Below are 115,343 nucleotides of genomic sequence, written 5' to 3'. Positions count from 1 at the left end.
ATCTGGAGTGGCTACATAGATTACTTACTGTACCTGTTGCAAAAGGTCAAAAATCGCGCTGGCGAAGACAATCCGCCTTACCGAAATTTGTGTATCGGGCCATCATTAAAGGCTAAATACCCATACCCCAGCAGCACAAAAAGAGGGGTTTTCCCCTCTTTTTCATATACCCTGCCTTTATCTCCTTGTTACCGCTCCGCATGCCCCTGCCTTCCAGCATAATAAGGCTCGCCCGGATCAATATCGAGTACGACCCGATGCGGTGCTGCCAGTGCGTACTGGTGCTCACAGCGCCAGCGCATCTCTGCGGTGAAACCAATCGTCTCGCCATCGCCAACAATGTCTCCCTGATCGTACAGATAATAAGCAATATCCGTCAATTGTCCAGCAACTTCACCCGGCTCCAGATCATAGAAGTGACATTGCACATCCGGTATCCCCAACGCAGCAAGCCCCAATGAATCCATCAGACCTTCCCGCCGTCCGCTTCCGGTGCCCTCCACATTGTAGAAACGTATATTCATCGCACCATACAAAATCGCACCCTGTTCCACCGCAGCTAAGTAGGCCCCGGGTTCCACCAGTTTATCACTCTCCCGAAAATAGATGGCTTCGCAAGGCGCCGTTTCCAGGATGGCTCTGAGCGTCCCTGTTAATAGCTGCAATCTAGCTTTCGGTTCCAATCCGGAGCTCATCAAGTCTGTCAGCAGCAGCGAGTAGTCACAACCCTCCAGTACCTGCCCTGCCTCCGGCCAATGCCAAGCCTGCTGAATAGCGGTCACGTAATCATCAGCCGAACGATTTTCCAATTCGATCAGACAAGTCTGAGCGGGGACCTCCCCATCCGAGTACTGCACCTGATAATTCAAGTGGAAAAAGTGTAGCATTTCCTGCTGTTCCGCTTCATTCGCCTCCCATACGGCGAGCTTGGAATCTTCCTTCTCTCCAGTTGCCGGTTCTTCAACTTGGCCCGTATAGGCCTGTATTTTCGCAAACAGCAAGTCCCTATCCAGTTCGGGCTTCTTGTTGTATTTCAATTCAATGCCGTAAACTCTCGCGAAGCCGAAGTCCTTTTGCTCATCTATAACATCAGTCATAATCCATTTGTCCTCCTGCCGTTAACTAGAGTAAAGCGAACAATACGTACGATTAAAATTCCCTGCTAATAAATCCTCCTTGCGGATAAAAAAGTGCAGTAACCCAGCGTCCCACCAGCAGAAGCCCACATCGTTATCCGATTCTATCTCAAGAAGCATCAGCGTATCCTCAATCTCTTGAATGGCTGCTACCTCATCTCCGCCAAGATGCTTAGTGATCTGCGCCAACGCCTTTTCTTTGCTATAGTTGTAGTTCTTATTAGTCAGCAGCATCAACGCCGCTTCATATTCCGCATCATCATGCTGGCCGATCGGATAACCGAACATCCGCGCTACCTCGCTACTCTGGCGGTCACTCAGCTCATAACTAAATTCTTCATATTCCTCATAGCCCACAGCTTCGTTCTCGATCTTGTCGCTATCGACATAAGCATAATTCGGCGCTTCAAGTGAGGCTTTAATTTCAAGCTGATAACCTTTGAATTCCTCTTCCAGCACTGTCGTTTCGGGAGATACACGCCGCTCTACACCAGCAAGCTGATCTTCCCGTACAAAAAGCACGCGATGTTCAATATTGTACGCTGGCTCATCCAAGCCCACAAAGAAATAAAGCATCCCCTCAGCCGGAAGCAACGCCGACTCTTCATGCCGGGAACATTCCTTGAGGTTCAGCTGTGTTACAAAGGTCATCGGTACTCCATCTGCCGTCAAAGGCCACTCTATCTGATGTGGAAGATCCGGGTCTCCCCCAATTCTGGATACACATGGTGTGTTATAGTCTTCTACCACACCTTTAGTGCAGCTAATGGTTTGTCTTGTATTTTGCAGCAAATAGGACGCCGCATGCGTCAAATGATGTTCCAGCATTAAGCTTTCAAGCCGTTTAGTGTTAGCTTCATTCAGGTTCACAGTAATCTTCCTCCTGTCATAGACATAAATCAATTCTATCTGATCCTGATAGTGCCTTCTATAATGCTATGTGCCCAGGTACCTAAGAGCTATAGAGGGGAAGCACTACTATTTTCACAAAATTACAATTCGATGCCTCCCATTAGTAAGCCTACTCTATAGCAGGTCCTGCCAGCATCTTTATCTGAAGCGTATTCGGCTTGATTGTACTCAGAAAAAAAACACCTCAGGGTCTTATCTCTGAAGTGTTTTTATAAATTCTATCATTTCATGATTAGCTTTGAGCGCTGACTCCTGGCAATAATGGCTCGACCCAGGGTCGCTGAACCCGTGTTTAGAGCCTAAAACTTCAACACGAACGTTGTTTTTCATTCGCAATGTAGAGCTTAATTCTTCAACATCAAACGATTGTTCCTCTTTAGGATAAAATAACAAGACCGGGCATTTCGGAGCAATATCCGTGTAATCTCTAATCCGTGAACCGTAATAACCTATGACTCCATCACATAAGCCATCTTCTTCCGTACACAACCACGCGGTTGTTGCGCCCACGCTGAAGCCGAGTACTAACACTCTATGATATTGTCCTCTGATTTGTCCAAGTAGACTTTTAATGCGCAAGAAGGCTTTCTCAAAACCTACGTTATGAACAAAATTCTCATAAGCCAATTTCTCTTCATCATAATGAAAAGACGATTCTCTATCCAGCAAATCCGGGCAATACACATCAACCTTCAACCGTTCAGACAGCGCTTGGCAGGTGTTTATCATATGACCATTGATCCCATAAATCTCATGAATAACAACGATGGCTGTGTCAGAATTATTCAGATCGGTTAGCATTACACGCTCCTTATAACAATTGCTGGCACATCAGGATTCGAAAATCTTGACATACCAGCAATCGGGATACAAGCTACTTAGACAATTTCACCAAGCTGTAGTTCTTCTTACCCTTACGGATGATAATAAATCGGCCACCGATCGCCTGATCCGCTGTTACTTCAAATGCCACATCGGTTACACGCTCGCCATTCAGCGAGATCGCACCCTTCGTAATGTCTTCGCGTGCTTGACGCTTGGACGGTTCAATACCCAGATCGACGAGCCAATCAACGATATTCTTCGACTCTTGGGAAGCTTCAAATGTCGGCATTTCCTTGAAGCCCTGCTCGATCTCATCAGCTGTCAGAGATTTAATGTCGCCGCTGAACAGCGCTGCTGTAATGCGCTTAGCTTGCTCCAGCAATTCTTCGCTATGAACGAATCTCGTCATTTCCTCAGCCAACGCTTTTTGCGCTTCACGTTTATGCGGCTCGGTCTGTACCTTTTCAGCCAATTCGTCAATTTGCTCTTTCGACAAGAAGGTGAAGTATTTCAGGTATTTCACAACATCGCGGTCGTCAGTGTTAGCCCAGAATTGGTAGAATTCGAACGGCGTTGTTTTATTCGGATCAAGCCAGATCGCGCCACCGGCGGATTTACCAAACTTGGTGCCATCCGATTTCAGCATCAGCGGAATCGTAAGTCCAAACGCTTTAGATTCAGAGCCTTCTTTTCTACGGATCAGATCCAGACCGCTGGTAATGTTCCCCCATTGGTCGGAGCCGCCGATTTGCAGCTGTACATCCTCATTCTGGAACAGGTGCAAGTAGTCCAGTGACTGTAGAATCTGGTAAGAGAACTCTGTAAAAGAGATCCCGCTCTCCAGTCGGCTAGCAACTACATCCTTCGCCAGCATCGAGTTGATGCTGAAGTTTTTACCGTAATCACGCAGGAATTCAATAACATTGATTTTATGTGTCCAATCGTAGTTGTTCACCATACGCATCTGATTGTCACCCTCAGTGAGGAACAGCTTCTTCAATTGAGCCGAGAGTGCATTCACGTTGTCCTGAATTTGCTCCAGCGTCTGCAGGGAACGCTCGCTTTGCCGACCGCTTGGATCACCAATTGTTCCCGTTGCTCCACCAATCAGAATCACCGGACGGTGTCCAGCCAACTGAAAACGTTTGAGCACCATGAACGGAATCAAGTGACCAATATGCATGCTGTCACCTGTTGGGTCTACCCCACAGTACAGCGAGACCGCTTTTTGATTCGTGAGCTCCCGAAGTCCTTCGGCATCTGTCTGCTGATTAATGGCGTCGCGCCATTCCAATTCGTCAATAATATTCAAATCATTCCACTCCTCAGTCATAGTTATCTAGTATCCAAACATGATTCCATTTTTTATAGATTGAACCTAAGATCTTTATATGGGGTAAGGTCGTCATTACGAAAAAAATTTGGACTTCCGGCCGCTATTGTCTCCAGATTTCTTTCAATTTATTCCGCTATACGCGGTTGAAATCCGGACACAAAGGCGGTCGCTACCGCTCCTACAGCTCCAAACTTTTCCTCCATTCCTTTCCCCCATCTTTTCTTTGGCTCAATCCATAAAAAAATCGCCCCTTGTCTATTGTAGACATAGGGACGATTCAATAACCGTGTTACCACCCAGCTTGCAGCAATGGATGACTGTGCTACTGCACACCAATGCTGCCACTCTTAGCGAAGTATCGATCGCCATTCCGCTCGGCATTACCCGAGATACTCCAGAGTGTAATTCGACAGGCTTAGTGTGTACCGGGTTCCATCACCCCCGGCTTTCTGTGACAGGGACTAAGCTGCTACTGGGCTCTTTCAACGTATATCGTATATTAGAATACAGACAGTATATGTGAATTCTGACATCGATGTCAACCACTTAGCGGAGAATTGCTGCCCTCTGCAGCTCCCAACCGTTTAAGAAGGGCGCATAACAGAACCCCGATCACGACATACACTGCGATCAAGCCCACAATACCAGACCAGCCAAATTCATTATACAGTAAGCCGCCGCCTGTACCACTCAGGCTGGAACCTACATAGTAGAAGAACAGGTACAACGAATTGGCTTGCGATTTATGCTCTTTGGATACCAGTCCGACCCAGCTACTGGCGATCGAATGTCCCCCGAAGAAGCCGAATACGAATAACGTGATTCCAAGTATTTTAAATACTAAGCTTCCACAGCCGGTAAGTAATGCACCACTCAAAAAGATACCCAAGGCTGCCAGCATGATCGGAATTCGTCCATAACGGTCGGCCAATTTGCCCATCCAGGTCGAGCTGATCGAACCCATGATATAGACAACAAAAATACTGCCCACCAAAGACTGACTAAGATTATAAGGCGCCCCGAGTAATTCAAACCCGATATAGTTGAACAATGTGACAAATCCGCCCATGAACAGAAAGCCCAAACCGTACAGACACAACAATCTCACGTTTACAAGCTGCGTCCAGAGCAGCGGCACCAGTTTGTTTAGCTCCAGCTTACGCTTCACAAAGTTCCGGGAGGCTGGAATGACCAGCCAGAACACGATTGAAGCCAGGATACTGAGACTTCCGAGCACCGTTGTCGCCACACGCCAACTGAACCAGTCGGTTAACAGTCCGCTGATGATCCGCCCGGCCATGCCACCAATCGCATTTCCGCTTATGTATAAGCCCATGGCATAGCCCAGACTTTTCTTATCCATTTCCTCTGATAGATAGGTCATCGCAATGGCAGGCAAGCCTGCAAGCACAATGCCCTGCACAATACGCAACAGTAACAGCATGTTGAAGCTGGTACTGAAAGAGAAGGCCACCGTAATTAATGAAGCTGACGCCAGCGACGCGGTCATGATCGTTTTTCTTCCCCACGCATCCGACAGTGCGCCGACGAACAGCATTGTAAGGGCCATAGCAATCGTCGTGACCGACATCGCCAGGCTCGCCTGGGTAGGCGTAATTTTGAAATCCAGGGTTAATTCAGGGATTAAAGGCTGGAGACAATAAAGAAGTGCGAATGTACTGAAACCGCCAGCGAATAACGCTAGACTGCTGTGTTTAAATTCTTTTGTTCCTTGCTGGATTCCCATTACATCTATCCTTCGTTGGTTAATTCATAGATTGTGACTTTACTATTGTTGATACAGTTTACGCTCCATGTGAGTAATAAATTCGAAGCCATCCTCTGTCACAACAACCGTATCCTCAATCTGGAAGCCACCCGCACCAAGCTCATAATAAGGAACCTCTACGCAAAATACCATCCCCTTCTCGAGCACACTATGATCGCCTGGCGATAATGTTATGCCATCGTAGAGCTCCAGACCAATCGCATGGCCCACATGCTGGCGGCGGTAATGCGGAATTCCTTCCTTTTGCACCGTTGTCAGCGCAGCCTCGAACACTTCGGAAGCCTTGACCCCGGGTCTGATCATGTCGAGTGCCCGTTCCCAGCCGCTCTTGACATATTGAAAGTGATTCCGCTGCCATTCGGTCGGCTCGCCCAATACGACCGTCCGTCCGGTATCAGCCCAATACCCGCCTAGCTGCAGACACAGGTCGAAGCGAACCAGATCTCCCGGTGCAATGGTGTGAAAATAGTTTTCGATCAGCGGCAAGGCGCTGCGTGGACCGGCACCCACGGCGGTCATCGCTGGAACCGCTCCACCCTTCACAGCGGCCAGACGATAATGCTGCGCAATTTCCGCTTCGTGAACGCCTGCTGCGATCATAGCGATCAGTTCGCTTTCCGCTTGCTCGTTCAGCGCCGCAGCTTTTTTCAAAAGAGCAATCTCAGCCTCTGTCTTAACCCCGCGAATTTGCCGGAACAGTCCATACGACGGAACCGCTTCACCACTTGGCAACAGTTCAGTCAGCTTGCTATAAATATCCGGAGCCATACGCATCTCATCAACACCGATAGGTTGCCCTTTGATGCCCAGCTGACTTAGAGCTGCTTCTAACGCGGCGAAAGGCGTGGCATAGGATGGAGTAGTCTGTAGCAGGTCATAGAAAAGATCAATATCCGGTGTGGAAGGCTTGCCTGCAATAGACCCCTCCACAAAGAAATCGCTGTAGACATAGAGATCGGCACCTGAAATACCCATCTGGGCAATCACGCCCAGCCGGTTCGTCGGGATAATTATACATGGACGCTGCGCTGGATTCTTCGGCATCACCGCATAAATCTGCATCGTCCAATTGGTCGCGCGAAGCTGTGAACCAATGGTATAAGCTACATTCTCCGGTGTGGTTGCAATGAGAGCAGCCAAGCCGTGACGCTCCATATAGGCCGCTGCCCGACTGCGGTTGGCAATGACGATATCACTCATGGGAACAACCTCCTATTTTTTATTGCCTAGCATTTTCTCCATGGCCGGCGCTGATTTCAGCGCAACTTTGATGCCAAAGAAGAGCAGAAGGGCAAACACAATCATCATGACAGATACAACGGCGATGGTAGGGTCCTGCCATTTTTCCATATAAATAAACAGCTGAATCGGCAAAGTATAGCTGCCCTGACGCAAAATGAGCAAAGCTGTCTCCACCTGATCAAAAGTAAAGACGAACGAAATCGCGCCCGCCATTAACAGACTAACCTTCAGCTGTGGCAAGGTAACAGTGAAGAAGACTCGCAGCGGCTTGGCGCCAAGATCAGCAGCTGCCTCACGATCCGCGGGCTTCAGGTTCGCCAGCGCACTTCCGACAATAGAGATCACAAACGGAAATACCGTGACCGCTTCGCCCAGGATCAGCGCGAACAAGCCGCCTGCAATATGCATTTTGGAGAACAGAATCAAATAAGCCACGCCCAGCGTAATCTTCGGAACCACCATCGGCGACATGAAGAAGGCCTTCAGGACGCCACTACCCGGGAAGGGATAATATAGGATCGCCATGGCCGCCAAAGTCCCCCCAACCAGAGCAAGCAGAGTTGCGCCTGTCGAAGCAATCAGACTGTTCACAAAAGCCTGCCCAAACTGCTTCTGTGACGCCAAATGACTGTACCATTCTGTAGAGAAGCCTTTGGGCGGGAATACATTGGACGTGCCTGCACCAAAGGAGGTCAGGATAATGATCAGCAGTGGCAGCGTCAGAAACAGACAGATCAATATTGCTGCAACGTACAATACCCATTTGAAGTTCACATTCTTTGTACGCATCTTATCGACCTCCTACAGAACTGCGTCTATACATTAACCATTCAGCAGATCGATTCACCAATAGGGAGACCAGAATCGAAGCTGCGAACAGAAACAGGCTCGCCACTGCAGCCATCGGCCAGTTCGTGTCAAGCGTCCGCTGATAAATAAACACGGGCAGGGTCATCACACGTCCGCCTCCGATTAATTGCGGGGTTGTAAAAGCCGTGAGACACAGCGTAAACACGATCTGTACACCGCTAGCAATTCCTCTTGCCGATAACGGAAAGGTGATCGTGAAGAAGGTCCGCCATTTCCCTGCGCCCAAATCATGTGCGGCATGTTTGAGCACTCCGTCATTCTGAAGCAGTACACTTAATATCGGAAAGACCATGAACGGCAGAAAAATATGAACAAGCGCAATAACGACACCCGTCTCATTATGCATCAGATTAAAGCCCGTCTCCGTAAGACCCAGCTTCACAAAGATCCAGTTCAGGAAGCCTTGACGGGAAAGGATGATCATCCATCCATAAGAACGGACCACAGCACTAATCAATAACGGCATGAAGGTAACAAGCAGCATGGCTTGTCTCCAGCCCGGGCTCCGAACCCCTGCAATGACATAGGCGAGCGGATAAGCCAGCAGTAAGCTCCAGAAAGTCACCTTTAACGCAAGCCGGAAGGTAGAGCCTATCAATTTCCAATAATACGGATCACTTAAAAAAGTCTTGTACGTATCCAGTTGCCAGGCCGATACAATGGTCCCCTGCTCAAAAGCATCGAAGCTGAATCGGCTAAAAATCAGCATACCGGCCAAGTAGATAATCGCCATCAGCAGCAACGCAGGCAGCAATAGCAGTAAGCGCATGAGCCAGGAGGACTGGCCCTGCGATACGCTTTTAACGGACCTGCTGGACGCTTTGGTCATATTTACGCCTCCCTCGAATCATCAAGGAACAGACCATGCTCTCCCTGAAAACCAAGGGCGATCTCTTGCCCCACGCCATAAAGAGGATTTCCGGGCTGGTACTGCACATTAGCAGTCAATTCATAGCCACCGCCAATAGCAATCTTGTAACGGATGCTCGCACCACCATATACGCTCTCCAGAATCTTTCCAGTCAACTGATTATCACAACGCCCCGCACTTTCGCCTAGCTGAACATACTCATAGCGCAGCGAAAGATGACCTGTCGAGCCCACGCCAGCTGTTCCCGGGTTCCATGCCTCAAACGTTCTACCGCAGCACTCCACAATCAATATGGAGCCACTACTGTTAATCACCTTAGCTTCCAGCAAATTCGTATCACCTATGAACTTGGCTACAAAGCTATCCACTGGCCGCTCATAGATTTCACTAGGCGTACCATACTGCAAAATGACGCCAGAGCGCATAACAGCAATGCGGTCAGACAGATTCATCGCTTCATTCTGGTCATGTGTAACGAAGATAAACGTCCCGCCGAATTCGCGCTGAATACGCTTGAGCTCATGCTGCATATCCAGACGTAGCTGCATATCTAGCGCAGACAGCGGCTCGTCCAGCAGCAACACCTCCGGCTTATTGACCAAAGCACGCGCAATGGCAATACGTTGTGCCTGACCACCAGATAGCTGAGAAATACTGCGATTACTGTAATCCGACAGTTGTACCAGCTCCAGTGCTTCCGCAACGCGCTTCTTGATTTCCGCCTTGCCCAGTTTTTTCACCTTAAGTCCGTACGCAATGTTGTTGTACACATCCATATGAGGAAACAGCGCCAGCTGCTGGAAAATCATATTCGTATTGCGTCCATAAGCCGGCACTCCGGAAACATCCTTGCCGGAGAGCAGAACGACTCCCGCATCGGGTTGTTCCAATCCACCAAGGATTCGCAGCAGCGTAGTTTTGCCGCAGCCGCTGGGGCCAAGCAGGGAGATGAATTCTCCCCGCTTTACCTCCAGTGAGACCTGGTTTAAGGCTGTAGACCCAGCGAACTTTTTTACAATATTGCGGGCCTCAATGGCTATTGCCTCAGCATGCTCGCCCATGATGCCAATCCCACCTTCCTCCACTTACTTTACAGCTTTTACAGATTCGTTTTTACGAGACGATCCCAAAGTTCTTTCCATTTGGAGCTGTCCTCGGCCATTTTACTCCAATCCGGGTTGATGCCTTTGCTTTGCACCTCTGCGGAGAAGGATGGATCATCCTTGTACTTATCCGGCACGATCGCCTTTGTACTAGTGAATGGTGTGCCTGTCTCTTCAGCATAACGGGTCAATGCATCCGCAGAGATCAGCTCATTGATGATTTCGTTAGCTACACGAGTTTGTTCCGGTGTAGAGCCTTTTACAATTTGCAGAGAGTAAGGGAACGATATTGCGCCTTCCTTCGGATAGGCGACTGCAAGCGGCGAACCGCCGTCAATCCAGGTCTGTGCGACTTGGGCGCTGAACGGTGCGATCAGAGCATCGCCTGAATCAAGCAGGCTCTTAAGCTGGTCATTCGAGGTCACCAGAGTCTGAATTTGGCTGCTATGCTCACCCCAGAACTTAAAGGCTGGTTCCGGATTGTCGTACGTCGCGCCTAGTTCGCTGCCTTTAACGGCAATCAGCGGCGAAATCACCGGATAGAACATGTAATCCCAAAGTGCGACCTTGCCCTTGAACTCCTGATTGTCCCAAAGATCATCCCAGCTTGTTGGCGGGGTCTTCACAAGATCCTTGTTGTATACCAGGGAGAAGCTGGAGATGCCCCATACAATCCCTTTGTTATCAGCTTGATGATATTGCTCTGGAATGTCAGCCAGATTCGTCACAATAGAAGGGTCCAGCGATTCCCACATGTCGTCCTTCAAGCCTTTGGCTGAAGCATCAGCATTGAAATATCCGAAGTTGACGATCGGGTTGTTCGGATCAGCTTGCTTGCCAGCAACCATTTTCGGATACATTACAGAGTTGGACGATTCCTCGAAGGTTACTTCGACATTAGGATGAGCCGCCACATATTGGGCTACAACCTCTTTAGGCACCACATCCTGATTCGAGCCTGCCCAGATGAACATCGTCAGTTTAACCTTTTCCCCTGTGCTTGTACTTGTATTGGTGCTTTGTTCTGCACCTGTGTTGGAACCTTTGTTAGAACTTGTGTTAGAGCCATTGTTAGAAGCTGTATTGTTGCCGCCGCAAGCCGTTACAGCCACTGCCGTCGCCAAAGTAAGTACAGACAGAGCCAGAGAACGTTTCTTCAATTTCATGGTAATCTCTCCTTTTATCTAATGAATCTCTATAAGATGAATCTGTACTAAATGATCCTAGGAGCTGAATGTAAGATCTGATTTAAGATCTGATTTAAGATCTGAATGAAAGAGCCGAACCTAAGTGCCGAACGTAAGAGCTGAGCCTAAGTGCCGAACGTAAAGCTCAGCCGTCATTATGGTGATGTTTGGACTAGAACTCTAATGGGATCTAATACCGCCCAAACAAGCTGACTAACAGGAATTTCTCCTGTTATTTCGCTCATTCCTCAGAAATTCGGCGCATTAACTGGAAAAACTCAGACTGTTGAGGAAGTGGTTGTTTTGAGAAAATCCATAATAAACCCTTGATGAATGAACCGATCTCGAAATCCGGACCTGCTTCTTGTTCCCTCTGGTAACGGACCTCAGATACGTTATTTCCTAACACCTGACCGTTCCAGAAAATAACGGACTCCAGAGACGCTATGAGCAGAAATCGGGTGTAAAATCCACGGTTTGGGAGGAAATAGCGGCACCTGAGTCCGTTACATGTTCCAGAAGCTGCTTGATGTGTAAATAACGGCGCTGGGGTCCGTTAGCCCCCATGCATAAGTCTCCAACCTTCTGAAGCAGTGGTTTTGACAAGGATTGATGATGAAGCTGAGCCTGATTTATAAGGCTATTCCGCATCAACAATCGTAGAGCATGGTGTTTCTGGGCAGTCTGAATTTCTCCTGTTATTTCGCTCATTCTGCAGAAATGCAGTACAATAACAGGAAAAATTCCTGTTAATCCGACCATTTCCGTCCGCTTGCACCCAACTCTTATAAGCTAATGCATTCCCGTTTGACTTTTAACTTCGTGCATAAGTTTCTCAATATCATCCGGGGCAATTTGCTTGCCTTGCTGTGCCAGTGCTTCGGCTTGGTTCATCGTTCTTCGTTTCAGATAATCGCGAAGTGCAAGCGGGTATTGTCGCAGTGCCTGGCCGACAGCCCGCTGCATTTCATCGCTCCATAGCTGCTCGAACTGCTCTCGCTTGCTGCCAAAGCTGAAGTCCTCCACGTTCTCCTGATGATCCTTGCGAAGAATGGCAGTTGCTGCCTCATCGATCTTCTGCCCAACGAGTGCAACTCCATACAGCATCTCAGCTGCTTCCTCCGTCAGTAGCCCGCTGCGCACATCGCCCAGCACCTCCTGCGGATCACGCAGGAAAGGATCACCATAGCCGCCGCCACCCTGCGACAGGAACGTTACCGTGTCACCGGGATGAAGCAGCAGCTCATCAATTCTTCCCAAGGAACGCTCATCTGTCATCCCCGCATTTTGAATCGCTGCACCAACCTGTCCTACACCGCCACCTAGCCGGCCCCAAGGCTGGAACTGCATTCGCTCCATATTGCGCGCTGTCATGATTGTATCCGGGCTAAGGATTTTCACTTTCAGATCAATGCCGCTACCGCCGCGATACTTGCCCGCTCCTGCTGAATCCTGGCGCAAGCCGTATTTTTCAATCAAAATCGGCATTTCAGCCTCCACCGCTTCCGCAGGAATGTTCCGCAAATGGCCGACAGCGAAATCCATGCCGTCTATGCCGTCCTTCATCGGTCGCGCACCCGATCCGCCACAAATCGGCTGAATGACGCCAACCTTTTTCCGGCCTGTGACAGGGTCCGTAATTGCTAGCATGACGATACAGGCTTGTCCTGCTCCCGCAGCCGGAAGCTTATCGCCCTGTGCCTTGCTCATGGCACCTGTCAGCACATCCATGACTCGGATAAAGGTCGCCGCTCTGGCTCCAACCGCCGCCATCGGTTCAGGATTGAGAATCGTCGCTGGCGGTGCATCATTACGAACCATACGTATCATCCCGGAGTTCCACGGAATTGTGGGGTCAACGGTTCTGAAATAACGAATCAGTGCCGGCACAAGCATATAGTGACCTTGTTTATTCGCAGTGACGATATTAAAAGAAGCACGAACCTGCGGATCTGTTCCATCAAAATCAAGGAAGATTTCTTCACCGGCGATATCCATACGGCAGCGCAGACGAATCGGATAGCCGCCAGGGCCATCCTCAAGATAATCCCAGAAATCATAGGAGCCATTCGGAATATCGCGGATAATTGCTCTTACTTTAAGCTCCGAATACTGCAGTAAATCAACAATCCCTTGCTCGACCTTTTCCAGACCATAACGGGTAATCAGCTCTTGAAGCCTTTGCTCGCCCCGATGCAATGCTGACATCAGCGCCTTCAGATCGCCCCAGTTCTGATCGGGAATACGACTGTTGTCCAGGAATAACCGAAGCACCTGCTCATTGAGGACGCCTTGATCATACAGCTTCACCGGTGCAATCCGGATGCCCTCCATATGAATATCATAAGACGTCGGCGAGACGCTGCCCGGCACTTTGCCGCCAACATCCGAGGAATGCACAAAGCACATCCCGAACGCGACTAACTTTCCGTGGTGAAAAAAGGGTTTGATCAAATGCACATCCGGCAGATGTGTAGCCATTCCGCCTGTCGCGTAGGGATCATTCGTAATGACGATATCCCCTTCTCTCCATTCCCGGATGGCTTCAATGGTTTCGCCCGCCGGAATGCCAAGGGAGAGATTGTATCCTGTATCCAGTGGCGAACCAAAGGTTTCGCCCGCTGGTGTCAGCAGATAGGTTCCGAAGTCTCCGGTTTCCTTGACGAATGCCGTAAAGCCTGTCCGAAGAACGACATTGGCCATTTCCTCTACAATGGCTTGCACCCGATTTTTAAAAATCTCAAGAAAGACCTTGTCAGTCATTACTATTCGGCCTCCCCGATGATATTTCCAAACCGATCCTTAGTGAGGCTGTATCCTGGTGGAACGAATACGGTGGTATCATACTCATTGATTACGATCGGTCCTGACAACAACTCACCCACATTCAGCTGCTCCCGGTCGGTGATGAAAGCCGAATGCTCCTGGCCGTCAAAAATAATCGTTCTCCGCTCAGCTTCATAATTTGTTTTTACTGGTGCAGGAACAACAACGGTCTCTGATTTGCGCGTGACGCCAATAATTGTCGCTCGCAGGTTCACGAAGGCTACTGGAGATTCAGGTTGACTAGTTCCAAATACAGCTTCATACTGCTGGTGAAATCTTGCCTCAGCATCGGCAATATCTCCGTATGCCACGCTGGAAAGCGTCACACTGAGATCAAAGGACTGTCCTTCATAGCGCATGTCGGCGCTGTACATCAGATACGTATGGTCCAGTTCAATACCCTGCTCTGTCTCCTCGGCGATCCAGCGTCTTCCCTGCTCCCCAAGATTCTCGAACCATTGCGCCAGCTCACCTGGCTGTAGCTCATCGCTTACCTTGTTCAGGGAATGGACGAAGTCGTTCCGCAGATCGGCCACTACACAACCCATCGCACATAATGTTCCGGGTGAAGGCGGAATTAGCACCTTGCGAATCCCCACCTCGCGAGCCATTAGAAATGCATGCATAGGACCGGCGCCGCCGTAAGCCAGTAGTGTGAAATCACGCGGGTCGACGCCTTTGCGGGCCATGAGCGGTGTGAATTGGGCATACATGTTGGCTGTTGCCACATCCAGTATGGCCTGTGCCGCTTCATAGGAACTCATCCCAAGCTGCTCGCCCAGACGCTCCAGCACGGCCTGTGCCAGATCCGGCTTTAATTCCATCTGGCCGCCCAGGAAGCGATCTGCCTGTAAAATGCCCAGATGCAGATAAGCGTCGGTTGTCGTCGGCAGCGTTCCCCCGCGATTGTAACAGGCTGGGCCCGGACGGGCGCCGACGCTGCGGGGACCAACTTTCAATACGCCCGCTGAATCCACCCAAGCGATAGAGCCGCCTCCTGCTCCAATGGCGGTCACATCGATGGCTGGGATAATCACCGGAAAATCACCGACCTGATTATCGACGGAATAAGCCGGCTGTCCGTCAATCAACGCAACATCCACACTGGTTCCGCCCATGTCGAACGTAACCACCTGGTTCAGTCCCGCCATACGTGCTACATGCGTAGCACCGATGACCCCGGAAGCCGGACCGGACAATAATGTCTTCACCGGCTCACTTGACGCTCTGGTCGAAGACATGATTCCGCCATTGGACATCGTGGACAGTACCTTCGCTGTCAAACCATACTGCTGCACGCCCTGCTCCAGCCGCTGGAAGTACCCTCCCATTTGCGACCCGACATAGGCATTCATGACCGTAGCCAACGTTCTTTCGTATTCACGCTGCTGCGGCCATACGCCGCTACTTGTGCAGACAAACAACTCTGGATAGTGCTGCTTGATGAGCTTCTCGGCAAGCTGCTCATGCTGAGCATTTTTATAAGAATGCAGGAAGCTGATGGCAATGGCAGTTACGCCCCCTTGTACCAGTTCTTCAACGGCTTGAAGAAGCTGCCCCTCATTCAGGCTACGAAAGACTTCGCCGCTGGCCAGGCAGCGTTCATCGATCTCTTTGACCAAACGGCGAGGTACCAGTGGAAGTACCTTGTCGCCGTATAGATTCGTGGTATTTTCTAATCGCAACCGGCGAATCTCAAGCACATCCCGGAACCCCTCTGTTACAAGGAGTCCGGTTACCGCTCCATTCCGTTCGATTAGCGTGTTGACACCAAGCGTCGTTCCATGCACGAACAGGCCAATATCTGCAATATTTATTGAAGCCTTCTGCAATTGCTCCAACGCATTAAAAATAGCTTGTTCCGGGGCATCCGGTATCGAAGGCGTCTTTAGCGAGGCAACCACGCGACCGTCTGCATCCGCGACCATCGCGTCCGTAAACGTGCCTCCGATATCTATGCCCAGCCGGTAGCCTTGTTCCACTTTCTTTCCTCCTCCAGGTTTTGCGTAGCAAAACCACATCGTAAGCATCCGCTTAAGTTTTGCGAAGCAAAACTACTTCGTAAGCATCTATATAAGACGAACTTAATATTCGAACGTAAAGCTCGGTCGTCACTACGGTGGAATGTTTGGACTTCCGGTCGCTGTTGTTCCCAGATTTCTTCTTTATAACCGCTTTTAGCGGTTGAAATCTGGGAACAAAGGCGAACGCTGTCGCTCCTACAGTTCCAAACTTCCCCCTTCGTTCCTCCTCGCCTTTTGTTACTTTCTTTTGTTCGTCTTATATACCTAAGTTTTGCGAAGCAAAACCACTTCGTAAGCATTCGCTTAGGGTTTGCTACGCAAAACCACTATAGCGACTGTGAATCCTGCTTTATTTGGTAATAGCGTTTGACGTCCTCAATCATTTGATTGATATGATCCACCATCGCTTGCTCCGCCTTCTCGGAGGAGCCTTCCGCAATCGCGTCGACGATCCTTTGATGGTCTACAACCAGCTTGCTGCCGACAGAATTACGGATGAACGCTGTCGCAGGCAGCTCGCGGCTCCGGTCCCATACCAGCTGAACCGCATGCATCAAGATGTCATTGCGGGCGATTAGCGCGAGCAAATGGTGGAACTCTCGATCTCCTTCATAAGGAATTTGGTTCTCGGCTAACACTTCAAGCTGCTCGGCTATGGAATTTCGCAGAAGCTCAATATGATCGGGTGTGGCCCGCTGCGCAGCGAGACTTGCAATTTCGCGCTCAAGCGCCCTTCTGGCGACCAGCACATTAATCATGGCCTTTTGCCCGGATACATTGAGCACTTCCAGCAGTCGGGAATTAAGGGTCTCCTGATGAATCCTCTTCTCCAGTTGAGAAAGTCGGTTTACGCCCTTCTCTGTGAGAATACGACCTTTTCTTCCCTCCAGCTGAACATAACCTTTCATATCTAACTCCATTAGCTTGCGGCCAATTGTTGCCTGACTGAGATCATATTTCTTGCCTACTGTGTGAACCAGTGTGCTTGCGCCCACAGGCTCCCCCACCAATGAAATTGTAGAGAGCAGTTCATGCTCGAGTTGTAAAGATGTCCATTCTAATGATGACATTCATAACATCCTCTCACTTTATAAACAGTTAATCTCTCATGTCGTTACTCACTGATGATTAACTGATTATAAATCTATTTTATTTATATTTCAACTATTCGCAGTAATTTAGTATGGATTTAATTTAAATGACTTCAAACTCTAATAGACATCTTTAATCCCACCAGAAAGCCCACTCATCATTTTTCATTAAATAATCCGCATAATTCCCTAAAGTATAGCCTTGGTCCAGCACGTAATGGCAAAATATAAAATGCTCCTTGGCCAGTCTCAGCGCTGCTTCATATGTCTGGGGCCGTGTGCCGGCTTGTAGAACCCACAAATCCTGTGTAACGGCCAAAGGGGTCACATGGTATTGCTCCTGCCAATGCTTAAACACAACCGACTGGTACACAGGCAGAGGACATTCATTATACCCACCCATCGGAACCCAGAGGGGCGCTTCATACCCTGAACCAGCAGACAATGTCAAAATAATAACGTTATCTCCATCTTCGATATTCTCTTTTACCCACTGTGTTGTCAGTATAGAAGCGTCCGCTTCCTCTATCTCAGCCCTCTTCTCGTTCAGCATTTCATCGCCTTCCCATACTAAAGCATAGGCAGCATAAATATCTTCAAAACTCTTCCCCTCAACATTTTTCCGCTCAAGCGGAAGATCTACATCTATGAGAAAAGACCCGGCAATGCGCCGAAATGCATCCATGATAGATAGACTATGTACTTCTTCCAGTCCTCTATCCACAACTTCTGACAGAGACTTCTCATCTTCCAAAGTCTCTTCTAGCATCTCTGCTATGTTATAGCTGGGCACAACCAGGATTCGGTGTTTCCCATCCTGTGTCAGAGGCAGCGATAATTGCTCCACCGCTATAATCTCAATGTCACAGCTCCCAAAGGATTCTACCAGTTCTTCAATCATATTCATCCTCCTTCTATCCTTACAAGAGTTATATCGGCAATGAAAATGAATGCTTCACTCTTTAATTTTCAGAATCGGCAGCAAGCATAAATTTCCCTTTCATGAAAATTGAAACAAAAATGAAACAGTGCATCATTGGTAATTATACTACTTATTACAATTGGCAAACAATATTATCGTACCTAATAAAAAAACAGCGGCAGCCCCGGACGAGAAAATAAGTCCTGAACTACCACTGTTTTATTGAGCTATGTTTATTCGTAAAGAGTTCACCTTATTGAACTTTGCTTACTCTTGTTGTATTACTGTTTGTTTTGTTGTTGTTCGTTCTATTGCCGTTTGCTGTACTGCCGTTTGGTTTACTGTAGTTTGCTCTACCGCTACTAGCCTTACCGCTATTTGGTTTACCGCCACCCGTTTTATCGTGGCTGGCAGTGCCACTCTTTTTAAACCACTCGGATTTAGGCTTGCGCGCCGGGTTCGCCTTGGACTTGGCCGGTTTGTTGGCTGGTGCTGAGGCTTTGCTAGTTTTAAAAGACTGCGGTGGCACACTTGTCATCGGATAAGGGTGATCCTTCACTTCAGGAATGCTCTTCTTGATCAACTTCTCAATATCTCTAAGGAACGGAACTTCCTCCATCTCACAGAAAGAAATAGCCTTTCCGCTATTCCCAGCTCTACCCGTACGGCCGATGCGGTGAACATACGTTTCTGGAATATTAGGAAGATTGAAGTTGATTACATGCGAGAGCTCCTCAACGTCTATACCTCTTGCTGCGATATCCGTTGCCACCAGCACGCGTGTAGCTCCACTCTTGAAATTATTCAATGCCTTTTGCCGATCAGTCTGTGACTTGTTGCCATGGATAGCCTGTGCAGTAATATTCACTTTGGACAAATCACGTGTCACACGGTCCGCTCCACGTTTGGTACGGGTGAACACCAATGCTGAAACAATCGATTTATCCTGTAAAATATGGTTCAACAGATTCTGTTTCTTACCATTTTCCAATAAATACACCGATTGCTCAATGCGCTCTGCAGTAGAGGATACCGGAGTAATTTCTACTTTAACAGGATCGACCAGAATCGATTTCACCATTTTAGTGATTTCCGGAGGCATCGTCGCAGAGAAGAAAAGGGTCTGTTTCTTGCTCGGCATTTTGGAGATAATTCGCTTCACATCATGGATAAAGCCCATATCCAGCATGCGGTCGGCCTCATCCAGCACCAATATTTGCACATATTGCAAGTCAATCCGCTTTTGATTAATTAAATCTATAAGTCTACCTGGGGTCGCGATAATAATATCTGCACCTTGACTCAGCGCCCGCTCCTGCACTTTCTGTGAGACACCACCCACGATCGCCGCACAACGAATGTCGGTATACCGGCTATACGCCTTGATGTTGTCCGAAATCTGAATAGCCAGTTCTCTTGTCGGCGTTAAAATCAAAGAGCGAATACGACGAACCTGTTTGGGTGCATTCGGCTTTTCGCATAATAATTGAATGATCGGCACAGAAAATGCTGCCGTTTTCCCTGTTCCTGTTTGCGCGCAACCAAGCAGGTCTCTACCAGCCAACACGGCTGGAATTGCCTGTTCTTGTATAGGTGTCGGGGAAGTGTAGTTCGCTCTGCTCAAACCCTCTAAGATCGGAGGGATAATATTCAAATCTTGAAATGTCATTTTGTCTCCTTAATTTACGTACATATATAAATCAAACGTAATTTTCTTTTTCACACGTAACACATAAGGATAACATAATAACAATCGTCTGTATATGATTTTTTCAAAGTGTCATTGCATGTCCATATCTTGCCAAGTACTCTTCCTTTTCTTTATAATCCGGCATGATACTTCCGACCCGTCTCCAAAAAGATCGGTCATGATTCATATGCAGCAGATGGCAAAGCTCATGGATGACCACATAATCTATTACTTCAAGGGGGGCCATGGCCAAACGGTAATTGAAAGTGAGTTTTTTATCAAAGCTGCAGCTACCCCACTTGGTTTTGGACTCTACGATGTCAATCGTCTTCGGCTTTACTCTTAACTGGCTCTGATAAATTTGGATTCGTTCCCCAACGATCTTCTTGCAGCTTGAAAAATAAAACTTCTTGAGATTCGTTTTAAGCTCCTCTTCACTCCCCTCACTTGTATCTATAAGTTCATGAAGGTCATACTCTTTTCCAAGATGTAGAAACTTGCCTTGTTCTTTATACTCTCTTTGTTTAGGGGCTGCCATAGCTTTGGCAATGTTCTGTTTCTTCTCCAATATCCATGCCCCGTGTTGTGCCACAGCGCTGCTAATCATTTCTTCGCTTGCTGCTCTGGGCGCTTTAACAGTAACGAGACCAATCGAATCGATCTGTATCTTAAGCTTCTTTCTTTTCCCATACTGCACATGAACCTCTATGCTATCTTGTCCTAAATCAACTTTCATATGATCCATCTTTCCTTTATGAGTAGAATGTTCGCGCAAGCTGCCCAGGTATCTCTAAAAATGTATACCTTCTATTATAAGTGCTATAATAAAAGCATACATGATTGCCACAATCCACGAAAGGGAAGGGGAACATTCATGAATACGAAGCAACTGGATCGAATTCACTCCGGACAGGGATTTATCGCGGCTTTGGACCAAAGCGGAGGAAGTACGCCGAAAGCGCTGCTGCAATATGGTGTTAAAGAAGACCGCTATTCGAATGAAGAACAAATGTATGAATTAGTCCACGAGATGCGAACGCGCATTATCAAGAGCCCGGCTTTTGATGCACAGTATATTCTGGGCGCGATCTTATTCGAGAACACGATGGACCGTTTCATTGACGGACAATATACTGCCGATTATCTGTGGGAACAGAAAGGCATCGTACCCTTTTTAAAAATCGATAAAGGACTTGCCGAGCCGAAAAACGGAGTTCAGCTTATGAAGCCTATTGCCGGCTTGGACGAGCTTCTGAAGCGGGCAGTCGAACGAAATATTTTCGGAACAAAAATGCGCTCTGTGATTAAGGAAGCTAATCTCGCGGGAATCAAACAAGTAGTTGAACAGCAGTTTGCTATCGCCAATCAAATCCTTGATAGTGGGCTGATTCCGATTATCGAACCCGAAGTGGATATCTACAGTGCAGATAAAGAAGCTTCAGAGAAACTGTTAAAAGAAGAGCTTACTTCACACTTATCTACCCTGGACCCAGACGTTAAGGTTATGCTTAAGCTTTCCATTCCGACAGAAGATAATTTCTACCGGGATCTTATAGATCATCCACACGTGCTGCGGGTAGTGGCTCTATCAGGCGGCTATAGCCAATCGGAAGCCAACGAAAAACTGGCCCGTCATCACGGATTGATCGCCAGCTTCTCTCGCGGCTTATCCGAAGGATTAGGTGCCGGGCAGACAGACGAGGAATTCAACGCCCTGCTGTCCAAGTCCATTCATGCTATTTATGAGGCTTCCATTAAGTAAGGCAAAATATAAAAATTACACTGAGCTAAATAAAACAGCGGCAGCCTTGGACGATAAGAAGTCCTGATCTGCCGCTGTTTTGTTGATTTATAGTTTTCTGTTAGTCGGATATAGGTAAATATAGAAATATTGATTTGAATGTTAATACGGATATATATGAAGAATCAGGAGTTAACAGGGAACTATAGTCAGCCTATAGTTTGAATATCGAAAAAACGATCAGTATTTAGGATTTTTAGACTTATAAATAAGTTAGCCATGTTGGCTCTGCACCGTACAGGTCGTCGATCGCCTCGACGATCCGCTTCTTGGCGGCATCATAAGCCGCAGCGATATTGCCGATCTGATGATCCACGTCAATTTGTCGGGTAACTCCGTGTGGCCTCATGTAATCGGCAGAGCTAGGAAGTTTAAATTCATGTCTCCATAGAGGACCTTCTATGCTGCCTACGCACGAGACGTTGGCATCGAATTTGCCCCGGCTGAAGGTGAGTTTCACGAGATGGTTATGCTTGGTTACTTTTGTAGTTGTAAAGATGCCACTGCCGCTGTATTTGGTATTGTAAATGAAGCCGCGTTGTTTAAAAAAGTGGTTGATCGCTTTTTTGACCGATAACGGTTCGGAGGGGACATCTTCAATCCTAAGTGGCTTCAGTTGATATGGAAATTGGACTCCAACCAAATTCCCCTCTTCGTAGCATGATTGCACGATCCGTTCGCCTGCAATCATGTTCTCAAAAACGGCTGCAGCCTCCTCCTCAGTAGAGGGAGCGCAAAATACTCGCTCATGGTAAATCTCTCCGATAGTCTCCAAAAAGCGACGTTCGCTTTCATTCAGCTCCAGCTGTGGAGCACTATCCGTGATATCACCAAGCTCCACAATCGCATCCAAAAAATTTATTCTTCCTGAAATCCTCCAATCGCTCTGAAGCCGAATGCATGGCGACGGGTAGTCACTCCATCCCGTTATCCTCGGCGCAAACAACCTGGTATAACCAACATCTCCCTTAGCGACGAATGGAATCGGTGCCACTTTGGCTGAATCAGGGCTTCGACTGAGCATCGAAAGACGATCGAACACGAAAGTCGCGTGATTCAATCGGTAGCGGCGCGGAATTCCACTTACAATTTCGATAACATCTTGCATCTGAAGCGAAACGTTGCAACCGTCCGGATTGGCCCCGTCCCAACGTGCGGGGAGGTTGGTCAGTCTCTTCTCATGGCCCAGCGATGTCTCAGCCGTATGGCAAAAAGGAACGAGCGTTGGATTATGTTTTAGCAGCCTGTCGATTCCGGACACACCATGCGTAAAGCCGTCAACGAAAAATTTGATGTCCTGGGGATCAAATGCAGCATCATGGAAAGCTTGTCCGATCCGTTCGGTCACGACCAACGGTGTATCCTTTTTGCTCAACCGATAATCAATTTTTTTATAGAGCTTCACAAACGCACTCCTTTTCTATATCGTCGGTCCTCATCTTATACCATAAAACACCATCGAACGCCAAACTTATCAACAAATGAGACTAAACAATCACTGAAGAATATTGGGCCTATTGGGGTAATTGTTTTGCTGCCATCATTCATTACTTGGTATGCCTCTCTTAAAACCTCTTCATTTTCAAATACGGCGACAATTTCCATAGTGGAATCAACAGATGACTCATTAGTTCCACCAAAATCACTAAGCATTACCCTAGTTCCAAGAATGTGCATTTCCGCATGAATCACAAATTTTTCAGGTTCTTTCTCAGAGTCATACATAATTGAGTCTATCTCAGACTTAAACGCCTTTTTATATAGTTCGATAGCTTCAGAACAAGCACCATTCAAATATAGTTGTGGTACTAACATATGCCCTCTCCCTACGGATCAATTTTTTGTTCGAAAACAGATTAACGACCATATATTACCATGAAAATTCAACGTGAGTATAATACTTCATTTATTTAAAGCAAAAGGCTGTTCCCCAGACAGGTATTACCTGCCGGAAAACAGCCTTCTGTAGCTATACTTTATTTCTTTAACTGAAGTGCTCTCAGAAGTATTGTGGCTGCCTCTGCACGGGTAGTGTTCCCTGTCGGTTTCACTGTACCGTCGGTATACCCGTTGACAAGCCCTTGATCAATCGCTGTTGCAAGCGCAGGACGAGCCCAAGCGGAAATCTTGGAGCTATCAGAGAAGTTGATGTCCTTGTCGGTTGAAACCAGTTGAGCGGCTCGAACAACAATTGCTGCAACCTGCTCACGAGTCACCCACTCATTCGGAGCGAAGACGTCTCCGTTATAACCGTTAACAATGCCTAGTGCTGCCGCTGTTGCAATAGCATCGTGAGCCCAATGTGTCTTAGTGTCAGCAAACTCTTGCCCATTTGCAGACTGAAGATTAAAAGTCTTAACGATCATCGTCACGAATTCAGCTCTTGTAATTTTGTTGTCAGGTCTAAAGGTATCATCAGGGTAACCGGTAAGGCCACCGAGGGACACCAATTCCTTAATGCTGATCTCTGCCCAATGTCCGTAGATATCGGCAAAATCCTTTGCCACCTTCGGAATCGAAGGTTCTGCTTTGTCGGATACCAGAACAGCAAATTTCGTAAAATGAGTAACCGTTCCGGACACCGTTCCGTTAGCTTGATCCACTTTCAGATTGTCCAGTTGAACCCATTTCTTACTCTGCTCATTCAGCCAATACAAACCGACAACTGATTTATTGAAGTTCACCTTCGACGGGTCGAAAGTCAATGTAATCGTAATCGGTTGGGCAAAATCACCAGCTTTATTCTTCGTAATCTCATATACATCGCCCAATAGCTTCAATGTGTCATCGGTGGATAGGTTCGAGGATTGACTTACTTTAGATACAGTAATCTCAATTCCGCTCTCGATCGACCCGGCCGGCACACTGATCGTTGCTCCATTCAAGGTCAGTACGCCACCGTCCACGGCAAAGCTGCCGGAATTTACTGGAGTGTTTCCGTTATTTGTTCCTCTTGACGGAGTCGAAGGTGTTGACGGACTTGGTGTTGTTGGATCCGGTGTCCCTGGGTTTGGTGTTCCTGGACCTGGTGTTCCTGGGTCCGGTGTTCCTGGATCCGGTGTGTTCTCTGCAGTCCGGGTCACAGTCACAGTATAGGTCTTAAGGGTGCCATCCTGTGCCGTCACTTTGATCGGAATAATGTTACTTCCAACTTTTAGATCAATAGTCCCGCTCGCATGCCCGCTGACTACCGGAGTACCGTTCACAGTGAGCAAAGCCGCATTATCATAGACATTCGCAGTTACCGTAATGCCGGATACGTTGTAATCAACTTGAGTTGCGTAACTGGTTACGTCAGATGCAAAGACTGGATTCAATGTACCGCTCGACAAGGTCAGACTGCTCAAATCCGCGTTGCTGCTTGCTTCCTCCGCAGCTTTTCTGATCACAGTCACGATATAGGTCTTGCTGGAGCCATCCTTAGCTGTCACTACAATGGTGATCTCATTTCTACCCACCTTCAGGTTGAAAGGCCCACTGGCTTGACCGCTTATTCCTATAGTACCGTTCACAGTGAATGTAGCAGCACTATCATAGACGCTTGCGGTTACGGTAATACTCGATACCTTATTGTCCACCTGTGATGAATAGTGAGTCGAAGCACCGTCGAACACAGGATTCAGGGTACCACTGGACAACCTCAAGTCGCTCAAATCAGCACTGCTGCTTGCTTCTTCTGCCGCTTCCCGAATCACGGTCACAGTATATGTCTTGGTAGAGCCATTACGTGCTGTCACAGTGAAGGGAATGTCATTCCTCCCAACAGACAACTTCAATGTGTGACCTGCTCCATTAGTATATGGTTCGCCTTGAGCTGTCACACTCGCCTTTGCATCGCTAGCCTTTGCCGTAATATTCAACGATTCTACCGAATGATCGACAGTCAAGCTGTAATCGGTGATTCCAGCATCGAACGATGGAGACAACGTGCCTGTATCTACAGTCAATTTGTCCAGCGTGGAAACATCAATTAATTTTCCGGCCAACATGTCGCCTTGAACAAGTGCAAAGTCCGCTACCACTTGATGCGAATAATCCTCAGCCGCATTAACAATAAAGTTCTCCAGGTCGTTCCACACCGGCAGTATATTCGTTACAAAACGCTCTTCAAACTTGTAATTCAGTTCATCGGACACCTTATCCAGACGAGAATCCGCATAAGCGTAAGCCTTTGCTGCATCAATTAAATATTGTTCCAGTTCATCTTTATTTTTGAATGTCTTATCGGTGTAATCGCCCTTAAATGGCGAGACTTCCCGGATCAGGAACGAGCGCTTCGTAGCTTCAAGCACACCCAGATAAGCATCGGTATCTACTGAAATTTTGAGATATGCATCTTTAGAGATATTAGCATCCTGCATTTGCTCTTTTACATCAAGCAAGATATCGTCCGTATTGATATCACTCGGACCTTCGATCAGCACATTGTAACGTTCTACCCCTATGCTGCCAATGCCTTGATGAATACGACGTACAATATCCTTAATTGTAAAATAGGCATTAAACTGATCATCGCTAAGTTTCGGGAAGTTCCCTCTGACCTGGACTTTATAATTTTCCCAGTCCGCTTTTATTGCTGCTACTTCAGCAGCCGTGGCCAATTCAAACTTATCTGGATTGCCATCGACATTTAATTTTCCATTTAGCGCCCGCTTACCCAGCAATTTTTGCAGTGCCTCAGCATAAGACACTTTAGAGACTTTGTCCATGACACTTTGGGTATATGCAGTAACATTGCTTCTCGTCAGCTTGGTTGCTTTCTTGCTGTTGTCGTTATTAATCTCAATCAGTGTATCCTTATAAGTATCCAGGAAGGTTTTGGAGACATCGCGGAAATCAGCATCCTGCATATTTACGGGCCCCGAGCTGTCTTTATCGTATTTCACTACATAAGTACTCGTGACAAAACGGATTAAGTCATCATAGAAGCTTCCGATTCCGGCAGAGTCCACGTCGTTCAGACTAAACACCATCAGACCGGTGCTGTCATTAAAAGTACCCACATTCTGAATATGCGCATCGCCTTGTGTGTAAGTTAGAATATCCTTGTCTTTCCACCCGGCAATGATCGAAGCAGGAGATGGGATCAGCCCCGACGCAAGATCGGCTTTGAACAGCGAATGTGTACCGCGCAAGAACGTGTACTCATTAGCTCCCATCGCGTTGCTGCTATATTTATATTCTTTGGTCACTGCATCATTGAAACTGGTATTATCCTCGACAATACTTTGTTCTACTTCCTGCTTGCGCGCCTCATCGGAACGAACCGGCTGGCTGTAACGAAGCAAAGAAATGACTATCGGATCAGAAGCCAACCAGTCACTATCTTGCATAGCCTCTGGCTTCAAAATCACCTTGATTTGTTGCGTATCCATCACAGGAGTGGTAGCTGTCCCCGAAATGGAGAAGGTAATTGTGTTGTCACTGCTCTGCCCCTCCACCACGATCTTCCATTCGCCAGAAGGAAGTCCTGACAGACTGTAAGCATTGGAGTTCAGCGTCCCGTTGGCCGGAACCCCTGTCGTAAGATTCAACTGCAGACGTGCATTCAGATCCTTCGCACCGCTCATTTTGATCGAAGATGACGCTGGAACCGCTGCAATTTTGTTGGATGGTGTGAATTTAACCAATGTCGCGGTGTTGTTCTTTTGGTACACGCTCACTGGGTTAGTTGGTTTGTTGGATTGATTCCAAGCACCAGGGTTAATTTCAAAGGCAAGATTGGAATCAGCGACAATGTGTGCAGTTCCATCACCAGTTATCGTAATCTCGATCTGCTCACCACTGGCACTAGCCGTCGCAGACAATCCCGCTGGAAGTCCGGTAACGGTGAAGTCTTCAGAAGTCCAGGGCCCCTGCTTCACAATTCCATTAAAAGCGGTGAGGGTGATTTTGTTATGAGCCGGATCAACGGTTGATCCTGATTTCATCTGTACATTCTGATCATTCTCCAGAATCGCATAAGCGGCTGTACTACTCGAGTTGCGTGGCTTGCTATCTTTTGTTTTTTCAAAGTCCTTGCTATTATTACGTGTATCCCAGTTGTTTCCCCGATTCGGAGTTGCGACTGAAGTCGTGCTCTTCTCCGGATCAAGCGGATCGAATACTAGTCGTTGTATCGTGGACTGCTTGCCAGTTTGCACCGCGGGACTGCCCAAGGAGGCATCCACAACAGGATCGTATCCAACAAAATCAATGACCTTGTCTTTTAACGTGTCCTTCATCGGGTCATTGGAAGTCAAGATTTGGGTAGTATTCAAGAGTGCCAGCTTACCGCTATTATTTCCTATTTTAAAAGAACTCTCCGTAGCATCGGGCTGAGGTAGTCGGCTTCCAACATTCCCATTGCTACCGAGCGCGACAAGATAATAACCGTACGCGGGAATTTGAGCTGTTGGGGTACCTAGAATTGCTGCCTTCCAGCTATTTTTCTTATCATCAGCGTATTGGATCGACCAGCCGTTAAGGGAAATCGGCTCCGCTGTAGGGTTAAATAATTCTACAAAGTCGTTAGTATACAGATCGAGGACATCATCTTTTTTGCCCCCATAAAACTGGCTGATGACCACATTCTTCGCCAGATTATTGGTATTTATCGGGCCTGTTGCTGCATGGCCTGTCCCTGCGAAAGACCATAAGGATTGAACTACCATCGCTGTCATAAGGACGATCGCCATCCAGCGCTGATTCCTTATCTTCAAGTTATTTTCCCCTCTCCCATTTAAAAATTCACGTAATTATATCAACTGAATGTAATAGGAAAGTTAAAAGAAAATCAGTATAAAAATAAATTAATAAATATTTAAACATTTTCACTATAAAAAGATTAAATAAAGATTTTTCACAGAAGGTAAAGTCTTCATTGTGATTCAAGAACACAAAAAAACGGCATCTCTGCCGTTTTTCTCGAAATCTTTCCTTGGTTATTCAATTTAGTCCAGGCCATGTTCTTTACGGATGTGATACAAGCCTTGAACAAGGAGTTCCGCAGGGTCGCGGTTCAGTTGCAAATGGGTTAGCAATACATGGAGTGGAATGGCACACACGTTGCTGCCTTCCGTAATTTCCGGAAATCCGGTTTCAAACATCGGTCCGTGCTCCTGACTCCAGGCCAACCCTGCATGAACCTGCTGGGGTGCGAATTCCTCCTGGACTGCCGCTATACAATGCGGTACGAGCACATTATCGATGACTGCTTTAGCTTCATCTTCGCTCTCAGGCGGTTTAGGAAGCGCCTTGCCCCCGGGAGTCTTCATCATTTCATAGAAGAATGAAGCCAGCCACACTTCCGGTTTATTACCGGACTGGAATCTCGCAACCAATTCCCGCAGGAAAAAACCGCATGAATATCCATTACCAGACTCATCCTTCACATTGTACACAAAAACTGGACCGTAAGCTTCCATGTTCAATACTTGTCCTTCAACATCCTGGAATTTCATTCGCAATGCTACGAGGCTGTTATGATGAACCGCCTTTAAAAGCTCAGTCCAATCCTCTTCGGACATTTCCGGTTGTTTGTTGTTCTCTTCCTCGATTGGTGTCTCATTAGTCATTATAAATTCACCTCGTTATCTATCATACCATCAAAATCCATAGGGCAATAGTGACATCCTGATGGTACTTTTGCCAGGGGTTATGACACCCTGTAGGTATCCCTCACTTAAATCTACGATCATCAAACTTTCTCCGTGTCCTGCTCTCGTTATACTGGTCGATTGTGTGCTCTCTCAGCGATCAATTAAAAAAAACGGCATCTCTGCCGTTTTTCCTATAAAAGTAAATTAACGATTCTCTTGTTCCCAGCGCGAGATCTCATCCCGCACACGAGGCGCTACTTCGGTTCCGAGCAGTCTGATCGCCTCCATCACCTCTGCATGCGGCATTGTACCATGTGGGACATGTAGCAGGAATCTCGTAATGCCCACTTCCTTGCGCAGATAAATGATTTTGTTCGCAACGGTCTCCGGATCGCCTACATATAAGGCCCCGTCAAACTTACACGCTGCATCATAATCTGCACGATGATATGGCGGCAGCCCTTTTTCCACTGCTCTAAAATTCGTCCGGGCATGTGTCGAAGGGAAAAACTGCTCAAGCGCCTTCTCATTACTCTCTGCAATAAACCCATGGGAGTGCGTGGCAATCGGCAAATTCGAGACGTCATGGCCTGCCTTGGCAGCCGCTTCTTTATAAAGCTTAACATGCTCCGCATATTGCGAGGGACTAACATTCCCAATAATAGCGAGTGCAAAAGGTAATCCCATGGCTCCGGCGCGAATGGCAGACTCTGGACTACCCGCACTGCCAATCCATACCGGCAAGCGATCTTGCACCGGACGGGGATAGATACCCAGATTATCTATTGCCGATCTATGTTTACCGCTCCAAGTGACTTTCTCGGATTGCTGAATTTGCAGCAACAGATCCAGCTTCTCATCAAAGAGTTCGTCATAATCCTTCACATCGTATCCGAAGAGCGGGAATGATTCCATAAACGATCCACGTCCCACCATAATCTCTGCACGGCCGTTTGATACTGCATCAAGTGTGGCAAAATCCTGAAATACGCGCACCGGATCAGAAGACGAAAGAATCATTACCGCACTCGTAAGCCGAATTTTTGAAGTCAGAGCTGCAGCCGCGGCCATGATCACTGCGGGTGCTGAAGCGGCAAAATCAGGACGATGATGTTCGCCAACACCATACACATCCAGTCCCACTTGATCTGCCAGCACGATTTCCTCCACCACTTCACGTATGCGTTCAGCATGACTCATTGTCTTACCGGTATGTACATCAGGCGTTGTCTCAACAAAGGTGCTTATACCAATTTCCACTACCTGTTTCCTCCTAGTACGTATTTGCTGTCTACTTTTCTAACTATCATAAACGACAACAAATCAAGTTGATCATTCTATTCTATCTCTTTATAGTTAAATATTCAAAATATTAAATATGAACATTTTGTATATAATCGAACACATCCAACCTAGGGCGTGTCTGAAAACTAATTTCAATAGTGCTACTTCAACAAAAATATAGCGCAGAATGGGTAGATGTGAAGAAAGCCCGCGTTAAGCACGGGCTTTTGCTTTGCCACTGTAGTGACGGTGATATAAAGTACACAGATACATACATGGTGCCGGAACTAACTGATATACTAACGGATTTCATTCCTCAGCTTAACACGCGCTGATCCTGGAGCTTCGCTCCGGTTTTTACTCGCTTTACTTTAACAACTACACCGCCGATTCGAACCACTACCATGGCTATAGCCATCAGGACGAATGCCGGTGCAATTAAATTTAGGTCAAAATGATGCTGGACCGAATAGAGATAAGCCTTTTCCATATGATGTGTTACCCATTCGACCAGTAAAATACGCAGAATGAAAGCAATTGCCATTACGGCAACGCTAGCAATACCGGTTGTTACATACGTTTTACCTTTGTTATCACGTTCGACACTGGCAAGGGGAATCAGCACGGCGCCGATCAGAGCGCCGAACAGGATAGATGCTGCAAGAAGCCAGCTGTTATTGCCGCCAGTCGGCACATCCTTCAGGTACGTGGCGCCGAAGTATCCGAGGATGCCGACAGGAATTAGAAGACGAATGCCGTTAAAGGATTTACGTCCGAAAGTGCTGAGTACGATTACTGCAAAAGTGGCGATGATGGAAATCCAGGTACTAGTTGTCATTGATTGAGTTCCTCCTTGGTTGTTGTTTCATTTGGGATGTCTTCATCTTACCGGACCTAAGGAGGCACCGCGTCCATCGGCGGGTGTATTCTGCTGTCCGAGCAGAATCAATCTGCAGGTGTATAGACGAGTGAATGATTGTTTTAACTAGACCTGTATCCATAAAAAAAAAACCGGCATTTACCGGCCCTTGCTCATGACAAATACCTACTGAACGATTCCATTGCGGATAGCGTAGACGACCGCCTGCGTACGATCCTGGACGTCAAATTTCTGCAGAATACGGTGGACATGCGTTTTGACTGTGCTTTCACTGACAAACAGCTTTGCGGCAATTTCTTCGTTTCGCAGGCCGTAGGCCATTTGCTGGAGCACCTCGAGTTCACGGTTGGTAAAAGTCTGGATCAAAGACAAGTCTCCTCCGTGTTCCGATGTTTCAACGCCGACTTTCGCAGCGGCATCTGCCTGCAGCTTCTGAAATACCTGCCCGATCAGCTTTGCAGCAAGTGCGGTCCGGAAAATGACCTCGCCTCGCAGCGTGGCGCGGATGGCCATCAGCAGCTCTTCGGGTTCCGTGTCCTTGAGAAGGTAGCCGATTCCTCCCGCACGAATCCCTTCATAAACATACTCTTCTGTATCGAACGTTGTCAGAATGACGATCCGGCAGTCCGGCTGCTGCGCCAGAATACGCCGGGTTGCTTCAATCCCGTCTAACTCTGGCATCTGCACATCCATAAGAATGAGATGCGGCATTGTCTCCTGCGCCAGTTTCACAGCATCGAGACCGTTGCCGGCTTCGCCGGCCACCTCCATGTCGGACTGTGCCTCAATAATATATTTTAAGCCCTGCCTGACGAGCGGTTGATCGTCCACCAGCAAAATACGCGCTTTATCCATACGTTTCTTTCTCCTTCAGTGCTGCCAGAGGCAGCCAAATATTCATGCCGAAACCGTGTGGTTCCTGCGCTCCGATCTCACAACGTCCTCCCGCCTCCGCACAGCGCTTGCGAATGCCGTTCAGCCCGAAGCCTTCATGCAAATCACTGCCAGATACAAGCTCTCCGTCATCGCGGTAATGAAGCATTATTTCTTCTCCGCTCCGCATTATAGAAATTTCAACCCGTTTCGCTTGCGCATGGCGGATGGTGTTTGTCAGCGCCTCCTGAAGACAGCGGTACAGCACGACTGCAGTATCGAGTGGCCAGGCATCCTGATCTTCGCTTTCGTCCAGGTCCAAAGTAATGTCCAGATCAAATGATGATGTGGTCTGCTGCACTAGACTGCGTAGCGAAACGGCTCCTGCCCCGGTCTCATCCACGCTCATATTGTGCACGACCGTGCGTACCTCCTGCAGACAGCTGCGTGCGACCCCTAGCACATTTTTCACGATTTCCGCCGACTTAGCTTCATCGTTTCTCAGCACGTAAGGCAAGGCCTGGAGCTGCACAATGACAGACGTCAGCCGATGCCCGATACTGTCGTGAATATCCCGGGCGATCCGGCTCCGTTCTTCGAGCACCGCATAACGCAGCGACTGCAGCGTCGCCCGCTCAAGTTCCTCGTGCGCCCGCCGAAGCTGGTCATGCGTCTGCGCAAGTTCGGCGTGGACAACAGTTAGCTCCTCCGCATTACGACGCTGTTCTTCTGCATGCTCCATCCTTTCAATATCCCGACCCCGGTTGATCCGAACCGTGCGCATCAAAGCGTACAAACCGATATGAATAAACAGTTCCTGCCGAAGTAGCGACACCCATGTATAGTCTTGAACATAAACGAGCAGGACAAAGGTAATCATCAGGAAAGTCCCTGCTTCTAGTGCAGAAAGCAAGTCCGGCAGCTTAAGGGCAATAAAGCTGGTAAGAAACCCCTGTAGGATTAAGAGTAGGGAAAACTGATCCTTGAAGAAAAAACCGTAAGCGAGCGCCGAACCATATAGCAAGGCAAACACCAGAGACAGGGCGCGTAGCGAAGAGAGCTTAAAAACGGCGCCTAGCCCTGCGACATACAAGAGACATATTCCGATCGCCGCCCACCGGGCTGCAGGCGCATCGGGAAGCATTTGAATGCAGACATAGATCAGAGCAACACTCACGGCCATATAACCCCTGTTATAGGACAAAGATTTCATCAGCAATTTCCCTTCCAGTATAGACTAAAAGCAATTTCTCTCAATTCTATCACAGCAGGCAAATTGTTATGCAGAGATTCTATCTCGAACGTCCAGAGTTCCATAGGCTTTATCGGCTAAAACAGCACTTTCGGACAACGTTACGCCTGACAAGACTTCAATAACTACCGTACAGTCATTTATATTGCCAGCCGTAAAAAGTAAGTAGGCGAACCGGATGATCCAGCGCGTCCACTACGGCGTGGATTTTGGTATTTCGTCCACCACGGGAAAGCCCGATTTCTTGGTTTGTTTCGACGTTTCCAGTCCCTTTTTAGCCCCTGCTGCGTGCTGATGCGCTTTACAGGAAGTGCTGTCTAGAGAGACATCCTGCAAGTCCGCATCGCTAGAACTCAAATATCTTTTCAAAAAGGTCTGCATTGCTCCACAAACGGAATCGAGAGTACAAGGTTTTCCAAGGACCAAATCGATCAGGTAAATCACGCCAAGGAGCGCCTGTTTTTACTTTCCACAGCATTCCATTGAGCATGACTCGATTCGATTTCGAGGGTCTGCCTTCCCCTGTATTTTCGGGCGGTAATAGCAATTCTATCCGTTTAGGGCAGAACGTTCTTGAAATATCAGAGAAAACGCCTGTCCCTCATAGTTAATGAGAGAACAGGCGCTTATAAATTCAATCAACAGGAGTAGATTACATATTTCCCATACGAAAATGCTGTTCTAGTCGGTATGGCGCAGCAAAAATAATGAAGCAAACGCCGAAAGAGCGCTGATTCCTCCACTCGCCAGGAAAGCCGCGTGATATCCAGTTAACTGAGATGCAGCGGTTATGCCATCGGTAGTTGCTGGTCCCCCTGCCGCTGTGTTCGCAATAGTTACGAGAACTGCAATTCCGATCGCGCCGCCGAGTTGACGGGCTGTATTTTGCAGCCCTGCAGCGACGCCGGAATCTTGGGATGGAATGCCTGCTAGTACGGCATGAGTAGCCGTCATCAGCATCAGCCCCAGACCGGCACCAATGAGTAGACTTGGGAATAGCAACTGGGTAACGTAATTGGGATGAATCGGCAACCCATGCAACCATACAAATCCAGCTGTAGCCAGTAGGCCACCGATAAATGGCAGCTTACGGATCCCCGCAGCCTCCAGGCGACGAGAAACGATAGCGGCAATCGCAAGCGTAATCGCCATCGGCAACAAGGCAAGCCCAGTAGCAAACGGGCTATTTCCTTCAATATTTTGCAACGTAAGGGAGAGAAAGTACATATTTGCTGTTAAGGTTGCTCCTAGTCCGAGTACCATGATTATACCGATCGGCACATTTCGATGGCGGAAGATCTGGAGCGGAATCAGAGGCTGCTTGGAACGTTGCTCTAGCCAAATGAATATTGCAAGCAAGAACAGCGATGCTCCAAGTGTCCAAAGTACTACCGGCGAACCCCAGCCTTGATCGACGCTCTGCGTAATTCCGTAAATGAAGGCGGCGATGGCCAGTGTGATTGCGACCGCGCCAGGAACATCTAACTTCTCACGTCTCGTATCTTTCAGCTTGGGTCTGAGACTGAACGCAACGATAAAACTAAGTGCAACGCCGATCGGTACATTGACGAACATGACCCAGCGCCAACTGGCGAAGCTGGTTAATATACCGCCGATAATGACACCAAAAGCAGAAGCAAGTGACGAAGAAGCAGCCCACATGGAGATGGCTCGTTTCTGTTTGGCCCCTTTTGGATAGGAGGCAACGATGACAGCAAGCGTGGACGTCGCCAGCGCCGCGCCTCCAAAGCCTTGAACGGCTCGAGCAGCCAATAGCATAGCGCCATTTGTAGCATAACCGCCGACCAAGCTTGCGCCAGTGAACAGCACCAGAGCGGTTTGCAGAATGACTTTTCTTCCATAAATGTCGCTAGCTCGGGAGGCAAGCAGCATAAAGCCACCTAGCACCAGCAAATAAATGTCCACAACCCATTGTTGATCCGTCGCCGAGAGACCAAGATCATTACTCATCGCTGATAAAGCGACATTTACGATAGAGCTGTCCATCACAACCATAAATGCGCAAACGCAAGCAACTGCGGAGGCGATCCAGGCGGGAACGCCGGGCCGCAGCAGTCCTGTTGTGCTGACGGGTGTGCTTGTAGAAGATACGGAGTTCATCAGATTCACCTCTCATAATGTCGTAAGCCTTAATAGACCTTTTTCATTTATTATCTTACAATGGGAATGAAGAGGCATGATAACGTTATTCGGACAAAATATAATGAGAAATGGCCACGAAAGGAATAACTAACATGGGAAATAAGACTATTGATTATACTGATCTATTGGAGGGTCCGTCTTTGATCGCTTTTTGGGGCAATGAAGACCCAGGCCATGATTTCCGGCTAGGCACACGAGAATATGCCTGGCATAGCCATAAGCGAGGACAACTCTTTTGTGTAGAAAGCGGCCTTATTCATGTTCGCACCGCGCAAGGGTCTTGGCTGCTCCCTCCGCATCGCGCAGGCTGGATACCACCGGGTGTGCGGCATAAAGTCAGTATCAGTGGTGCGATGAGCGGATGGAGCGTGCTTGTCCTCCCCAGTATCAGTCACGAGTTGCCGTTGAAGCCTTGTGTAATCGCTACTTCGGAGCTTATGTACGCTTTAGTACGTCGGGCTGTGTCCTGGTATGATCAGGACTTCTTGGAACCGCAACAGGAACGGATCGTCGCCGTGCTGCTGGACGAAATCGTTCGAGCACCATTAGAGCCCTTGCACTTACCCCTGCCCACCGATTCACGTCTTCTGAAGATCACTAATGAGATATTAAAAACTCCTGAGGATACTCGAACGCTTGATGAGTGGGCGACCTGGGCCTCGCTTTCACCGCGCACATTGCGGCGATTGATCTTGGCGGATACAGGCTTAACATTCGCTCAGTGGCGTCAACAGGCCCGTTTGACACATGCATTGGAAATGCTAGCACGTGGGGATTCAATCGGAATGATCGCCGATGCGTTGGGATATGCTTCTCCTAGTAATTTTATCGCTATGTTCCGACGCGCATTCGGAGATTCGCCCGCTCATTACCTAGCTACACGACAGGATAAATAATCAGCTAATGGATAAACACCGAATATCCACGCACAGAATTCACGGTATGCAGGCCACTGGATAAGCCTAAACCAAAAATAGGCCCTCTCTAGAAAGAGAGAACCTACAGGACCAAAATGAGTTATTAGACGTCGCAGCGAGCGTCGAGATCCGAGTAGCTGCAACCACCTTAAAGCCGGTCGTTTTCTCAAGTCGCAGCTGTTATAGCGGATTCTGTTCCCCGTTCATGGCTAGCTTGAAAATGGCGAAGACCTGGCCGCTCCAGCCCAAGATGCTCGCGCAGTGTGCTCCCGGTATATTCGCTCCGGAACAACCCCCGCTCCTGAAGAATGGGCACAACATGGTCGACGAATTCATCCAGATTGCCTGGCAACACCGGCGGCATAATGTTAAAGCCATCGCAGCCATACTCCTCGAACCAATGCTGCATAAAATCAGCCAATTGCTCATAGGTCCCCACAAACTGCATATGTCCCCGGGCGCCAAGCAGACGTCCTCCCAGCTCCTGAATCGAAAGGCGCTCTTTGCGTGCCATGTCCATAATGAGCTGCACGCGGCTTTTCATACCGTTAGTTGCTTCAACAGGGTCGGGAATGTCCGGCAGCTCCCCTTCAATCGGATAACCAGAGAGGTCAAAATTGAGTACGGAAGACAGCGCACCGACAATTATGCTGGGCGGAATCAGATCCTGAAGCTCCTTGTATTTCCGCTCTGCTTCCGCCTCCGTCGCCCCAATGATCGGTGAGAGGCCAGGCATGATTTTCATACTATCCTGCTGCCTGCCATTCGCCACAAGCTTGCCTTTAACACTAGCATAGAATGCCTGAGCCGCTCCCAGCGATTGCTGCGCGGTAAAGATGACTTCTCCGAAAGCAGCGGCGAAATCCTGCCCCGGAGCGGAGGAACCCGCCTGGATTAGCACAGGATAACCTTGTGGTGGACGGGGGACGTTAAGCGCCCCATTCGTCGAATACCATTGCCCCTTGTATTCCACTTCTTTGATCTTCGATCCGTCAGCGAAAATCCCTGCCTTGCGGTCGATGACAAGCGCTTGATCCTCCCAGGTATCCCAGAGCCTAGTGACGACCTCGACGAATTCTCGTGCCATCTCATAGCGGAGACCATGCTCCGGGTGTTTATCCTTGCCATAGTTGTAAGCTTCAACATCCAGCTGCGACGTTACGATATTCCAACCCGCACGCCCTTCGCTGAGATGATCGAGCGACGCAAACTTCCTTGCAACGTTGTACGGCTCGTTATATGTTGTCGATACGGTCGCCGTCAATCCAAGCTTCTCCGTCACCGTCGACAATGCTGCAAGCAGTTGAACCGGCTCCAGCATGCCGGAAGCCGAATCTTCGACGCCGCGGACATAGAGTAGATCAGCTAGAAACATCATATCGAACTTGCCACGTTCGGCGGTTTGCGCCAACTTTTTATAAAACTTAAAGTCAAATAGCCCTTCTGCCCCGGATTCCGGATGCCGCCAGCCATAATGATGATGTCCGCTATAATAGATGAAGGCGCCTAAATGAAGCTGCCCCTCTCTTTTGCCCATCGTAAGTCCCTCCCGCCTTGGTGTTCGTCACCCTTTGAACGTGTCACGCCAGCGCAGCCAGCGCTTCTCCAGCAGCCGCACACCTGAATCAGATATTTTACCAATGATAGCGAAAATGATGATGCCCACAAATACAACATCCGTTCTCATATACGCTCTTGCGTCCTGAATCATATAACCGATGCCGGCGCTCGTACCCATCATCTCCGCCACGACAAGAACCAGCCAGGCAATACCAAGCGACAGCCTGATACCGAGTAAGATATTCGGCAGCGCAGACGGGATGATCAGCTTCGTAATCAACTGCAACCGCGAATACTGAAGGGTACGTGCGACTTCAAACAGCTTCAAATCCACACTGCGGATGCCAAGAAACGTATTGACATAGACAGGAAAAAAGGCCCCCAGCGAGATAATTAATATTTTGGAAAACTCACCAATCCCAAACCACAATATAAACAGCGGAATCAGCGACAGCAGCGGGATCGTCCACATCATCTGTAGCGACGGATCGAGCGTTTTTTCGGCGATTTTATTCAAACCAGTCAACAAGCCAAGCAGTAATCCCGTCCCAGCGCCCAGAAAAAAGCCGACTAGTGCCCGATAAAAGCTGATGCTCATATGCTTATAGAGTTCGCCGCTGGCGATAAGCTCCACAAACTGTTTCACAATGGCACTCGGTGTGGGTAGCATAGATGCAGGTACAAGACCAAGCCGGCCGACTGCTTCCCAGACGATTGCGATGGCAACCGGCACAAGCCAGCCATGGAGCGACCTCGGAATCACCCGGAGCCAGCCTTCCTCCGGTGAGCGCGATCCTTTCTCATCTAATACTTGCCCACTCATAGCTTCCCGTCTCCTTTATAGCTGTCCTGCCAGCGCAGCAACCGGCGTTCTAGCAGCTTCACCAATGAATCCGTTAGCTTGCCGACAATGGCAAATACTATAATTCCGACGAATACGACAGAAGTCAGTGAGAATGATCTGGCATCATTGATCAAGAAACCAATACCAGAGCTAGAGCCCATCATTTCTGCAACCACCAGCACCAGCCAGGCAACCCCAACCGACAACCTTACTCCAAGCAAAATGTTCGGCATGGCAGCGGGCACGACCAGCTTCGTGATCATGTTCCATTTGCTGAATTGAAGGACCCGGCCGACTTCGAACAGCTTGCTATCCACCGAACGAATGCCAAGAAACGTATTGACGTAGAGCGGAAAAAACGTCCCTTTGGCGATCAGCAGCACTTTCGACGCTTCACCAAAGCCGAACCATAAAATGAACAACGGCGCAATCGCGAGATGAGGCAGCGTACGCAGCATTTGTAGCAGTGGATCGAGCAGCCGTTCTGTTTTGTAGGAAAAGCCTACCCAAATGCCGGCCGTAAGACCCAATCCTCCGCCCAGCAAGAAGCCAAGCAGTGCTCGCCATGCTGAGATACCAAGATGATGTAACAACTCGCCGGAAGACGTCAGACTGACGAATTCCTCCACGATTTTACTAGGAGCAGGCAATAGAATCGGATTCAATTTTCCCATAGCAGCAGCAATCTCCCAGATCACAACCGTTGCAATCGGCAGCATAACCCCCAACGCTATATTGGTAATCTGCACGGATCGCCGCCGCTTCAATCTCCCAGGTGCCTTCGTCTTCTCCTTTACAAGCGTCGTTGCAGCCGCATTCTCCATAACCATCACCTCGTTCCATTTTTGCTCCGCTTATCTATATAAGACGAACTTAAGATCCTAACGTAAGACTCGATCGTCACTACGGTGGAATGTTTGGACTTCCGGCCGCTGTTGTCTCCAGATTTCTTTCAATTGTACCGCTGTTTGCGGTTGAAATCCGGAGACAAAGGCGATCGCTTCGCTCCTACAGTTCCAAACTTCCTCCTTCGTTCCTTCTCGCTTTTTGTTATTTTCTTTTGTTTGTCTTATATAACTTTTCTAGTTGTTATCCGCTTTTTAAATCATTTAAACACCCTTTATTTCAACGCTTCTTTCAAGTATTGATTGTCGAATACCTCGGATACGTTAATCTTCTTGCGAATATTTCCAATCTCGTACTGGAAGTCAGCCGTTTTCTGCTGCTCGGCTATGATCTCGTCACTTACAGGTATATTGATTATTTTGGAACGTACCTGTGTTCCTTTGATCACCTCAACCGGTACCTTCCGTTCTGTTGCATAACGGTTCAACGCTTCGTCCAGGTTCTGCTCTTCCCATAGCCGGGTTTTCTCGAATACTTTCAGGTAAAGGGTGACGAGCTCCGGATATTTCTCAGCAAACTCTTTACGTACAATCTGGAAAGACGGGGACAATACTCCCAACTGCTCGCCGTCCGTCAGCACTTTGGCTTTGCCCGTCAACGTATTAAGCGTAATATAAGGGTCCCAGGTCGCCCATGCGTCTACGCCACCCGACTCGAATGCCGGCTGCGCTTCATCCGGCTGAAGCTGAATAATCTCGACATCGGAGTCTTTAATGCCGGCTTCGGCCAAACCACGGTAGAGGAAGTTATAAGCATTGCTCCCTTTGGCTACCGCTATCTTTTTACCTTTCAAATCATTAATCGTTTTAAGCGCGCTGCTGGTCGGAGTGATGATCGCAACGTTGTTCTTTCCTTCGAGCAATTGCGAAATAACCTTGAATGGAATATCCGCTGCCTGGGCGGCAATGATCGGCATGTTACCAAGACCGGCAAAATCAAGATGGTTAGAAGCTATTGCTTCCGTCATCGGAGGTCCGCTTTGGAACTCTGCCCATTCGACCTTCACACCAAGCTTCCCAAACTCATCTTCAAACCATTTCTCCTCCCGTGCTTTGCCCCAAAGTCCTCCGCTGCCCTGAACGCCGAGCTTCACGGTCAATCCCTCATACTTATTGGTTTCTTTAGTTTCTTTGTTTTCTTTGGCTGCTTCACTTCCGCTTTTTTCTGTGTTGGCGCATCCCACCGTCAGTACCGCTATCAATAGAATAACTGCCCAAACTTTGAATAATTTCATCTCCCATTCCCCCATCATTTGATTTAATAAAACTTTTCTCACTTGATTACTCGGTATTAAGCATAAAAAAAAGAGATGCCACGGTACATTCTGCTGCATTCCTGCAGGCAGTATTGTCCCGTCAATCTCCGGTTGTCTGGTCGATTGGACAATATTCAATTTACCATCCACAAACTGAATATGTATTCGTTTTGTTACCTGTTATAATAGCAATGACTTAAATCACTTGTCAAACTATTTTTTCCAATCATTTCTTAGGCATGCTAAATAATGTTACGATCCTAGCAGCTTGAATCTTGACCGGAATTTCATAGCCGGGCGCCAATTGCAACGTTAAGCCTTGAATCAAGCTGACAAAATAGAACGCAAGCTCCTTCGGATCACCCTCGATAATGACCCCGGCGTGCTGTCCCTGCCGCATAATCTCGGCCATCGGCTCCAAGTTCGCAGTAAATCTGCGTGTAGCCGCTTCCCGTAGCTGCGGATTCACCGTTTCGTTCGTCCGAATGCTTTGCAGCATGATCGTAAACGCCCAGTTCTCAGGTGTGGCGATCCAGCTCTCACAAATGAGATGAAGCTTTTCCCGCGCATCCATAGCTAGTGCAGCTTGATTGGATATTTGGCGGCCATAATCGATCTGCCCCCGCTGCAGCACCGCACTGAATATATCTTCCTTCGATTTAAAATAATTGTACACGTTGCCGACGCTGAGTCCGGCTTCTATGGCGATATCTTTCACACTGGCGGAATCAATTCCCCGTCTGGCAATCACCTGAAGAGAGCAATCCAGAATATGCTCCCGTCTCAATTCTCTTAACTGTTGATCTTTCTCTACATTTCTCGGTGACACTGGAAACCTCCTAAAAGTATACGAAGTAAATGACGCGGACAAGGTAACAAGATAGCGATGGTGCACCGTAGCTCCCTCGAACCATGCTGTCCCATCTGCATATTCTATCTCTTTATAGTTAAATATTCAAAATCCCTTCTTCTACCGACGGGTTTGCAGCTCGTTGAATCGTTAAACCCTGATTTCATCATCCTGGATATTATGCTGCCCGATGTTAACGGAATCGAGCTGTGTCAGCAGATCCGGGACATCACTCGCAGTCCAATTCTCATCTTGAGCGCCCGAGGCAGTGATACAGACAAAGTGCTGGGACTTGGATTCGGCGCAGATGATTATATGACCAAACCTTTTTCGTTGAACGAGTTAGTAGCAAGAATTCAGGCCCATCTGCGCAGAATTGATGGCATGGAGACCCAGACCCGGCAGAATGAGGTGCTTACTCTTGCTTCGCTTACCATGGACAAAAAGGCATATAAAGCTACTCTGGGTGGTGAGGAAATCTCTTTGTCGGCCAAAGAATTCGAACTGCTATATTTTCTGGCCATGCATAAAAATCAAGTATTCTCCAAAGGCCAATGGATCAGGTCTAATCCATTGGCCTGACTTCAAATACAATACGCGGAGCTGTAACCTGGGGGATTGTGGGCCTATCTGTCATAGGTGCTGGATTGGGGATTTTATGTGGTAATTATCTCCTGCCTCATCTCTTGCGCGGACTGCTGTCTTCATACGGTATTGTCAAGCTGCCGCTCCTTATGAACTGGACTGGAATCTCTCTACTCGCTTCGCTTAGTATATCCGTCGCAGGCCTCGGCTGCTGGATTGCATCCAGAGTGATTCTGAAGACTACCCCGCGTATTTTGTTACGGAATAGCAGGCGTGGGGGGCTGGTAGTATTCACGTTGGAAAATGAAAATTTTATGGGGAAAATGTTAAGCCTCTTCTTGTGTTTGTGGACTTAGGGCGGGAGTATAAGAAGAAGCTTTTAAATGTAGGCCCCTCCACATTGTAGGATGATCTGTTCGGTTCTATCATATGTTGGGTGACGGTTTTTGTCGCCAATTTGTCCTTAAAAATACATGTTTCCGTAGGATTGGTTTCTGCACTATCTTTGAAACGATAATAAGGGATTGCCCTATAAGAGCAATCCCTGTAATCTTATTCTTTCGAAGCTATGACCATGACTTCCATCTCATCCAAGCTAATACTTTGACGCTTCCAAGCACCTGCTGTGCCGCCCCAAATGTTCTCAACCCTCAGGCCCACTTGATTACACATCTGTCTCAATTCAAATGGGAGGTATCTTCGTTCCTTAACCTCAACCTGTTTCTTTCCTTCTGGTAAATTCCATTCATCCATATAATGTTCTACCATTGTCACAGGGTTAAACCTTCCGGCATCAACGTCCTCTTGAGTAAGGTTGCGAATTTTTGCGTAGGCATTCAAGGTTGAAAGAATAAATCGTCCCTTTGGCTTCAATGCGTCAGAGATATTTTTAAGAATCGCCAAATCATGTTCGATAGGCTCATCATCCTTGCCAACTAAACCAAATGCCCCCTCGCAAAGACAAATAACCGCATCGAATGTCTTTGTTGGGGTATATCTCGCCGCATCACAATGAATCCATTCAACACTCACACTGACTTCTGTAGCCATTTTTTTGGCTTCCAAAAGCATGCCTGATGATATATCGACTCCTGTGACCTCGTATCCACGTTTTGCAAGTTCGATAGAATGTCTTCCTGTGCCACACCCTACATCAAGGATGCTACTTCCTTCCGAAAGTTTCAATTCTTCAATCACAAAATCAACTTCCGAAATCGTATTCTTGGCAAAACTATTATTCATGTAATGAGGGGCATGATCGTCAAAAAAAGATTCCCAATTATTTGTACTCAACTTGTTATACCTCCATGTTATGTGAACCACGGAAGCACATTATTATCGTATAAATGTAACTTCCGTAGTTTAGATTTGTTTATTTCCCTCTTGAAGATAGACAAATAGACTTTTCATACTGCATCTCTCCCTTGTGTAAGATATTTTGAGTATAGGTTTAGTTTCCAATTTTTTCAATGGGGAATTTGATAATGTTGTGTATTTTTTCTTACATTACAAAGTCCGAATGCTGAAAACATTCGGACTTAAATTGGCAGGTAACTGTGTCTCTATTAAGGAATTACGTACGTGGCTGCCAATTATCTCCCCATTAATTGCTGCTCAACTGCGCAACGGCAAGTGAATCCATATAGTCCCGCCAATAAACAATTTTGCGATCTTTAATCGTAACTATAGAGCAGAATCTATTATCGTAAGCTTTACCTGAGTATGGTTCAATTCCATGAACCTCATATTCCATCACAATCATATTTTCCCCCTGAACCTTGTAGACCCTAAGATTATCGGCACTTTTCAACTTCATACCATAATTACTGAACCAATTCATATATGTCGAGCGCCCTTCCATTCTGTTTGGAAACCCAGGAAAGTTGTATAAGAAATCGAATACTGCATCCTCTGCAACAGCATCCCAAAAGTGTTCCCCATCAACTACACCCGCAAGTCCATCCATAACAATATTAAAAAATGGTGCGGCATTTTCAAATCCAACAGGTTGTTTTTCCATGTTTATTCTCCTCAATCACAAGTATTTTTCACTAACATATCATTGTTAACTAAATCGCAATCACCGTATTATCTTGAATCGAAACGAGATTGCGCTTGTATAACTTCTTCCCAATTAGTCGTTACCCACTCAATTAGACCTTCTAATGGGCGAATCAAGCTCACCCCAAGACTAGTGAGTTCATATTCCACACGGGGTGGAACTTCAGGAAAAACCTCTCTTACAATCAGCCCATCGCGCTCCAAATTCCGTAAAGTCAGCGTAAGCATTCTTTGAGAAATTCCAGGAATGGATTTTTCCAAAGTCGAAAACCGGGCACGATTTCCGTGTAATTTGGAAAGGGACAGAATCAGAAGGATACTCCATCTATCACCGATTTTTGTCAGAAGCTCTCGAACAGCCGCAGGGTCCTTATACCCGCAGACGAATACCAGATCAATATCATTGTTCTCATTATTATTTTCCATAGCAAACCCCCGTGTTAGTTACAAATGCTACAGTGTCTTCTCGTTTTTATACACGTACTCGGACGATCTAATAGGATTAGATACTATAAAGAATTGTATTAAAGTTAATATGACTACATATTGTCAAGTTATTTATTCCCTAATTATGTAATTTTAAAAATGGATCATACATTTCATTAGTATTCTTCATAGCTAACCCCCATGTTAGTTACGAAGGTTAAAGTGCCTTCTTGTTGTATATAAACATTCAATATATATTCTAATTCGTACTAAACAAGGAAAAGCATAAACAATGAAAGGAAGTAATCCTATGAAACAGATTCTCATCATTGAAGTGAGCCCAAGAGAGGCTGTATCCGCCAGTCGCACGGTAACGGACAAGCTATCTACACGGCTTAAAGAGGAATTTCCAGAAGCTAAGTTTGTATACCGTGACCTTGCAAAAGACCCTCTCCCTCACTTAGATGACAAAACCTTAAAAGTTATTGCTTCAAAAATTCCAGAGGAGATAGAGGCCAATAAAGAATCTGCCCGCCTATCGGATCAATTGACTGAGGAGCTTTTGGAATCAGATCTCTTAGTCATTGCGACTCCGATGTGGAACTTCGGCATTCCGTCTGTGCTCAAAGCCTGGCTTGATCTTGTAGTTCGTCCTGGTAAGACTTTCACCTATACAGAAACAGGAGTTCTAGGACTGGCAAAAGATAAAAAAGCTGTCTTAGTCGTGGCTTCAGGGGGTGTGTTTACTGAAGGGGTATGGAAAGAATGGGATTTTGTTGAACCTTATTTACGTCAAGTCTTAGCATTTATTGGCATTGAGAATGTTCAAGTGGTACGGGCTCAGGGCACAAATATTCCACAGCTCGCAAAGAGCGCCATACCGAATGCTGTACAATCTATTGCGAAGCTTGAGCTGTAACAACATTGAATAGATGAGCTGAAAGCGCTCGGAACACGTCGGATTTTCCATTCCCGTCTTTCGAGCGCTTCAAGCTAGGTTAATCTCTTTGCGTTTTCTGGTATTGCACATTCGCTTTGATTGAAAAGATAAGATATAAAAAAATCATCATCAGAATGAGCACCCAGGAAAACCCTCTAAAAAATGCAAATGGCGTTTCAAAGAGAAATGCCTTCCAAAATTCTGCTCCGGTTTTTTCCCATAGTCCCGGTGTATAATACAATAGTTTGGGATTGAGAAGAGCTTCTCCATCAATAGAGTTAGTAAAGACGAGTACTATAAAAATTGGGGTGAGTAAAGATACCAACGACATCCACATATCAGATAACCGTTTATATCGACCAGCTTTGGAAACAGTATCTGAAAAAATATCTTCATTTCCCTTTTCGATTGTCTTCTTAAAATATTGATATCCCGAACGTTTTGTTCCTGTGATATGTTCCCATCCGCTGTCTTCAAAAAGGGCACAATAATCTTCAAAATCCTCCTGCTTTTTAAATGTCCGGTAATCCATTTTTATAGTAGTATCTGTAGTTGTGGCGGGTTCAAATTCATACCAGAATGATTTTTTCGTGAATTTATAACCTTGTTTGGCCATTTCACCTAACCATTTTTCTTCTTTGTCAAAACTAGTAAAGAACTTGAATTTTCTCATTTCGATCCCCGTCCTTATCTCAACGTATCCTTCGTGACCTTAATCATATGATCCATTCGTTCAAAATCGAGGCGCAAAATTTCCATTCCTTTTTCTGTAATGGCATAAACCTTTCGGCGACTGTCTTCACTTCGGACAGGCTCTATAAATTTCTGCTTCAACATATTCTCAATCGCTCCATAAAGCGTCCCAGCCGCCATTCTTACTTGTCCTCCGCTTAGCTCCTCCACCTTTTGCATGATCAAATAACCGTGCGCCGGTTCTATCAAGGCTAACAAAATATAATACACCGTTTCCGTAAGCGGTAAATGTTTATCTCTCCCCATGTTTCCCCTCCTTATTCACAGAAAATATATCGTTAAACTGTATATAGTCATGCTGTATAGTTGTAGTATATACAGTCGTGCTGTATATAGCAATGATAAAAAGCCGTTTAGCAATTTTCTCAGCTACACGGCTCCAAAAAATTTCTTTATTAACGACTACATGCGATATAATTATCCATATTAGGATTCAAGCTACGGATCAACGATATCGTCTGTAACCGAGGACGCAGCTAATCCAACACCAGGAGAGTAATGAGCCTACGTGTACAAAATCACTATAATAATGTATCTGCGCGATACTGTCACATCTCAATTATTGTTTCAGAACCATCAATATTAGACACTGGACATGTGTGGAGTAAGCAGGGTCAACACATTGAAAGCAGAATTCTTAGTCTTTATATGCGGGACGTATCCGCACGAATATAGCTTTTATAAATAAATCTAGATATACTCCGATAAATATTCAAAAGCTTGTGGGAATTTCCCCCTTCTCTCCTTTAATTCGTATGGAATAAAAACTCCATCTGCAAAGCAACTATCTAAAGCTTCTTCAACATATTTATTTAATGCTGCAATCTTCTCCTTATCACGTTTATTGTATTTTCTAAATTTTTTTGGTGTTATAAATATCTCAATAAGGGTATCTACTTTCACCCCATCTTCGCTTTCAAAAAAAGAATCATCAATTGTTGCCGGGGGTGGATTATTCATAGCAATACAGACCATGCTCTCAAGCTCTTTTTCAATTTCCAACTTACCCCAAATGTCCTTTCTCATTTTAATTTCTCCATCAATTAAAGCTACCCCAAGTTGCTTTGGAAGATAGATTCTTTTGGAAGATATTCTGAAATCGTGTATAAAGCTTACTTGATAAAGTTCATTTTTTAACAATTCGTTCGAATGCGATAGCGAATAACTCGAGATCATCACATGTTCTAGATAAGACCAAATATTAAAGGATAATTCTTGTGAAGATTTAGGCCATATTTGAACAATTTTATTTGTTTTCAGCTTTCTAATATTACGGATATAAGGAAGACAATACCCTGTTTTTGACAACACGAGTGATCCTTCTCCTATCAAGCTCTCCTCTCTAACATCCACCATTTTCTCAGATCTTAGAATAGGGTGACTGAAACATGTTATATCCCTGCCTAACTTAATAGTATCCATCTTTAATTTCAAAAGCTTTGCCAGCATATCTAAAATCAAGCTTTGAGATAGTTCTTTTTCAAATGGTAGTTCACCATCTCCTCCCAACTTATCCCTCGTTAATGTGAGCGGCATAGATCCCTCATAATCAAGTACCATAATTGAGGGCTTATTATTCATCGAAGGGTAAGAGTTATAAAAGGGATATCGGCTAGTATACCCATAAGGAATGATGATTCCATTACAAAGTAAAGGTGATTGAAAGAACTGCTCTGATGTAACCCCTCCGAACGTCCATAAGACTACACCGAACTCTGGAATTTTAATTTGTTTCCAATTATCTATGCTAACGACTGTGTGATACTTATTGAAACCATCTCGTCCCCAGTCATCAGGGAATTCATATTGAATATCAGGTTTATTTAACAAATACCATGCAAACCATGCTGGTTCACTACTATGCGATCGATAATCGCTTTCAATCTGTTCCTTTAATTCTAATAATGACTGTTCATTAAGCTTGATCCTTATCTTAGTCCCCACTGAACAATCAATAGTATTACTCACTTCAATCTGCACATCGTCCAAACTTGCCGTAAAAGAGTATCCTAATTCCGAGTCAATACTTTTCGTAGTGACCTCAATTTGATCACCTAATAAGAAAGCCGCCAATGCCCCTACCCCAAATCGACCACTTCGGGCAATTTGAGTATTTCCATCCAATGTAAAATTCGTTTTCCAATCATTATTGTTTCTATAAGATGCTCCAGCTTTCAAAAAATAATGAATTATAACTTCCGCTGACATACCGATGCCATTATCTTCGATTTGGAAAAAATAGTCCGAATCCATTTGGTAGATACTTACTTTAATTTTGGATTTGTATTCGCTTTTCTCTGACTTTGCTTTGCAGAGATATTCAAGCTCCCTACATGCATCAACTGCATTTTGGATAAGTTCTCTCACTCCGTAACTCAATTTCCCACCATACAAGGGCGATACCAATAGCTTAATAGCCTCTGGCTCACTACCAAACATTACCTTATCAGGAAGATATGGCAGAGAATTTGTGTACTTTTTGTTTTCAAGATTTGACCGTATTCTTCGTATAGAAATTGTCAATTTGTTTAATTCTTTATACCTTCCATAAACCTCCCCAATAATAGCCCAACTTAAATCCAATTCATTTTGGATATCTTTTAGTAAAGATTTTATTTTAAGAAACTCACTACTGTTATTGGGTCTGGCGTTTACAAAAAGAGTCTCAGGATCTTCATGATTCTGGTTCATATCTTTAATCGTCTGATGAATGTCCCATTCTAATATAGATGCGGGGCTGGAAAACGATGAGATCTGTAAGCTTATAGCTGGAGCGCGATCGGGGGTGATATGAAGGTAGTCGGAGATCCTTAAAACGACCATAAGATAAATTACTTTGATATTATAGGGCGTACGACAATCGTGATGCTTTTCTAACAAATAGGAGAATGTAGAACGTAAGTCCATCCCATGACTTCGACTAATTAGTCCTATAATATCCTTTATTTCAAACTCCAAGTCAACTGCAAAAGGTGAATTATTCTCATTCACCAATGGGAAGCCTGATAATACAATCTCATGAGCCATTCTCGGATGATGGCGGCGAATGAACTCTCCAATAAATATTTTATCGGTTTTAGAATGTTCATTTTTATCTTTAGAAGGTTCTTTTAGCAGTAGCGTTTTTTTGCCGAAAATCTCTTGTCGCTTTTTCCCACTCCATTTCTTGGATTCCCGAAGATACTTACTCCATTCCTCCTCCCACGTTAGATTGTCAATTCCCTTGATTACATCTTCTTTGCCTTTTTCGAGAAATCTATTGAATCCTTCAAAGGTAAGATGCATACCAAGATCATGTACCAAAATGGACAGTATTAAAACTGTAATATCTTTAACATTTAGAAGACAAAGGCTTTCACCGATTAGATTCTTGGCGTTTTCTAGAACGGCTTCTACATGTGAAGTATCATGCTTCGTGTACTCCGGGAAAAACTCAAATTTACTTTCTTGTATGATTACATCAAAACGAGAGACTGTTGACCTTACGATCCCAGAAAGATACATATCTTTATCAAGAACATCCATGAACCCTTTTGGAATAATCATATATAGATTCCTCCTCCCCACAGTAAAGATATGTAACATACATATTTTTTAAAACCCAAGTCACTGCGTCCAGATCTTGTTTTTTCAAACAGCAACTAATGCATTGACTTAACGAATGAACCATGTACAAATAGCCCCTTACTGCTTCAATCAAGCAGTAAGGGGTTATTTGCTGAGTACGTAACAATCATCAAATTATCCATCCAGATTATTTATCAACGTATATGAACATTCATCGTTCAATACCACTTCAACGTACCTACTATACTTCTGGACATAGCTTTGATTTCAGGAAATTCGCGTTACCTAAATTATATATCGGACACTCATAAAGAAGAAAAGGCTTGAAGCTGCATGTTTCTGTATTGAATCAAGAAGGTATGAAAAAAGGGATTATTCACTTCCTTTTACTATTTCCACCAAGATATCTCCGATTTATCAGACCTTTCGCATCAACAGTGTGCATCACTCCACATGCGATAAGAGGATCAAATTAATGTCAGCATCTTTGCATAATTAAGCCTTTTACAAAAATGACTGTTGCTAATTATTTCTGTCTTTACTTTTTAAGTAACTCACTTGTCACTCCATGATTTACCAAATAACTCATTCCCATTTGGAGAAAGCTCCAAAATCTTTGTTTCATTTAAAATCTTTTGGCTTTCTTTTGTATATGCTGCTTTCTTATCAAATGAAATAAATATTTGTTTATCAATAGTTCTATACTTTTTGAATATTTTTTCTACAGCTTCATCCGCAATTTGCTTTAAGACCACAGAATCATGAATTAAAACTGGTAATGATGTTAACTCCAAAATACTTAAGTCATACACTATCAAGTTTTTATAAGAAGTGCCAGTACCCGTATCATCAATCGTTTCAAAGTTGTATTGGTTTTTATCAAATGATAGTATTGGGGGCTTTTTCTTTCCAGAGTATATATAATCGTTTATTTCCTGCATCTTAGTATTAATAATCATTTGTAAATGTAACAGTTGTTCTTTTCTCATTTGATCTCTTCTAACTTTGGTATCATCTCTTGAAGTCTTAAGGCTATCTAGCTTTAAATATGCAGCATTTTCACTTTCCAATACTTCGCTCTTTTTTTGTAGCTCTGAGTATTTTTTTAAAATCACCTTTGATAAATTTGGAGTTTGTATCATTTGTTTGATATTAAACTCAATATTATCAATTTCATTTTGCGAAATGGAAAGTAGTCGGTTTAACTCTTCTTTCTTTTCTTTCAACTCTGCCCTTAAGACACTTCGTATTTCGTGATGGAATCTCTCAACTTCTTCAATACTCCGCAAATTAGTATCAGGAAAGAACCTCAATAAATCATCAAATCGTTCAGAACTTAAAGGTGAATTCCCTTTTATATTCTCATCTAAAAGTATGAATTGAGAATAGTATCTACTTTTTTGCCTTTTTGCAACAGATAGTCGCTGTTTCAATTTTATTAATTCTTCAGCTTTTACAGAGTTTAAATCTAGTAATTGATTATCCAAATCTTTAGAAATACCCTCTTTTTCTGTATCAAGCTCAGATAGTTCTTTAATATTCGCACTGTACTTTCGTTTTCCAATAGATGCTACAAGGTTGAATTTTTGTGCACTCTTAAATGCACTTAATTCTGCTTCTCTTTGCTTAAGAGCAGCCTCTAATTCTGCGATAACATCATATAGTCCAAATAATTTCAATAATGCATTAATCGGAGCCCCGGCGCGTTCACTATGAACAATATCTAAGGGACGCTTTTCGTTCAAGTTCTCTTTCCCATAAATTCGCGCAAATCTACCAACAGTATCACGAAATCTTATATCAGGTAAATTAATTTTGTACTGCTCTTTTAAAAATTCGCAGTATTGAGTAAGCGTTAAATTGGAGACAAAATTATATTCATTGTCACATTCAACCACAGTTTCCAAATCATCAGTATCTCTTAAGAAAAAGTACTTTTCTTGATTAAATATAAAGCAAAACTTAATGGTATGATTTCCTAGATGTCTTTGAATTTCTGAAGATTTCATAACGTAATCCTTACCACCAAAAGCAAAATCAATAATCATTAGGAAAGTTGATTTACCAATAGAGTTAGTCCCAACGTCATCCCCTAGAACCGTATTTAAGTTAGGAAAGAACTCAACTCTCTGCTGCTTAAACTCCTCACATATAATTTCATATAACATAATTAACTCTCCTCGATACAAGACTGTACTCAATTTTCCCTAACGCATACAAACATTCTAGAGCCTCTAAAAATTCAGTTAAATCCTCCATTTTATCAATTACCTCTATGTATAACTCAGAAATGGACGACGGCTTACCTTTATCAATAGCATCTAAAATCACAGGGAATTTACTTATCGTGCTCTCTTTATAACTATACAACTTATTGGGCAATTTCATGGAACACCTCGCAACTTTGAACAAAATACGATATTACTGCTTCGCACGCTTCATTTGTGGAATCAACTGATTTCGACTTCATCCATTTTACAAGAGCATCAAAAATCTCACTTTTATTCTCCATTTCCTCTTCACATTTCAAAAAGCTCGTTCTAATTTCAGAGGCCACTAGCTCAAAGTTAATTTGTTTTGACTGGTCCAAATTTTGGAATGTTTCCTTTATGAAATTATAATACATGCAAACATTTGTTTCTATCTTCATTTTAAGCATCAAATATGTATCCTCAATTTTGCTAGATATTCTTAAAGCTTGGTACTCTAATTTCATTTTCTGTAGTGTTGAAGAATCAATATCTGATAATGAATTTATTACTAAAACGATTTCTTCCTCTAAGTCTTGATGTGAAGTTGAAATCTTTACTTTTGCAGCCTTTAACAATTTCTTCTTAATGTTAATCAGATTCAAATATTCTTCCTTTGTTTTGTGATCGTCATAGTATCCATGACAGTCCTTACATAAGGCAATTTTGTTTTCGAAATCCTCACAATTATTGCCGAGTCTTTCAAGTCCCTGGAGTTCTTTTACCTCAGCTGCCGTTGGACTGTTCGGGTAAATATGTGCTATTTGATACTTCTTATTCATGCGCTTACCCTTGGCAATAAGCAAGTAGCTTGTACATAAAGGGCAACTTCCTTCCACTTCTAATAAATGCGCATTATCGACATTCTCAGTAATGGATATTCTACTTATCAGATAAGGGTCATTTAATTCTTCAGACATTTCCATATTGTATCACTCCATCAACTTTTGACATGACTTCATTACCCTTCACTTGAGTAACAGAGTTCTGTATTCTTTTATCTATATATCTTAGGTAAAAGATATTTTATTGATTCGGAAATATTATGTATCGAATCATTTCTCCTTTCTACAATTCTTAAATTACACTAATATACATATTTCGAGTTTTTATATCCACATCCTTCCAAACTAATGTTCTATTTTGCCCCCTTAAGCCCTATAACATAGAAAAAAATCCGTTCTAAATGACCGGACTCATTAAAGAGAAAATAAATCGGAAAATACTAGATCAGTGGACTGCAATCGTTGTCATTGTTTGCTGTAGATATATTCCTATGCCTGTTCGGGTTGTTTACCAAATTCAAAAAAAACCTCCCCTCCCAACATTGAAACTCTTGCCGGGAAGGGAGGTTAAATTAAACCTACGAGATATCTCTACTTAGATCAGACCTGATTTTTGCAAAAGTCTTTGAATAATGGTTGCAACCTCAGCCCTGCTGATGAATGACTTCGGTGCAAGCTCACTAGCGCTTCGTCCAGATATGAGGCCGGCCTGTACGCTGTCTGCAACGCTGCTTTGCGCCCATCCAGATACATTTGACGCATCCTCAAACGAATGAAGTGTTATATCCTCTGATCGGGCGGACAGCGTTTCCTTGAGTCCAGTAATCGCCATCGCTCTGGAGAGAATCGTCATGGCCTGTTCTCGGGTAATTTTGTCGTTTGGCCGGAACGTACTGTCCTCAAACCCGCTAATCAACTGATACGCGTATGCCGTGTTGATCGCGCTGCTGGACCAATCTGACGTCTTCACATCAGAGAACACCGTTGAGTTATTTTCCAGTTTCAGTCCCAGTCCGCGCACGAGAATAGCTGCAAACTCGGCTCGGGTGATATCGCGATCTGGACTAAACAGACCGTTGCCCGTACCATCAATGATCATTCGTGATCCCATATCGTTAATCGCATCTTTCGCCCAATGGTTCACGACATCAAGGAATTCGACCGGATGCCAGACAACAGAGTACGTACTATTGGTTAAGCTGTTGATCTGAGCATAATACTTGCCATCGATATTAACGATCTTAGTTGGTACGTGGCGGACACTTCCATCCGGACCCACAACGACGCCTGTCGTTATTTTGTTCGGGTCCACTCCGGCCGGAATGGCGATCGTTCTTTCCACATAAGCTTTGAACTTCGATACTTCAACACTTGTATTTCCGTAAATAGCTTTGATCGTAAAATCCAGCGGCGGAACCACAAGCGTGAATGTGCCTTTTACTGCCGCGTCCTCTACAACCTTCACCGCACCCGCTGTTGGCGTGGCAATTTCGATTTGTATCTTAATGTCTTGCAGAACAATCGACTTGCCCAATTGTTCCGATATAGCATCGATTTGAATTTGTTGTGCCGGGATCGTATATGTCGCTTGATCCGTCTTGATCGCTACAAGAGCTTGCTTGCTTTCCATACTTTTTATCATCTGACCGTTAAGCTCACCAATTACGACATCCGAATTAGACCCGACCGGAATCGTAACAATAGCTCCTTGACCTTCAGTCTCCAGTTTATCCTCCAGTTTCTTCTGGTCGACGATAACCGTTGTAACGTTCTGGTCATTTCGCTTGCTTGTTGTGGCCGTTCCCGCATTTTCTACTTTCCCGTTAACAAGGATGTCAACACTTGTATTCGTATTGACAGGTACGGTCGGTGAGGAAGGCTGAGATGAGTCCGAATTGCCATTATTGCTGGATTCTGCTCTCGGTATGATTGTGTTTGATTCTGCGGAAGATGTGCTTCTTTTCCTCGCAGCATTAATCGCTACTACCGTAAAGCTATAACTCGTTCCATTGGTCAACCCTGTTATCGTAATCGGACTTGTCGTTCCGGTAACGACCACATTGCCTGGTGAAACAATCACTTCATATCCCGTAATCGGAATGCCTCCGTTATCAGTCGGAGCCGTAAACGTAACGGTAGCTAATCCATCCCCGGCGGTCACCCTCACATTTGTAGGCTCTCCCGGGATCGTGGACGGAGTCACGCTTACTTCATTCGATGCTGCGCTCAAACCGCCCTCATTCCCGGCCTTCACCACAAAGTAATAGGTCGTACCGTTTGTCAGGTTCTTGACGATATGGGTAGAAGAAGTAGCCGTTGTGTATTCAGCATCAGTAAATTGGCCTGAAGTCGTCGCCATATAAATGTTGTAATACGTAGCTCCAGTTACTGTATTCCAATTTAGAGTGACCTGATGATCGCCGTCAACAGCAACCAGGCTTTGCGGATTAGCAGGAACACTCGGCAAGTTTACTGATTGCGTGACGGTAAATGTCACAGGCGTCATATGATCCGCAGCTATCGTAACCGTTGCCGTATAGGTGCCCGAAGGCAGATTGTCCTTGGCATGGATGTCAAAGCTTGTTGATGTGCCGCTAGTTAAGTTTGTTGATGGATGTGTCGTTACAAAATCATTGGCGTTCTTGCCGCTAAGCGTTACCGACAAGTTTACTAGATCTCCTGTACCTGTATTCGTGATGGTGATTGGTCTAGTTTCTTGGGTACCTGAATGGTATCCCTGAGTAAGAGCCGCTAACGATTGATCCGTAATTGCATCAATCGAATAGGAAAGTGCCGCTGTCACCGTGATCGTCGCGGTGGCCTTCTTCGTTGCATCTGCTGTCGATGTTGCTGTGATTGTATAGCTACCCGCTACCGCATTCGCCGCTACGGTTACTTTTCCTGTGTTGTCCACCGCTACTTTGTTGCTGGAATCACTACTACTCCACGTAACCGTGGTTGCTGCTCCACCAACTGCATCAACTGTGGCTGTGAGTTGCTTGCTTCCTCCTTGCACCACACTTGCACTATTCGGAGTGATACTCACACTGTTGACGGCTTGTGCCACCGTCACCGTGATTGTCGCGGTAGCCTTCTTCGTTGCGTCTGCTGTCGATGTTGCCGTGATCGTATAAGTACCCGCTGCCGCATTCGAGGCTACAGTTACTTTTCCTGTGTTGTCTACCGCTACCTTGTTGCTAGTGTCACTGCTACTCCACGTAACCGTGGTTGCTGCTCCACCAACCACATCAACTGTGGCTGTGAGTTGCTTGCTTCCTCCTTGTACCACACTTGCACTATCCGGAGTGACGATCACGCTATTGACGGCTGGTGCCACCGTCACCGTGATTGTCGCGGTAGCTTTCTTTGTTACGTCTGCCGTCGACGTGGCTGTGATCGTATAAGTACCCACTGCCGCATTCGAGGCTACGGTTACTTTTCCTGTGTTGTCCATCGCTACTTTGTTGCTGGAATCACTGCTACTCCACGTAACCGTGGTCGCTGCTTCGCCAACTACATCAACTGTGGCTGTGAGTTGTTTGCTGCCGCCTGGCGCGATGCTTGCGCTATTCGGAGTGACACTCACGCTATTGACGGCTGGCGCCACCGTCACCGTGATCGTCGCTGTGGCTTTCTTCGTTACGTCTGCCGTCGACGTGGCTGTGATCGTATAAGTACCCACTGCCGCATTCGAGGCTACGGTTACTTTACCTGTATTATCCACCGCTACTTTGTTGCTTGTGTCACTGCTACTCCACGTAACCGTGGTTGCTGCTCCACCAACCACATCAACTGTGGCTGTGAGTTGCTTGCTACCGCCTGGCGCGATGCTTGCGCTATTCGGAGTGACACTCACGCTATTGACGGCTGGCGCCACCGTCACCGTGATCGTCGCGGTAGCCTTCTTCGTTGCATCTGCTGTCGATGTTGCTGTAATCGTATAAGTACCCACTGCCGCATTCGAGGCTACGGTTACTTTACCTGTATTGTCCACCGCTACTTTGTTGCTTGTGTCACTGCTACTCCACGTAACCGTGGTTACTGCTCCACCAACCACATCAACTGTGGCTGTGAGTTGCTTGCTAGCGCCTGGCGCGATGCTTGCGCCATTCGGAGTGACACTCACGCTATTGACGGCTGGCGCCACCGTCACCATGATCGTCGCGGTAGCCTTCTTCGTTGCATCTGCTGTCGATGTTGCTGTAATCGTATAAGTACCCGCTGCCGCATTCGCCGCTACGGTTACTTTACCTGTGTTATCCACCGCTACCTTGTTGCTGGTGTCACTGCTACTCCACGTAACCGTGGTCGCTGCTCCGCCAACTACATCGACTGTCGCTGTGAGTTGCTGGCTTCCTCCTTGCACCACACTTCCACTACCTGGAGTGATACTCACGCTATTGACGGCTGGCGCCACCGTCACCGTGATCGTTGCAGAGGCTTTCTTCGTTGCGTCTGCAGTCGACGTTGCCGTGATCGTATAATCTCCCGGTGCCGCATTCGCTGCTACAGTTACTTTACCCGTATTGTCCACCGCCACTTTGTTGCTGGCATCACTGCTACTCCACGTGACTGTCGTCACTGCGTCACCAATCGCATCGACTGTGACCGTGAGTTGCTTGCTTCCTCCTTGCACCACACTTGCACTATTCGGAGTGACACTCACGCTGTTAATTACTGGCGCTAAAGCAACCGTAATCGTCGCGGCCCCTTTTTTGTCGCTGTCCACTGTTGACGTTGCCGTGATTGTATACTCGCCCGGTGCGGCATCTGCTGCAACAGTCACATTCCCAGTACTGTTCACAGCGACTTTATTGCTGGAGTCACTGCTCTTCCACGTGACGGTTGTCGCAATACCTGCAAGCGCATCTACCGTCGCCGTGAGCTGCTTACTTCCTCCTTGTACTACGCTTGCGCTAGCTGGGCTAACCGTCACACTGTTGACTGCCGGAAGCAGAGTTCCAGACTGCAGGATCGTTCCAGTTACCCCCGCCGCGACATATGTGCCTTTTCCGTAGGTGACGCCCATTAGGCTTTTCTGAATACCACTCGCTCGGATCGTCCAGTTCACTCCATTACTAGAGGATACTATCGTTCCGAGGTTCCCCACCGCGACATACATGCCATTTCCGTAAATAACGTCCCAGAGAGCATTCGAGGTTCCGCTCGTTCGCTGCGTCCAGTTCGTTCCATCACCGGAGGTCAGAATCGTTCCACGTGACCAATTTGTACCCACTGCCACATAGGTGCCATTTCCGTAGATAACATTATTTAAAGCATCCGTAATGCCGCTCGTTTGGCTACTCCAGGTCGCTCCGTCACTGGAGGTCACAATCACCCCATTATCTCCCACCGACACATACATGCCATTTCCATACGTGACTCCGTTTAGATAATATGTAGTGCCGACTGTTTGGCTTGTCCAGTTCACTCCGTCACTGGAGGTCACAATCACCCCATTATATCCCACTGCCACAAACATTCCGTTTCCGTAAGTGACACCCCTTAGATAATACGTAGCACCGACTGTTTGACTTGTCCAGTTCACTGCGTCACTGGAAGTCACAATCACTCCATTGTCCCCCACTGCCACATATGTACCGTTTCCATAGGCGACATCGTTTAGATCCACTCTGCTGCTGTTAGTTTGGCTCGTCCAGCTCGTTCCGTTACTGGAGGTCATAATGAATCCCCTGACTCCTATCGCCACATACATGTTGTTTCCGTAAGCGACGCTCTTTAGATCATTCGTAAGCGGGTTCGTTCGGGTCGTCCAGTCCGTTCCGTTGCCGGTGGTCAGAATCACTCCGCCTGCACCTATCACAACAAACGTTCCATTCCCGTAGGCGGCGCTATTTAGCCCATTCGTAACACCACTCGTCCGGCTTGTCCAACTCGTTCCGTTGGTGGAGGTCACCACATTGCCAGTAAAGGTATCAAAAGCCATAAATGTACCGTTTCCGAAAGCAACGCTATATAGAATTTCCTTAGTTCCACTCACTCGGCTATTCCAGGTCGTTAAGTTAGTGGAGGTTAGAATAGTCCCACCTGCACCTACTGCCACATACATGTTGTTTCCATATGTAACATCATTTAGAGCATCCGTAGAGCCACTTGTTTTACTCGCCCAGCTCGCTCCATCGGTGGAGCTCATAATCGTTCCCTTAGTTCCAACCAACACAAACGTTCCGTTTCCGAAAATAACTTCATTAAAATGGTTCGTCGTAGTAATCGACCGTTTCGTCCAGCTGACACCGTTGTTGCTGGAAGTCACTATCGTTCCACCTGCACCCACCACCACAAATGTTCCTTTTCCGAAGGTGACGCCACTTAGAGCACTCCCAGTAATAGTCGTTCTGTTCGTTCGGTCCGTCCAGTTCACTCCGTCGGTGGAGGTCACAATGATTCCAGTGGCTCCCACTGCCACAAACGTGCCATTTCCGAAGGCAATGCTAGTTAAATAATTTGTAATGACACTACTTCGTTTCGTCCAGTTCACTCCGTCACTGGAGGTCACTATCGCTCCGCCTTCCCCCACTGCCACAAACATGTTGTTTCCGTAAGTAATTGCATTTAAACGCTCGCCCGTAGGCAACGGATTGCGGATATTCCACTCGTCAAGAGAATCTGCAAAAGCATACTGAGGAATATTGCCCGCAATTAATAAAAATACGATGAAGATCGACATCCAACGCTTGATCATTGTGTTCCTCCCACTCACCTTCATGCTGATTTACTCTACGGTGACATTATATCTGGAGAGATGTTACAAAATTGTTGCAAATAAAAAGGAACCCGCTTCTGATGGCAGATTCCTTTCTTCGACATGTATCAATCCGTTAAGTCTCGAAGCAAAGTTGTAAGCGTATCTCCCGAGACAGCTCCCAGCTCTGCATGGATCAACTCGGTGTATTCTTCGTAGTAGGCGGTAGCGCGCCCAGAACCGCCGATGCGATAGTGTAGCTTCAGCGCCTCTTCCCGCAGTGATTCGTCATAAGGATCATGCTCGATCAGCAGCTCGGCCAGTCGCAGTGCCTTGAGCGGCTCCGCCACAGTTTCCTCATAATACAAGAGCAGCTTTTTCCCCAGACTGAGAAAATACTGGCGGTATTCTTTGCGGTAAGGCTCGCACCAGACGCTGTCGAACCCTTGAAGAAACGGCCGGCTACAACGGTGAACTAATTGCTCGACATACACCAGATTGTCCGGATCTAGTCTGACGGCGTCCAATACAAAAAGCTCCAATTCGTCCGCATCCAAGGCCAGCGCCTCATCGAATAAGATCAATTTGTATCCATTCCGGACAGAGGCTAGCGACATCCCCGATTGACAATCCCGTAACGTCTTGTTGATTCTGCTAACCGTACTTCGCAGGTTGATGCCCGCCTTCTCCACATCCAGGACCGGCCAGAGCGCCTCGAACAGTTCCCACTTGCTAACCTCTTTCTCCCGGGGCTGTAACAGCATATAAGCGAGCAGCTCCGCGCACTTGGAGGTTACCCAGCGAACCGGCTCAAAGTCAACATCCATATGTAGGGCAAACTTGCCGAACAGGTAGGCGACAGCACTTCGTTGTCCACCGTTACCAACATCATCCTTGTGGCGCTGCCTTCTTTTTCCGACGCGTTCCAGCGAACGCTGCAAATCCTCTTCCATAAGCGGCTTCAGCAAATAGTCGAGTGCATTCACCCGGAACGCATCGATCGCATATTGATTATAGGCAGTAATGAAGACGACCTCCATGTCGAGCTTGTCCGCATATACCTGCTCCGCAATCTCAAGCCCACTGAGCTCCGGCATTTCGATATCCAGAAACAATACATCGGGCTGCAGCTCTTTCGCCATTCCCAGCGCCTCATGAGGATTCACACAGCAGCCCAGCACCTTCACCCCTGCACTTGTAAGCATTCTGTCAATTTGCTCTGTAATCAATAACTCGTCATCTACAACGATAGCTTTCATCAATCTGCCTCATCCTCCTCTCCGTCAGGTCCGGCTGCTGCAGCATGAGCAGGGATCAGGAAGGTGACAATAGTGCCCTTGTCCTGAACACTCTCGATCCGCAAGCCTTGCCCGAATTCATTGATAAGCCGCTTATGTACGTTGATCAGGCCGATGCTTCCGTCAAGCCGCTCCCGCTTAAAAATTCGATCCAGTTTCTCTGCGGTCATGCCAACCCCGTCATCCTGTACAGTGATCTGCAAACCCTGCGGCGCAAGCTTCGCGCGAATAACGACCGTGCCTCCCGCCAACCGCTTCATCGTGCCGTGGCGAATTGAATTTTCGACCAGAGGCTGCAAAATCAGTGCCGGAATCAGCGTCCCCGTCCGGACATCCACATCCCATTCCACGTTCAGGCGTGTGCCGAAACGGGCTTTCTCCAGCTCAACATAGGATTTGGTAAGAGACAGCTCACGCTTCAGACTGACCTTGGCATGACGGGGGTCAAGATCAAAGCTGAGCCGCAAATAGTTGCTGAATTCGCTCAGCAGCTTACCTGCCCGCGCACCGTCGCTATAACATAACGAGATAATACCGCTCAAGGCGTTATATATAAAATGCGGCTTGATCTGCGATTGCAGAAACAAGGTCTCCATACGAATGGCCTGCTCAACTGCTTCCTTCAATTGTAGCAGTGTCTGTACCCGGGCCAGCAGCTCCTTGCCGCTGAACGGTTTCACTAGAAAATCATTTGCTCCCACTTCGAATCCCATCGCAATATCTGCCGGCGAATTCCGTACAGTCAGCAGTAGAACGGGCAGCTTGTAGAGCGGGTTCTCCTCCCGAATACGCCTACACACTTCATAGCCTGAGAGCTCGGGCATCATGACATCAAGTAGAACAAGCGACAGATCATCGCGATGTTGCTGAATCAGCTTGAGCGCGTCTGCCCCATTGTACGCCGTGAGCACATGATAGCGACTGGAGGGAAATAATTCCTGAAGAACTTTAATGTTGGAGGAATCATCATCCACCAGCAAAATCTTCACCTTGCCGGATTGCTCCAGTGCATGTGGCGGGGTTTCTTCCTTCGTCGGCGAGCTTACTCTGAGTAACGGTTGTCGCTCCAGACCGACAGCGGCTTCTGACCGGCTGACCCCAAGTTCCCGCTGCATTGCCGTCGCCTCCGGCAGCTGCAGTTCGAACAAGGAGCCTTTTCCCCGCTCCGACCACTTCAGTTCCAGATGGCCCCCCATTTGCTTTGCAAGCGCCTTGGATATTTTCAGGCCCAGACCGGAAGAATGATACGCTGAAACCGCTGGCTCCCCGTCATCATGCCGGTCAAATTGGAAAAGTCCTTGGCGCCGTTCTTCACTCATCCCGACGCCAGTGTCTGCAAACGTCAAGAGCAGCCGGCCTTCCCGCAACTCTGCGCCCACCGTCACACTTCCCCGTTCCGTAAATTTCAACGAATTCCCGACCAGATTCACGAGAATCTGCTTTAAGCGGTTTTCGTCGGTATGCAGGTAGAAGGTTCCCGAAGGCACCTGATTGACCAGCCTCACCTGATCATTTCTACGGATAAACTTCAGTGCTTCGAGCGTAGCCTGCACCGTGCCGCTGACATCGAACAACCGGTGATGGAATGTCAGGCTTCCGCGCTGCAAGCTCTGAAAATCGATAATATCATTCACCAGTGTAGACAAACGGGTCGCCTGGGCAATAATGAAGTCCAGATTCTCCCGATGCCGCTGCGTCATCCCTTCGCCGTTCTGGTCGATAACCACCTGCGCCAGATTAATAATGCCGTGCAGCGGTGTCTTGAACTCGTGAGACGTGTGGATGAGAAATTCGTCTTTTTGGCGGTCGTACGCAATGAGCTGCTCCGTGAGCCGCTCGTTCCGTAAGAACGCCTCGCGAACCCGGTCCGACATGAGGAAGGATTGCGAGAGAACGAGAAGCAGAGGCGTTACGATCATATAATACGGGTTGTCTAGCGCGAGCTGGTAACGTGTCTGGGCATACACCCAACTAATAATAAGGAAAAATAAACCGAGCAAAATATAGTAAACTTGAACCCCGCCATTCCGATAACGGAAAATCCAGCGAATCATGTAAGCGAAAGCCGTAATTTGCAGAACGATCCCGAGCCAAAGAATATCTACTAAATATTCGTTCGGTATTCCAGCCAACAAGATTGGACATCCATAGTAAATCCTTCTCAGCCACTTATATTCCGAGCTTCCCTTTTGCTCCAGACCCAAGTACAAATAAACATAGAGAGTAAAAGACATAACCGAAATGTAGGGTAGGATAAAGAGCATTTTCTGCAATAAAAGAAAGGGAATCGCGGGGAACAACGTCGCCATGACGATTTCGTTGTCGATGCTGAAAAATAACCCTAATGACAAACAGAACAAACTGAAATAGGCGAGAAAAGGCTCCTTCCGCCATTGCTTGAACGTTCCTGCGAAATAAATCCCGAATACCAGCAGGGTGGTGATCACAATCATATCCGCCAAACGGGCATTGTCGCGCCTGGCCCATACATCCGCTGTTAAACCGAATTCCGGCGCTTGCACCAAGCCGCCTTCCAGATAGCGGTAGCTGGCGATCTGAATAATGATGTCAATGGTGCCCGTGTCCGATTTGATCATCCCGTAAAATGGAAGGTTGCTAGGTACAAATTGATCCGGCGACAAATCCGGTTTTCCGGTACCTCCGAGGTCCGATCCGTTCATGAAGATATGGCTGGACAACCGAAGCTTTTTGCCTCTAAGGCTATAAAAGTCAGGATCTTCAACCTCTATGCGCAGACGGTACGTACCCGCACCATGCCCCCTGTCAGATGAAACAACACCTTTCCAGCCTCCAGCTACACGAAGAAATCGGCGCTCCGCTTCCAGTTCTTTGCCCCCAGTTTGGAAATCTTGCGGAGTTAACAGCTTGTTCTCATAAAACTCCCACTCTCCTCGCAACGGTACAATCCCTTGCTTCGCAAAATTCCATTGTCTGGCGTCCAGCACTCCTCCTCGCGCTTCCGGGTACCGAAATGTAGGATGTAGCCATTCATAGACGAATGTCGATATAACGACTGTAAAGACAAGCATCATGGCGATGAGCACCGTCAATTGTTTTCTCATTGTACCTGGTCCCTGTTCCAGTTCCATCTTCATATTCGCACCCAATCCATTATGTTTATGACTATATTCGTCAGAATACGACACATATCCTTCAAGTATTCAGTCCCAGGGCAACGCAAAAAAGCGGCTCACCTTACCCTCCGCTACTCTTACTTTTTATGCATTTCAATGAAAATAGTTACCCCAATCCACCAAGCTTGCACGAAATACGCGACGCCGCTTCCTTCACATGCTCAATGAACACTGGAATTTCGTCTTTGCCAAGCCGATGAATGGGTCCTGCAGCCGACAGACTGGCCACAATTCGCTGCTGCGGGTCAAGCACGGGCGCCGCGATAGCGAACGCATCCGTATCTACCTCACCCAAGGTAAAACAATAGCCTGCGTCCCTTATGTTATGCAGCTCTTGCAACAGCGTAGATTTCGTGGAATCTGCCTCAAAAAGCTTGCACATGTCTTCGATAATCTTATCATTCTCATACGCAAGCAGCGTTTTTCCCGAAGCGCCGGAATTCAGCGGCAATACCCGGCCATTTTCAATAGACATTCTGATTAATCTTGGACTGGTTACATGCTCAAGACAAATGGCTTTGGAGCCAGAGCGGACGAACAAGACCGATGTTTCATTGGTTAGCGCGGTAAGCTGCTCCATGATCGGTCTGGCGATGACCAGAAGCTCCTTCTCGATCTGCTGAGTCAAACCCCTGGCTAAATCAAAGATTCGCAGCCCCAGGCCAATTTTGCTCCTCCCCTTGCGCTCTACAAAGCCACTTTTAATTAACGATTGAATAAAACGATATGCCGTGCTCTCCGGAATGCCCACCTTCTCCGCAATCTCACTTACCGTAAGCGTAGCGCCGGAATCAGCAAGGACAAACAGGATATCGATAGCACGTTCCAACGTCTGAGTACCATTCATTATTACACCTCAAAATAAAAACGATCTAAGTTATACAACTCTGAAACAGTATATCATACTCGCTGTTCCCCGCGTGCTCTGCGCAAAGTGATTTTCTCAAGCCGCAACAGGACCATGTTCGTCGATAACGCCAGTAAGGAGACCAGCAGAGTACCCCACACCATCTTGGGAATGGAATTTTGGTACAACCCTTCGAACAGAACCCCGCCTAATCCTCCGGCATTGATCCAGGCCGCGATGGTTGCAATACCTATTACCGACACTGACGCAATTCTCACCCCACCAAGAATAACAGGCAACGCAAGCGGCAGCTCAATCCGGACAAATTGTCTCCATGCGCTGTACCCCATACCTTTGGCTACCTCAATAATAGAAGGCTCGATGCCTTGAAATCCTGAGATGACATTGCGCACCAGTATTAACTGGCTGTACACAACCAATGCAATAATAGCAGGCTTGATACCAAGCCCGACGAAAGGGATCAGCAAGGCGAACATGCCCAAGCTGGGGATCGCATAAATAATACTAAGCACAGACAGGACAGGTACCGCTACTTTCCGTTTTCTGGCTAACCAGTAGCCAAGCGGCAGGGCGATAAGCATCGCAATTAGTAAGGAAACAAACGTAAGCACGATATGCTCCCATAAAGAAATCAACAAATCATCATAATGGCGGGAAAAATAGTCCAGCATTCCAATCACCTGCCATTCTGCAGATTCAACTGCTCTAGCGTAATCTGACCTAGCCGCTCACCCTTATCATTCTCAACAACGACATAAGGAACATTGTGCTGCAAAAGAGACTGAAGCGCCGTCTTTAGACTTTCACTAGCCTGAATGCTCGGAACGCTACCCGTTACAGTATCGTTCGTCAAAGGGATCATTCGATCCTCAGCCCGGATCAGGTGAAGCTGCTGGAATAAGTCATCTGCTTGAATCAAGCTCGACACAAAGGAATTGCTAGGGTTCGACATAATCGCCAGTGGGGTATCATACTGCTGAATGGAGCCTTCATTCATGACGATCATCTGATCTCCCAGCTTCATCGCCTCTTCCACATCATGCGTAACAAATAGCACGGTCTTGCCAAGCTCCTGTTGAATTTGCTTAAAATCATCCTGCAGCTTCTTACGTGTAATGGCATCAATCGCGCCAAACGGCTCATCCATCAGCAAAATGGCGGGATCTCCAGCCATCGCTCTGGCAATACCCACCCGCTGCTGCTGTCCACCTGACAGCTGACGGGGATAGAGTTTTTTATAATTTTCCGGAAGATGCACGAGATTCATTAAATAATCAATTCGCTCTGCGGTTTTCTTCCGCTCCCAGCCCAGAATATCCGGCACAGTGGCAATATTCTGCTCGATGGTCAGATGCGGAAACAGTCCCACCTGCTGGATCACATAACCGATGCTCCGACGCAGCTCTGTTACAGGCAAGCTTCGAACATCTTGGCCAAACACGGAAATGGTACCTGCGGTCGGCTCAATAATACGGTTCACCATCTTCAGTAAGGTTGTCTTCCCGCTGCCCGATGCACCCAGAATCGTAACAAAAGAACCTTGGGGAATACTTAGACTGGTTTCGTTCACGGAAGGCTTCGGGGCCTTCGGAAATGTTTTGGATACCTGCTCGAAAACGATTGCCTCTTTCATCGCTAATCAACTCCTGTAGGAAGGGGGCTTCCCCATGCTGGAGAAACCCCGCTGTTTCAATTCTTAAATACTTCTCTCACTTTAACGCTGATATTTGGTTACTATTCTTTCGATTCCCGAAAAACCGATTTCCGATAGAATGGCTAACAGGGCTACAGGAAGCGCACCGACAAGCAGCAAGGAAAATTTGTACATTCCCAGACCATTGATGATGAACGTTCCAAGTCCACCCCCGCCGATGAATGCAGCCAAAGTGGCACTGGCAATGACCTCTACCGCCGAAGTCTTAATTCCGGACAGCAGCAATGGAGCCGCAAGCGGCAGCTCAATCTTGCGCATAATCATTCTCTCGCCCATCCCCAGGCCCGAAGCAGCTTCAATGATTGCCGGCTCGATCCCCCGAAAACCCATATATGTATTAATAAGAATTGGAGGGCAAGCAAGTATCGTCAAGGCGACGAGTGCGGGTGCAAAGCCTGTTCCCATGATCGGTAGAATAATAACTAATACCGCCAAGCTTGGAATGACTCGCAGGGAATTGAAGAGACCCATGATTGGATCGGTCAACCATTGCTTCTTGGCACACAGAATACCGAGAGGTACGCAGATTACGATCGCTATAAGAAGCGCATAAAAGCTTATGCTCAAGTGCACCTTGGCCGCTTCCAGAAACCGGTCACTATTGGTCATCACATACTCGTAAGCTTCACGGAAAACATTCACCCGTAATTCCATCTCCTTCCGCCTAATTTATCATATAGCAATAATTAATTACCACTATTATTAAACTATATATACCATTATGTCAATCGGAATTATTTTTTTGTTTCTTTATATAAGACGAACTTAAGTTCTGAACGTAAAGCTCGGTCGTCACTACGGTGGAATGTTTGGACTTCCGGCCGCTATTGTCTCCAGATTTCTTTTTCATTGTACCGCTGTTTGCGGTTGAAATCCGGAGAGCTTATGCTTCCGATGCGAGCTTTCCTTCAGAAAGCTTTTAGGCGGTCGCTGTCGCTCCTACAGTTCCAAACTTCCCCCTTCGTTCCTCCTCGCTTTTTGTTACTTTCTTTTGTTCGGCTTATATAGAAAGTTGTATCAGAGCATGCAGCAGCACGTTGGCTCCGTCCGCACAATCCTCAGGACTGCTCCATTCCAGTGGATGATGACTGATTCCATCCCGTGAACGAACCAGGATCAGACCGATTTCCGTAAGCTCATTCATTGCAACTGCATCATGGCCTGCACCGCAGACCATATAATGCTCGGGCAGTCCATTAATTCTGCAGCTATCTGCCAAAGTATCAATAATAGTCTGGGAGGAACGAACCGGTGAAGCGCTGTCTGTGGATACAATCGAAAGGCTCAAACCTTTTTCATCAGCTATGATAGTTAATGCTTCTCTAACGGCTCGCTCCATCTGAAGCAGCTTCTCAGCTTGTTCATGCCGCAGATCCACACTATATACAACCTCTCCAGGGATCACGTTAATTACACCTGGCGCAAGCTTTAATGTACCTACAGTTGCCACTCCACCGTGTTCTACAGCTAGCTGTTCGATCGCGAGCAGCTGCGCGGCAGCAGCCGTCAGCGGATCTTGCCGCAACTGCATGGGAGTCGTTCCCGCATGATCTGCACGCCCACGCACTGTCACTTCAAGCCAGCTATGTCCATAAATTGCGGTAGCTATTCCAACGGATGTCCCCAGCGCCTCAAGTACACGGCCTTGCTCAATGTGCAGTTCGACATAAGCCTGGATTAATTGACGACTACGTCTAGCAAGTGCTGCAGTGTCGGGATTAACCCCCGCATCCGCCATGACTTTCTTTAATGAGTTACCCTTGACATCCGTCAGATCCAACCACTGGTCATTCCATCCCCCGCTCATCGCCCGGCTTCCCAGATAACCTGCGCCAAAGCGCACGCCTTCCTCATCCGTGAAGCATATAACCTCCAGAGGGCGAGCGTGCCTAATGCCCTGCTCTTTAATAGTTCGCAGCACTTCTATTCCAGCAAGTACACCAAGCGCCCCGTCAAATCTCCCGCCTTGGATAACGGTATCAATATGCGAGCCTGTAGCTATGGCCGCTGCATCCGAATCTTCACCTGCCAGCACCCCGATCAGATTACCTGCTTCATCCTGCCGGACCTCAAGCCCGGCATCCGCCATCAGAGACATCACAAATTGTCTTCCGATCAATTCTTCATTGCTGAGAGAAAGACGGGTGACCCCACCCTCTTCATCCGCGCCAATCTGACCTAAGGCCTGAATCGATGTCCATAGACGTTCACTATTAATTTGAACAGATAGGGGGTTAAGCATCCTCCCACCGACTGAAATCTTCTTCATCAAATAGAAGCAACGCTTGCCCTAGCGCCTGTGTTCCAGCAGCGACGTCCTGAAATTCCGTCCATTCCTCCGGACAATGACTTCTGCCATCCTTGCTCGGAACAAAAATCATCCCAATCGGCGCAATGCTTGCCAGTTGGTTGGCATCATGCCCCGCTCCACTAGGCAGACAGATGGCAGGAGCCACAGAATTACAGGCGGAGAGCACTTTCTCCAGCACCTTTTCCTTGACGATAACAGCATCCGACTTCGATAAAGACTCAAGGGACAGCTGCAATCCGCGTCTTGCTGCAATCTCAGCGGCTTCAGCAGCAAACGCTGAGTATACTGCCTCAGAAATCTTGTGATCCAGGGAGCGGATCTCCAAATCAAATCTAACCAAACCCGGCACAACATTGGATGCATTGGGCTCATTGTTCATTTTGCCAATCGTGCCTACCGCATCCTTCGCATGGTGCTGACAATGACGTTCAAAGGCCAACCCGATCTCGCAAAAGCCTGCCAACGCATCGTTACGCAGCGTCATCGGTGTCGTTCCCGCATGATTGGGCGCTCCAGTAATCTGGACCCGATAGCGATGAATCCCTACGATGCCCAGCACCGCGCCGAGCCGATGCCCCGATTTCTCCAGCACCGGGCCTTGCTCAATGTGTAGCTCCAGGTACAGCGCTACCTCTCCCGGCTTTCTCGCTTCAGCACGCAACCGGCTGACATCACCGCCCTGCCGGTTGATTGCATCGGCCAGTTGCAGACCTGTATCATCCCGCAGCTCCAGCATCGCCTCTGTCAGATTCCCCACCATGCCGCGACTTCCAATGGTTGAAAGACCGAACTCACTCGGTTCTTCTGCCGTAAAATCAACGATTTGCAGCGTATGCCGCAGCTTCAGTCCTGATTCCCGCAACACACGGGCAATTTCGATACCGGCAAGCACGCCGATAATGCCATCAAAACGCCCGCCGCCGGTCACGGTATCCGTATGGGAACCGATCATAATCGGCGCTAAGCTGGGATCACTGCCGGGCAGAATTCCGATCAAATTAGAGGCGGCATCAATCTCCACGGTCAGTCCCGCATCCTGCATTTGTCCGGTCAGCCAGCGTCTTCCGCTGTCATACTCTTCCGTGAACGGACGGCGGGTCCAGCCGGGCTTGGACGGGTTGATCAGCGTGGATAGCTGCTCAATATTATTTTGCAACCTGGATGTGTTAGGTACCATCCCTGCATGATTCTCCATGTTCCATTCCTTCTCCCTAGAATGAATTTATGCCAGGTGCTCTGCACTTACGAATTGACCATACCCAGGCTGGCCTACCACGGCTCCAGCTTCATACACCACAGCACCTCTGACCAAAGTATGGGTTAGCTTCCCTTGCATTTGCATTCCTTCATAAGCACTCCAGCCCGCACTGGAATGTAGCTCCCGTTCATCCAGTGTCCAGGCAACAGAAGGATCAATAATCGCCAGATCGGCATCATAGCCAACTGCCAGCCTTCCTTTACGATGCCCCAGTCCAAATACATCTGCAGGTCTTTGACTAAGCAATCTCACCATCTCTGTAAGTGAAATCCGCCCTTTCGCCACACCTTCACTATAAATGATAGGTAGCAAATGCTCGACGCCCGGAGCCCCGGAAGAATTGTTGAAAATGTCAGCATCCGATTTACGCTCAAGCAGCCATGGTGCATGATCGGAGGTGATCATATCAATGGCGCCTTTGGCAGCCAAGTCCCACAGACCTTCTACATCTGATTTGGAACGCAGAGGAGGGTTGATTTTCCCCTTCGCCCCGAGGCGCGGCATATCCTCTTCACTAAGCGTCAAATAATGCGTACAGGTCTCTGCCGTAATCTTGGCCCCAAGCGAACGGAAATACTCTGCCAGCTGGAAAATACGCGGATACGTACAATGATATAAATGCAGCTTGACTCCGGTCTCGTAGGCTAGCTCCATTACCGTCAATGCAGCGACGGATTCACTGACCTTCGGTCTGCTCCAGCCATGCGAACGAGGATCACTGCCCGCTTCACGATACTTACCAAGGTAGCGTCTTACGATCTCATCGTTCTCGGCATGGACGCCAACCGGACAACCTGTCTCGGCAATGACCGCAAACGAATCCAGCAGCTGCCCGTCATCGATCCGCGGAAACCGGAAGGAGTCCGTATTAAACATCGATACCTTGAAGCCACAGGCTCCTGCAGCTGCCAGCTGGCGAATATGCTCGTAGCCATCCTCCTTATGGATGGTCACCAGCATAGCCATATCTACAAGGGATTCCTGCTCAAGCCGTTGTCTTTTTTCCTCGAACATCTCAAGCGTGCAAATCATACCCGTCGCATCGTAAGGCATCTCAATAATCGTCGTTACCCCACCTGCTGCTGCCGATGTACTAGCCGTGGTGAAGCCCTCATCTAGCGAACTGTAACAATGAACATGCGCATCTACAGCTCCGGGGAGCACAAAACTCCCCTCTGCGTGAATAACTTTATCTGCCGTGATGTCCTCATGGTCCTGTAGGCCAATACTGACAATCTTGCCGCCCTTTATTCCAACCGCTGAATCATATAGCACTCCATCAGGAAGTACGAGGTTTCCGTAAACTAGAAGATCATATTGTGAACTCATGAATCCCTTCTCCCTTCCAATCGAATTCCCTTGCGCATTAATTCATAGGCAGCACTAATATCAGGCGTTAGCGGCCGATCCTCTGTCAAAGGGGATACCACATTTCGAATCTGTGCATAGACCGCGGCTGATCCTTGACCTAATGCAGCTTGTGAACCACGTAAATCAATTGCCTGAGCGGCGTGAATGGCTTCCATACCAAGAATATAATATAAATGATCAATGATATCAGTTGTCTTACGAATCACCAGCGGGGTGTTGTTACTATGATCCTCCATGTCCCCGGCAATAGAGAAATAGTCCGCAGAGACCGGATTAGACAATAGCCGAATTTCCGCATCCAGTGAAGTAAAGGTCTTCTGCATCGTGCCGAAAGCAATCGTTTCTTCATTAGGAGCCAGAAAACGACTCAGGCCTGAGAAATGCGACGTACCCAGCTTGAGCGAGCGGTAGCAGGATATTTTGGATACATGACTGAGTGCAATGGCCAGCATCTCAAAAGCAACGGTCCAGGTGGTCACGTCGAAATTAGATGAAGGAACCACTCTTCTTTCCTTTAAAAGAACACAAGGATTGTCATCTGAGCTATTCAATTGAACGCGCAGAAGCTTGGACGCATACGACAGCGCATCCCGAGCCGCCCCATGGACATGACAGCTACTACGAAAGCTTAATGGATCCTGAATTTTCTCCCGCTGATCCATTTGCAACAACTGGCCTCCGTGCAATTGATTCCGGACATTCGCTGCACTTTCTGCCGCTCCTTCAAGTGGTCGGACCTCGAACAACGCCTCTTCAAACGGGCTGACGCAACCTTGCAGCGCCTCAAGTGACAAGGCGAACACGGCGTCCGCCGTGTCCAGCAATCGTAGCGCCGCCGCTGCCGTTAAAGCCGCGTTGCCTGACGACAAAGCGTTAGAGCTAACAATTGCCAGCGCATCTTTAGGTCCAAGCTTTAAAGGTAAAATTCCATTGGCTTCCAAAGCCGCTAGGGCAGAGATGGTATTCCCTTGATAACTTACTTCACCTTCCCCAATCATGGCTAAACCAATATGGGACAAAATCGTTATATCTCCAGCACCCACAGAGCCGCGCACCGGAAGAATCGGATGGATACCTGCATTAAGCATATCCTGGTACATCAGGACGATCCCCGGCTGCACCCCAGTACAACCTAACAGCAATGTATTCAGGCGGGCGACAAGCACCGCTCTTACCTGCTGCTCCGAAGCAACAGGACCCACCCCGGATGAATGCGAGTAGATCAGATTCCGGTTGAATGCCTCATACATATCAGCGGTGATCTGACGGTCCTTATTCTTTCCGACACCACGATTCAGTCCATAAATCGGAACACCTTCCGCAGCTAGCTCATGAATCAGAAGATGCGCTTCTTGAACCCGCTCCATAGCTTCGGGTGACAATTCTACCCGGCATCCGCTAGTCGCAATCTGCTCAAGCTCCTCAATGGAGAGATTGTGCCCATCCAGCGTAATTATGTGATCGGACCGTTGCTTCCCTTTGTCCGTATCGTTCATTTTTATTTTCGCGTCCATAGCCAAGCACCTTCTCAGTTGTAGTAAAGAATCAATTATTAGATGCCCTTCAAACCGTATTCCGCAAGCGGAATGCCAAGCGCCTTCTCTACTTCTGGATAAACCGTAGGATCCTTCACGCTGGAGCTAAGCGGAACATGCTGCTTGTCGATGGCCAGCAATGAAATCTCCATTCCTTCCTTCACACCGCCTACACTGATTGGCAGACCTGTGGCTACCTCGAAAGTTGTGATAACATCCGGGTATGTTGTTAAGCGGTTTCCGTTCGCATCGTCTACCGCCATATATTCATTCATGACATGCAGCGTCAGTACTCCGCCGGCACCATCTTCCATTGTGATCGTCCCGATATCAAAGGCGCCCGAGTAATGAACATCTTTCTTCAGTACGACACCTCTGCCGAGCATTTTACCGTTCGTTTTCTGAACTACTGTCTCCATAATTGCCTCCGGCCCGATCGCCTCGGCCTCAATCATCGCGTAGCCAAGGTCAAGCGCAATCGAAATCCCGCCAATCGCCGCATGCTCCTTAATATAGGAAGCCGGAATCGGATGACGTGCAGAAGCAATGAAGCCTCCAGACATATCGGAAGCCGTACGCAGGATGTTGGATGTCTTCGCAGGCGTTCCTTTTACAACCAGCTCCAGGTAAGAACCAGTGTCTCTGCGGCCGCCGACAACCACCTGAATGGTCTGATAGTCAAGGCGCGAAGCCAGACCCATGGAGCCCATTTTACCTGTAGGATGCGCGCGAATATCGCCGGTTGCATCCACAACCACCAGGCCGAGTGCTGCAGCAGGTAACCAGCCGTTGATCGTACTGGACATGCCGTTCTGTGGCGTCATCACACCGACTACTTTACCGTCAAAGTTCTCCATCAGGAGCTGAACAGCTTTGATATAGTCAACGCCCCACATCTCCCATTCATTCCCGGCAGGTGCACCAATCGCTGTACAGGTAATAATTATCGCATCATCCGGAAGCTCATCGACCGATACCAGCTTGGGCTTCGCAATACCTACCGCGGCACCGCCAATCTCCAACCCGTGGTCAACCCAGCCGCCACCTCCAGCTGCAAATACTGCTCCTCCTCTAACTGCCGCACGTACATCCGCTATCGTTAATTCCCGCATTATTCATTCTCCTTTCGAGTCGTGTCAATTCTGCGAATCCCTTTTTTGCTTACTTCGTCCAATGCTTCCTCATAGCCTGCGTCTGCATAGCGCATCACGCCGAGGCCTGTATCGTTGTCCAGCGTTGTTTTCAAGCGAAGATCCGCATCATCCGTTCCATCCGCTACGAGCGTTACGCCAGCACTTGTCATATAGCCGCTGTAACCGCCTCCGCCGGAATGGATTGCTACGAGATCCGCCATTGAAGAACAGTTAATCATGGCATTCAGGAGCGGCCAATCCGAGATAGCATCACTGCCGTCCTTCATATTCTCGGTCATGATGTTCGGGTGCGCCATCGATCCGGCATCCAGGTGGTCACGTGAAAAAGCAATCGGACCGCTAAGCTCGCCCGCCTTAACCATTTCGTTCACCGCCAAGGCCAGCTTCGTCCGGTCACCGTGTCCGAACCAGCCAATACGCGCTGGCAGACCTTCCACCGGCACATACTTGTTCGCCAGCGAAATCCAGTTCACAACAACATCGTTATCACTGAAATTCTTCAATATATATTGATCGATCTTCTGAATATCGCCGGCATCCCCGCTCAGCGCTACCCAGCGGAAAGGACCAATGGCCCGCGAGAACAGTGGTCTAAGGAAGGCTTCCGTAAATACCGGGATATCAAAAGCATTTTCCACGCCGTTCTGCACCGCTTGCGAGCGAATATTATTCCCGTTATCAAAAACAATCGCCCCTCTGCGCTGGAACTCCAGCATCGCTGTAACTTCAACAGCAATCGAAGCCCTTGCATCAGCCTGGAGCTGATCAGGCGCGGATTTGCGCATCTCAGCAGCTTTTTCCAAACTATAGCCGGAAGGAATGTATCCATACAACAGATCATGCGCCGAGGTCTGATCCGTAACCACATCAGGCTGTATCCCTCTGCGAATCAGTTCCGGATAGATTTCGGCAGCATTACCAAGCAATCCTACGGACAGACTCTCCTTCTTCTCCGCAGCTTCTCGAACCCACTGCAGCGCTTCATCCAGATTGTCTGTCTTCTTCTGCAAATACCCGACTTCAATACGTTTATCAATTCTGGCTTCAGAGACCTCAATGCATAAAATGACGGCACCCGCCATCGTACCCGCCAGCGGTTGTGCGCCGCCCATTCCGCCGAGTCCAGCTGTTAGGATGAACTTACCCGCCAGGCTACCGCCGAAATGCATTCTAGCGATCGATTGGAAAATCTCATATGTTCCTTGGATAACACCTTGCGAACCGATATATTGCCAAGCTGCGGCGGTTAGCCCGCCCCACACGATCAAGCCCTGTTCTTGATATTTATAGAAATTATCACTTGTAGCCCATCTGCCAACGATGTTACAGTTCGCCATAACCACAATGGGAGCATACTTATGTGTACGCATAATACCGATCGGTTTACCGGATTGGATAACAAGCGTCTCGTCCTCTTCCAAGGATTTAAGCGTATTAACAATGGCATGATAGGAATCCCAATTCCGTGCTGCCTTTGCAAGTGCAGCATATACCGTAAGCTCCTTCTGATTCTCACCATTTTCGAGTACATTCTCAAGCATTCTCAGCAGCGCTTCCTGCCTCCAGCCCTTACACCGTAGCTCTCCACCTCTAGCAGCTGTAATTCTATCCATGCCTATTCCTCCTTTTTATCATCATTCAATAATTACTTTCTATTAATCAATAAATTAACAAACACACACCTTATAGTCAATACAATTTGCAAGAATTGCGTCAGTTTAAGTAACGCGCTAGGAAATAACAACTTTATTGCGGTGCCATAATAACTTTTATTATATATGGACACTGGTTAATCGAGCTAATTCAACTAGCAATTCTCCATCCTATGATTTGCTATTTACAGCGAGAAAGAAGGAACCTGGCTCCGCTGCGGAGACAGATTCCTTCCCTTATCATCGGCTTCCTGTTTTAGCGTTTCCCCCAAAGACAGTAACAACCAACTTGAGACATTCTAAGCTCATCCTATAGATAGGATATAATTAAGTCGCTGTTTCACCATCCACCCGAAGCTCGACGCGTTCATTATAGAAAGCGATACGCCCCGCGATCACTGACAGCTCGGGACGAGGATCGGAGTAAGACCAGGCGATCAAATCCCCGCCTTCGCTTGGCCGCCAGTAACGATCAGAGTAGCCCTTATACGGGCACTCGCTCCAATCATCCGTTTCCGTCAGCCTACTAAAATCAACAGCTTCAACCGGAAAATAGTATCTGGTCGGCAGACCTGTCTCATACACAACCACCGGATCATGCGTTTCGGCAATTACCCGGCCATTCAGCGTTACGGTAACATGACGGCTGCTCGGCAACGCATCCACCCGATTATGCGGATCACGAGGATGTGTCATCACCGGCTGATCTTCCTCGAACCAACCGTCCAGCACACCGAGAAACCAGTTCACACCGAGATAGCCTTCCAGTCCCGGCACATTCCATGCCCACGCTGCAAACGGAATATGTCGCTCTCCTAAATGCAGATCGAACCACTTCACATCCGTTGTACGCGGTCGATAAAATACTCCAGGCTCCGGCACTCCCGCAGAAGGTGTCAAGAGATCGGTTCGAACATGTTCAACTGGAAAACCGTACTCAGGCACCTTATGCCGTGGCTCCCACACTAGAATCTGCGAACGGCTGTCTACAACCGCCACATCTCCTACTACAGCCCGCACCCAACGCTCGCTCGGTTCGAACGTGTAACGATCAGGGTACGGGGAATACCGCCGAGTCAGCCCCGAGCTCTCCTGAGGAAGTACAGCACTTGGTGGGCGATTGGCAAAGCGAGGAAGGAGCTGACGCTCCTCGTCAGTAATAACAAATGGTACACGTTCAATCGTGTTAGCTGTTTTTTGATCAAATTGAGCCATAATCATTCATTCCCTTCTTTTATATAATGGAAGTTATTAAAGCAATCCTTCGCTTTGCAGCCACTCCTTGGCTACATCCTTCGGCGTTCTCTGCTTCACGTCAACCTCGCCGTTCAAGCGCTGCATTTTGTCATCATCAAGTCTTCCTGCAAGCTTGTTGATAACTTCACGCAACTCAGGATGTTTCTCCGCTACTTCGCCGCGAATGAGTGGAATGGCATAGTAAGGTACGAATACCTGCTTATCATCTTTCAGAACAACAAAGTTGCTGAGCGGAATCTGACTGTCGGTTGTATACGCGTTGGTCACATCAATCAGATTTTGCTCGATGGCTTTATAGGCCAACACTCTGTTCGGTATGTTCTTGATCTCTTTAAATTGAGGATTATACACCTTCTGAATTACCGGCCATGTATCCTCGCTCAGCAGAAAGTCCTGGCTAGTTCCAAATAATAAATCCTTGGAGTGAGCAGCTAAATCCGAAATACTCTTAATATTCAGTTTCTCAGCAGCCTCTTTGCGCATTACAAACCCGTAAGTGTCATTAAATCCAAGTTGGTCCAACACCTCGACTTGGTGCTTCTCCTTGAATTTCTCTTTTACAATATCGTACACCTTTTGCGGGTCATTTTCGGGCTTCTCCTTTAAAATCTTGATCAGAGCCGTCCCTGAATACTCTACGTAAGTATCAATCTCACCTTTCTCAAGCGCTTCCCACACTGGACCCAACGAAACGATTTTGGTGTTAAGTTTAGTATCCTTCTCAATGAGCAGAGCGATCGCATTAGCCAGAATGTCCGACTCTCCAAAACCCTTGGAGGCGATGGTTATCGTATCACTGCCACTACCTTCCGATTTACCACAGCCCGTTACCGCCAATGCCAATATGAGCGATAATCCAAGCATGACAAGAGACCGCGACTTTCTTCCTTCACCAATTCTTCTGAATAACTTCATCTTAGCTGCTCCCCCCACTAACCCATAAAAAAAGAGGCTCCATTCCCCTTAAGCTAAGGAAAATGAAACCTCCGTTTGTCCGGTCAGTTATCAATATGATTATTAATATTCGATAAGCGAATATCGTAAGGCAATATTAAATCACAGTATTCACCTTGTCAACATTTAATTATAGTAAGTTCATCGGAATAAAGAGATAGTGATCACCTTAGATCGGATATCTGTGAAATTATTTGTTTGTAGTCAACAAGGACATAACGGCGGTATACAACGAAATGAAGACACAGAAACATAAATGTGGTAAGCAGCGCAGAGAAAACGCCTATCATACCATATCCGTAAGTGCTATTGACATAATAACTATACGCTAATGTAATTACCGCCGCGTAGCCAAACGGAATCAAGAATATGACACGTATCTTTTGGTTGACCATCGTTTTTATTTCATTCTCAAGTAGCCCGATTCTATAGAGCCCGTGGTATTTCTTGATATCATCTCGGGATTCCATCTTCAATTTGAAGTGAAACATCGTGAGAACGGAAAAATACAGCAGCAGACAAACGTAGACAATCGTAAATGTTAAAAAATTGGAGCTTTGCAGCGCGGTACGGTAGGCCTCTATTCTGGTGCTAACTTGATAGAAGCGATCTCCTTTATCGGCACCGTTTAACTCCTTCAGCTTTTTCGATACCTCATCAATAATTCCACCAGAATGCTTCCAATCAGCAAAATCATATAAGTGTAAGATTCCATTTATTTTATACTCATCGCTATGTGTCGCAATCCATTCATAATCCAGCGAGTTCACCAATATAATCCTGTCTGATATGGAGTTGATTTGTCCAAATAAGGGGTCCATCAAGGTCTCTTGTATAGGGAAAGAAATCATGCCTTTGCTAGAATCAATCTGAATCCTAGTAGGGTCCCCGTCCTGAACATGATCGTAGCCGTCGTTGATATCATAGGGATACACATATATAAAAGAGCCTGATTGGATTTTGTATTTTTTCGCCAAAACTTGATTTATATCTTCAACATCAAATAACGTGTAAATATTGTTCCTTACAAATTTCACACGATCACTATGTATGATTGAATTACTATGCTGCTCTGCAATTTGCTTAACCTCATCATCTTCTAACGATCGGTAGCTGCCTTCAACTTCCGTGTAGGCCATATGATATGGATGGTACGTAACGGCATTATTCTTAAAGTTGGGATAGGTAACCAAACTAAACATCATAAAGAAAAAGATCGCAAAAAAAATCCAAGTCGTCACAAAGAAGATCATCCTGTTTTTCCGAACATAATATTTCATATCCGAAATCAAAAACAGATGTTTCATATAGGACCTTAAAAAAGATCAGAAACGAGCCCAATGCACAAAGCAGTAAACTCAAAAACCAGATATTACTGTAGTTGTGATAAAAGAGAATCATGATCACAAATGAAATAATCGTAAGGCCTGAGCCGGCCACGCACAACGAAACGCTAGAGTATCTTCCACTTTCCGCTTTCTCGGTAAACTTAATCTTGTCGAGAATTGTGTTCTTCACCATTCCAAGCAGATTGACCAATAAGGAAATTACAAATACCCCTGCAACATACAGTGCTGTTACTTTATAAGAGAGGATAGAAACAGTTATAGCAATGCCTTGAATCCCGATTCCATAACGAATAACTCCCCAGAAAAAGTAGGATAATAGGGTCCCCACTCCCAATCCGCATACTAAGAACAGAATACATAACACCACATTCTCTAGTAACACGTGATTTCGAAGCTCATTTTCAGTCATCCCCAGGGTCAGCAATATGCCGTAGTCCTTCGATCTGACTTTCATAAAAACGTTGTGGGTATAAGGAATAAACATGCAGCTGAACAGTAGGACAAGTAGAGTTGGAGCATAAATATTGCTGGAGATCATGGGATTTACAATAGTGGGATCATTAAACGTTGGGTTGACAGAGACTGAAATAAAACAGTATAGAATCGCGACGGACATCAAATTGCACAAAATGAATAACCGATAATGCTGAATATTTGCTTTGAACATCTTAAAGGCGATCGTCCTAAAGGTCATGGTGACCTCACACACTTCCTTTCTGCAGGACTTCCAGGATTTTATTCATGAATCCCCCTTTGTCACCCTCTCTTCGGATCTCCCCCATCACAGAGCCATCTTGAAGAAAGATCACCCTATGACAATGCTGAGCAGAAAAAGGATCATGCGTGACCATCAGTATACTCACCTTGTACTTCTTCTGGATCATATCAAAATAAGAAAGGACCTTCTCGGAGGCACGAGAATCCAAATTTCCCGTAGGCTCATCAGCAAATACTACCTTGGGATCATTGATGATCGCGCGGCATATGGCTACTCTCTGCTGCTGTCCACCGGATATTCCATACGGATATCTGTCCAAAATGGAATCGATATTCAGCATTTGCGCCAGTCGATTAACCTCATTATTCTCGATCTTATCGACATTTTTATCGAGAATTAAAGGGACCATGATATTTTCCTTCACCGTTAAGCTGCTCAGCAGATTAAAATCTTGAAATATCATGCCAATGTGATTTCTTCGGAATAACGACAATTCATTGCGGGTCATCTCACAAATATTGTGCCCGGATATGCAAATTTCTCCTGCATCACACTTGTCGATACCAGATGCCACATTTAATATCGTCGTCTTCCCGCTTCCTGAGGTTCCCATAATGCCTACAAACTCATTCTCTACCAGGGTGATGTTTATGTTGTCTAAAGCCATTACACTTCGGTCCGCATTGATCTTGTATTTCTTACAGACCTGCTTCATTTCCAATGCATTCATGGCGTTCATCCTTTATCCTAAGGTCCACCGAATCCCTATTTCGTTAATACAACACAAATCATATTTCCTTCTGGCGAACACTGTTTCCCGGCTACGTCACCGTACAACTCATATTTGCTAAATCCAATATGCCGTATCTCATTCATTAACGTATTTTCAGTGAAATAATGATCCCATACATTGTAGCAATGTACCGAGCTCTCATGAATGACGACCGTTTGGTTCAGAACTGTATGCTCTTCGTCATAACGATAAAATGAGGTCAAACAAAGATGAGGTTGATCACTCCAAAAACCGCCACCATCCCTATACTCCCAATCCTTCTCTTCTTTCTTGCCTTCATGTTGGGCCGAGGTGAATACATCCAAAATAAACTTGCCATTTGGTTTTAATGCCTTAAAGCACGCTCACGAGTGAGGGAAGCAATAAAATATGAGTATATTAAAACTCGCCCCAAAGTTGGATGCGGTATTCATGCAAGCGGTCCTTCTAATTTCTTATTTAATTCTAAAATAAAATGGGCAACTTTATCCGTATGATTTTTGATATACACACGATAATCTCCATCCTCTGGAACGGTAATGGTCACTTCACCTGTCCCTGTTGCTACAGTTCCACTATAGACTTTATCCGTTGAGACAGACATGATGCCAACTTCAAGCTCTCGTTCCTGCTCACATTGAACAGAGAAAATGATGGGCTCATCCTTTTTCCAAGTCATTTTCGCAAAATTGTTATCTCGTCCAGCCGCCAAATCTATTGTTAATTTCTTTCCGTCCGATGTCTCAATCCCGCCCAACACCAAAGATGATACTTCAGCGGGCTGTACTTCCATCTGGCTCTCCTGCAATTGCTCCAAAGGTGGGACCTCAGCAGATTTATTACCCAGATTAGACCCCACTCCCACAGCAATGATTGCAATAAGTACAATGCTTATGAGCAGAATACCAACCTTCTTTTTTCTGGTGTTTATGAGTGAAGAAAAATACGTGCTCATCCTTTTTCCCTCCATGCAAGTTGTTGGTCAAGTTAATGAGCGATATAGCCACTCATTGTTCTATCTTTTCAGTCTATCATCAACGATAACCTATTAATCAGCTTATATCAAAGCTATGAGCCGACCTTAAAAAACTACATTTCTGCCGAGTCTCCTGTGATGGCCTTTATCCAGCTAGCAGGATACTCCTATATTTTTTTCTCCCAGACACCAAGCTCTACCTCTATCTCGAACCCAATACGTTCATAAAAGGGACCCGGTTTTTCTGTATCCAGTTGAAAATAAAAATCACCATCCCTTCATACCACCCCAGCCAGATCGCCATTATCATATTCCCATAACCCTATGTTTTGCTCCCATTCAGAAACGAGCCAGCCCTCTTTTGAAAGAAAAAAATCTCAAATTCCCAGCGGGCAATCAGCCAGCTATTTGGACGTTTTAGCTTGGAATAACTGTGCGAAAGAAATTGGCGTACCTTCATCATGTCGTCCGAGGTGTATGCTCTGTAACGGATTTTCATCTTCACCCCCTCTCGTAAACCATATTAATCCAAATTCATCAATAATATAGGCACTAAAAATATATCGAGTTTTTTTATAAATGTTTGCGACCTCTGGAGCACGATACTCAGCATAAAGGGAGTGAGTTATACAAATAAACCAGTCACCGATAGATTTCCGACGACTGGCTTGTTTAAACCAATTAAGTTTTTAATCCGGGGCGTAATCTGCATATCTCGCCATCATATATGTACTGTAATATTTTCCGTCTGACAGGATGCGGTCCTTCTTCAATAAGCCTTCCACTTCAAAACCAAGGCTTTTGTATAGCCGGATAGCACTCTCATTGGTTTCCAGCACACCGCTTAGAATGATTTTGGTTATACCGTTGGCATCAGCCCAGGAAATAGACGTTTTCAACAGGTTCTTCCCAATCCCAAATCCCCAATGTTGTTTCAAGACACCTACTCCAAACTCCACCTTGTGCATAAAGCGTTGCAAATCATTCCCTGCACATCTGGAATAACCGACAATCTGACCAGCCGCTTCCGCAACCAAACATATATTTCGCGGATGATTCGTGTCCGTCTTAATGATTTTCTCAAATCCAGCTTCATCAATAAAAGCTTCTCCCGGCACTCGATCCATATGTTCGGTCTCCCCATCAACCTGCAGCCTTAGCTCGGACAGACGCTTTGCATCTTCCTTGACTGCAGAGCGGATCGTGTAATGGAGCCCGTTCACTTGGAATTCTTGTTCGTTAATGTTCATGGCAATGTTCCTTTCTACCATTAGCTGTTTTCGAGACATCTATTCGTTCGGAAGCATTATGAAGATCGGATATTATCCACATATGGATGCCTACCTTATCTTTTACGCAAAACTATATTCCACGTTTAGTCTTCCATCTCTTTAACCTATCATCTAGAGACAAACCATTGATCAGCTTAATATTAAGCCTATCTGCAGCCTCCTTGGCCGCCTTTGTGAAATTGCTTGTCGTCACAATCCAAGCATCGTAGCAGCCGTGAACCTGCTTACCCGCTTTAAGGCGCAACACGATATCATTTCCGACATCCTGCTTCCAGCGCTTGCACTGTACAGCGATTTTATACCCCTCTTTGCCCTTAAGGATCAAATCCACTTCATGGTCGCCAGAACCGCCAACTCGTTGTACGGTATAACCTTGATCTATGTAGTGCAACTCCATTAACCTCTCAAAATCCATACCGGATAATGTCCTTACATCTGCTTTTAGAATTTGTGCATCAGTCAACTTTTTTATAGGAGCTTTTGCCGAAGAACTTTTAGTCTTAGCTCTGGTTGCACTGGTTACACCGGTTGCACTACTTTGCCTTACACCACTTTTTCTTACATTGGCACCCTTACCCGACTTTCTTGCCTTTTTGTCCCTCCGACGCTTGTTGGTCCACATGCCACCGAAAATCTCTCCCAGAATAACAGAGCCAATCAAAATACCAAAGAAAAATCCCCAGTGCAAGCCTGGGATACTAAAGTAAATCCCTAAGCCTCCAAGAATAAACAACCCTCTCACTACATACGCTACCTGTCTGCCTTCTGCATAATACGTTTTAGCCATATTTGATCCACCTTATGTTGTAATAAGCCCTGTAAGAAAATTAAAGAACTCTCTATTCGGAATATTCGACATTTCATTTTATTATTCTTCTATTTTTCCTATATTTAGGATTTATTTTCTTTAATATATCATATTTTTGGTTATATTAGATGTAAAAAGTTCCCAGATAAGGTCTGATCACCTATTACAATCTAATCGTTTGAAAATGATATTTTTTAAAAAAATACGTCCTCCAAGCGCTCTTTGACTCTCATCTTTACTCTATAGCACTTCAGTAAAATGAATTGAACTCTGATTAAAGTACGCGATATAATACAGTCATAGGTTGTGAAGTACACGCCGCTCAAATGCAATTTCCCACTGAATTGATTTCAGATGGAAATTGTTTTGGAGCGGTTTTTTTGTGAAATAAATTATGTTTGATTCATGAGTTAAGTTGGTTCGTGAGTTAAGGAGGAGAACAATAATGCGGCGATTTGATCAGCAATATGAGGAATGGTTAACAAGAAATCTGGAGAATGAGAATAACCCGAGACGAAAAGAGCTCCTTGGTAAAGGGCTAGGCCATGGTACGATGGAATTCCTCCGCGCAGTATGGTTCCCTGTAGTCGGGAATTTGGATCATCTATTTCCTGAATGGGAAGTACGCGATTTCAATAACGGCTATCGCTATCTTGATTTGGCTTACATGCCAGGAGGTGTAAAAGGCGGAATTGAAATTCAAGGATTTGGGCCACATGCCAGAGATCTGGATGTCAGGCGGTTCAAAGATTTATGTCGCCGCCATTGCTTGCTAGCTCTTGATGGTTGGACCTTTCTTCCTATTGCTTATCCCTCAATTGTCGAAGAGCCCAAGCAATGCCAGCAGTTAGTGCTTTCGTTTATCGGTAAATTCATAACAACAGATGTCCCCTCTACTTTGACTTGGCTGGAGGCAGAGGCTTTGCGCTTCGCTAGACGTCTACTCCGAACGTTCACACCTTTGGAGCTTGCGCATCATCTCAAAGTATCCGATAGGCAATCCAGACGAATTCTACATAAGTTAGTTGAACTGCAATTAATAGATGTCGCAGGCGGACAACAGCGCTATCGCACATATCAGCTTAGAGTGTAACGTATGTTTAGAAGCGTGAAATATAATGCCAATCTGTTAAAAGCACCTGAATTCCGTAGCTGTAATCGAGCTATAGGGGAGTTTAGCTAGTTGCAGAGAAATCCGGCAAGTGCTAACGGACCGAGAAGCTCTTATTTTCAAAAAAGCACTCTTTTTCTAAGCTTACGGACTCAGGTGCAGTTATTTACTGCTATTTGCCCATGATATGCCCAGCAAAGAGGCAATAAGCGCCATACAGTCCGTTAGACGGATTAATGTGCCAAATAGGGAAAATAAGCGCCTTACGGTCCGTTAGCCAGATGTTGTGCCGGATTGAGCTAATAAGTGTACTACGGGGCATTAGACTGGGCAATGGGCCGTATTGAGCAAAGCAAATTCCGTGGCGGTCACAAGCAGCAGATCAGGAAGCGAAAGCTATGCAGCGATGACTATACTCGGAAACCATACAGCGATGCCTCCTCGTCATGAAGACATCAGCAATCTAGCTTGGCTATGTATTTCCCTTTATGGCTCCAGCATAATTCTTCGCATCCATTCATCCTGCTTCAAATCGTCAAGCTCATAACTTATCGGATAAGGGGTGGGATAGCGCGAAGAGGATAGCAGCAAATCAGGCAACGTACCGTAGATTTCATTAATCTGCCCTTCTTTGTTTAGGTTTAAGTCCGTCTCAAGTTTAAACAGGAGTCCGCTGTTTGGGAGGGCATACCTGTAAGGCTCCATATAAACACATGCACCTCCAGCCGTATTCGTACCGATAACTGTACCAAGCCCAAGCTTTTGAACAGCCACTGTAAAGTTGTCAGCCGCCGAGAAGGTATCACTATCAACCACTACATACAGCTTGCCGTCAAAAGGGAAGGTATTCTCAGGCCGCCAACGCTTAGTAACCTTAAAGGTCTCCCACTGTTCTATATCGTTGCCATCGGCTTGCTCCTTCTCTACTTTCGCAACTCCATATCTGCCCGTATTAGTCAGAGTAGAACTGACCATTGATTTGTACAGACGAAAACGCAAATCAAAGCGTTCCAGGAATGATCTTTTCACACTTGCTGACTGTTCGTAATCCACTGCTCCTTTGAGTAATGGCTTCAACAAATTGTCCGCCCAATAATCATCTTCCCCTCCACCGTTTCGTCTTAGATCAACAATCAGCTTGTGGTATTTCCCTTCCGAGCGCTCCATAAAGTCCTGAATAATCAGATGATCTTTTTCCTTAAACTGTCCTTCAAAACTAAAAATCCTTATGTATCCTGTGCTGCTATTAAGCTCACGAGTAATAACATTGCTGCTGCGCTCCTCATGAGGGTACGGCTGTTTATATCCCTTATAAACGGGGAATTTCCCCTTAGCTATTGTCCCATCAGGACGGACTGCCTCAATGATCCAACCCTCTGAGCCTGGATCGGCGCTAAGCAGCTGTTGAATGTATACTTTATGAAGCACGACATCCCAAGCAAGATGAAGACGTGTCTGCAGGGACTTGGCATAATCATCTACCGCCATTCCGTTTACTTTTTCAATCACAGAACCTGCTGGAAAAAGAATCGCATTAGGATGATAATCATTCTGCAGCACATACTTTCCGTCCACATAGTGAATCTTGGCCAAAGATTGCACATACATATCGATTCCCGAAGCCAAGTTCAGCCAGTACTCTCTGGATCGGTAGGCCCTTTTGTCGATGTTATAAAAGAAGGCCAAAGAAGGGCTATATGGCTCATTGAAAACCACCTGAGCGTGCCCGGCTTGTCCAAGGTACGTCATATATTCATAGTAGAGCCGGAGAAATTCAGCATTATCGGCCGTTCTCCCTGCCCGCGCGATAAAATGCTTACTAAGCTCGTTGATGCTCGAAAGGCCTTTTTCCTGCTGAAGCGCTTTGTCCAAGGGATAAACCTCTTTCACAAGCTTGGTCAAATACTCAAAATCCTCTTCCTTCTGGGCGGTTGATAGTTGAGGTACTTGTATTTGAGCCCCCTCACGCAAGAACACCAAAGCTCCGATCAACAGCAGCATAAGCAGAAGAACTGGCAACAGCCAATACTTTTTCATAATTAGCCTCCGGAACAAATCAGCAAATAAATTCCAATTGATTATAGCATTTTCAGTATACCTATGTATGTGTTGGAAGGTAGAAGTCAGTACAAGATGACGTATATTGAACAATATAGAAAATTCAGAGAGGGATTTGAGAGTAGAGGAAAAGAGATTGTGATGTAGGCATAGAGAGACAACCCAAAATCGAGCTTATGCAAGAAAGCGACAATTGTACCGAGAATTGCGTTTACCCACTTCTCTACAATTAAACAGCAAAAAAACGGCATCTCTGCCGTTTTTTTGCTGTGATGGACTCTCAGGGACTCGAACCCTGGACCAATTGATTAAGAGTCAACTGCTCTACCAACTGAGCTAAGAGTCCATATTCTTTTGGTGGAGCCTAGGGGGATCGAACCCCTGACCTCATCGCTGCCAGCGATGCGCTCTCCCAGCTGAGCTAAGGCCCCGAAGGGCTTGTCTTTTCAGGAATATCATTTCCTTCAGTCGACTTTTATATCATACAAAAATCCATCTTCACTGTCAATACTTTTTATAAAAATAGTTTAAAGCGTTTAGTATAGGTCACATTATGGATAGACTCTTTCTTCTTTCAAACGAAATAGTTTAGGGTCTCTATTCTTCCAAAAGCACTGATTCTACGTAGTTTATCTGCCCTCTATCCAGCACATCCCCTTGATCCGGACACTCCTTAATTTCTCAAGGAAAATCAGTAGTTATATGTCCACCCCTCTCTGATTACTTATATCTTGACCTCAGATGATATTGGAAACCCAGATTTAGACAGCAGAATCAAAATTGCAATTTACCACCTAACTTATAATGTTATATATTATTACATTAAATTAGATTTATCATCATATAAAACTTCTAAATCATTGAATAATTCGCATATATGTTATGTATTCATACACAATTTCCTGAAAAATCACTACTCTACGTAAGTTTTTATTGACCATTTCAAATTCCATGTATTAATATGTAACATAAAATACAAGACATCATGAGGGGGCCATACTATGAAGACATCCAGAATTACCCGGCACAGACGCACACCGCGCTACATGAAGACTCTTATGCACCTTCTGTCAGGCGTAATGCTCGGCATCATATTATGTTTGAATCTCTACCCGCTGCTAGCTTATGCTCAATCCGAGACGGATGTAACCGAACTAGGTGTAGTAAAACTGGCCGAGGCCCTGAAGACTGGAAAAATCACAAGTGTAGAGGCTGTCCAGGAATACCTGGATCGGATTAAGGCCTACGACAAAAAGATCGGGGATAAACCTGGTCTAGGTGCAATTGTTACCCTTAACCAGCATGCGTTAGAAGAAGCCGCCGAGCTTGACAAGGAACGGGCAAACGGCCACATCCGCGGCCCACTGCACGGCATCCCGGTATTGGTCAAAGACAATATCAATACGGCCGATATGCCGACCAGTCACGGTAATCAGGCGCTTGCCACCTACCAACCTAAGCATGACGCTACTGCTGTCCAAAGACTGAAAGATGCCGGGGCCATCGTGTTAGGTAAAACAAATATGGCGGAATTCGCTATGTTTTGGGATACGGTAAGCTCCGTCAAAGGCAGAACATATAATCCTTATGATCCTACGAAAAATATCAACGGTTCCAGCGGCGGAACAGGCGCAGCTGTCGCCGCAAGCCTTGCTGCAATTGGCCTTGGCACCGAGTCCTGCGGCTCAATTACAGATGTGGCCTCCTTCACCAATCTCGTTGGATTTCGGCCCACAGTAGGGCTTGGCTCCATGGCCGGAGTTGATTACAATCCGTTGGGCGATGCTATCGGTCCACTGGCACTGTCCGTTGAAGATGCAGCAATGATGCTTGACGTGCTTGCAGGCACAGACCCTCAAGATCCTTGGACCTCAGAAGCAGACAGCCACAAACCCGCTTCATATCTGACCTCACTGAAAGATTCCACCCTAAAGGGTGCTCGTATCGGTTACGTAATCGCACCATTTGGAGGCTATGATTTTTCACCAAGCCCTGAATCTGATAATATCCTCGCGACGACAGAGAAAGAAATATCAGTCCTGGAAGCTCAAGGCGCCACAGTTGTCAAAATCCCGCTTAACCGGGGCTGGTGGAATAAGTACGCTCCACAGAATGCTGCCTTCTGGGCAACAACAGGGCATGAAGACTATTTCGCACGGACAGAAGCCACATGGCCGAAAGGTCTGGCTGAACGAACCGAACCAAAAGATAAGATTAATTTTGGCGACATTGTTGCAGGCAGTCCAAACATGGAGCAGACAGCAAAAGAGTGGGTAATGGGTGACGATAATAAGCAGCGGGACGAGGCTGGATTCAAAGCAGCCGTCAATGCACGTCACACCTTCGCCCAAGGCGTGGATGAGCTGTTCACCTCCTATAAACTTGATGCACTGACATACCCGACCGTTGCAGCTCCACCCGCCCAAGTCCATAAGAATCCTGCTGACCTGCTCGATTCCGAGCAATACGGTACCCATTGCGGATGGGCCAATTTTACTGGACGCCCGGTAGTAACTGTACCCTCGGGATTCGCAGACAATTTCCCTGTCGGACTCAGCATGCTCGGCTCCAGGTTTGGCGATGCCAAACTGCTGGGATATGCCTATAATCTGGAACAGGCGGCTCCACATCGTAAAACGCCTGAACTGACACCGTCGCTCCTGCACACCACAGGAAGTACAATCACAACCGCATCCTCTGATTCGGCTAAATCCTTCGGGACCGGCGAAGTCTCGCCTGACACTAGTGAAGTAGCCAATGGAAACACAGCATCAGCCGGAACTTCAGGAGCACCTCTCACAGCTGTCATTCTGACTAGCGTTGCCGTCTTCATAGCAGCCATTATCTTGATCAGCCTTGTCATCCGGCGACGCAAAAACTAGCTTTCTCATATCTGGAGTCATCCGGCAACAAAAGAACGGTATCAATAATCGTCCCTAATTACTGCCCTTTATAATCCCTTCCCTTTGATGCAAAAGAAGCTCAAGCATGAACTATGCTTGAGCTTCTTTTATAAATGTGATGGACTCTCAGGAAATCGAGCCCTGAACCAATTGTTTAAGAGTCAACAGCTCTACCAACGATAGCTATTTCACAACCATGATTCGATTACCTGCAGGAACTTTCATTTGAAAGCTTTCCCCACAACCTCCACGATCTAAAAGGTCTGTCACCTCTATACCTTTTTGCTTGAGGAATTCATGGTATTCATTGATATCAGGTGAGCTAATCATCATTACTGCCGTCGTGTTGTTACTTGGATTGAACTGAATTGGGTGCGTAGTACATCCGATTTCACATAATATAATTTTCAAATAAGCTGGGCGTTCAAGCGTCCAGATATCACCTGTATGGGTGACAGTATATCCAAGGAACTTCTCATATCAATCCGCTGACAATGCCAAATCAATCGCAGGGATGTGGCCGTTTCTCAATGCGATAATTCATCTCGACAACTCCTTGCAATGTAGTTTGAAAAAGGATTCGGTGATCTATTTTGCATTAATCATACTATCCATTGCGGCTTTGACTACATCAGAAGCCTGTGTTCAAAATCAAACTATTGACACAAAAGTGTATTACACGTATAGTACATGCATAAAGTGTATGAACCATTTAGTACACACACTTACCGTATGGAGTTGGTTATATGACAGAAGAACAAAAATCAGGTGTCAGTTTTAATATTCGAGAACCCGTATATATTCAAGTTGTCCGTTACTTCAAGGAACAGATTGCTACAGGGCAAATCGGAGCAGGAGACAAGATTCCTTCACGGCGTGAACTGGCATCATTAATGAAGATTAATGCGAACACGGCGCAGAAGGCATATAAGGAAATGGAGGAACAGGGTTTGATCGTAACAGAAGGAAATTCCCCGAGTCGAATTACACAGGATCAGCAGGTACTAAGCTCGATCCGTGCTGAATTAATCGAAAGTGCAGTGGATATTTTCATCAGTTCCATTCAGAATATTCAAATTCCAGTTGAAGAACTAGTAGATATCATCAAGACAAAATATACATCCGAGCGAAAGTTATCTCCAGAGGATGGTGACACAAGATGATCCAAGTGAATCAGATGGTGAAGAATTATGGATTCAAGAAGGTACTAAATGGCGTTAGCTTCACTGCTGCCAAGGGTGAAATTACCTGCCTAATCGGAATCAATGGTGCCGGGAAGTCAACGGTGCTGAAATCCATCATGGGACTGACACCATACAAGGGTGAAGTCTTAATCGATAATGTATCACTAACACCTGTGATGTATGAGACAATCACTTTCATTCCAGATTCGTTAACGATGCCCTCCAATATGAGAATTGCTGATTGCTTGAGCTTTATGGCTGACTTTTATCGGAATTGGAACGCTGAACGTGCCAAGGAATTACTTAAGCTCTTCCAATTGAGCTCTTCGGATGGGGTATCCTCATTGTCGAAGGGGACGGCTGCGAAGTTAAATTTGTTGCTCGGACTTGCCTTGGATTGTGATTACATCCTGATGGATGAACCATTCTCCGGGATTGATATGTTCAGCCGCGAGCAAATTATCGATGTGTTCACAAGTGAATTGATCGAGGATCGTGGTGTGATTATTACAACTCATGAAATTAACGATATTGAGCATTTAATTGATAAAGCGGTCTTGCTACAGCACGGTAAGGTAGAACGCGAATTCTACTGCGAAGAAGTTCGCGAGCAGGAAGGTAAGTCCATTACGGACGTAATGAGAGAGGTGTACATGAAATGAGAGCTTTTGTGAAGCTATTAAATTTTGAAATGAACCGATTTTCCAAAATATATTTTGGACTCATGGTGCTGACAGTCGCCTTACAACTTGCAGCAGTCACCATCGGTGCTAATCATTGGCTAGATTCTGCGAATGAGGCAATGAGAATGAATCAATGGACTCTGGAGCAATATCACAATGTAACTGGATATATTCAGCTAAACAGTACAGTGTCCAGTCAATATAATGTACTTCTATATTTCGGACCTATATTTTTGAGCATAACAGTGTTGCTAATATACAGCTGCTTCATCTGGTACCGTGACTGGAAAGGTAAAAATACGATAGTATCTCGCCTACTCACGTTGCCATCCAATCGGGCGAATTTGTATTTTGCCAAGCTGGTTACGATCTTGCTATTCGTATTTGGTCTTGTCGCCCTGCAAATTGTCCTTGTTCCACTGGAGCGTTTGATAGCACAGTCGATTCTTCCAGCTGAATTATATCGGAACATCTCGGTATTTGATTATTTGAAGTATCCTACTGTGCTTAAAGTTCTGGTTCCACCCTACTTTTCTGAGTTTGTACTATACTATGGACTGGGCATTACGGGCTTGATCGTCTTGTTCACAGCAATTCTAATGGAGCGGAGCTACAGACTGAAAGGGATCGGCTTTATCGTACTATACTTAGCGGTTCTAGCTGGATTAGCCTCAATCCCCTATCATATGGGTTATAGCAGATACGATAGCTACTTCTATCCAGGAGAAATCATAGGCGCTTGTTTCGGATTAATAGTAATCATTGCTGGAGGTTCGCTTTGGTACAGCTTGTATCTATTGCGTAAGAAAATATCGGTATAATTGAAGGGTTACGGAGGTTAAGGGATGAAAAAATATATAGTTAACGCCGTTCTTGTAGTGTTCGCGGTGATTACAATCGGGACGTATTATGTTCAGGCTTCACAAGAGACACTACCTAATTATAAGCTGACGATGGTTCAAGGGGATGCTTCCTTCGTTGAAGGCATAGCTTTATACGGAAATTACTTGACTAAGGATAGTGTATTTGGCATTAAACGAGCTTATATCACTACAAATGGTACAGATTATCCAGATGAAAAGTCAACGATAAGCCAAAGCTTAAACCAAAGACCAGTGAAAACGCAATTGGATGAATGGATAGATCAGCATCGTCAGTTCATGCGTGGGAAGAAGAACTTAGCTGGATTCTATGAAAATCAGGATATACTTGCTTATGTGAATGGGACCGTGGATCAGCAGCAATCAAATGATCCATCAGCGAAGAGGAAGGCTGAGATCAGTATCTCTGTGCTTAACAAGCAGAAGGACGATACGCAGGAAATCAGATCCGATCTTAATGTAGATCATGATGTTTCAAATATCTTTGTACAAAATGTACAGCTTGTTGATCAACAGCTTGTTGCAATGGTGTTTTTGAATCACAGTGCCAAAGGTTATGTATCTGAACCGCAGATTATCCGCGTGAATCTAACAACAAAGGAGATTACGAATGAGCCGCTCGTATTACCAGGAGCTAAATCTGTAGCTGCAAATGGGGATCATCAATTCGTAAGGTTAGTCAATCAAAACCTGGATCACACGGATCAATGGATTTTAAGTGTTAGTAAAGATAATCATATAAAGGCATATCAAGTGGATGTTAGAACAGGACAAATATCACCTCTCGCATTCCAAGGGCATGAAATGTTATTGAATAATATTATGAATGCCTATGGACATAAAATTTATTTCCTGCAAAAAGCTGGAACGAGTAATGATAATATAGGATTCACTGTTATTTCTTACGATCTCGTGAGTAAAGAATATGAGACAGTTCTGAAGAATACAAATATAGATTTAAGTGAAAACATTACCTATGGTTTTAAGCAAGACTATCTCTATATTGTGGGTTATAAGAATTTCAAAGGTAATCGTCTATATGTATTCAATTTGACAAACGGTAACCTTGAATACGAAGGAAAAGCAGTATCAACAGAGGCTGCAAATCAGGCTGAAGATGAAGCTAACATGGATTTGAGTTTTATCGATCTCGGTCAGTTTTAGAATTATTTTTAGAATAGAAAAGTAGACATAAAGAGATATAAAAAGGTGACAAAGGCCGAGCCAATGACTTCTAATAGTCAATTAGCTCGGCCTTTTAGTCGTCCGCAGTGAAGCCTTCAGCAATACGACCCAGACTGTCTCCGTATCCCAAAATATCAGCAGCAGCCGATGCAGCAGCCCGCCAAGCCTCAGCTCGGGTTAATCCGCAGTCGATCAGAGCCTCCCATTCATCAAGATTTTAGCGCCAGGACACTCGAAGAATCTGCGGCAATCCAATAAATAGACACCGTCGGTACAAATGCTGTCGTGGATTGACCTAGCCGCTCTGCCGTTTCTTCTGTGATGGACTCTCAGGGATTCGAACCCTGGCCAATTGATTAAGGATCGTACCTGAAAATCATTGATATGAAAAAAGCCGCCCGACTGGGCAGCTCTGCTTATGATCGTTGAACGAAGGTCAAGTAAATTTCATGATGGCTAGAGCTTAATGAAGGGCTCCGCAGGTTTTACCGCTGCTTTCAGAATTTCGATCTTCTGTTTCATGGATATATTCGAAGAAGTCGAAATACTGTATCCGAATTTGCCACCATCGTGCCAGAACACGTATTTAGGAAAAATGTGTGCAGGAAGGTCATCGTTAAAGAATCCTTTGTTCTTGCTACCATCAGCATCCACCGTATATTTCGATAACGTCAACGTGTCTTCTCCGTTCGTATATTTCAGTCGGATTGTTGCAGCCTCTTTCCAATCCATCTTTTTCACGTATACCGGTTTTCCACTTTTTTTGGCTTCGACTCTTAAGTCGTCAATGAACTTCCCTTCCGTCGGACCTCCAATGATCGCTTTGGTAAACGTATAGCCCGTTGGCAGGTTAGCAGGCTGCTGCATGTAGGAGCCCTCCAAGGCCGAAGCTTTTGTCATGTAATCCTCATAGGAAGTAAACTCATGGAAAGATCCCCAGAAGCTAAGATCCAATCCGCTGTTAAGATCCTTATATTTATGATAGATGACATACGTGTCACCAGTCTCTTTAACCAATTCTTTTACGCGACTAATCTCATTTTCGATATACGTTTTTTCCTCTGTAGTCAAAGCCTTGGCTGCTTCAGCTGCTTTTTTCATCGCTTTATCCATTTCTTTTTTATGCAGCTCACGGTCTACCTTCGAACCCATGGATTCTTCCGGATACTTGATATCGACGTCTTCCGTTTGTGCGGTAAGTGCTTGCGGCGTGCTCCCGGCATCATTCCCCTTCGCATTGACCAGCGTCACGCAGCCAAGCGCGAGAATAATTGTCATCCCTAAAATAGATAGACGATAAGATTTTTTATTGAATTGTTTGATCATGATAAGCCTCCTTTTAATTTGTTTGTGCGTACCGGACATTCTAGCAATCCCCGGCTGTTGATGTTGACCAGCGATATGTTCCAACACATGGATAATCGTCTGCCCATAAGCACTGTTATACTGTGGTCTCATCCGATTCAGCGCATAGGCGTCGCAAGCCATCTCTTGATCCTGTCTTACTCTATGTACAGCTAACCATACGAGCGGATTAAACCAATGGAAGATCAAGATGATGTGCATGATCCAATTCACGGCGACATCCCAACGGCGGATATGGGCGAACTCATGTCCCAGAATATACTGAAGCTGATCTTTTTTAAGTGTTATAAGCAACCTTGGCGAAATGACGACCACAGGCTTACGAAATCCAACCACGGCAGGTCCGGGAATGCGCTCCGAAGCTACAAACTGCACGTTACGATTCACACCCATGAGCTGCTTCGTCTCGTGAAACACAGCCGATAATAAAGGTGTTTCAATAGATCGACTGCGACGAAGGGCTTGTCTCAATCGACGCTGGTCGTACACCGTTTTCGCAGCAAGAAGTAGCACACCTGCAAGCCATACGAGAGTTAGCCCATTAGTAAGGCTTATGGACTTCATCTCATTCCACCATTTGCTCTGCACAGCTCCCGGTTCAAGCGGATCACTCTCCCCTTCCACTCTAACTCTCACCGTGCTTTCCTCCAGTGTCAACGTTCGCTCTGAATGGCCATCACGATAACTCCCGAGTCCTCTCCACCATTCATGCCAAGTTGACGGATTTGCTATTTGCCGCTCAGTACCGGGCATAATGGACTCCAGAGATATGAAATTGTACAGGCTAAGCGAAGATTCCGGAGCCCAAGGGAGTAGCACGCGTAATGCGACAGGTATCCATAATAGATACTTCCACCTGACTTCAAGCTTATTTCTCAATAAGAATTGCAGGACCAGAACCAATACGATAAGGATGCCGGCCATAATCGACCCACGAATGACCCAACTAAAAACCGAATTTAAACTTGTTTGCAATGAAAGGCCCATCACGACTCTCTCTTTTCTTCATCGTTGCTGCAGTTCATGTCAAATAATGCCTTCAAATCTTCGATTTCCTGCGCATTTAGCTTTTTGTCTTGTAAAAAATTAGCCAGCATCGGCTTCAATGCCCCGCCATACAGCTTTCTCATAAAGGATGTTGTCTCGAACTGTAGGTACTCTTGTTCACTGATGAGCGGATAGAATAATTGCGTGCGCTTTGAATCCTTCGCCAGCTTCGCTCCCGCGGCTTCCTTATGCACTAATCGACTCAGGAGCGTCCTGGATGTATTCGGACTCCATCCCATACGATCCGTCATTTGTTGTACAATCTCGCTCGAAGGGCAATCCGGATTTGCCCACAAGACACGCATAATTTCGAGTTCTGCATCCGTAATGGATGGTATTTGGTTCATGCATATAACCCCCATAATCATATTGCTAAGTCTTAATGAATATAAGCCGCAACGAATCTACTGTGCTCGTTAAAAATATTATTTTTTAACCGCAGCTTTCAGAATTTCGATTTTCTGTTCTCTTTTTATATCCGATGACGTTGAAATATAGTAACCGAACTTACCCCCATCTTGCCAATAAACATATTTCGGAAAAACTTTCGCCGGTAACTTATCATCAAAATAACCTTTATTTTTACTATCCCTTGCGTCTACGGTATATTTATTAAAGGCCAACGTGTCATCCCCGTTCGTGTACTCCAGACGGATATCTTCCGCCTCATTCCAATTCATCTTTTTCATGTAAATAGGCTTTCCGCTCTTCTTACCTTCTGCTCTCAAATCATCAACGAACTTTCCTCCAATTGGCCCTCCAACTCTCGCTTTGGAGAACGTATAGCCCTTGGGTAAATTGGAAGGCTCCTGCAAGATAGAACCCTTCAAGGTCTTCGCTTTTTTCACATAGTCTTCATATGTGGTATATTCCTGCGTCAGCCCCCAATAGCTAATTTCGAGTCCGCTATTCAGCGCTTTGTACTTATGATACAGGACATATGTATCACCTGTCTTCATCACCAGTTCTTTCACTCTTTTGATTTCTTGTTCAATGAACTTTTTTTCCTCTGCTGTTGGAGCTTTTTCTGTTATTTTTTGGGCAGCTGTTTTTTGGGTCGACTTGGAGGAGGCCCCCTCCACCGTGAGGTTCATAGAAGAACTCAATAATACAATACTACTCAGGGTTGCGATTGCTACTTTTGATGCTACTTTCATTTGGAATACTCCTTACATATTATAATTATTTTAGACTACAGCTGTAGTTGCAATTCAATACTACAGCTGTAGTCCAATTGTGTCAACCCAGTTCTTTAATAAGCATACGGCTCCCACGCCCGAGTAGAATATATATTTCCGTAGGTTCATGGCGCTTATCCCTGCGTGTATGAGGCATTTGTCAGAGACTAAAACGAAGAAGAACAAAGCAGATATTTTTTGTCAACTACAGGAATGGATCTCTAAGTTTACCCAGCTATATCAAGGGTTTATTTAGAGATTTGAGCTGCGAAAGTTGAGTTAATAACTCTCTATAAGTGTATATTCATACCCTCTCTCCCAGGACACATCAGGATACTTCACATGAGCATGATTATGAAACATCATAAGTAGAAGTGAATATCTTCTGTGTAAACTCAGCCAAGTAGTTCCCCTTTAAAACAGCAAAAAAACGGCATCTCTGCCGTTTCTTCTGTGATGGACTCTCAGGGACTCGAACCCCTCCCTGTACGCTTTTTCAGAATACAAACATAGAATGCTACAGAAATACGTAAGCCTCCTTTTTCGACTAACCTTTCACGGATTCAGGCCATAGCCATGCTGAGAATTTCTAAGATTTTTGCCCGATCAAGCTCAATGTAATGGCCCACTGTCTGTGTGTCATTTTTCGTGGCACGATTCGCCATCTCTTCAAAATGATCGGTTCCAATCCCAAACTCAGCAAGGGTCGTCTTCAAATTCAGCATTTTGAAAAAACATCTAAATTCTTCAGAAAGCTTTAGCGCCATCTGCTTTTCAGAATAACTATGATAGTCCATACCATATAACCGATTGGCTAGCTGTGCCAATTTTTTGGGCTTCTGGTTAGCCGCGAACTTTGTCCATGCAACCAAAACAACAGCCATGCCTTCCCCGTGAGTAACATCATACTGAGCGCTAAGCTCATGCTCGATTCTATGCGAACCCCAATCCGATATTCTTCCGGTATCCAGTAAATTGTTATGCGCAATGGAAGCTAGCCACTGGATTTCTGCTCTGGCATTATAATCAGAGGGATTGTCTATTAATCGTTCGCCGTTGATAAGTAGTGCTTTCATAGCCCCTTCAAGCATAAAATCAGTAACATCTGTATGCTCGACATCAGAAAAATACCGTTCCAAAAGATGCGATAATATATCTGCAATTCCGCAAGAAGTTTGATAAGCAGGTAGAGCTAGCGTAAATTCCGGATTCATAATTGCAAATTGCGGAATAATTAAATCGTGCTCGAAGCCTAATTTGTATAATCCATTTGATATAATGGTACAATTTGAGGTTTCAGAACCACTTGCTGGTAGCGTCGTAATGACGCCAATGGGCAGAGCTTCCGTTAGTTCAGTTGCTTTGGAGAAAAAATCCCATACATCATTTTCGTAAGGGACTCCTATCGCTACAGCTTTTGCCGTGTCAATGGCACTTCCTCCGCCTGCAGCTAGCACAAAATCTACTTTATTTTGTTTACCCTGTTCAATGAGAGAATAAACCAGTTCAATTTTGGGATTGGGTACAACTTGACCATTTTCATAGAATGTAATCCCTAAATTTGCACAAATATTTTTTACAGTGTCAAATATGCCAAGCGTTTTAACGAAATCCCCGCTGTAGACCAGTAATAGTGATGTTGTACCTTGCTGCCGCAATAGCTCTTCAAGATGATGTTCCGATCCTTGACCGAAAAAAATTTTAGCGGGATTATAATAAGTAAAACTCTTCATAATATCACCCGTCTTATTCGCTAGTTTGAGTTCTCCATGTTGCTGGTTTAAAGTCGCCTTGAAGGGGAAGCAGGCTTTGATCGATATCAATTTTCAAAATAGAATTAAAATTGTTGGTAGCAATCATTTGCCCGGCAAATCCGACAATAGCTACAATTTCGTTATCTGTATAATGCTCCTTTAACTCGGCAAATAATTGTTCGGATACATTGGTTGGATCTTTAACAATCTGTTGCCCTAGCTCAGACAAAAGCTGCTCCTTCTCGTCAAGCACAAGGTTAGCCGGATCGATGCCCAGTGTCCTCAGATCACGGACAAAAAATAAAGAACACAGCATGCAATTGTTGGTAGTGGAGATGGAATGAGCGTAGATTGTTGCAGCTTTTTTTCCTACAATTTCACCAAGTCTGGTCCATGACGTATACCAACCCATATACGCATCATAAGTAGCGTAGTCTTGGAGCAAAATTTTCTTCATGTTTGTCAGGCTATTGTTCTTCTCATGTTTCTCATAAGCCTCTTTGCCCTCACCAGTGGTATTTTCATATTTTACTGATTCTACTATGGTCATAGGAGGTTCCCCTTTCCTGTTTGAGACGCCCTTTATAATCTCCATCATAGCCTGACATTCAGCTATATAAAAACACGAAATAACTATGGTTAGACATAGTTTTAGGCTATATCAACATTTAATGAAGGCATTTCAAAAATGGTTTAAATTGTTGGCAATGCGGCGTAACGCAGATAAATAGATTTCTCCTAATCTGGAGGGGATATAATCTTTATGAGTAATAGTCCCTACTTGAATGATTTCATCCACTTCTAGCGGTACAGCTGTAATATCATCTCCATGTAGAAGAGAAGGGAATACCCCTGTAGCTATGATATACGCATTAACCCCAATGAGCAGATTGTTCACCGCAGCGCGATCAGTTACTTTTATACTTTTTTTATGCTCAAGAGTGCTCAATATTTCTTCAGAAAAATAGAAGGAGTTTTGGTCACCTTGTTCAAAGCTCAGGCAAGGGAATTCCTCCAAATCATTTAGAGATACGGAGCTTTTGAGAGCCAAGGGATTTTGCTTGCTAATAAAGATATGAGGGCGTACGGAAAAAAGCTCCGAAAAAACAAGATTACTTTTTTTAAAAACTTGCGAATAATGGACTCATTAAATGTGCTTAAATAGATAACACCCAATTCGCTTTTCAGATTTTTTACATCTTCAATGATTTCAAAGGTTTTCGTTTCACGTAAAGTAAAATCATATTCATCAGCACCATATTCCTTAATCAGATCTACGAATGCATTAACTGTAAACGTGTAGTGCTGCGTAGAAACTGAGAACCGCTGTTTAGAGGGAGTAGAGACCAGATACTTTTCTTCTACCAGTTCTGTTTGTTGAATGATTTGCCGTGCATGTCCTAAAAACTCTGCGCCCGCATTGGTAACAATGATCCCTCTATTCGTTCTTACAAAAATATTTATTCTTAGTTCTTCCTCCAATTCCTTTATGGCTGCGGAAAGACTAGGCTGCGAAATAAACAAACTTTTAGCTGCATCGGTAATTGAACCCTTGTTCGCCACTTCTATCACATACTTCAATTGGGTCAGTGTCAACCTCGTCTCCCTCCTCATCTTTTAGTTTGCTTGATCATATTAAATCATATTATGTACACCAGCGCGGAATCCTCTATTCATTCTGAAACTAAATATAAAAAAGGTACCGCAGGGTACCTTCTTAAAGTAAGATCTATTGTACTTGTATGAATGTACGAAAAAAACGGCATCTCTGCCGTTTCTTCTGTGATGGACTCTCAGGGACTCGAACCCTGGACCAATTGATTAAGAGTCAACTGCTCTACCAACTGAGCTAAGAGTCCATATGATGTTCTTGGTGGAGCCTAGGGGGATCGAACCCCTGACCTCATCGCTGCCAGCGATGCGCTCTCCCAGCTGAGCTAAGGCCCCACGTTATATCTTTTTGCCGGCTGTATTAATACTACCTGCTGTGCTCCAGCAATCCGTAGCCCCGAAGGACTTGTCTTTTTTCAGGAAGATCATTTCCTTCAGTCGACTTTAATATCATATAAAAAATAAGCTCACCTGTCAACACTTTTTTGCAGGAAATTTTGAAGCATTTATTTTAGCTGCAAATCCTCATCAGTCTACACTCCCACTTCCATGATAAGCCGGAAGTTCGACAACAATCTCAAGGTAGCTTTTCTCAAGAGATGCCGACACGCTTCCGTTCATCCGCTCCACCAAAAGTTTCACGATAGCAAGACCTAACCCTGTTCCCCTACTTCTGGCGTGATCACCCGTATAGAACCGGTCGAACAACCGCGTAACATCAAGAACAGCGCCATTGTCCACGGGATTACCGAATGAGAGAATGATCTTGTCTTCCTGATGTTTCAAGCGAATATGCATCTGGCCAGATGCATATTCACAGCCGTTGCGGATCAAATTATTCACGATTCTGGCGAGCATCTCCCTGTCAGCAAAGGCAAATCTTGGCGGAGTCTCCTCAATTTGAACGGACAGCCCCCTCTCCTCCAGCAAGGGCACCGCTGCCGCTACACCCTCTGCGATCAGGTTCCCCACGTTCACCTTTTCCCTTCGACATTCCGGTTCTGCGTTCAACAAATATGTATATTCGAAAAAAAGCTCGATCAGCCGACCCAATACCTCAGTATGCTTCCGGGCAATACGAAGCTTCTCCTGCTGGTCAGAAGGTAAATCACCATTCGCCATCAGCTGTTGATAGCCTTTAACCGCGGTTAGTGGTGTTCGCAAATCATGGGAAATGTTCGCTATAAGCTCCTTGAAGTTCTTTTCCTCACGAATGGCTTGAAGACGGAGGTTCTCCTCCGCCTTTAAGCATTGATTAATATGAATGGCCAGAGAATTAAGCTCCTTACTCAAGAGGTCCAGACTTACCGGTTGCCGTGTATGCTCGGCCAGCCGTTTACCCAGTTGGCGATTGATGCTGCGCAGCTGCCAGTGAATAAAAACAATATACGCACCCAGCAGCAGAACCAGTACAATTAATACCCCCAATGCAATCGCCAACATCTTCACAGCCTTTCCTTACTTGATTTCAGATTTTCTAAATGCCGTAAAGGTGACGGTCAGCATGATTGCAATAAAAATTATGCTGATACCGATCGTTTGCGCCATATCGCTTGCGGTTGTCTCCAGCGTCATAAGAGCATGTTTGCTTCCGTAAGGGGTAAGCGAGAAGATACGGCTCAGCACCGACGAGCTCTCACTTCCACCGACTAGTTGTGCACACAGAACCGAGAAACCATAGTAGATAGCAACCACGAACACAGGCTTTTTCAGAAAAAAAGCAAGCGGTACACATAGGCTTAGCTGAGCTATATAGACAATAATCAAAGTCAGCATAATCCCCGCCATCTTCCCGATTTCTGGAATCCCGAACACGGTGCCGCTTTCCGCCGTCAGTAAGTGCAGGAAGCCTATTCCCACTGAACCGACATCGAATGTATACCCTGTACCAAGCCCAACCGCCGTAACAATTGCATACGGCAACAAGAGCATCATTAAAGCAACAGCGAGCGCAGCAGCTTTGCTGACGATGATAGTGTATCTGCGGGAGCCGCTAGAAATTGCGTTATGAATCGTTTTGTTCTCAAAATCGCCGCATATGATCATACCCGCGATCACCGCTCCAAGAATACAGATCACGTTCATGTCGGAGAACATGAATTCAATGCCTGTCATACGGGTGTCAATCTTACCAAGCGGAATCAGATAGGCCATCACCGTTGAAATGAGCGCACTTGCCGTTGTCAGACCCATTAATACTTTGACCGCCTGTGATTTCATCAACTTGAAAAGATCAGCCCGGATCAGATTAAGCATCCCGTTCACCCCCTAAACAAGAGATGAAGTAGTTCTCAAGCGTTTCGCCTTCAACATTAAACTTGGTGACAATAATCCCATTGTCATGAATGGCCTTGGCGACCAACTCCAACTGATCTAAATAATCATAAAGTTTGACCGTGCGATCCGGCATAACCTTATAGTTCAAGGTGCCAAGCTCCGTCTCTAATACACTTGCCAGCTTCTCTGGCTGATCACAGCGAATTAGAATATGATGGCTGCACCGTTCATCAAGCTGCTCCTGAGTGAGCGTCTGCTTAATCTCTCCCTTGTGAATAATGATATAGTTGGTCGCGGTCTGATACAGCTCAGGCAAGTTATGACTGGAGATAAGAATAGCCATCTGCCGCTCTTCACAGAGCTGCCTTAGCAAATTACGAATTTCGATAACGCCGAGCGGGTCCAGCCCGTTGATCGGTTCGTCCAGAATGAGTAATTCCGGGCTACCCAAGAGAGCGATAGCAATGCCAAGCCGCTGCTTCATGCCAAGCGAGAAATCTCTTGCTTTCTTCCTCCCCGTGTCTGCCAGGCCAACCAACGCCAGCAGCTCATCCTCAATCTCCATGTTAGGGACACCTCGCATCATCCGATGCAGCTTCAGGTTCTGTTTTGCAGTCATATACGGTACAAATCCCGGGTGCTCAATCATGCAGCCCAGCCGTTTCCGCTCCTCTTGAAGCGCGTTCTCTCCGCTATGACCAAATAGCTCAATACTGCCTTCTGTCGGAAAAGATAATCCGGCCAGCAGACGCATCAGGGTCGTTTTGCCAGCGCCGTTTTGGCCGATCAAGCCATAGATATGTCCCCCTTTTAAGCGGATGGAAACTTGGCGTAGCGCCGTATAATCACCGTAGTTTTTACTCAGATGATGGGTCTGTACAACGTATGAGTTCATTTTACTCACCTGCCCTTTCTGCCCCCCAGTATAACGATGACAAGTTTAGAAAAGGTTAAGGCTGACATTGAAGAAGTAAAGAAACCGATAAGTTATCCGTGATGCAGCCTATAGCCCAGTCCCCAAACCGTTTCTATGTACTCCTCTTCCGGGTTCACTTTTTTCAGCTTACTTCTCAGATTGCTGATATGCGTCTTCACCGCATTGTCATCCCCGAGGTATTCGTCCTGCCAGACCGATTCGTACAAATTCGCTTTGGTGAACACTTTACCCCCATGCTTGAGCAGCATCTCAAGAATCATATACTCTTTGGCGGTTAGCTCAATCTCTGTACCACCCGCCGTCACGCGTTTAGCACTCTCATCCAATAGCAAATCCTTGTGGCGCAGCATCCTGCTTCCCGGTTGATCCCGCCTTGAACGGCGCAAATTGGACTCCACCCGTGCCACCACTTCCCCTAAGTCAAATGGTTTCGTAATATAATCGTCCGCACCCAGCTTCAGGAGATCGATTTTTGTACCGACGAGATCCTTCGCGGAAATGATAATGACAGGGACATCGGAGAACTGGCGCATCTCTTTCAGAATTTCATCCCCGCTTTTGTAGGGAAGCATAATATCGAGCAGCACCAGATCATATGAACCATTGTGAATTTCCCGCAATCCATCCGCCCCTGTATAAGCAGACTGAACGCGGTATCCTGCAGCACTAAGCGACTCCGCCAGCATGTGATTGACATCTTCCTGGTCTTCAATAATGAGGATTGTATTCATTAAGAACCTCTCGTTTCTGAAACTTCTTATATAGTCCCTGATTACGCATTAATTCGGCATGGGTTCCTTCTTCTTCAATCCTGCCTTCATTCATGACAATAATTCGATCAGCTAGCGAAACTAGACTTAGACGATGAGTGATGATAATAGCTGATCTATCTTTCAAGTAAGATTTCAGAGAGGCCACTACTTGCTGCTCTGTAGCGTTATCCAAGGCAGACGTCGGCTCATCCATGATGAACAATTCACACTCTTTATGTAAAAAAGCTCTGGCTAAAGCAACTCGCTGCCTTTGTCCACCCGAAAAATCACTTCCTTGCTCACTGATCACCGTATTATATTTATCAGGTAATTGTTCTATGAATTCTTCAAGCCCAGCTTGTCGGGCTGCGTAGTGTATATCATGATCAGCTGCTTGATCATTAGCTAACTTGATATTTTCTTTTACCGTCCCAGAGAATAGATATGGCGATTGATTCACATAAACCGATTGACCATGGAGCGACACCGTTCCTAGCGTGGGTTCATATAGACCACAGCATAATTTTGCAAAGGTAGATTTGCCCGAGCCACTCGGTCCAATGACGACTACAGTCTCTCCCTTTTTCAAATCAAAGTTAATCTGATTCAGAATAGCCCTGTCACTAGATTCAGGCTGCAAAGATACATCTCTAAGGGACAACACTACATTGGTACAAGAATCCTCCGACTCTTTCTTCTCATTGCGTTTAGGTCTTATTGCTGCTGTATTATTAGTCTTTCCTACAAATTCATATATTCGCTGAAACGCTCCGATCCCCTCTTGCACGCGGCTATACTGATCTGACATACCAATGACCGGCCAGACTACAAGCTCAAATAGCACACTAAACGTAATAATCGTCCCAGGAGTTAGGGCATTTCTCGAAGAGGCAATCGCGATAAACACTAATGCCACAATGTAAATGAGTTGGAATCCACTCTCCGTAAAGGTACTACTCATCGTGTTCGTCATTGCAAGTTTGGTTTGTGCCTCGTTGAGATCTTTCCTTCGCTGCATAAATGGATTAAGGTATACTCCGCTCGCATTAAAAACTTTAGCAACGGTATATCCCTGGATATATTCTTGTGTTGTCTCTCTGAGCGCCCGTTCCTTCTCTTGCACATCGCCTGCCTCGGTACGAATTCTCTTGTCAAACATGCGGCCGATCCAGAACAAAAGAGGTGCACTTATTGCTCCAATCAAGGCTAATACAACATCAATTCGGATGAGGTAAACAAACGATAAAATAATTAGAATAAGTACGGTTACAAATTCAATGAAGGCATCAATAATTTGTGAACTATGCTCCACATCGTCCTTCACCCGGGTGACCAGATCTCCGGAATGATATTTTTTCAATTTCTGATAAGGCATATGGTTTATAACTTCAAACAATCTAAGCGTTATATCTCTATGTACATAACCGAGTAGCTTAACGATGAAATGCCGATGGAGCGCTAATAAGATAATCCCTGCAAACAGCAAACAAATCACAAGTTTAATAACATAGAACAATCTCTCTATCGTACCCTGGTCTGCGGTATCAATGAACAGACCCTGGATTTTAGCTACTCCTAATTCAAAGGCAATATCTACCCCGATCAACAATGGGAGGAAGATAAGAATTATCCAGTAGCGCTTTACATAGTGAAAAAGAAGGGACAAGACCGCCCTGGTATTGATCTGCATCTTCAACTGATGTTACTCTCCCTCTTCATATTCTCTTCTTGCAGAAAACTGAAATACTCCCCTTGCTTCCTTACTAAATCTGCGTGTGTCCCTACCTCTGTCACTCTTCCACCCTCCACAACAATAATCGTATCGGCATGCTGAATCGTGTCCAGCTTGTGGGCAATAACGATCGTCGTCCGATCTTTAGCAAGAGCTTGCAATGATTGTCGAAACTTTCTTTCATTTTCAACATCCAACGCTGAAGTAGGCTCATCAAGCAAAAGAATCTGGGGATTGCGTAAATAAACTCTGGCTAGAGAAAGACGCTGTACTTCCCCGCCTGACAACTGAACACCACGTTCCCCAATGGCCGTGTCATACCCCTGCGGAAGCGCACTGATATAATGATGGATATGCGCTAATTTGGCAGCCTTCACTACTTCGTCCATAGGCACATTTTCTAATCCGAAGCAAATATTCTCCTTAATAGAACCAGAGAATACAATGGCCTGTTGTGAAACATATCCAATACGGGATCTCCACTCCGCCAGCGGGATCTCATGTATAGAGACATCGTTGTACAGAATTTCTCCTTTTTCAGGAGTATAGAGTCTTAGCAATAATTTCAGGATCGTAGATTTACCCGAACCGCTGGGTCCTACAATCGCTGCCATCTGTCCGCTTTTTATCGAAAAACTTATATCATAGATAGATTTTCTACCGTTGTTATACGCATAATTCACTTGTTTAAGTGTAATATCATGCCGGCCGGGATGGAATACTAGATTCGAATTCTTATTTAGATCATCCTCTTCATTTCGCAAATCTAACAGACTGAATACTCTCTGCGCCTGGGATATCGCTTGAATCATGTCTGTCCATAATCTTGATATCGATAGAAGCGGGTTCGTTAATTGTCCGCTTGTTACAATAAAGGTAGCCAGTGCGCCAACCATCAATTCGCCCTTTAAGACCTGATAGCCCCCGAATCCAAGTGTAAAAATCATTCCGCCAAACGTGGCCATCCTATTCAAAGCGTCAAAGCTTCTTTCCAGAATAGAAATGCGTAGCGATCTTGCCAGCACTTGAAGAAGTCTTCCTTTTAAAACACCTTGAAAGTGTTGCTGCAGCTTATAGGTTCGTACCTCTTCAGCGCCTTGAATCGCTTCTTGAAGGATCGAATCTCGATCCGCCACCTCTTTCCCACGCTTGTCATACTGTACACGTAGAACTCGAGAGATCGGATAAGTAATTGCGGGATAGGCCAGTGTAAAACCAACCAGTCCGAGCGTCAAAGGCAAGCTGAGCCAGCTAAAATACGCCATGGCCATCATAATCTGCAGCAAGTTTGTGATAAACGCCAACAGTTTGTCATTGACCCCAGTTTGCGCATCCGTTACACCGTTCAACAACCGCCCCGCAATGTCGCTGCTATGATAGTTTTCTACATCCTCTACCTTTTTCCGATGAAGTTGGCCCAGTACATGTTTTTGCATATTAGTTATTGAAGCGTTTTTGATTTTCACTGTGACTTGAGTCTGCGTGATATTGATGACGGTCTGCAGAATGATCGTTATTCCAGCAAGTGCAGTTCCATAATACACAAGATGGAGAGATTTCGACGTCGCTCCCGCCACAATATTTCGTATCGCCTCCAGATAGCCCAGATTTACTAAGGTTCCGCAAAGAATAATGATAAATAATAGAATGTATCGCAGCGTTTCTGATTTTGAGAATCTTAGCAATCTTGCAAATGTTCTTCTTGTTGAATAAGCAGTCTCTTGGTCCATGATTAGCTCCTATGTATTGGAATCTTTTCGAATATTTCCAGCCCGCTAACCATGATACATGAACACCTCCCAAGGTAACAAACAATATAACCGTTTTTTATCCTCATCTTTTTTAGCAAAAGAAAAAACCTTGATATACAATGCTTGACTTAGACTATACTCTCAAGCTTAAAGTTCTTCTTGCACCCGCTGCAAATCTACTTTAGAAAAGGTGAATACGATATGAAATACATGGCAGCCGTAATGACGGGCTCAGCATGTTTTGGATTACTTTCTACAATCGCAGTATTGGCTTACGGCAGAGGCTTCCATCTTGGAGAAGTCGTGGGCTCACAGTTTTTTTGGGGATTTATCCTATCCCTTGTCTTTTACTTGGTGAAAAATTTAAGAACGAGCCGCCACAAGCAGAAAGCAGCATTTAGCCAAACGGACGTCTCGAAATTAAGCTGGAAGCAAAAGCTGACGCTTGTCAGCGCTGGTCTTCCACTCGCTGGAGCTGGATTGGTTTACTTTAAATCTCTAACCTATGTACCTGCTTCTGTTGCCATTATTTTATTATTTCAATTTATTTGGATTGGCGCCCTTATCCAGTCCATTAAAGACAGACGTCTTCCGGACCGGATGACCGTTATCGTCATCGTAATTTTGCTGATAGGAACTATGCTCGCCGCCGGTCTTTTGGATGATGGATTTAGAAGCTGGAGCCCGCTTGGCATCCTGTATGGTCTTAGTGCTGCATTGCTGTATTCGTTGTTTATCCTGCTAAGCGGATCTGCCGTACCTAAGGCACCCGCAGCAACTCGAGCAGTATGGATGCTGGCTGGAGGCATGATGCTAATCTTCATCTTGTACCCTCCTGCATTTTTGTTCAACGGGAAGATTTTCGGAGAGCTATTGATCTATGGGGTCGCCCTAGGATTTTTGGGTTCATTTATTCCGCCACTTTTGTTCGCTTATGGTGTTCCCCACGTAGGAGAAGGGATGGCCAGTATACTGGGCGCTACCGAACTTCCAGTCGCTGTGCTTTCATCTTTTTTCATCCTGCATGAGCCGATTAGCCCGCTGCGCTGGGTAGGTGTTCTGATCGTACTAATATCTATCGCCCTGCCGGAAATCATACGACGGTTCACGCACAAGCGAAGTTTCTCTAGGGCCTAAACGACTTCTGGATAAAATGAAAATATACAGAAAACTTGATGATAGGAGGCCACGTTGGTCTCCTATTATTCTAAGTCAAATGGATATCTATCAAAAAAACACCTCCGCCACCCGCTTTCAGCGCGGTGGCGGAGGTGTTCGATATCTAGTTACATTCCGTCTTGGAAATCAGCATTCAAGGCGACTTCCTTTTGTTTTTCGAAATTTTTTAGTGTCTCTGTATATTTGTTCACCGCGAAATGGTAAGCATCTGCTCCAAGCAGCAACCGAAGCGGTGGCTCTTGAGACTCCGCAATGCTGATAATGGCTTCTGCAGCTTTCTTTGGATCTCCAGGTTCTTTGCCTTGGGATTCTCCATTTACAAATGGAGAGATGAGCTCCTCATACTCCTTAATCGATGATTCTGTTCTCGCGGCTGAACGCCCGGACCAATCCGTGCGGAAATTGCTTGGTTCGATCAGCGTTACATGAATATTAAATGGAGCAACTTCTTTGGACAGGCTCTCTGATATGCCTTCAACAGCGTACTTCGTAGCGTTGTAGTATCCCACACCAGGGTATGATACTAGACCTCCAATGGACGATATATTGATAATATGTCCGGAACGCTGGTCTCTCATATAAGGCAATACAGCACTTGTCATGTTCATGAGACCCCAGAAATTGATTTCGAACATCTTCCGGGTCTCTTCTTGGACAGCTTCCTCAATAGAGCTAAAATAACCGACGCCAGCATTATTGACCAGCACATCAATCCGGCCAAATTTCTCCATCGTAGCTCTTACAGCATTTTCAACTTGTTCAGGCTTAGTAACATCAAGTTCTACGGCCAGAATGTTATCTGTATTCCCGCTGACAAGATCAGCAATGGAATGGAGATTTCTCGCAGTAACAACAACCTTATAACCGGCCTCAATCGTTGCTTTGGCAAGTTCTCTGCCGAATCCAGTGGAACATCCAGTGATGATCCAGACGCTATTTTTACTCATTTTATTCTCCCCTTAAGTCTAAAATTTGATTACAATCAAACTGTAAACTTGAGAGTAAAGTCTAAGTCAAGCTTCATGCATCATAAAAAATCAGGAGTGCTTACATCTCAACCTCAAGCTATGCATAGCTTTTTGACTTAGAGTATAGTCTAAGCCGTATAATCATTTACTACGTTTTTAAAAAGGTGGTTTATTCATTGGGATATACAGTTAGTGAAGTTGCCGAGATGAGCGGAATATCTGCACATACATTACGCTATTATGACAAGCAGGGATTATTGCCTTTTGTAGATCGGAATAAGGTAGGGAATCGAGATTTTAAAGATAGTGATTTTGAATGGCTAGGAGTCATCACCTGCCTGAAAAAAAGCGGGATGCCCGTGAAAAAGATCAGGCAGTATATTGAATGGTCCATGGAAGGAGACGCTACCTTAAATGAGCGGCTGGAAGTATTCGAAAACCACAAAAAGGTGGTTATTGAGAAAATAGCTGAAATGCAAAATTATCTGGAGAAAATCGATTTTAAAATTTGGTTTTACCAAACAGCGATTGAATCTGGAACAGCAGCGATACACACCCAAAATAACTGTGTATTTACTGAAGGGATGGACTTACCAACGGTTCCGAATCTTCATTCACCAGAACTGCAGTAACTTACACGTTGCTACTAACCACTAAAAAGCCTGAATCAACGTGCTACCTCATCTTCTTAGCACTAACATAAAATCAGGGCAGCATGGCTGCCCTGATTTTATGAAAACTGCCCCCTCGGTCGTCTAGTTACGAGACCTTGGGGGCAGCTTCATTTTTTTGCCGGATGCTAGATTAAGTTAGATTTTTGCAGTAGCTTCGCTATAATCTTGGCAACTTCCGCTCTTGTAATTGCATCCTTCGGTGCAATGGTAGTATCGCTCTTACCTGTAACGATGCCTGCTTTCACACAAGCGGCGATACTCTCCTTCGCCCATGCGGAGGATTGGGATGAATCTTTAAATGCGGCAAGCAGCGTATCTGCTTCACCTTCTTTAAATTCCACTTTCAAGCCGGTAATTTTCATAGCTCTAGCAATCATAGTCATAGCCTGTTCACGAGTGATTGGATCCATCGGCCCAAATTTACCGCCATTGTATCCATCAATAATGCCAAATTCAAGCGCAGTCTGGATCGACTCAGCATACCAAGCCGTATCTTTCACATCGCTGAACGGATTACCTTTGGAATCCCCATGCTTCAAGCCTAAGGCCCTTACTACAATAGCTGCAAATTCTGCACGAGTGATGTCTCTAGTCGGTGTGAAATGTTCTTTGTCCGTACCAAATACCACAAGCCTCGAAGCCAGATCATTCACCTCTGCTTTGGACCAATGACTCTCCACATCCTTGAATTTCAGCGGGTGGTTCACAAGTGTAAAGATACCATTGTACAGGCTTTGGACTTTGGCATAAGGTACCCCGTTAATCGTCTCGACGATGGTTGGGATATGCGCTATTTGTCCGTCTTTACGAATATATACACCTGTAGTTACGTTCTCTGGATTGATACTGCTGGAAAGCTTGATAAGTCTTGCTACATAACGGTTAAATCCGTCAACGTTCACTACTTTTCCGTTGTAGCTTCCAGTAACTTCAAAATCCACAGGAGTTATGAGCATATCAGCTTGGCCGTTCTTAACTTGTTCTTTAATTTTTGCAGCAGTCGCAGCTTCTGTAGTAGAAATGGAAATTTTGAACTTCACATTGTTCAGATCTGACGGATTGCTGAGTGAATCCAGCAGCCCCTTGAGATCGATTGCAGTCACTGGAAAAATATACGTTGCATTTTCCGTTTCAAAACGGAGTACGTTAGACTTCTCAGCCATCAATTTTAGAAGTTGGCCATTGATCTCAACTTCAACGTTATTTACTGCAGTAACTGGAGGCACAGTCAAAATACTCTCTGTTTTCTCCGTTTGAAGCTTTTGAATGATAGCCTCATTATCTACAACGATTGTAATAGCATCCTTATTGGCAGCCCCGCGGACCTCAAGTTTGGCTGTATCCTTTTGGATGACATTATTGATGTACAGATCGATCAGGCCATTTACAGCTTTAATATCACCCTTCTTAACAATCAACAGCATGAATTTCACGATTCTGTTATTGCTGTCCACCTCATAAACACCGATGTATTTATTTACATCTGCGTCAGCTCCCTTAATATCACTTCCTGCAACGTAAGGGTCTAGCACGCCTGCTCCTGTAGGAGCCGCATCTCCGATTCTAGGGGCAGAAATCGTGCTGGAGGACACTTTAACAACCAAATGATTTCCTTTGCCAATATTATCAGCGACTACACTAGTAGTACCCGTTGTGTTGCCCGGTTTAAGGGACGGAGAAGGTACAAAGTCAGTTGATTTTATAGTATCGCCACCACCTGAGCCACCATTCGGACTGCTGTTCGAAGGCTCATTTGAAGTGAAATTGACGAACTGGAAACGACTGAATCGATTAATTTGAATTTCTAGCCCAACCGGTTGATTATTCTCATACTGGACCACACCTGATAGAAGCTCTGTAGTTCCATCCGTATGCTCGACAAATACTCTCAAAGAATCTAGGAATGCCTGTTTATTCTGCTCTGGTATAGTGATTCCATAAAACGGAATGACAACCTTGGTGGCAAAGCCTGAGAAATTCGTTTCGATCTTCCGTGGAATACTCAGAACTTGAATCGTCTTTCCTTCGGCGCTTTGTTTCACCAAAATGTTGCTTGCTGCCACATTCTTGGCTTCATTTTGTTCCTGGGCATCTTTAACCGGAACGAGTCTGAAGTATAAGTCTGTTCCTTTATCTGCCGAATCCTTCAATGCCGCAGCGCTCAACTTGATACTGCCTTCATCCGTCTTAATCTCCAGCAATGCATTTCTGTCTGCCATAGCAGCTACAGCGCCTGAAGGGATTTCGATGGCGAATTCATCGGCCTTATCTACCGGAGCATGCTTCAATTGCACAGCAACTGTACGTTTGCTCTCGTCTTTTTCATTTGGATTGATAGCATCCGCTAGGGTCTCTACTTTCGACGGGTCGATAATAACCGTGTCGATTTTGGAGCCATTATTCAGGGTAGTCCTTAGAATCATGAATTCGTCACGGCTGGAAGTATCGCTTGGGTTGACGCTCGCTTCGGCCTGTCTTCCAGTCGGCTGTCTCGTCTGATCCGCTTCTTTACCGACCGTTTTATTTTTCACAACCATAAGGAACGTCTTAGTAATGGAAGCATTCCCTTTTCTAATTACGGCCGTTAAAAGCACATTCTTATCGCTGCTCTGCGGACGATTGACCGCCCCATAAGCTTTACCGTTCTGAAGAGAGATGTCGATCGTACCAGAGTCTAACGATGCCCAGGTAATATTGGTGCCGTAAAGTCCTTGGCCCAGCAGGGTAAACTGACTGGTAACGGATTCCCATGTATCTCCTTCTGTGAACGCAAATGCTTTCTCTGCACTCAAATCTTTGGCTGCCGCACGAACTGCATCTTCATCCGACATCTGAATGACTTTAACGACAAAGGTCTTCGTGGTTTGCGCTCCAGTGAGGTCATCCGTAATCGTTGCCGTCAGGGTAACGTATACGTCCGAATCGTAAGCTCCAGAGCGGTTAACACGTCCGTTCGGGCTGATCAAATCCGGATGACTGGATGTCCATGTAACCGTTGTATGACCGGACTCGCCTTTGGCAGGCAGGTACAGCGTTTTGGTCACATGCTCTGCATGATCGCCATCTTGATACACGATGCTCAAGTGATCCTTATCGTTGTTCAGATCTCCCGACCCTGACTTCACATCTTTGTCTGTAATCACAACTAGGCTGAACTTCACCACTTTGCCCGCTTCGTCTACTTCATAGATACCAACATAACGGTTAACTCGCGCATCCACTCCTGGGATATCGCTACCCGCCGTATATGGATCGATGATTCCAGTTCCTGTTGGTCCGGCATCGCCTGTATTCGGCGTTTCAATCATAGTCGAGGACACTTTTACCACTAGATGATTCCCGGTTCCTGGCGTTACATTCGGAATGCCCGTGGTCCCTGTTTCAGTACCAGGACGTGGCGCTGGCTTGGGATCTAATTCTGGCACAGTTGCTCCATTATTAATATCTTTGGACTCCAACACGATCAGGCTAAACTTCACGACTTTGCCTTCGCTGTCTACTTCATAGATACCAACGTAACGGTTAACTCGCGCATCCACTCCTGGGATATCGCTACCCGCCGTATATGGATCGATGATTCCAGTTCCTGTTGGTCCGGCATCGCCTGTATTCG

At 45.9% G+C, this 115,343-nt stretch carries 90 protein-coding genes, 4 tRNA genes and 2 pseudogenes (1 of these 96 cut by a window edge); 14 read left to right on the top strand and 82 right to left on the bottom strand.

The features are described from left to right. On the top strand, positions 1–116 hold the final stretch of the coding sequence (locus AC3Y23_RS13335) for a WecB/TagA/CpsF family glycosyltransferase (RefSeq protein WP_379199587.1). Its footprint begins 649 nt before the window's first position; only the last 116 of its 765 coding nucleotides appear in the window; the start codon falls outside the window, past its left edge; it ends in the stop codon at positions 114–116. 72 nt (positions 117–188) lie between these two features. Here AC3Y23_RS13335 and AC3Y23_RS13330 read toward each other — a convergent pair whose 3' ends face one another. The 4 genes from AC3Y23_RS13330 to tyrS form a co-directional block, all read right to left on the bottom strand. Beyond that, positions 189–1,097 carry a DUF4261 domain-containing protein gene (locus tag AC3Y23_RS13330; RefSeq protein WP_379199585.1) on the bottom strand — a complete coding sequence of 303 codons (909 nt, stop codon included), beginning with the start codon at positions 1,095–1,097 and terminating at the stop codon, positions 189–191. A 21-nt stretch (positions 1,098–1,118) separates the two neighbouring features. Next, on the bottom strand, positions 1,119–2,006 hold the full coding sequence (locus tag AC3Y23_RS13325) for a DUF1963 domain-containing protein (protein ID WP_379199583.1): 888 nt from the start codon (positions 2,004–2,006) through the stop codon (positions 1,119–1,121). Positions 2,007–2,240: 234 nt separating this feature from the next. Beyond that, positions 2,241–2,849 carry a dienelactone hydrolase family protein gene (locus AC3Y23_RS13320; protein WP_379199581.1) on the bottom strand — a complete coding sequence of 203 codons (609 nt, stop codon included), beginning with the start codon at positions 2,847–2,849 and terminating at the stop codon, positions 2,241–2,243. A gap of 73 nt (positions 2,850–2,922) precedes the next feature. Further along, entirely contained in the window at positions 2,923–4,185 is a 1,263-nt protein-coding gene (tyrS, locus tag AC3Y23_RS13315) for a tyrosine--tRNA ligase (RefSeq protein WP_379199987.1), read from the bottom strand. A gap of 310 nt (positions 4,186–4,495) precedes the next feature. Here tyrS and AC3Y23_RS13310 point away from each other — a divergent pair, with 310 nt between their 5' ends. Then, positions 4,496–4,732 (top strand): hypothetical protein, encoded by a 237-nt coding sequence (locus AC3Y23_RS13310; protein WP_379199579.1) that lies wholly within the window; start codon positions 4,496–4,498, stop codon positions 4,730–4,732. Between the two features lie 15 nt (positions 4,733–4,747). On the opposite strand, the gene AC3Y23_RS13305 is transcribed toward AC3Y23_RS13310, so the two are convergent. The 12 genes from AC3Y23_RS13305 to AC3Y23_RS13250 all read right to left on the bottom strand — a co-directional run bounded on the left by AC3Y23_RS13305 (position 4,748) and on the right by AC3Y23_RS13250 (position 20,560). Further along, a complete protein-coding gene (locus AC3Y23_RS13305; RefSeq protein WP_379199577.1) occupies positions 4,748–5,956 on the bottom strand; it encodes an MFS transporter in 1,209 nt (402 codons plus the stop codon). Positions 5,957–5,998: 42 nt separating this feature from the next. Continuing rightward, positions 5,999–7,198, bottom strand: coding sequence for a M24 family metallopeptidase (locus AC3Y23_RS13300; protein WP_379199575.1), 1,200 nt, complete (start codon positions 7,196–7,198; stop codon positions 5,999–6,001). Positions 7,199–7,210: 12 nt separating this feature from the next. Further along, on the bottom strand, positions 7,211–8,029 hold the full coding sequence (locus AC3Y23_RS13295; RefSeq protein ID WP_379199573.1) for an ABC transporter permease: 819 nt from the start codon (positions 8,027–8,029) through the stop codon (positions 7,211–7,213). Between the two features lies 1 nt (position 8,030). Continuing rightward, positions 8,031–8,939 carry an ABC transporter permease gene (locus AC3Y23_RS13290; protein WP_379199571.1) on the bottom strand — a complete coding sequence of 303 codons (909 nt, stop codon included), beginning with the start codon at positions 8,937–8,939 and terminating at the stop codon, positions 8,031–8,033. A gap of 2 nt (positions 8,940–8,941) precedes the next feature. Further along, a complete protein-coding gene (locus AC3Y23_RS13285; RefSeq protein ID WP_379199568.1) occupies positions 8,942–10,042 on the bottom strand; it encodes an ABC transporter ATP-binding protein in 1,101 nt (366 codons plus the stop codon). 38 nt (positions 10,043–10,080) lie between these two features. Next, complete coding sequence (locus AC3Y23_RS13280) at positions 10,081–11,250, bottom strand: ABC transporter substrate-binding protein (RefSeq protein WP_379199566.1); 1,170 nt, start codon at positions 11,248–11,250, stop codon at positions 10,081–10,083. 813 nt (positions 11,251–12,063) lie between these two features. After that, positions 12,064–14,034 (bottom strand): hydantoinase B/oxoprolinase family protein, encoded by a 1,971-nt coding sequence (locus tag AC3Y23_RS13275; RefSeq protein ID WP_379199564.1) that lies wholly within the window; start codon positions 14,032–14,034, stop codon positions 12,064–12,066. A 2-nt stretch (positions 14,035–14,036) separates the two neighbouring features. Beyond that, a complete protein-coding gene (locus AC3Y23_RS13270; RefSeq protein WP_379199562.1) occupies positions 14,037–16,079 on the bottom strand; it encodes a hydantoinase/oxoprolinase family protein in 2,043 nt (680 codons plus the stop codon). 368 nt (positions 16,080–16,447) lie between these two features. Then, positions 16,448–17,191, bottom strand: coding sequence for an FCD domain-containing protein (locus AC3Y23_RS13265; protein WP_379199560.1), 744 nt, complete (start codon positions 17,189–17,191; stop codon positions 16,448–16,450). A gap of 154 nt (positions 17,192–17,345) precedes the next feature. Beyond that, positions 17,346–18,113: a DUF4253 domain-containing protein gene (locus tag AC3Y23_RS13260; RefSeq protein WP_379199558.1), complete on the bottom strand. Its 768-nt coding sequence runs from the start codon at positions 18,111–18,113 to the stop codon at positions 17,346–17,348. A 274-nt stretch (positions 18,114–18,387) separates the two neighbouring features. Beyond that, positions 18,388–19,803 carry a DEAD/DEAH box helicase gene (locus AC3Y23_RS13255; protein ID WP_379199556.1) on the bottom strand — a complete coding sequence of 472 codons (1,416 nt, stop codon included), beginning with the start codon at positions 19,801–19,803 and terminating at the stop codon, positions 18,388–18,390. Between the two features lie 103 nt (positions 19,804–19,906). Next, positions 19,907–20,560 (bottom strand): M48 family metallopeptidase, encoded by a 654-nt coding sequence (locus AC3Y23_RS13250; RefSeq protein ID WP_379199554.1) that lies wholly within the window; start codon positions 20,558–20,560, stop codon positions 19,907–19,909. 138 nt (positions 20,561–20,698) lie between these two features. Between AC3Y23_RS13250 and AC3Y23_RS13245 the strand changes: the two genes are divergently transcribed. Continuing rightward, the gene (locus AC3Y23_RS13245) at positions 20,699–21,586 is read left to right on the top strand and encodes a fructose bisphosphate aldolase (protein WP_379199552.1); all 888 of its coding nucleotides are present in this window, start codon (positions 20,699–20,701) and stop codon (positions 21,584–21,586) included. 241 nt (positions 21,587–21,827) lie between these two features. Here the strand turns inward: AC3Y23_RS13245 and AC3Y23_RS13240 are convergent, their stop codons facing one another. The 12 genes from AC3Y23_RS13240 to AC3Y23_RS13185 form a co-directional block, all read right to left on the bottom strand. Then, positions 21,828–23,030: a hypothetical protein gene (locus AC3Y23_RS13240; protein ID WP_379199550.1), complete on the bottom strand. Its 1,203-nt coding sequence runs from the start codon at positions 23,028–23,030 to the stop codon at positions 21,828–21,830. A gap of 35 nt (positions 23,031–23,065) precedes the next feature. Continuing rightward, positions 23,066–23,440 carry a VOC family protein gene (locus tag AC3Y23_RS13235; protein ID WP_379199548.1) on the bottom strand — a complete coding sequence of 125 codons (375 nt, stop codon included), beginning with the start codon at positions 23,438–23,440 and terminating at the stop codon, positions 23,066–23,068. A gap of 161 nt (positions 23,441–23,601) precedes the next feature. Further along, positions 23,602–28,326 carry a cadherin-like beta sandwich domain-containing protein gene (locus tag AC3Y23_RS13230; RefSeq protein ID WP_379199545.1) on the bottom strand — a complete coding sequence of 1,575 codons (4,725 nt, stop codon included), beginning with the start codon at positions 28,324–28,326 and terminating at the stop codon, positions 23,602–23,604. A 231-nt stretch (positions 28,327–28,557) separates the two neighbouring features. Further along, positions 28,558–29,181, bottom strand: coding sequence for a hypothetical protein (locus tag AC3Y23_RS13225; protein ID WP_379199543.1), 624 nt, complete (start codon positions 29,179–29,181; stop codon positions 28,558–28,560). Positions 29,182–29,409: 228 nt separating this feature from the next. Further along, positions 29,410–30,465, bottom strand: a complete 1,056-nt coding sequence (locus AC3Y23_RS13220) for an LLM class flavin-dependent oxidoreductase (protein WP_379199541.1) — start codon at positions 30,463–30,465, stop codon at positions 29,410–29,412. A gap of 340 nt (positions 30,466–30,805) precedes the next feature. Beyond that, the gene (locus tag AC3Y23_RS13215) at positions 30,806–31,327 is read right to left on the bottom strand and encodes a CcdC protein domain-containing protein (protein ID WP_379199539.1); all 522 of its coding nucleotides are present in this window, start codon (positions 31,325–31,327) and stop codon (positions 30,806–30,808) included. Positions 31,328–31,534: 207 nt separating this feature from the next. Further along, complete coding sequence (locus AC3Y23_RS13210) at positions 31,535–32,224, bottom strand: response regulator (protein ID WP_379199537.1); 690 nt, start codon at positions 32,222–32,224, stop codon at positions 31,535–31,537. Continuing rightward, complete coding sequence (locus AC3Y23_RS13205; protein WP_379199535.1) at positions 32,217–33,446, bottom strand: sensor histidine kinase; 1,230 nt, start codon at positions 33,444–33,446, stop codon at positions 32,217–32,219. Before AC3Y23_RS13205 ends, AC3Y23_RS13210 begins: the two co-directional genes overlap by 8 nt. 75 nt (positions 33,447–33,521) lie before the next feature. Next, on the bottom strand, positions 33,522–33,674 hold the full coding sequence (locus AC3Y23_RS13200; protein WP_379199985.1) for a transposase: 153 nt from the start codon (positions 33,672–33,674) through the stop codon (positions 33,522–33,524). 15 nt (positions 33,675–33,689) lie between these two features. After that, the gene (locus tag AC3Y23_RS13195) at positions 33,690–33,938 is read right to left on the bottom strand and encodes a hypothetical protein (protein WP_379200010.1); all 249 of its coding nucleotides are present in this window, start codon (positions 33,936–33,938) and stop codon (positions 33,690–33,692) included. Next, entirely contained in the window at positions 33,841–34,041 is a 201-nt protein-coding gene (locus tag AC3Y23_RS13190) for a transposase (protein ID WP_379199533.1), read from the bottom strand. The genes AC3Y23_RS13195 and AC3Y23_RS13190 overlap by 98 nt, the downstream gene beginning before the upstream one ends. Before the next feature lie 134 nt (positions 34,042–34,175). After that, positions 34,176–35,615, bottom strand: a complete 1,440-nt coding sequence (locus tag AC3Y23_RS13185) for an MFS transporter (protein ID WP_379199531.1) — start codon at positions 35,613–35,615, stop codon at positions 34,176–34,178. 134 nt (positions 35,616–35,749) lie between these two features. Here AC3Y23_RS13185 and AC3Y23_RS13180 point away from each other — a divergent pair, with 134 nt between their 5' ends. Continuing rightward, complete coding sequence (locus AC3Y23_RS13180) at positions 35,750–36,553, top strand: AraC family transcriptional regulator (RefSeq protein WP_379199529.1); 804 nt, start codon at positions 35,750–35,752, stop codon at positions 36,551–36,553. Positions 36,554–36,740: 187 nt separating this feature from the next. On the opposite strand, the gene AC3Y23_RS13175 is transcribed toward AC3Y23_RS13180, so the two are convergent. The 5 genes from AC3Y23_RS13175 to AC3Y23_RS13155 all read right to left on the bottom strand — a co-directional run bounded on the left by AC3Y23_RS13175 (position 36,741) and on the right by AC3Y23_RS13155 (position 41,968). Beyond that, positions 36,741–38,111, bottom strand: a complete 1,371-nt coding sequence (locus AC3Y23_RS13175) for an LLM class flavin-dependent oxidoreductase (RefSeq protein WP_379199527.1) — start codon at positions 38,109–38,111, stop codon at positions 36,741–36,743. A gap of 27 nt (positions 38,112–38,138) precedes the next feature. Further along, complete coding sequence (locus tag AC3Y23_RS13170) at positions 38,139–38,957, bottom strand: ABC transporter permease (RefSeq protein ID WP_379199525.1); 819 nt, start codon at positions 38,955–38,957, stop codon at positions 38,139–38,141. Then, positions 38,954–39,802, bottom strand: a complete 849-nt coding sequence (locus AC3Y23_RS13165) for an ABC transporter permease (protein ID WP_379199983.1) — start codon at positions 39,800–39,802, stop codon at positions 38,954–38,956. The genes AC3Y23_RS13170 and AC3Y23_RS13165 overlap by 4 nt, the downstream gene beginning before the upstream one ends. Before the next feature lie 296 nt (positions 39,803–40,098). After that, on the bottom strand, positions 40,099–41,118 hold the full coding sequence (locus tag AC3Y23_RS13160) for an aliphatic sulfonate ABC transporter substrate-binding protein (protein ID WP_379199523.1): 1,020 nt from the start codon (positions 41,116–41,118) through the stop codon (positions 40,099–40,101). A gap of 247 nt (positions 41,119–41,365) precedes the next feature. Continuing rightward, on the bottom strand, positions 41,366–41,968 hold the full coding sequence (locus tag AC3Y23_RS13155; protein ID WP_379199521.1) for a TetR/AcrR family transcriptional regulator: 603 nt from the start codon (positions 41,966–41,968) through the stop codon (positions 41,366–41,368). Between the two features lie 150 nt (positions 41,969–42,118). Between AC3Y23_RS13155 and AC3Y23_RS13150 the strand changes: the two are divergent. Beyond that, a pseudogene (locus tag AC3Y23_RS13150) lies at positions 42,119–42,544 on the top strand (response regulator transcription factor); the annotation flags it as partial. A gap of 582 nt (positions 42,545–43,126) precedes the next feature. Here AC3Y23_RS13150 and AC3Y23_RS13145 read toward each other — a convergent pair. From AC3Y23_RS13145 to AC3Y23_RS13135, 3 genes are all read right to left on the bottom strand, one after another. Continuing rightward, entirely contained in the window at positions 43,127–43,867 is a 741-nt protein-coding gene (locus tag AC3Y23_RS13145; protein WP_379199519.1) for a class I SAM-dependent methyltransferase, read from the bottom strand. Positions 43,868–44,177: 310 nt separating this feature from the next. Further along, on the bottom strand, positions 44,178–44,594 hold the full coding sequence (locus AC3Y23_RS13140) for a nuclear transport factor 2 family protein (RefSeq protein ID WP_379199517.1): 417 nt from the start codon (positions 44,592–44,594) through the stop codon (positions 44,178–44,180). A 68-nt stretch (positions 44,595–44,662) separates the two neighbouring features. Beyond that, complete coding sequence (locus AC3Y23_RS13135; RefSeq protein WP_379199515.1) at positions 44,663–45,061, bottom strand: winged helix-turn-helix transcriptional regulator; 399 nt, start codon at positions 45,059–45,061, stop codon at positions 44,663–44,665. Positions 45,062–45,371: 310 nt separating this feature from the next. On the opposite strand from AC3Y23_RS13135, the gene AC3Y23_RS13130 reads away from it, so the two are divergent. Then, a complete protein-coding gene (locus tag AC3Y23_RS13130; protein ID WP_379199513.1) occupies positions 45,372–45,980 on the top strand; it encodes an FMN-dependent NADH-azoreductase in 609 nt (202 codons plus the stop codon). Between the two features lie 79 nt (positions 45,981–46,059). Here the strand turns inward: AC3Y23_RS13130 and AC3Y23_RS13125 are convergent, their stop codons facing one another. The 27 genes from AC3Y23_RS13125 to AC3Y23_RS12995 form a co-directional block, all read right to left on the bottom strand. Then, positions 46,060–46,674, bottom strand: coding sequence for a DUF2812 domain-containing protein (locus AC3Y23_RS13125; RefSeq protein WP_379199511.1), 615 nt, complete (start codon positions 46,672–46,674; stop codon positions 46,060–46,062). Positions 46,675–46,688: 14 nt separating this feature from the next. Beyond that, complete coding sequence (locus tag AC3Y23_RS13120) at positions 46,689–47,000, bottom strand: PadR family transcriptional regulator (protein ID WP_379199509.1); 312 nt, start codon at positions 46,998–47,000, stop codon at positions 46,689–46,691. 444 nt (positions 47,001–47,444) lie between these two features. Continuing rightward, entirely contained in the window at positions 47,445–50,300 is a 2,856-nt protein-coding gene (locus AC3Y23_RS13115) for an HD domain-containing protein (RefSeq protein ID WP_379199507.1), read from the bottom strand. A 575-nt stretch (positions 50,301–50,875) separates the two neighbouring features. Then, entirely contained in the window at positions 50,876–52,489 is a 1,614-nt protein-coding gene (locus AC3Y23_RS13110; protein ID WP_379199505.1) for a DUF2326 domain-containing protein, read from the bottom strand. Further along, complete coding sequence (locus tag AC3Y23_RS13105; protein ID WP_379199503.1) at positions 52,479–52,709, bottom strand: ABC-three component system middle component 7; 231 nt, start codon at positions 52,707–52,709, stop codon at positions 52,479–52,481. The genes AC3Y23_RS13110 and AC3Y23_RS13105 overlap by 11 nt, the downstream gene beginning before the upstream one ends. Next, the gene (locus AC3Y23_RS13100) at positions 52,693–53,496 is read right to left on the bottom strand and encodes an ABC-three component system protein (RefSeq protein ID WP_379199501.1); all 804 of its coding nucleotides are present in this window, start codon (positions 53,494–53,496) and stop codon (positions 52,693–52,695) included. Before AC3Y23_RS13100 ends, AC3Y23_RS13105 begins: the two co-directional genes overlap by 17 nt. Before the next feature lie 454 nt (positions 53,497–53,950). Beyond that, positions 53,951–60,058 carry an Ig-like domain-containing protein gene (locus tag AC3Y23_RS13095; protein ID WP_379199499.1) on the bottom strand — a complete coding sequence of 2,036 codons (6,108 nt, stop codon included), beginning with the start codon at positions 60,056–60,058 and terminating at the stop codon, positions 53,951–53,953. Between the two features lie 128 nt (positions 60,059–60,186). Next, the gene (locus tag AC3Y23_RS13090) at positions 60,187–61,317 is read right to left on the bottom strand and encodes a response regulator (protein WP_379199981.1); all 1,131 of its coding nucleotides are present in this window, start codon (positions 61,315–61,317) and stop codon (positions 60,187–60,189) included. Beyond that, positions 61,317–64,439 carry a hybrid sensor histidine kinase/response regulator gene (locus AC3Y23_RS13085; protein ID WP_379199497.1) on the bottom strand — a complete coding sequence of 1,041 codons (3,123 nt, stop codon included), beginning with the start codon at positions 64,437–64,439 and terminating at the stop codon, positions 61,317–61,319. The genes AC3Y23_RS13090 and AC3Y23_RS13085 overlap by 1 nt, the downstream gene beginning before the upstream one ends. Positions 64,440–64,617: 178 nt before the next feature. Then, the gene (locus tag AC3Y23_RS13080) at positions 64,618–65,358 is read right to left on the bottom strand and encodes an IclR family transcriptional regulator (RefSeq protein ID WP_379199495.1); all 741 of its coding nucleotides are present in this window, start codon (positions 65,356–65,358) and stop codon (positions 64,618–64,620) included. 53 nt (positions 65,359–65,411) lie between these two features. Next, the gene (locus AC3Y23_RS13075) at positions 65,412–66,050 is read right to left on the bottom strand and encodes an ABC transporter permease (protein ID WP_379199493.1); all 639 of its coding nucleotides are present in this window, start codon (positions 66,048–66,050) and stop codon (positions 65,412–65,414) included. 5 nt (positions 66,051–66,055) lie between these two features. After that, complete coding sequence (locus tag AC3Y23_RS13070) at positions 66,056–67,012, bottom strand: ABC transporter ATP-binding protein (protein ID WP_379199491.1); 957 nt, start codon at positions 67,010–67,012, stop codon at positions 66,056–66,058. An 81-nt stretch (positions 67,013–67,093) separates the two neighbouring features. Continuing rightward, positions 67,094–67,747 (bottom strand): ABC transporter permease, encoded by a 654-nt coding sequence (locus AC3Y23_RS13065; protein WP_379199489.1) that lies wholly within the window; start codon positions 67,745–67,747, stop codon positions 67,094–67,096. 346 nt (positions 67,748–68,093) lie between these two features. After that, the gene (locus tag AC3Y23_RS13060; RefSeq protein WP_379199487.1) at positions 68,094–69,335 is read right to left on the bottom strand and encodes a Zn-dependent hydrolase; all 1,242 of its coding nucleotides are present in this window, start codon (positions 69,333–69,335) and stop codon (positions 68,094–68,096) included. Then, entirely contained in the window at positions 69,328–70,599 is a 1,272-nt protein-coding gene (gene ertE, locus AC3Y23_RS13055) for an N-carbamyl-l-glutamate amidohydrolase ErtE (protein ID WP_379199485.1), read from the bottom strand. Before ertE ends, AC3Y23_RS13060 begins: the two co-directional genes overlap by 8 nt. 27 nt (positions 70,600–70,626) lie before the next feature. After that, on the bottom strand, positions 70,627–71,991 hold the full coding sequence (locus AC3Y23_RS13050; RefSeq protein WP_379199483.1) for a dihydroorotase: 1,365 nt from the start codon (positions 71,989–71,991) through the stop codon (positions 70,627–70,629). Then, on the bottom strand, positions 71,988–73,547 hold the full coding sequence (locus tag AC3Y23_RS13045; protein WP_379199480.1) for an HAL/PAL/TAL family ammonia-lyase: 1,560 nt from the start codon (positions 73,545–73,547) through the stop codon (positions 71,988–71,990). The genes AC3Y23_RS13050 and AC3Y23_RS13045 overlap by 4 nt, the downstream gene beginning before the upstream one ends. Positions 73,548–73,585: 38 nt before the next feature. Then, positions 73,586–74,680 (bottom strand): thiohydantoin desulfurase, encoded by a 1,095-nt coding sequence (ertC, locus tag AC3Y23_RS13040; RefSeq protein WP_379199478.1) that lies wholly within the window; start codon positions 74,678–74,680, stop codon positions 73,586–73,588. Next, positions 74,680–76,335 carry a thiourocanate hydratase gene (gene ertB / locus AC3Y23_RS13035; RefSeq protein WP_379199476.1) on the bottom strand — a complete coding sequence of 552 codons (1,656 nt, stop codon included), beginning with the start codon at positions 76,333–76,335 and terminating at the stop codon, positions 74,680–74,682. The genes ertC and ertB overlap by 1 nt, the downstream gene beginning before the upstream one ends. A 366-nt stretch (positions 76,336–76,701) precedes the next feature. Next, positions 76,702–77,595, bottom strand: a complete 894-nt coding sequence (locus AC3Y23_RS13030; protein ID WP_379199474.1) for a DUF427 domain-containing protein — start codon at positions 77,593–77,595, stop codon at positions 76,702–76,704. A 30-nt stretch (positions 77,596–77,625) separates the two neighbouring features. Beyond that, positions 77,626–78,546, bottom strand: coding sequence for an ABC transporter substrate-binding protein (locus AC3Y23_RS13025; RefSeq protein ID WP_379199472.1), 921 nt, complete (start codon positions 78,544–78,546; stop codon positions 77,626–77,628). 203 nt (positions 78,547–78,749) lie between these two features. Next, positions 78,750–79,826 carry a hypothetical protein gene (locus tag AC3Y23_RS13020; RefSeq protein WP_379199470.1) on the bottom strand — a complete coding sequence of 359 codons (1,077 nt, stop codon included), beginning with the start codon at positions 79,824–79,826 and terminating at the stop codon, positions 78,750–78,752. Beyond that, a complete protein-coding gene (locus tag AC3Y23_RS13015; RefSeq protein WP_379199468.1) occupies positions 79,780–80,472 on the bottom strand; it encodes an FtsX-like permease family protein in 693 nt (230 codons plus the stop codon). The genes AC3Y23_RS13020 and AC3Y23_RS13015 overlap by 47 nt, the downstream gene beginning before the upstream one ends. Before the next feature lie 163 nt (positions 80,473–80,635). Beyond that, a complete protein-coding gene (locus AC3Y23_RS13010) occupies positions 80,636–81,391 on the bottom strand; it encodes an ABC transporter ATP-binding protein (RefSeq protein ID WP_379199466.1) in 756 nt (251 codons plus the stop codon). 463 nt (positions 81,392–81,854) lie between these two features. After that, the gene (locus tag AC3Y23_RS13005) at positions 81,855–82,379 is read right to left on the bottom strand and encodes a hypothetical protein (protein WP_379199464.1); all 525 of its coding nucleotides are present in this window, start codon (positions 82,377–82,379) and stop codon (positions 81,855–81,857) included. A 710-nt stretch (positions 82,380–83,089) separates the two neighbouring features. Continuing rightward, on the bottom strand, positions 83,090–83,650 hold the full coding sequence (locus tag AC3Y23_RS13000) for a GNAT family N-acetyltransferase (RefSeq protein ID WP_379199462.1): 561 nt from the start codon (positions 83,648–83,650) through the stop codon (positions 83,090–83,092). Positions 83,651–83,762: 112 nt separating this feature from the next. Next, a complete protein-coding gene (locus tag AC3Y23_RS12995) occupies positions 83,763–84,479 on the bottom strand; it encodes a restriction endonuclease (protein WP_379199460.1) in 717 nt (238 codons plus the stop codon). Positions 84,480–84,945: 466 nt separating this feature from the next. On the opposite strand from AC3Y23_RS12995, the gene AC3Y23_RS12990 reads away from it, so the two are divergent. Then, positions 84,946–85,593 (top strand): transcriptional regulator, encoded by a 648-nt coding sequence (locus tag AC3Y23_RS12990; protein ID WP_379199458.1) that lies wholly within the window; start codon positions 84,946–84,948, stop codon positions 85,591–85,593. A gap of 504 nt (positions 85,594–86,097) precedes the next feature. On the opposite strand, the gene AC3Y23_RS12985 is transcribed toward AC3Y23_RS12990, so the two are convergent. The 3 genes from AC3Y23_RS12985 to AC3Y23_RS12975 all read right to left on the bottom strand — a co-directional run bounded on the left by AC3Y23_RS12985 (position 86,098) and on the right by AC3Y23_RS12975 (position 88,100). Continuing rightward, positions 86,098–87,648: a S41 family peptidase gene (locus AC3Y23_RS12985; protein WP_379199456.1), complete on the bottom strand. Its 1,551-nt coding sequence runs from the start codon at positions 87,646–87,648 to the stop codon at positions 86,098–86,100. Positions 87,649–87,942: 294 nt separating this feature from the next. Beyond that, positions 87,943–88,015: transfer RNA gene (locus AC3Y23_RS12980), tRNA-Lys, on the bottom strand. 9 nt (positions 88,016–88,024) lie between these two features. Beyond that, a tRNA-Ala gene (locus tag AC3Y23_RS12975) sits at positions 88,025–88,100 on the bottom strand. A gap of 570 nt (positions 88,101–88,670) precedes the next feature. Here AC3Y23_RS12975 and AC3Y23_RS12970 point away from each other — a divergent pair. From AC3Y23_RS12970 to AC3Y23_RS12950, 5 genes are all read left to right on the top strand, one after another. After that, entirely contained in the window at positions 88,671–90,551 is a 1,881-nt protein-coding gene (locus tag AC3Y23_RS12970) for an amidase (protein WP_379199454.1), read from the top strand. A 767-nt stretch (positions 90,552–91,318) separates the two neighbouring features. Then, positions 91,319–91,735 carry a GntR family transcriptional regulator gene (locus AC3Y23_RS12965; protein WP_379199452.1) on the top strand — a complete coding sequence of 139 codons (417 nt, stop codon included), beginning with the start codon at positions 91,319–91,321 and terminating at the stop codon, positions 91,733–91,735. Further along, positions 91,732–92,418 (top strand): ATP-binding cassette domain-containing protein, encoded by a 687-nt coding sequence (locus AC3Y23_RS12960; RefSeq protein WP_379199450.1) that lies wholly within the window; start codon positions 91,732–91,734, stop codon positions 92,416–92,418. Before AC3Y23_RS12965 ends, AC3Y23_RS12960 begins: the two co-directional genes overlap by 4 nt. Then, positions 92,415–93,260 (top strand): hypothetical protein, encoded by an 846-nt coding sequence (locus AC3Y23_RS12955; protein ID WP_379199447.1) that lies wholly within the window; start codon positions 92,415–92,417, stop codon positions 93,258–93,260. Before AC3Y23_RS12960 ends, AC3Y23_RS12955 begins: the two co-directional genes overlap by 4 nt. Positions 93,261–93,284: 24 nt before the next feature. Then, positions 93,285–94,484, top strand: coding sequence for a hypothetical protein (locus AC3Y23_RS12950; RefSeq protein ID WP_379199445.1), 1,200 nt, complete (start codon positions 93,285–93,287; stop codon positions 94,482–94,484). Between the two features lie 477 nt (positions 94,485–94,961). Here AC3Y23_RS12950 and AC3Y23_RS12945 read toward each other — a convergent pair whose 3' ends face one another. From AC3Y23_RS12945 to AC3Y23_RS12880, 14 genes and pseudogenes are all read right to left on the bottom strand, one after another. After that, on the bottom strand, positions 94,962–96,857 hold the full coding sequence (locus AC3Y23_RS12945) for a M56 family metallopeptidase (protein ID WP_379199443.1): 1,896 nt from the start codon (positions 96,855–96,857) through the stop codon (positions 94,962–94,964). Then, on the bottom strand, positions 96,857–97,264 hold the full coding sequence (locus AC3Y23_RS12940; protein WP_379199441.1) for a BlaI/MecI/CopY family transcriptional regulator: 408 nt from the start codon (positions 97,262–97,264) through the stop codon (positions 96,857–96,859). Before AC3Y23_RS12940 ends, AC3Y23_RS12945 begins: the two co-directional genes overlap by 1 nt. Positions 97,265–97,342: 78 nt before the next feature. After that, positions 97,343–98,074: a hypothetical protein gene (locus tag AC3Y23_RS12935; RefSeq protein ID WP_379199439.1), complete on the bottom strand. Its 732-nt coding sequence runs from the start codon at positions 98,072–98,074 to the stop codon at positions 97,343–97,345. Between the two features lie 584 nt (positions 98,075–98,658). Further along, positions 98,659–99,828, bottom strand: a complete 1,170-nt coding sequence (locus AC3Y23_RS12930) for an iron-containing alcohol dehydrogenase (protein ID WP_379199437.1) — start codon at positions 99,826–99,828, stop codon at positions 98,659–98,661. Between the two features lie 13 nt (positions 99,829–99,841). Further along, on the bottom strand, positions 99,842–100,399 hold the full coding sequence (locus AC3Y23_RS12925; protein ID WP_379199435.1) for a carboxymuconolactone decarboxylase family protein: 558 nt from the start codon (positions 100,397–100,399) through the stop codon (positions 99,842–99,844). 132 nt (positions 100,400–100,531) lie between these two features. Continuing rightward, a pseudogene (locus tag AC3Y23_RS12920) lies at positions 100,532–101,445 on the bottom strand (LysR family transcriptional regulator). 190 nt (positions 101,446–101,635) lie between these two features. Next, positions 101,636–101,708, bottom strand: a tRNA-Lys gene (locus AC3Y23_RS12915). Positions 101,709–101,720: 12 nt separating this feature from the next. Next, a tRNA-Ala gene (locus AC3Y23_RS12910) sits at positions 101,721–101,796 on the bottom strand. A gap of 192 nt (positions 101,797–101,988) precedes the next feature. Next, positions 101,989–102,903 carry a sensor histidine kinase gene (locus AC3Y23_RS12905; protein ID WP_379199433.1) on the bottom strand — a complete coding sequence of 305 codons (915 nt, stop codon included), beginning with the start codon at positions 102,901–102,903 and terminating at the stop codon, positions 101,989–101,991. 15 nt (positions 102,904–102,918) lie between these two features. Further along, positions 102,919–103,716 carry an ABC transporter permease gene (locus tag AC3Y23_RS12900; RefSeq protein WP_379199431.1) on the bottom strand — a complete coding sequence of 266 codons (798 nt, stop codon included), beginning with the start codon at positions 103,714–103,716 and terminating at the stop codon, positions 102,919–102,921. Next, a complete protein-coding gene (locus AC3Y23_RS12895) occupies positions 103,709–104,632 on the bottom strand; it encodes an ABC transporter ATP-binding protein (protein ID WP_379199979.1) in 924 nt (307 codons plus the stop codon). The genes AC3Y23_RS12900 and AC3Y23_RS12895 overlap by 8 nt, the downstream gene beginning before the upstream one ends. 92 nt (positions 104,633–104,724) lie before the next feature. Then, a complete protein-coding gene (locus AC3Y23_RS12890; protein ID WP_379199429.1) occupies positions 104,725–105,405 on the bottom strand; it encodes a response regulator transcription factor in 681 nt (226 codons plus the stop codon). Continuing rightward, positions 105,383–107,116, bottom strand: coding sequence for an ABC transporter ATP-binding protein (locus AC3Y23_RS12885; protein WP_379199427.1), 1,734 nt, complete (start codon positions 107,114–107,116; stop codon positions 105,383–105,385). The genes AC3Y23_RS12890 and AC3Y23_RS12885 overlap by 23 nt, the downstream gene beginning before the upstream one ends. Positions 107,117–107,118: 2 nt before the next feature. Then, entirely contained in the window at positions 107,119–108,888 is a 1,770-nt protein-coding gene (locus AC3Y23_RS12880) for an ABC transporter ATP-binding protein (RefSeq protein ID WP_379199425.1), read from the bottom strand. Between the two features lie 222 nt (positions 108,889–109,110). Here AC3Y23_RS12880 and AC3Y23_RS12875 point away from each other — a divergent pair, with 222 nt between their 5' ends. Beyond that, positions 109,111–110,046 (top strand): EamA family transporter, encoded by a 936-nt coding sequence (locus AC3Y23_RS12875; RefSeq protein WP_379199423.1) that lies wholly within the window; start codon positions 109,111–109,113, stop codon positions 110,044–110,046. Positions 110,047–110,195: 149 nt separating this feature from the next. On the opposite strand, the gene AC3Y23_RS12870 is transcribed toward AC3Y23_RS12875, so the two are convergent. Further along, positions 110,196–111,035 (bottom strand): oxidoreductase, encoded by an 840-nt coding sequence (locus AC3Y23_RS12870; RefSeq protein ID WP_379199421.1) that lies wholly within the window; start codon positions 111,033–111,035, stop codon positions 110,196–110,198. 197 nt (positions 111,036–111,232) lie between these two features. Between AC3Y23_RS12870 and AC3Y23_RS12865 the strand changes: the two genes are divergently transcribed. Then, positions 111,233–111,688 carry a MerR family transcriptional regulator gene (locus tag AC3Y23_RS12865; protein WP_379199419.1) on the top strand — a complete coding sequence of 152 codons (456 nt, stop codon included), beginning with the start codon at positions 111,233–111,235 and terminating at the stop codon, positions 111,686–111,688. 167 nt (positions 111,689–111,855) lie between these two features. Here AC3Y23_RS12865 and AC3Y23_RS12860 read toward each other — a convergent pair. Further along, a partial coding sequence (locus AC3Y23_RS12860; RefSeq protein WP_379199417.1) for an immunoglobulin-like domain-containing protein occupies positions 111,856–115,343 on the bottom strand: 3,488 nt, incomplete at its 5' end.

The organism is Paenibacillus sp. MAHUQ-45, assembly GCF_058133325.1.
Note: the sequence above shows the minus strand (reverse complement) of the source record. Positions and strands in the feature narration are given on the sequence as shown.

Bases quoted from the DNA above. Each gene is read 5' to 3' on its own strand.
- AC3Y23_RS13330 (WP_379199585.1), bottom strand. From the start codon at position 1,097: ATGACTGATGTTATAGATGAGCAAAAGGACTTCGGCTTCGCGAGAGTT.
- AC3Y23_RS13320 (WP_379199581.1), bottom strand. From the start codon at position 2,849: ATGCTAACCGATCTGAATAATTCTGACACAGCCATCGTTGTTATTCAT.
- AC3Y23_RS13305 (WP_379199577.1), bottom strand. From the start codon at position 5,956: ATGGGAATCCAGCAAGGAACAAAAGAATTTAAACACAGCAGTCTAGCG.
- AC3Y23_RS13300 (WP_379199575.1), bottom strand. From the start codon at position 7,198: ATGAGTGATATCGTCATTGCCAACCGCAGTCGGGCAGCGGCCTATATG.
- AC3Y23_RS13295 (WP_379199573.1), bottom strand. From the start codon at position 8,029: ATGCGTACAAAGAATGTGAACTTCAAATGGGTATTGTACGTTGCAGCA.
- AC3Y23_RS13290 (WP_379199571.1), bottom strand. From the start codon at position 8,939: ATGACCAAAGCGTCCAGCAGGTCCGTTAAAAGCGTATCGCAGGGCCAG.
- AC3Y23_RS13285 (WP_379199568.1), bottom strand. From the start codon at position 10,042: ATGGGCGAGCATGCTGAGGCAATAGCCATTGAGGCCCGCAATATTGTA.
- AC3Y23_RS13280 (WP_379199566.1), bottom strand. From the start codon at position 11,250: ATGAAATTGAAGAAACGTTCTCTGGCTCTGTCTGTACTTACTTTGGCG.
- AC3Y23_RS13275 (WP_379199564.1), bottom strand. From the start codon at position 14,034: ATGACTGACAAGGTCTTTCTTGAGATTTTTAAAAATCGGGTGCAAGCC.
- AC3Y23_RS13265 (WP_379199560.1), bottom strand. From the start codon at position 17,191: ATGTCATCATTAGAATGGACATCTTTACAACTCGAGCATGAACTGCTC.
- AC3Y23_RS13260 (WP_379199558.1), bottom strand. From the start codon at position 18,113: ATGATTGAAGAACTGGTAGAATCCTTTGGGAGCTGTGACATTGAGATT.
- AC3Y23_RS13255 (WP_379199556.1), bottom strand. From the start codon at position 19,803: ATGACATTTCAAGATTTGAATATTATCCCTCCGATCTTAGAGGGTTTG.
- AC3Y23_RS13250 (WP_379199554.1), bottom strand. From the start codon at position 20,560: ATGAAAGTTGATTTAGGACAAGATAGCATAGAGGTTCATGTGCAGTAT.
- AC3Y23_RS13245 (WP_379199552.1), top strand. From the start codon at position 20,699: ATGAATACGAAGCAACTGGATCGAATTCACTCCGGACAGGGATTTATC.
- AC3Y23_RS13235 (WP_379199548.1), bottom strand. From the start codon at position 23,440: ATGTTAGTACCACAACTATATTTGAATGGTGCTTGTTCTGAAGCTATC.
- AC3Y23_RS13225 (WP_379199543.1), bottom strand. From the start codon at position 29,181: ATGACTAATGAGACACCAATCGAGGAAGAGAACAACAAACAACCGGAA.
- AC3Y23_RS13215 (WP_379199539.1), bottom strand. From the start codon at position 31,327: ATGACAACTAGTACCTGGATTTCCATCATCGCCACTTTTGCAGTAATC.
- AC3Y23_RS13210 (WP_379199537.1), bottom strand. From the start codon at position 32,224: ATGGATAAAGCGCGTATTTTGCTGGTGGACGATCAACCGCTCGTCAGG.
- AC3Y23_RS13185 (WP_379199531.1), bottom strand. From the start codon at position 35,615: ATGAACTCCGTATCTTCTACAAGCACACCCGTCAGCACAACAGGACTG.
- AC3Y23_RS13180 (WP_379199529.1), top strand. From the start codon at position 35,750: ATGGGAAATAAGACTATTGATTATACTGATCTATTGGAGGGTCCGTCT.
- AC3Y23_RS13175 (WP_379199527.1), bottom strand. From the start codon at position 38,111: ATGGGCAAAAGAGAGGGGCAGCTTCATTTAGGCGCCTTCATCTATTAT.
- AC3Y23_RS13170 (WP_379199525.1), bottom strand. From the start codon at position 38,957: ATGAGTGGGCAAGTATTAGATGAGAAAGGATCGCGCTCACCGGAGGAA.
- AC3Y23_RS13165 (WP_379199983.1), bottom strand. From the start codon at position 39,802: ATGGAGAATGCGGCTGCAACGACGCTTGTAAAGGAGAAGACGAAGGCA.
- AC3Y23_RS13160 (WP_379199523.1), bottom strand. From the start codon at position 41,118: ATGAAATTATTCAAAGTTTGGGCAGTTATTCTATTGATAGCGGTACTG.
- AC3Y23_RS13140 (WP_379199517.1), bottom strand. From the start codon at position 44,594: ATGGAAAAACAACCTGTTGGATTTGAAAATGCCGCACCATTTTTTAAT.
- AC3Y23_RS13135 (WP_379199515.1), bottom strand. From the start codon at position 45,061: ATGGAAAATAATAATGAGAACAATGATATTGATCTGGTATTCGTCTGC.
- AC3Y23_RS13130 (WP_379199513.1), top strand. From the start codon at position 45,372: ATGAAACAGATTCTCATCATTGAAGTGAGCCCAAGAGAGGCTGTATCC.
- AC3Y23_RS13125 (WP_379199511.1), bottom strand. From the start codon at position 46,674: ATGAGAAAATTCAAGTTCTTTACTAGTTTTGACAAAGAAGAAAAATGG.
- AC3Y23_RS13120 (WP_379199509.1), bottom strand. From the start codon at position 47,000: ATGGGGAGAGATAAACATTTACCGCTTACGGAAACGGTGTATTATATT.
- AC3Y23_RS13115 (WP_379199507.1), bottom strand. From the start codon at position 50,300: ATGATTATTCCAAAAGGGTTCATGGATGTTCTTGATAAAGATATGTAT.
- AC3Y23_RS13110 (WP_379199505.1), bottom strand. From the start codon at position 52,489: ATGTTATATGAAATTATATGTGAGGAGTTTAAGCAGCAGAGAGTTGAG.
- AC3Y23_RS13105 (WP_379199503.1), bottom strand. From the start codon at position 52,709: ATGAAATTGCCCAATAAGTTGTATAGTTATAAAGAGAGCACGATAAGT.
- AC3Y23_RS13100 (WP_379199501.1), bottom strand. From the start codon at position 53,496: ATGGAAATGTCTGAAGAATTAAATGACCCTTATCTGATAAGTAGAATA.
- AC3Y23_RS13095 (WP_379199499.1), bottom strand. From the start codon at position 60,058: ATGATCAAGCGTTGGATGTCGATCTTCATCGTATTTTTATTAATTGCG.
- AC3Y23_RS13090 (WP_379199981.1), bottom strand. From the start codon at position 61,317: ATGAAAGCTATCGTTGTAGATGACGAGTTATTGATTACAGAGCAAATT.
- AC3Y23_RS13085 (WP_379199497.1), bottom strand. From the start codon at position 64,439: ATGAGAAAACAATTGACGGTGCTCATCGCCATGATGCTTGTCTTTACA.
- AC3Y23_RS13080 (WP_379199495.1), bottom strand. From the start codon at position 65,358: ATGAATGGTACTCAGACGTTGGAACGTGCTATCGATATCCTGTTTGTC.
- AC3Y23_RS13075 (WP_379199493.1), bottom strand. From the start codon at position 66,050: ATGCTGGACTATTTTTCCCGCCATTATGATGATTTGTTGATTTCTTTA.
- AC3Y23_RS13070 (WP_379199491.1), bottom strand. From the start codon at position 67,012: ATGAAAGAGGCAATCGTTTTCGAGCAGGTATCCAAAACATTTCCGAAG.
- AC3Y23_RS13065 (WP_379199489.1), bottom strand. From the start codon at position 67,747: ATGGAATTACGGGTGAATGTTTTCCGTGAAGCTTACGAGTATGTGATG.
- AC3Y23_RS13060 (WP_379199487.1), bottom strand. From the start codon at position 69,335: ATGCTTAACCCCCTATCTGTTCAAATTAATAGTGAACGTCTATGGACA.
- ertE (WP_379199485.1), bottom strand. From the start codon at position 70,599: ATGGAGAATCATGCAGGGATGGTACCTAACACATCCAGGTTGCAAAAT.
- AC3Y23_RS13050 (WP_379199483.1), bottom strand. From the start codon at position 71,991: ATGAGTTCACAATATGATCTTCTAGTTTACGGAAACCTCGTACTTCCT.
- AC3Y23_RS13045 (WP_379199480.1), bottom strand. From the start codon at position 73,547: ATGGACGCGAAAATAAAAATGAACGATACGGACAAAGGGAAGCAACGG.
- ertC (WP_379199478.1), bottom strand. From the start codon at position 74,680: ATGCGGGAATTAACGATAGCGGATGTACGTGCGGCAGTTAGAGGAGGA.
- ertB (WP_379199476.1), bottom strand. From the start codon at position 76,335: ATGGATAGAATTACAGCTGCTAGAGGTGGAGAGCTACGGTGTAAGGGC.
- AC3Y23_RS13030 (WP_379199474.1), bottom strand. From the start codon at position 77,595: ATGATTATGGCTCAATTTGATCAAAAAACAGCTAACACGATTGAACGT.
- AC3Y23_RS13025 (WP_379199472.1), bottom strand. From the start codon at position 78,546: ATGAAGTTATTCAGAAGAATTGGTGAAGGAAGAAAGTCGCGGTCTCTT.
- AC3Y23_RS13015 (WP_379199468.1), bottom strand. From the start codon at position 80,472: ATGATCTCCAGCAATATTTATGCTCCAACTCTACTTGTCCTACTGTTC.
- AC3Y23_RS13010 (WP_379199466.1), bottom strand. From the start codon at position 81,391: ATGAACGCCATGAATGCATTGGAAATGAAGCAGGTCTGTAAGAAATAC.
- AC3Y23_RS13005 (WP_379199464.1), bottom strand. From the start codon at position 82,379: ATGAGCACGTATTTTTCTTCACTCATAAACACCAGAAAAAAGAAGGTT.
- AC3Y23_RS13000 (WP_379199462.1), bottom strand. From the start codon at position 83,650: ATGAACATTAACGAACAAGAATTCCAAGTGAACGGGCTCCATTACACG.
- AC3Y23_RS12995 (WP_379199460.1), bottom strand. From the start codon at position 84,479: ATGGCTAAAACGTATTATGCAGAAGGCAGACAGGTAGCGTATGTAGTG.
- AC3Y23_RS12990 (WP_379199458.1), top strand. From the start codon at position 84,946: ATGCGGCGATTTGATCAGCAATATGAGGAATGGTTAACAAGAAATCTG.
- AC3Y23_RS12985 (WP_379199456.1), bottom strand. From the start codon at position 87,648: ATGAAAAAGTATTGGCTGTTGCCAGTTCTTCTGCTTATGCTGCTGTTG.
- AC3Y23_RS12970 (WP_379199454.1), top strand. From the start codon at position 88,671: ATGAAGACATCCAGAATTACCCGGCACAGACGCACACCGCGCTACATG.
- AC3Y23_RS12965 (WP_379199452.1), top strand. From the start codon at position 91,319: ATGACAGAAGAACAAAAATCAGGTGTCAGTTTTAATATTCGAGAACCC.
- AC3Y23_RS12960 (WP_379199450.1), top strand. From the start codon at position 91,732: ATGATCCAAGTGAATCAGATGGTGAAGAATTATGGATTCAAGAAGGTA.
- AC3Y23_RS12955 (WP_379199447.1), top strand. From the start codon at position 92,415: ATGAGAGCTTTTGTGAAGCTATTAAATTTTGAAATGAACCGATTTTCC.
- AC3Y23_RS12950 (WP_379199445.1), top strand. From the start codon at position 93,285: ATGAAAAAATATATAGTTAACGCCGTTCTTGTAGTGTTCGCGGTGATT.
- AC3Y23_RS12945 (WP_379199443.1), bottom strand. From the start codon at position 96,857: ATGGGCCTTTCATTGCAAACAAGTTTAAATTCGGTTTTTAGTTGGGTC.
- AC3Y23_RS12940 (WP_379199441.1), bottom strand. From the start codon at position 97,264: ATGAACCAAATACCATCCATTACGGATGCAGAACTCGAAATTATGCGT.
- AC3Y23_RS12935 (WP_379199439.1), bottom strand. From the start codon at position 98,074: ATGAAAGTAGCATCAAAAGTAGCAATCGCAACCCTGAGTAGTATTGTA.
- AC3Y23_RS12930 (WP_379199437.1), bottom strand. From the start codon at position 99,828: ATGAAGAGTTTTACTTATTATAATCCCGCTAAAATTTTTTTCGGTCAA.
- AC3Y23_RS12925 (WP_379199435.1), bottom strand. From the start codon at position 100,399: ATGACCATAGTAGAATCAGTAAAATATGAAAATACCACTGGTGAGGGC.
- AC3Y23_RS12905 (WP_379199433.1), bottom strand. From the start codon at position 102,903: ATGTTGGCGATTGCATTGGGGGTATTAATTGTACTGGTTCTGCTGCTG.
- AC3Y23_RS12900 (WP_379199431.1), bottom strand. From the start codon at position 103,716: ATGCTTAATCTGATCCGGGCTGATCTTTTCAAGTTGATGAAATCACAG.
- AC3Y23_RS12895 (WP_379199979.1), bottom strand. From the start codon at position 104,632: ATGAACTCATACGTTGTACAGACCCATCATCTGAGTAAAAACTACGGT.
- AC3Y23_RS12890 (WP_379199429.1), bottom strand. From the start codon at position 105,405: ATGAATACAATCCTCATTATTGAAGACCAGGAAGATGTCAATCACATG.
- AC3Y23_RS12885 (WP_379199427.1), bottom strand. From the start codon at position 107,116: ATGCAGATCAATACCAGGGCGGTCTTGTCCCTTCTTTTTCACTATGTA.
- AC3Y23_RS12880 (WP_379199425.1), bottom strand. From the start codon at position 108,888: ATGGACCAAGAGACTGCTTATTCAACAAGAAGAACATTTGCAAGATTG.
- AC3Y23_RS12875 (WP_379199423.1), top strand. From the start codon at position 109,111: ATGAAATACATGGCAGCCGTAATGACGGGCTCAGCATGTTTTGGATTA.
- AC3Y23_RS12870 (WP_379199421.1), bottom strand. From the start codon at position 111,035: ATGAGTAAAAATAGCGTCTGGATCATCACTGGATGTTCCACTGGATTC.